Raw genomic sequence first — 111,914 nt, 5'->3', positions numbered from 1 at the left:
TTCGAGCTCCAGGTGGTCTTTCCAGGCACCGTGGTTGAGCAGCCCGGACAGGCTGTCCGTGCGGCTTAGTGCCAATAGCTCGCGTTTGTGGCGTGCCAGGGTTACCGCCTGGCGGTAGCAGATCCAGCCCAAGGCCAACGGATACAGCATCAGGATAGGCAGGCAGGCGTAGAGCTGCACCTGGGTGGTCACCGCAATAAAGGCCGGGGCAAACATCCACAACGACGTGCCGATACCCAGTGCCTGCGCCACCCATCCCGCCAGCATGAAACGGGGACCGCCAATGGCGACGTTGTTCATGGTCATCATCGACAAGGTGGTCACGCTGGGCAGCGGGTTGAGGTGCATGGCGCCAACCCAGAACCCACCGCAGAACGAGTCGAACAACAGGTTGCGCCGTTCGCTGCGCAGGGCGTTGGCGCTGCGCAAGGACAGTTGAAACGCCACGTGCGGCCACACAAACGCGTTGATCAGCATCCACGCCCACACCCACCAGGCGGGGTCCAGAGGGTACATCCCGAACACCACGCAAACAAATCCGAGCGTCAACCCGAGCGTACGGGATTTGTACAGCCGTGAAGCGAGCGGAAGTCCGTTTCCTTCTGCAGCTGACATGGTGGGGTGAGATCCTGAGTGAATGCCTGGAGTCTATCAGGGGACCGGCAATTCGCCACTACCACTCATAAGCTTGAGGCCCTCAGTGAGCAAAGCCTCGCGCCAGCATCAGCGCCACGCCCAGTAGCATCACGGCGGTGATGCGCTGCAGCAATACGCGGCGCTGAGGGTTTTGCAATACCTGCTTGATACGCTGGCCAAAGTAGCAATACAGGCAGCCGCTGGCGAATTGCAGCAACAGAAACGTCAGCCCGAGGATCGCAATATCCACTGTCGAACGGTGCTCCCCGGCCCCGGCAAACTGAGGGAATACCGCGCTGAACATGATGATGGTCTTGGGGTTGGAAAACCCCGTCAGCAACCCCTTGCGAAACAGGCTGCGCGCGGCTTCCACATGACCAATCCGCTCGATCACCACACCGTTGCTGGTCCACTGCTTGTAGGCGAGGTGAAGGATGTAGGCCACGCCGATCACCTGGATTGCCTGGGTGATGGACGGGTTGCCCTTGATCAATTCAGAAAAGCCCACCGCAAAAACCAGGATCGAAATCAGGTACGACACACTGGCCCCGATCTGCGCCGGGATCGAACTGCGCAAGCCGTCGCGCAGGCCCAGGCTCAAGAGCAGCAGGGTCATGGGGCCGGGACTGAAGGTCATGGTGGCGCAAAACAGCAGGAAGTAGAAAAACGAAGAGAGGGTTAACGCGCTTGTCATGGCCGGGGACCTGGAAAAGAGAGCGAGCAGTCTAGGCAGCTGGCATTGCACTGGGCAGGTGAAGTGAGGCTTAATCCGCCCAAACTTCACCGGTAAAATCACCGGCAAAGACAAGGAAGCCGCATGTTCGTCAAGGCCATAGCCTTCGTGGTAGGCACCTCCAAGGTGCAGCAGATCGTCGAGGCTTTCAGCCAGGCGATCGAAAGCGGTGAATGGGCACCGGGCAGCAAGCTACCCTCGGTGCGCGAACTGACCCAGGTCCTGGGCGTAAGCAAGTTCACGCTAAACGAAGCCCTCGACCGCTTGCGCGGGCGCAATCTGCTCACCTCCAGCCAAGGTCGTGGCTATTTCGTGGCCGCGACCAACACCCATGCGGCCTCGACGAACTGGGTTGAGTTGCTGCCTCAAGACCTGCTCAGCGTATTACGGCGCCCCCTCGCGACGGTCTACGGTGACCTGCGCCCCGGCAGCGGCCACTTGCCCGAGGCGTGGCTGGACAGCGACGCCATTCGCCAAACCCTGCGCAGCGTGGTGCGGGCGCCGTCGCTGCGCATCGCCGAGCTGGGCACACCGGCCGGGCTATTGCCGTTACGCCAGGCCCTGCAACAGAAACTCCACGGCGAAGGCATGTCGGTGTCGGTCGAACAGATCATTACCACGCCCAACACTGTACAAGGCCTGGACATGCTGATGCGCCTGCTGGCGCGCCCCGGCGACACCGTGCTGCTCGACGCACCGTGCTACTTCAACTTCCACGCCAACCTCGCGCTGCACGGGGTCAAGGCGGTGACGATCCAGCGCCGGCCCGACGGTTTCGACTTCAGCGCCCTCGAACAACTATTGGCTGAACACCGCCCCAGCCTGTACCTCACCACCAGCGTGCTGCAGAACCCGACCGGCCACTCCTTCAGCCCCAGCCAGGCGTTTCGCCTGCTACAACTGACGCAGCAATACGCTTGCCATATCGTCGAAGATGACCTCTACGGCGACCTGCACCCCAGCCCACCACCGCGCCTGGCCGCCCTCGCCGGCCTGGACCAGGTCACCTACCTGTCGGGTTTCTCCAAGACGCTCAGTGCCAACACCCGCGTCAGCTTCGTGGTTGCGGCGCCGCAACTGGCGGCCAACCTGACCAATATGAAGCTGATGAGCGGCGGCGTGACCTCCGAGCTGTTCGAGCAGATCGTGTACCGCATGCTCAGCGAAGGCAGCTACGCCAAGCACCGCAAGCGCATGGTGCAGCGCTTGATGGAGGCCGGTGGACGGGTCGAGCAATGGCTCAAGCGTTGCGGCTGCGAATTGCCGATGGGCTACGAAGGCGGGATGTTCATCTGGGCGCACCTGCCACCCGGCATCAACGGCGAGCTGCTGGCCCAGGAAGCGTTGAAAAAAGGCATGGTGCTGGCGCCGGGAGTGCTGTTTGGCTATGACCCGGCACACCGCGACTCGATGCGTTTCAATGTGGCCCACAGTGATGAGCCACAAGTACAACAGCTATTCGAGGCGCTGTTGCCCAAGGCGTCACACGCCCCGTGAGCAGGCGGTGATTGATCACCGACGTACGCATCGCGTTGCGGGTGATCCCCCGGCATTTTTGCGTCGTCGTGTATCTCCCTATCGCCAGATACACTGCAATACAAAGGGCACAAGGCAAGGCCCTCGCCAATGGCTAGACTGCGCCCCTATGAGTATTTACGAGGAAGGCAGCATGGATCATGTCGATCACATCCTGATCGTCGATGACGACCGGGAGATCCGCGAACTGGTAGGTAACTACCTGAAGAAAAACGGTATGCGCACCACCGTGGTTGCCGATGGCCGCCAGATGCGCAGCTTCCTCGACACCACTCCGGTGGACCTGATCGTGCTGGATATCATGATGCCCGGCGACGACGGCTTGCAGCTGTGCCGCGAACTGCGGGTAGGCAAGCACAAGGCCACGCCACTGCTGATGCTCACCGCGCGCAATGATGAGACCGACCGTATCATCGGCCTGGAAATGGGCGCCGACGATTATCTGGTGAAACCCTTCGTCGCCCGTGAATTGCTCGCACGTATCAACGCGGTGCTGCGCCGCACGCGGATGTTGCCGCCAAACCTGGTGGTCAGCGAGACCGGACGCCTGATCCGTTTCGGCCGCTGGCGCCTGGACACCACTGCCCGCCACCTGCTCGACGAGGACGATACCCTGGTGGCCCTGAGCGGCGCCGAATACCGCCTGTTGCGGGTATTCCTCGATCACCCCCAGCGCGTGCTCAACCGCGACCAGTTGCTCAACCTGACCCAAGGCCGCGATGCCGACCTGTTCGACCGCTCCATCGACCTGCTGGTGAGCCGCCTGCGCCAACGCCTGCTGGATGACGCCCGCGAGCCGGCCTATATCAAGACCGTGCGCAGTGAGGGCTATGTGTTTTCCTTGCCGGTGGAAATCCTCGGGGCCGATCAATGAAGCTACGGTTTGGCTGGCCACGGCCCCTTGCGTCGCAGTTGTCGCTGATCTTCCTGATCAGCCTGGTGTGCGCCCATGGCCTGTCCTTCAGCGCGCAGTTCTACGAGCGCTATATCAGCGCGCGTACCGCCATGCTGGGCAATCTGGAAAACGATGTGTCCACCTCGGTCGCCATTCTCGACCGCTTGCCCGCCAACGAGCGCCCCCTCTGGCTGCCACGCCTCGACCGGCAGAATTACCGTTACCTGCTCAATGCCGGCGAAACCGGCGAGCCGATGAGCAGAGACGATATGCCCATGGCCGCGACCTCTATTGCGGACGCGCTGGGCGAACACTACACGCTGACCTTCCGTGACATCCCCGGTATGCAGAAGCACTTTCAGGCGCACCTGACCCTGGCCGATGGCAGCCCGATCACCATCGACGTACGCCCCGCCGCCCTGCCCGTCGCCTACTGGCTACCGGTGGTGCTGGTGCTGCAACTGGCGTTGCTGCTCGGCTGCACCTGGTTCGCCGTACGCCTGGCCATCCGCCCGTTGACCCGCCTGGCGCGCGCTGTAGAAACCCTCGACCCCAATGCCCACCCTACCCCACTGGACGAAAAGGGCCCGACCGAAGTCGCGCATGCCGCCGCCGCGTTCAATGAAATGCAAAAACGTATCGCCGAATACCTCAAGGAACGCATGCAAATACTCGCGGCGATTTCCCATGACCTGCAAACCCCGATCACCCGCATGAAACTGCGCGCCGAATTCATGGAGGACTGCACCGACCGCGACAAACTCTGGAGCGACCTCGGCGAGATGGAACACCTGGTGCGCGAAGGCGTCGCCTATGCGCGCAGCGTTCATGGCGCCACCGAAGCCAGCCACCGGATCAACCTGGATGCCTTCCTCGACAGCCTGGTGTTCGACTATCAGGACATGCACAAGCAGGTCAGCCTCAATGGCAAAAGCGCGGTGGTACTCGACACCCGCCCGCACGCCCTGCGCCGGGTGCTGGTTAACCTGGTGGACAACGCATTGAAGTTCGCAGGCAGCGCCGAGCTGGAAGTGGGCTCGACGGCGAACGGGGAACTGTCGATCAAGGTACTGGATCGTGGGCCCGGGATCGCCGAAGACGAACTGGTGCAGGTGATGCAACCGTTCTACCGCGTGGAGAGCTCGCGCAATCGCGGCACCGGTGGCACCGGTCTGGGCTTGGCCATTGCGCAGCAACTGGCGGTGGCAATAGGCGGCTCATTGACCTTGAGCAATCGGCCGGAAGGTGGCTTGTGTGCCGAGATTCGCCTCGGGCTCTAATTTGAAACTGGGTTAACAGGCGCCCCGCAGGCTCCCTTCTTACTGATAACATTTAACCGCTGACGGCGCCGCTAACCCATAGACCTAAGATAGTTATCGCACACTAAAAAATGGCACTAGCATAGGTGCAACATCGTTCAAGTATCGCCACAACACTCCCTCCCCCCTCGCTTCGCACCCTGGAAATAAAGTGGCAAATGTTAAAATTTGTCACGTTTCGGCGGAATCAATTCCAGGAAAGCCACGACAGTTGCTGGAACTGATGGTCGCTGGACCTGGTGACTTACTCAGGCTTTCCATGCGCCGCGTCCAGACGCCAGGAAGGCTCTTGATGCGCTTGATCGGCACCTGACAAGGTGATTGCGACGCGGTTGAGCAGCAACTCGGCGTTGTACTTGGGCACCAGCGCGCAGGCCAGCAAGACCACCAGGCCACCGCCGATAAACGAAGGTGAAACCTTGATGTCGGCGCTTTCAATACGCCAGAGAAACGTAATCGCCGCCACCGCACCCAGCGTTGCACCGGCCAGGGCTTCATTGAGCGGATGGATGTAGGGTGCCACGCAATAAGCACTGAACCACGCGCTGGCCAATAACCCCGCCCCCGCTGCCGGCCAGCGTAATACCGGATTGAACTGGCGCGCCAAAAGGCTCAGTGCCACCGTCAGCATCAGGCACGTATTCATGGCATGGCCACTGAGTACGGCAATATCCAAGGGTTCGAACGATAAGCCCCAGCCTTTGAACAGCAACTTGCTGAGCGCAACGATCGAATACGTCACGCCGACGGTGATGACCCAGGCGCGAAGTGCCCAAGGGTTGGAATACCTCAGCCATACCGCAATGATGAGGGCGGCCGGAATCATGACGGTAATACCGCCATAGTGCGCTAGTTCTGCCCGCATAACTCCCCAAACCTGACGTCCCCGTTTCGGCGCTCATCAGACCTCAGCGCAGGGGAAAACACAACGTTATCTCCGGTCAGCCTTGGGCAACCCGACGCAAACTGGCGGCCGTGACAGTGCTTCCAGGAATAACTGAACACATTCAAAATGCAAATCCCTGATACACCACCAGAATCATGATTCAATATTTTAATAATTAGGTTAGAACCAATCGGCATTTTACAGCCCTCGCCACTGCCCCTACTTTGGACGCGAAGAACCGACCCCCTGCCCGGTGGAGGTGCCCATCCCTCACAAGACTACGCCCAAGAGAAGGACACACCATGAGCATCGAATTCATCGGCTACATTGGCGGCCACCACGCTTCCGAGATCCATCCACGCAGCGGCCCTACCCTGCAACCCGACTACGTCGAGGCCGTGGCCCGCGCCCACGAGGAAGCCGGCTTCGACCGCGCGCTGGTGGCCTTCCACTCCAACAGCCCGGACAGCACGCTGATCGCCTCCCACGCCGCCAGCGTGACCCGCAAACTGCAATTCCTCATCGCCCACCGCCCCGGGTTCGCCCAGCCCACCCTGGCCGCACGTCAATTCGCCACACTCGACGTGTTCAACGGCGGGCGCACGGCCGTGCACATCATCACCGGCGGCGATGACCTCGAACTGCGTGCCGATGGCAGCCACATCGGCAAGGACGAGCGTTACGCCCGTACCGATGAGTACTTGAGCGTGGTGCGCCAGGAATGGACCAGCGAACAACCCTTCGACTTCAAGGGCACCTACTATCAGGTCGAAGGTGCGCACTCCACGGTGAAATCACCGCAACAGCCACACATCCCGCTGTATTTTGGCGGCGCCTCCAACGCTGCGATTGAAGTAGCGGGCAAGCACGCCGACGTTTATGCACTGTGGGGCGAAACCTACGAGCAGGTGCGCGAGATCGTGACTCAGGTACGCGCCGAAGCGGCCAAGCATGGGCGCGAGATTCGCTTCAGCCTGTCATTGCGGCCGATCCTCGCCGAGACCGAAGAACTGGCGTGGGCGCGGGCCGACAAGATCCTTGAGCAGGCCACCGAGCTGGCGGAGAAGAATGGTTTTGTGCGACGTGAACCGCCGAATGAAGGCTCGCGCCGGTTGCTGGCGGCCGCAGCGCGAGGGTCACGGTTGGATAAGCGTTTGTGGACGGGGATTGCGGGCCTGCTCGGTGCGCAGGGCAACTCCACCTCGCTGGTGGGTACAGCCGAGCAAGTCGCGCAAGCGTTGCTGGACTACTACGACCTGGGCATTACCACGTTCCTTATCCGTGGCTTTGACCCCCTGAATGATGCGATCGACTACGGCAAGCGTTTGATCCCTCTCACCCGCCAACTGGTTGCCGAGCGTGAACACGCCAAACAGGTCGCTTAAGCACACCTCAAAACCAATGTGGGAGCTGGCTTGCCAGGGATGGCATCAACGCGGTGTGCCTGATGCACCGAGTGGCCTGCATCGCGGGCAAGCCGGCCTCCACAGTTGGATCGTGGGGTGACAGGCAGATAGCGGTCGGTTGTCAGGCCGCTTTCGCGGGCAAGCCCGCTCCCACATTTTTGGACCGTGGGATTACAGGCAGATAGTAGTTGGCTGTCAGGCCGCCAGCAGGAGCTGGCTCCCCTATGATTAAACCCGTTTGTGTCGACGATCAGTTCTTGTACTCGGTATCACTGCGCTCCAACTGCCGAATCAACGCATTCCAATGCCGCGCCACACCAGGCCCCTCGCCACTGGCAAACACCTTCGCCTGCTGCTCAACTTTCTCCACCACCTCCCTCGGCGGAAAGATCAACTCCGCATTCCCCGCCGCCTGCGCCGCGACCTGGATATTGCACGCACGCTCCAACTGCTGCAGCTGCTGAAACGCATGCTCAACACTCACCCCCGCCGTCAACAACCCATGGTTGCGCAGGATCATTACACTCTTGTCGCCCAAGTCCGCGACCAGCCGCTCACGCTCGTCCAGGTCCAGGGCCACGCCTTCATAACCGTGGTACGCCACGCGCCCGGAGAAACCGATCGAATGCTGGGAGATCGGCAGCAGGCCGTCTTTCTGCGCCGACACCGCAATGCCGTCACGGGTGTGGGTGTGCAGCACCGCTTGCAGGTCGTGGCGCGCGCCGTGGATGGCGCTGTGGATCACGTAGCCGGCGTAGTTGATGCCAAGGCCGGTGGGGTCGTCGACAATGGTGCCGTCGAGGTCGACCTTGACCAGGTTGGAAGCACTGATTTCATCGAACAACAACCCAAAGGCATTGATCAGGAAATGCTCCTCCGGGCCCGGTACGCGGGCAGAGAAGTGGGTGTAGATGTGGTCGGTCCACTTGTAAAGGGCCGCCAGGCGATAAGCGGCGGCCAATTTGACGCGCACTTCCCACTCTTCCGGAGTGACGCGTTGGCGAACGTTGCTGGAAACGCTGGAAATCGAGGTGACGCTGCTCATGGCAAAACTTCCTGGATGGCCTTAAGGACTTCCAGGCAAGCCTATGGGATGCATTTAAATAATAAAAAGCACATTTTAATCTAAGCTAATTATTATTTTTTTTCATAAACACACCCGCCATGACACAGGTGGGATTACGCGGCGTTGCGGATTTTATGCAGGGAATTCGCCACCAGCTTGCCAAAGGCGTCCACCGGCCCTTGCAGGTTGCCCAGGAAGTGCGGGTAGATCAGCCACAGGTCCATCACCGGCTTGAAATCCTTGAGCGGCATCACCGCCAGTTGCTCACGGTGGGCGCTGCGTTCCAGCAACGGCCGTGGTACCAGCCCCAGGCCCAGGCCGTCCGCCACCAGGCCCAATTGCAGCTCGGTGCCGAAGGTTTCCAGGTTCACCCGTAGCGCCAGGCCCTGATCCGACAAGGTCCGCTGCAAACCCGCGCGGAAGCCGCAACCATCCGGGTTGAGAATCCAGCCGTTCTGGTACACGTCCGCCAGCTTGCAGGGTTTCTTCGGCAATTGCGCCTTGGCGCACACCACCACCAGCTCCATCTTGCCGATGGATTCGCCGACGATGTTGTCCGGGAAGATCTTGCCCGCCGGGAATAACGCCGCTGCGGCATCCAGCTCGCCGCGCTCGATCTTGCCGACCAGTTGGCTGCCCCAGCCGGTGGCGACCTGGGCACGCAACTCAGGGTATTCAGTGCGCAGGTGCTTGAGCGCATCCAGCAGCACCACATCGCCGATAGTCTGGGGCACGCCCAGGCGCAACAGGCCGGTGGGCGGCGCGTCGGTAGCCACCAGCTCACGCAGGGCGTCCATCTCGCGCAGGATCAGCCGGCACTGTTCGTAGACACGGGTGCCGATCAGCGTAGGCTTGAGGGGCTTGGTATTGCGGTCGAACAGCTCCACGCCCAGCGCCTGCTCGAAGTTCTGCACGCGGCGGGTGATGGCCGGCTGGGTCAGTTGCAATGACTCGGCGGCATGGCTGATGGACTGGCAACGAATCACTTCGACAAAGGCATCGATATCGTCAATTTTCATTTGGGCCGCACATAGAGAACAGTCATTAAGATGTGTGCGAAGCATAGTTGCAGGAACGCCGCCTGGATAGTCCGCGCTGTGATCGATAACGTCTAACGCTATTCAGGGCGGTTCTAAATTACCTTCGGCTATAAGCTAATCATTAAAAAATAGCATATTAACTATAAACATTATGCTTAGATAAACCCATCACCACCGACCACACGATGGAATTGTCATGACCCAGGCCCGACACCCCGAGAGACTCAGAGCCTTCATAGGCGCCCTGGCGGAATTGATCGACGGCAATCCACGCGAAGGCGACTTGCTGCACCGTGGCGGCAAGCTGTTGGCGCAACTGGTTAGCCATGATGACTGGCTGCCTGATGAATTCGCCCAACCCGACCCCGAGCGCTATCAGCAGTTCTTGCTGCATGCCGATTCGCGCCAGCGCTTCAGCATCGTCAGTTTTGTCTGGGGGCCGGGGCAACGTACGCCGATCCATGACCACCGGGTGTGGGGACTGATCGGGATGCTACGCGGGGCAGAGTTCTCCCAAGGGTTCGAACGCGCCCCCGATGGCAGCCTGGTTGCCGAAGGCAAGCCCATCCAGTTGGTGCCGGGCCAGGTCGAGGCCGTGTCGCCCAAGGTCGGTGACATCCACCAGGTCAGCAATGCCCACAGCGACCAGGTGTCCATCAGCATCCATGTGTACGGCGCCAATATCGGTGCGGTACGCCGAGCGGTGTACCAGCCCGACGGCAGCGAGAAGTTGTTTATCTCCGGTTATTCCAATGCCTTCCTCCCGAATATCTGGGACTTGTCCAAAGAAAAGAGCCCTGCCCTATGACCACCGTATCGACCCGCAGCTTTGCCCAGATTCGCCAGGCCCTGTTGGACCAAGAAGAAGTCGCCCTCATCGACGTGCGCGAAGAAGCGCCGTTCGCCGAATCCCATCCACTGTTTGCCGCGAACATCCCGTTGTCCAAACTGGAACTGGAGGTGTATTCGCGCATTCCACGGCGCGATACCCAGGTCACCGTCTACGATAACGGCGAAGGCCTGGCCAGCCGCGCGGCCGAGCGCCTGATCGCATTGGGCTACACCCGGGTGAGCCTGCTGGAAGGTGGGTTGGAGGGTTGGCGCAAGGCGGGTGGCGAGCTGTTTATCGACGTGAACGTGCCGAGCAAAGCGTTTGGCGAACTGGTCGAGAGCGAGCGGCACACGCCGTCCCTCGCCGCCGAAGAGGTGCAGGCGCTGCTCGACAGCCAGGCCGATGTGGTAGTGCTCGACGCGCGGCGTTTCGACGAATACCAGACCATGAGTATTCCTACCGGCATCAGCGTGCCAGGCGCCGAACTGGTGTTGCGCGTCCGCGAACTGGCGCCAGACCCGGCCACGCGTATCATCGTCAATTGCGCCGGACGCACCCGCAGCATTATCGGCACCCAGTCGCTGATCAATGCCGGTGTGGCCAACCCGGTCTCGGCCTTGCGTAACGGCACCATCGGCTGGACCCTCGCCGGGCAGACACTTGCCCATGGCCAATCGCGGCGCTTTGCACCGACCTCGGAAGAACACCGACAGGTCGCCGCCGTGGATGCGCGCCGCGTCGCCGACAAGGCCCGCGTTGGCCGTGCCACCCTGGCCGACCTGCACGCCTGGCAGCAGGAGCAAACGCGCACCACCTACCTGTTCGATGTGCGCACCCCGGAAGAATTCGAGGCCGGTCACCTGCCTGGCGCTCGCTCCACGCCAGGCGGGCAGTTGGTGCAGGAAACCGACCACGTCGCCAGCGTACGCGGTGCACGGCTGGTGCTGGCGGACGATGACGGCGTGCGTGCGAACATGTCTGCGTCCTGGCTGGCCCAGCTGGGCTGGGAAGTGCATGTGCTGGATGATCTGCAACCGGCGCACTTCAGCGAGCAAGGCGCCTGGGTCGCCCCGGTCCCAGCACCGCCCCAGGCCGAACTGATCAGCCCCCACACCCTGGCCGACTGGCTGGCCCATGGCGACACCGTGGTGCTGGATTTCACCGCCAGCGCCAACTACGTAAAGCGCCATGTCCCCGGGGCCTGGTGGGTGCTGCGTGCGCAACTGCCACACGCCCTGGCCAAGGTGCCCGCCGCCCAACGGTATGTGCTGACTTGCGGCAGCAGCCAACTGGCGCGGCTGGCGGTGGCCGAAGTCGAAGCGATCACCGGCAAGCAGGTGTTCCTCCTGCAGGACGGCACCGCCGGCTGGATCAACGCACAGTTGCCGGTGGAAGAAGGTGAAACCCACCTGGCCTCGCCGCGGATCGACCGCTACCGTCGCCCGTACGAAGGCACCGACAACCCCAAGGAAGCGATGCAAGCCTACCTCGACTGGGAGTTTGGCCTGGTCGACCAACTGGCTCGCGACGGCACCCACGGTTTCCATGTGATCTGATTCACCCAAGCGTCCTGCACCCGCACCGGGTGCAGGCCCTAGACCCGCCCCTCTCCAGGCGTCGGCTGAGCCACCCACGAGAGAACACCCGCACGCCCCTGCACATCACTCGCCTGGAACCTGGCATCGGCGCCGAAATCGCCCGCATCGACCTGCGCCAACCGCTGACCACCGCCTTGCCCGATGAACTGCCCACCGCATGGGCGCATGGATGGCCTTTTCACCTCGGACCGCAGCGCCTCGCCAAATGCAATTAGAGAATAATCAGATCACACATAATCAAATATTTTCATAATTAACATATAACCAAAAAGAACTTCACAGCCAGTTTTTATAGGAATAACGTTAGCCCACTGACCGACCCCTTCTCCAGGCGGAGGTAAACCGAACCTCATTTTGATCTGCCTGGAGACTGCATCCCATGGTCTTTACCTCCCCTTTCAAACGCCTGCTCCTGGGCACCGCCCTAGCCCTCGGCCTGGCCAGTGCAGCTCACGCCGCCGATCTGCAACCGCTGCGGGTGGCCAACCAGAAATCCACGATCAAGGCGCTGCTGGAAGTGTCCGGCGAAACCAAAAACGTGCCCTATGAAATCCAGTGGTCGGAGTTCCCGTCCGCCTCGCCCCTGGGCGAAGCGCTGAATGCCGGCGCCGTGGACATCGGTGCCCTGGGTGATGCGCCCTACGTGTTCGCACTCGGTGCAGGCGCAGCGCTCAAGGTGGTCAGCATCATCCACGCCGAAGGGCGCAACACCACCGCACTGCTGGTGCCCAAGGACTCGCCGATCAAGACCGTCGCCGACCTCAAGGGCAAGAAAATCGTCACCGGCCGCGGCTCTATCGGCCATTACCTGGCAATCAAGGCCCTGGCCACGGCCGGCCTGACCACCAAGGACGTGCAGTTCATTTTCCTGCTGCCGAGCGAGTCGCGCCTGGTACTGGATAACGGCACCGCCGACGCCTGGGCCACCTGGGACCCCTACACCACCGTGGTCACTTCGCAAAGCCAGGCCCGCGTGTTGATCAGTGGTAACCAGTTGCTGAGCAACCACCTGTACCTCGCCGCCACCAGCCAGGCCATCGCCGACAAGCGCCCGCAACTGGACGACTTTGTCGCCCGCGTCGACCGAGCCTACGCCTGGGCCAACACCCACCCCAATGAGTACGCGGCCGCCCAGGCCAAGATCACCAGCCTGCCGCTGGAAGTGCATGTGGAAGTGGCCAAGGACACCCACCTCACACCGGTCGCCATTGACGACACCGTCATCAGCGGCCTGCAAGCGACCGCCGACACCTATCAACAAGAAGGCCTGCTGACCAAGCACATCGACGTGTCACAGGGCTTCGACAAGAGCTTCAACGCCAAGCGTGTCCAACTTTCCCAGCAAGCCTCGCGCTAACAGGAGCAGAACATGAGCAAGCCACATCACGCACAACCACGCCATTTGAAACTCGGCGCCATGGTCCACGGCGTCGGCCACGGCTGGGGCGAATGGCGCCACCCGGACGCCCAACCGAATGCCAGCACCAGCTTCGGTTTCTACAAACAGCAGACTGAACTGGCCGAAACCGCCAAGTTCGACTTCGTGTTCATCGCCGACAGCCTGCACATCCACGCCAAGTCCAGCCCGCACTACCTCAACCGTTTCGAGCCACTGACCATCCTCTCGGCACTGGCGGCGATCACGACGAATATTGGCCTGGTCGCCACCGTGACCGTCAGCTACACCGAGCCCTACCAGGTCGCACGCCAGTTCTCGTCCCTGGACCATATCAGCGGCGGCCGCGCCGGTTGGAACGTGGTCACTTCGTGGCTGAGTGGCACCGCCGACAACTTCAGCAAGGCCGAGCATCCCCCCCACGCCGTGCGTTACCGCATCGCCAAGGAACACGTGAACACCGTCCAAGGCCTGTGGGATTCGTGGGAAGACGACGCCTTTACCTACGACAAACAGACCGGCGAGTTTTTTGCCCCGAACAAGCTGCATGCACTCAACCACAAGGGCGATTTCTTCTCGGTGAAAGGTCCGCTGAACATTGCGCGTTCACGACAGGGCCAACCGGTGATTTTCCAGGCTGGAACCTCGGAGGACGGGCGCAACTTTGCCGCGCAAAACGCCGATGCGATTTTTGTGCACGTGGACAGCATCGAAGAAGGGCTGGCCTACTCACAGGACCTCAAACGCCGCGCCAAAGGTTTTGGCCGTGACCCGCAAAACCTGTCGATCCTGCCGGGCATCCGCCCGATTGTCGGCCGCGACCCGGCCGAAGTGGAAAGCCGCTATCAGCAGGCCGTGGACCTGGTCACCGTGGAAGATGCGATCGTCGCCCTCGGGCGCCCGTTCAACGATCACGACTTCAGCCAATACCCGCTGGACGAGCCCTTCCCGGAACTTGGTGACCTCGGCTCCAACAGCCAAAAAGGCGGCTCCGACCGCATCAAGCAACTGGCCAGGGACGAAGGCCTGACCCTGCGCGAAGTGGCGCTGCATTTCTCGCGGCCAAAACGGGATTTTGTCGGCACCCCGGAGCAAGTTGCCGATGCGATCCAGGCCTGGTTCGAGACCGGCGCCAGCGATGGTTTCATCATCAACTCGGTGCTGCCGGATGGCCTGCAGTATTTTACCGAATGGGTGGTGCCGGTGCTGCAGCAACGCGGTCTGTTCCGCACCGAATACAGCGGCCATACCCTGCGCGACAACCTTGGCCTGGAGGTTCCGGCCAACCGCCACAGCGTCGCCGCCGAGGTTGAAGAAAAACAGGAGGCGCTGGCATGAGTGAGTCCCTCAACCGGCAGTTGGCCGAGCTGCACGCCGAGCGTGTTGCCACCTGGGCGCCGGCAGCGTTGCAGGTCAATATCGATCAGCGCCAGCGCCTGGTGGATGAAGCGCGGCCGGACGACTACGTACAGGTCGGCGACGAACTCGACCCGTTCACCCTGCTGAATGTGGAAGGCGGTGAACTCAACCGCGACCTGCTGCTGGCGGACGGTCCGGCCGTGCTGGTGTTCTTCCGCTTTGCCGGGTGCCCGGCGTGCAACATCGCCCTGCCCTATTACGAACGCCAACTCTACCCACGCCTGCGCGAACTCGGGGTGCCGCTGGTGGCCGTGAGCCCGCAAGTGCCCGAGCGCTTGGTGGAAATCAAGACCCGTCACAACCTGCAACTGTTGGTGGCCAGTGACCCTGACAACAACCTCGGACGACGCCTGGGCATTCTCTACAGCTTCGATGAAGCGTCACGCAATGCCGCGTTGGCGAAGGGCAACCACATCGGTGAAACCACCGGCACCGGCACCTGGGAATTACCGCAACCGACGGTGGTCGTGATTGCCAGGGACGGCACGGTGGCGTTGGTGGAGGTCAGCCCGGATTGGTTGGTGCGCACTGAAGCAGACCCGGTGTTGCGGGCAGTGGAGCAACTGCTGGGCCAACAGCCTGTACGCATTGCTATCTAAATCACGCCAATCCCACATTTTTGACCGAGTGCGTTCCCATGACCCAACCGTCTCTACGCTCCGTGGACGTCGCCAACTTCGAAGCCCTGCTCGAACGCCTCAGCGCCGAGCTGGCCAGCACCGCGCACGTCTATGACGAGAGCGGCGCCTTCCCCCACGCCAACTTCAAGTTGCTGCACGCACACGGCCTGGTTGCCCTCACCGTGCCCAAGGCCCTGGGCGGTGGCGGCGCCAGCCTGCCCCTGGCGCGCAAGGCCATCAGCGCGATAGCCAAGGGCGAGCCTTCCACCGCGCTGATCCTGGTGATGCAGTACCTGCAACACACCCGCCTGCAAGACAGCAAGACCTGGCCGGCGCACCTGCGCACGCAAGTGGCCCAGGATGCCGTGCGCGACGGCGCGCTGATCAACGCCCTGCGCGTCGAACCCGACCTGGGTACGCCGGCCCGTGGCGGGCTGCCGGCGACCACCGCCGTGCGCACGGCCGAAGGCTGGCGCATCAGCGGGCGCAAGGTCTATTCCACTGGCAGCCACGGCCTGAGCTGGTTCAGCGTGTGGGCCCGCAGTGATGACGCCGACCCCTTGGTGGGTGCCTGGCTGGTGCCCAAAGGCAGCCCCGGCGTGACCATCATCGACACCTGGGATCACCTGGGCATGCGCGCCACCTGCAGCCACGAAGTGGTGTTCGACAACGTGCTGGTACCCCTCGACCATGCTGTCAGTGTCAGCCCGTGGAGCGCGCCGTCGCCGGAGCTGGATGGCGAAGGGTTCCTGTGGATGTCGGTGTTGCTGTCCTCGGTGTATGACGCCGTGGCCCAGGCCGCGCGGGACTGGCTGGTGAACTGGCTGGAAGAGCGCAAGCCGTCCAACCTCGGTGCAGCGTTGTCGACGCTGCCGCGCTTCCAGGAAACCGTCGGCCATATCGACACCCTGCTGTTTGCCAACCGCAGCCTGCTCGACGCTGCCGCCCAAGGCCATACCCCGCCAGCCAATGCCGCGCAACTGAAGTACCTGGTAACCCATAACGCCATCCGCGCCGTGGAGCTGGCCATCGAGGCCTCGGGTAACCCGGGCCTGTCGCGCCATAGCCCGTTGCAACGCCACTACCGCGACGTACTCTGCAGTCGCGTGCATACCCCGCAGAACGACGCCGTGTTGCAAGGCGTCGGCAAGACGGTCTTCGCCCAACGCCAGAAGGAACGCCCATGAGTCAGGTGATTATTGCCAGCCAGCTGGACGAAGATTACAACGACGTGATCCGCCAGCGCCTCGCCTCGATCCACCCCGCCGCCCAGGTGATCGGTGTGCCCGCGGGTGTACCCAGCGACCTGCCGCCCCAGGCCAATATCCTCTTGCTGCGCCCGATCAACGTGCGTGGCTACACCGCCCCGGACACGCCACCGCCGGGCTGGCCCTACGGCGCACAGTGGGTGCACCTGGTGTCGTCGGGCATCGACTTCTACCCCAGTTGGCTGTTCGACGGCCCACCGGTCACTACCTCGCGCGGCAGTGCGGCCGACAACCTGGCCGAGTTTGCCCTGGCGGCAATCTTTGCCGCCTCCAAGCAGTTGCCGGATATCTGGGTGAAGGATGCCCAGTGGCATTTCACCGCGTTGAGCCCGCTCAAGGGCACGACGCTGGGCCTCCTGGGATTTGGTGCAATCGGCGAAAGCCTGGCGCAAAAGGCCCTGGCGCTGGGGATCAAGGTGGTGGCGCTGCGCCAAAGCAAGGCGCCGTTCAACACGGGCGTGGAAGCCGCCAAGGATATCCACGACCTGTTCGCCCGCGCCGACCACCTGGTGGTGGCTGCACCACTGACCGAGTCCACGCGGCATATCATCAACCGTGATGTGCTGGGCAGCGCCAAACCAGGGCTGCACCTGATCAACCTTGCACGCGGTGGGTTGCTGGATCAGGAGGCGCTGTTGGAAGCCCTGGACAATGGGCAGGTCGGGCTGGCATCGCTGGACGTGACCGAGCCGGAGCCATTGCCGGATGGGCATCCGCTGTATACCCATCCGAAGGTGAGGTTGTCGCCGCACACGTCGGCGATTTCCACGAATAGCCGCAATGAGATTGCCGATACGTTTTTGGCGAACCTGGAAAAGTACGTCGCGGGCTCCAAGCTCGCCAACGTGGCCAACGCCTGACGCCGTTCAAAAAGGTAGCAGCGGGCGTGCATCGGCTGGCAAATCTCATTTGATGCGGAAGTGGAAGGTGTTACGCACCGCCGGTACAGCGACAGCCTTACCCTCTACGATCCTCGGCTGGTAGCGAAAGGTGTTGGCCGCCGCCAGTGAAGGTCGCATGAACAACGGGTGACAACCGTCCAATACCCTGGGGTTCTCCACGCGTCCCTGGGTGTTGACGGTGTATTCCACCGAACAATCGCCTTCGATGTTCTTGTCCAGGGCACGCTCGGGATAGTCGGGTGCTTCCTTGCTCAAGGGCTGGTATTGGCGGCTGTCGAAGGCTGGCGCGGGCGCCGGTGCGGCGGGACGTGGGCGTTCAGCGGCAAGGCGTTCCTGGGCCAAACGTTGTTGTTGCGCACGTTGTTGCTCAAGCTCACGGTTGCGCTGTTCAGTGGCCAAGCGCTGTTGTTGCTCGACGTTCTTTTCTTCGATGCGCTTGCGTGCCAAGGCGGCTTTCTCGAGCTTCTGCGCCTGAATCTGCGGATCGACTGTGGGCTTGACCGGCAGGGGAATAGCGACCGGCTCCGGAGGCGGCAGGGCCACCGGCTCAGGCTCAGGTGCCGGAGCTGGGACCGGAACTGGCGCAGCCGGCATCATCACCAACTGGGTATGCATCACCCTGGGCACCTCCACCGGCGTTTGTCCCGTCGACCAGCCGAGCATCAGCGCAGCCAGCACGCCTACATGCAGCGCCACGGCCAGGCTCGCCGCAAGGCTGTTTCTCCAGAACCCGGACGGCGCCTGGGGCGCCATCGTCAATGTTGGACTGTGCATGATCATCGCCGTCATTGCGGGGCCTCGGTCACCAGCCCCAGGTTGCTCACACCCCCTTCTGCAACACCGCCATGGCCGCTACCACACGGCCATAGCCGGCGTTGTCGTCGGCGCGGATGTACACCTGGGTATCACTGCGCGCCGCCACCACCTGCATGACCTTGGCGCCCATTTCATCGAGGGACACGGCGCTGTCGGTCTGGTGCCGGGTGTCGAGTTCGCCGCCAAGGTTCCAGTAGTAACCACCGTCGGCCTTCACCGACAGCGTGAGGATCTGCTGGCGGGTGTCGGTGGCCAGTGCCTCGGCGGCGACCTTGGGCAGTTCGATCTTTACGCCCTGGGTCAGCATCGGCGCGGTGACCATGAAGATCACCAGCAGCACCAGCATCACGTCGATGTAGGGCACCACGTTCATCTCCGCCTTGGGCCCATGCTTGCGTTGCGGCCTGGTCAACATCGGTGTGCTCCTTGTTCAGGCGGCTACGGCCAGGTTGATCGGGGTGCCGCGCAAGGTGCGATGCAGGCGCACCTGCAATTCGTTGCCGAAGGCGTAGTAGCGGGTGAGCAACGTCTGGCCGCGCGCCGCGAAACGGTTGTAGGCGATCACTGCCGGGATGGCGGCAAACAGGCCGATGGCCGTGGCGATCAATGCTTCAGCAATGCCCGGCGCCACCGTGGACAAAGTCGCTTGCTGTACCTGGGACAAGCCGATAAAGGAATTCATGATTCCCCACACCGTGCCGAACAAGCCGATGTAGGGGCTCACCGACCCCACGGTGGCGAGGAATTGCAGGCCCTTTTCCAACTCGATCTCCTGTTCGGTGATCGCCACCTGCAATGCGCGCTCGACACCCTCCAGCACAGCCGGATCATGGTGGTGCAGGTGCTGGTATTCCTGCACGCCGGCGATAAAGATCGGCGCAATCCCACCCTCGCCTGCCTGCACGGTTTCGCGGTACAGCGGCTGCAAGTCGGTAGCAGCACGGAAGCGCTGCACAAAGCCGTTCAACTGTCGCTCCAGGCGCCGCAGCACACTGCCGCGCAGGATGATCAGGTACCAACTGAGCAAGGATGCCAGCAGCAAAGTGACCATCACCGCCTTGACCAACAGGCTGGCATCGCTGATCAACCCCCAGATCGTCATATGTTCCATCGTCGCGTGCATGGTTAAGCTCCTATTCGATTAAAAAGTGATGACCGGGTGATGACGGCTCACGGCAACTTCAGCGCGCGGGTGACGTCCGCCCACGGCACGAACTTGAAGTTCTGGGTTTGCTCGGGCATGCGCTTGCGCCCGTCCTGCACCACCAGCATGCCTTGGCTCCAGGGGCCGCCGAGGTGAATGGCGGTGACTTCCAGGCCATCGGTTTCCGAAGCTCCGTCGATACCGGCGGCCGCATTAAGGCCAACGCGGAACGCCCCGCGCGTCGCAAAGGGTGGCTCGGCATCCACCACCAGGTAGCTGTCATTGCCCTGGCTGGAAATCACCAGGTAATCGCGCGCGTTGCTCTGGTACAACGCCAGGCCCTCGACATCCGCGTGCAACTGCGGCCCCACCTTGATCACACTGGTGAGCGTGGCCGGTTGGTCAGCACGCGCATCCACCGCCCAGACGCCGACGTCCTCCTCGCCAATGAACAAGCGCTGGCGTTGGTCGTCGGCCACGCAGCCTTCGGGTTGGCTGTCGACGTTGAACTGGCGCACCAGCTCGCCCTGTACACGGCCATCTGCTGCGCTCAGGCGGTATTGCAGGAAGGTGCCGTCCTTGTCGTTGGCAACCGCATAGATCTCGCCGCTGGCTGGCTGGAACAGGCAAATACCATAGATGTCCTTGAGCGGCGTAGGCACTTCGCCCGCTTCGCGCAGTTCACCGCTCTGACGGTCGATGCTGAACAGGCTCAGGCTGTTGTGATCGCGATTGCTCGCCACGGCGAGGTCGACGGTGCGCGCGCCGAGCTTGAAATTGGGGCGTACATCGACGTTGTTGAGGCGGCCGACCGCCAGCTCCTGTAACAGCTTGCCGTCGAGGTCATAGGCCAGCAGGCCTTGCTTCTTGTTCGTACCGAGGACGCGGCTTTTTTCCGGCTGCGTGGGGTGAATCCAGATGGCCGGGTCGTCCGCCGCATCGCCCTGGCGGCCGACCGGGTCGGTCTGGCGCACAGCGGCGACTTCCGGCAGCACCGGCTCGGCTGGCACCGGCTTGGCTTGCCAGTTGAGTGTGCCTTGGTACAACTTGCCGGTGTCGTCATCACGTACCAGCAGTTGCTGGCCATTGACGCTGAGTTGTTCCGGTTCCTTGAGTCCTGGCAGCGTCAGGCTCGGTTGCTCAACCCAGCGTTTGCCGGTGTGCTGGAACAGGTGCAGCTGGGCGGTCTTTGGATCAAGCGCCACCACTGCGCCCGGCACCAGCGCCATGGCCCCGGCTTCGCGCTTGGGGTCGTCGAACAGCGCCACAGGCGTGCGTTTGACCTCAGCCTCCGGATGCGCCGGGTAAGCCCACCAGCCGACGTTTTCTTCGTTCACCACCAGTTGCTGGGTGGCATCATCCACCTGGCAGAACTGTGCCGACGGTGGCAGCGGCAGGCCGCGTACGCGCTGGGGTTCGCGGAGCAGGCTCGAGGCGTTGCCCACCAACCATTGCTCGCCCTTGCCCTCTTCGCCCACCAGGAACACAAACAGGTTGGCTGCCCCGTCGCGGTACAGGCACAGGCCGGTCACCGGGTAGTCGCGGGTAGGCAGGTACAGCGGTTGGCCCCAGGTTTTGCTGGCGGTATCCAGGTTGATCAGCAGCGCCTGCTGACGCTCGTTGTCGAGGCTGGCGACCAGCACTTGGGCACCGGTGACACGGGTGTCCAGGCTGCTGAAGTTGCCATTGAAACGCGCCAGCCCGACGCCTTTGTTGTCGAGCAGTTGCAGGCCATCGCGGGTGCTGGCAACCAGGCGGTGGGTGCCGTTGGGCAGCAGGTTGATGGCTTGGGCATTCACACTGGAGCCCCAGGCAGTCAGGGCCAGGTCGGCGGCCATTACCGGTGAACCCACGGCCAGCGCGATCAGCAGGTACAGCTTGGAAATTCTCATGAACGAACACATCCTTCGACAGCAATAGAGATCTACTGTGGGAGCTGGCTTGCCGGCTCCCACATCGGAAATGAGGGGGTGCTTAGAAATGGGTGAAGGTCAGGCCCAGCTTGTAGGTCGGGCCGTACTCCTCGTACTGGCCGTTGTAGCTACGATGGCCGGTGTAGACGAAGTACGACTCATCGGTGAGGTTCTGGGCCTCGAAGCTGACTTGCAGGTTCTTGGTGAGCGAGTAGCGTGCGCTGAAGTCGACGAAGGTCTGTGCATCGACGTGCAGGTCATGGGCCTTGTCATTGATCGAGGCCAACTCGTAGAGGTAGGCCGATTTGTAGTTGGCCGACAGGCGCAGGCTGAGCTTGTCGTCTTCCCAACCGAGCATCAGGTTGCCGACGGTATCGGACTGGTTGGGCAGGCTGATAGTGCGCTTGCGGTTCGTCCCGCTGGCGCTGTCGAAACCTTCGATATCAGCACTGGAACGGCTGAACGTGGTGTTGGCACCGATCAGCAGACCGTTCCATGGCGCCGGCAGCCAGTCGAACTTCTGTGAGTACGCCAGTTCCAGGCCGTAGAGCTTGGCACTGTCGCCGTTCGCATAGGTGTGGGCCTCGGCAAAGTTGGTCCAGGCGCCAGTACCGGCCAGGTCGGTGTTGTAGACGAAGTTCTTGATGTCCTTGTAGAACACGAACGCCGAGACGGTGCCGGCACGGCCCATGAAGTGCTCGATGCCCAGGTCGAGGTTGCTCGACGCCAGAGGCTTGAGGTCCGGGTTGCCGAAGGTGGCTTCGTCGTCGTCGATCACGAAGCCCGGTGCCAACTGACCGAACGTTGGGCGCACCACGGATTTGGTCCAGGCGGCGCGCACCTGGGTGTTCTTGTCGATCTGGTAGCGCGCATGCAGGCCCGGCAGCCAGTGGTGATAGCGGCGCTTGGTCTCGGTCGGCGTGAACACCCCATCGGTGGCGCCGGTGCCCTTGGCTTCGAACTCGGTGCCTTCGTAGCGCAAGCCGGCGATAAAACGCCAGTCGTCGATGTCGATGGTGTTCATCAAGTAGCCGGCGTTGATGTCTTCGCGGATAGTGAAGTCGTTGACCCGGGATTCAGTCTCGTCATAGAAGTCCGCCGGGTTGAGGCTGCCGATCAGTTGCTTGATGGCGCTGGGGCTGATGCCCGGGCCGTAGTTGCCGAGGCGATAGTCGACACTGCCCTTCTGGAATTGGCTGAGGTTGAGCTGGTCGGCACTGAAGCCGAGGGTGTCGAAGTCTTCGTAGACCCAGGCTTCCAAGTCGTTGTCTTTGTTGCGACGGCTGACCTTGCCGCCGAACTTCACCTGGGAGGCATAGCCGCTCAGGTCATAGTCGCGGGCCAGGTCCAGGCGCAGGTTTTTCTCGGTGTCCTTGGTGTTCTGTTTTTCCCAGTCGACTTTATCGAGGCTGAAATTGCGCGCGTCGTAGAAGCCACTGCCGATGATCGGGCGTGGCTTGTCCTTGTCATAGAAGCCACTGTCGGCAAAGTCGCCGCCATCGAAAGTGGCGCCGGCGATGTGCGCCGGGCTGTCTTCGCTCGATTGGCTGTAGCCGGCCTGGCCGCTCAAGGTCCACAGGCCGAGCATGCGTTCACCGCCGAACACGTAGGACTGGATTTCCTGGGTTTCCTCGCGGTTTTTCAGCTTGCGCTTGGCTTCGGCATCCCCCAACTCGCCGGCGGCCAGCGGGTCGGCAAACTCGATGCTGGCGGCGTTGCGGGTCTCGGTGTCTTTGTAGCGGCTGTAGAGCGTGCGCAGGTAGTAGCTGCTGAAGTCGTCCGGCTTGTAGTCGAAGTTCAGGCCGCCACCGGCACGTTCGCGGCTGATGTCGTAGTCACGCTGTTCAAATTCGTTGAGCTTGGCACCGTTGGTGAAGTCCCAGGCACCGCCGGTCTCGACGTTGTCCGAGCCGAAATCGCGCTTCTGCCAGCTCAGCGCCGCGGCGACGCCGAAATTGTCGATGCCATCGCCGAGGCTGAATCGGTTGCTGGTCGCGCCAGAGAACTTCGGGCTGGTCTGGCGGGTATTCTTGTCGTAGCTGGCTTCGGTGCTACCGTTGTAGAACAGGCCCTTGTGGTCGAAGGCCGACAGGCTTTGCACGTCGACCGTGCCGCCGAGGGAGTTGGCGTCCATGTCGGGGGTCAGGGTCTTGATCACCGACAGCGACTGCACCAGCTCCGACGGCAGCACATCCAGCGCTACGGCACGCCGCGCGCTCTCCGGGGCGGGCACCAGGGTGCCGTTGATGGTCACGCTGTTGAGGTCCGGACCCAGGCCACGCACGCTGACAAAACGCCCTTCGCCCTGGTCGCGCTCCACGCTGATACCCGGCAGGCGCTGCACCGCTTCGGCGACGTTCTCATCCGGCAACTGGGCCACGCCATCGGCATGCACCACGCTCTTGATGCTGTCGGACGAGCGCTGCTCCTTCAACGCCTGGTCGATGGCAGCAGCCTGCCCGACCACTTCGACGTGCTCGGTGTTGGCCACTTCGGCCGCATTGAGCCGCTCACTGGCTATCGCCAGGGCCAAGGCAGTAAGCGTGAAGCTGACGAGCCCGGTGCGCTTGTACATGCAATCCTCCCCAAGAATCCGTTGGCGCCAGGCAAGAGACCCGGCAACTGGGAGGGCACGCTAGGGGCGAGGGATGACGGTTCTGTGACAGGGATCGGCGCGAAGGCCCGTAAACCCTGGTCTAGAGCCGTGTGAAGCGAACAAATGAGCTGAATTGACCCCAATCCGAAGTGGGCGTTGAGTTGCCTGCAACAGCGGTCTGTCTGCTAGCGCTGGATTAGCTGGCGCAGCGCTTTCACCGGCAAGCCAGCTGCCACATTGGCGCTGTGTTTGGCGAAAAAATGTATCTATGCCATGAGCTGATTCGACCCCTCCCGACCGTCACGCGAATGTCACATCCATCTGCTGTGCTGGCGCCCATCGCTTATTTGCCCAAGGACTCGCGGCCATGTTTTCCGTGCTCAAGCTTCACCGCTGGAAACTCTCCCTGTTGCTGATCGCCGCCAACCTCGGGCTGATCCTGCACCTGGCCTGCGGCGAATTGAAAAGCTTCAGCGAGTGGGTGTGGCTGGATATCTTTGGCGAAGGCGGTTCCGCCCTCCTCGCCCTGGTCTGGCTGGGCCTGGTGCTGAAAAGCCGCCCCGCCGGACGCGTCACCCAATACCTGGCGCTGGGCCTGTCGTGCATCTTCTTCTCCTGGTGGATCGACAGCCTCGACGAATTTATCCGCCTGCCCGACAGCATCACCTGGGACCACTGGCTGGAGTCAGGGCCGATGCCGGTGGGCATGATCCTGCTGACGATCGGCATCTACCACTGGCACCGCGAACAACTGGCGATCAGCGCGCAGATGGAAAAACGCGAACGCTTGTTCCGCGAGCATCGGTTGTTCGACAAACTCACGCCATTGGCCGGCGCCGATTACCTCAAGCGCCAGTTGGCCGACAGCCTGCAAGACAGCCACGACCAGCAGCAACCGCTGTCATTGCTGGCCCTGGACCTGGACAACTTCGCCGCCATCAATCGGGCCTACGGGCATGCCGAAGGCGACGCGGTCTTGCAGGCCCTCAGCCATTTGTTGCTGCTCAACTTGCGCCGCCAGGACCTGCTGTGTCGCCTGGCGGGTGACCGTTTTGTGGTGCTGTTGCCCAACACCGGCGAGCGCCAGGCCAAGGAACTCGCGCTGGAGTTGCAACACGCGGTAGGCGGCCTCGCGCACAAAACCCGGCTGCACGGTGAACGCTTGCAACTGGCGGCGACGACTGCTGTGGTCATGGCCCTGGACGAGCCACCCCATGACTTGCTCAAGCGCCTCAACCTGGCCCTGGCCAGGGCCAAGCAACCCTTGGCGAAAAGTGCCTGAGATGGCCGTCAAGACCCGTTGGTATGAAGCCGACAGCCGCTTCATACCGGGGCACTACCAACCGGCCACGCTGATCGACCTGGCCTTGTCCCGGGATATCGACAGCCATCGCCTGCTGCGCGGCACCGGGCTGTTCCACGAGGATATCCTCGCCGGTACGGCACGCCTCAGCCCGCAGCAGTTCCTCGGATTGATCGGCAACAGCCGTAAATGGCTCGACGCCGACGACAGCAGTTTTCTCTTTGGTCAGCGACTGTTGCCGGGCTATTACGGCGCAGCCAGCCATGCCCTGGGCCATGCGCAGAACCTGCACCAGGCGCTGGAGATCCTGATCCAGCAACAAGTGTTGCTCAGCCCGTTGGTCACGCTGCAACTGGAGCTGGATGACCACCACGCCTACCTGTACTGGTTAGACAGTTGCGGCGCCGGTGAGCATTGGCGCTTTTTGCTCGAGGCCAGCATGACCTCGCTGGTTGCCATGAGCCAATGGCTCGGTGGGGAGCGGCTGCCATGGGTGTGCAGTTTCAGCCATGCCGAACCGCGTTACGTCGAGCAATACTGGGTGCACCTCGGCGAAGAGACGCGCTTCGAGCGGCCGCTGGACATGATGAGTATCTCGCGTGAACACCTCACCCGCGCCTGGCCGGGTGCCTCCGCCACCGCCGGCCAGGTGGCGCGCCAGCAGGCCCGCGAGCAGATCGAACAGCTGGGCTTTGCGGGCAGTTTCCTCGACTGCCTCTACGACTATCTACGCGAGCACGTGCGCCAACCGCCAAGCCTGGAACAGGCCGCGCACGCCTTCGCCATGAGCCCGGCAACCCTCAAGCGCAAACTGCACAAGCACAACACCGGCTTTCAGCAACAGGTCGACCGTGTGCGCAAGCAGGTGGCGTTGCACCTGTATCAGGTCAAGGGCTACAGCAATGATGAAGTGGCGGCCTACCTCAACTTCAACGACGCGGCGAACTTCCGTCGCTCGTTCAAGCGCTGGACCGGCAGCACACCCAACCTGATCCGCCAGCTGTTCAACAGCCGCTAGCCAGGCGTTCGCGCAAAAACTCCACCAGCGCCTGGACCGGCCGCGAGCCTTGCCGGTGCTGCGGGTACACCGCCGACAGCGTCAGGGCCTCGGGGGCGAAGTCATCCAGGACACTCACCAGGCGTCCCTCCTTCAAGGCGTCGCCGATGATAAAGGTCGGCAGGTACGTCACGCCCAAGCCGGCAATAGCGGTGTCGCGCAGCAGGTCGCCGTTGTTCACGCGCATGCGCCCAGTAACATTCAGCGCCTGCACCTTGCCCTTGAAGCGCCACTGCACCTGGCGGCCATGGCCGTAGGGCAGGCAATCGTGCTCGGCAAGGTCATCGGGCTTTTGCGGCGTACCGCGCCGGGCCAGGTAGTCGGGGCTGGCGCAATACACCCGCGGGATGCTGGCGATACGGCGGGCAATCAGGGTGGAATCTTCCAGGGTGCCAATGCGCAGCACCAGGTCATAGCCTTCGCCGATCAGATCCACGGGACGGTCGCTCAAGTCGACCTCCACCGACACTTGGGGATGGCGCTGCAAGAACAGCGGCAACAGGCAGCCCAGGTGCGCCATGGCAAACGACAACGGCGCACTGAGGCGAATGGTGCCGCGAGGCTCGCTGTTCTGGCCGGCGATGCCCTGCTCCACTTGCTCGACTTCACCGAGCAGGCGCAAGGCGGATTCGTAGTAGCTCTGGCCGAGTGGCGTGACATCCAGTCGGCGCGTGGAACGGTTGAGCAGGCGAACGCCCAGGCGGTCTTCCAGTTGGATCAGGCGGCGGCTGACGAACTGCTTGGACAGGCCCAACTGTTCGGCGGCGGCGGTGAAACTGCCGGATTCCATGACCTGGCAAAACAGGCGCATGTCTTCGAAGGGGTTCATTGTCGCTTCTCAGTAGACATTTGGCTGGTTTATAGCCTGTCAGTGGCCACACCACAAACCAAAATGTGAGAGCGGGCTTGCCCGCGAATGCGGTGGATCAGTCCATTAATCTGTCGACTGGTACTCCGTATTCGCGAGCAAGCCCGCTCCCACACGTGAGCAGCGGCGTTATGCAGAACGGGTTACTTGGCCGTGAACGCCGAGTAGCTGTTCATCAGGTTGCGGTAGTTGGGGATGCGTGGCGACAGCAGGTTGGCCAGGCCTTCCATGTCGTTGCGCCAGTCCACTTGCAGCTCACAGGCTACGGCGAACCAGTTCACCAGTTGCGCACCGGCGGCGGTCATGCGCGCCCAGGCAGCTTGTTGCACGGTTTCGTTGAAAGTGCCGGAGGCGTCGGTGACCACGAACACTTCAAAGCCCTCATCGAGGGCGCACAGGGTCGGGAAGGCAACGCACACATCGGTCACCACGCCGGCAATGATGATCTGCTTGCGGCCGGTCGCCTTGACCGCCTTGACGAAATCCTCGTTATCCCAGGCGTTGATCTGGCCAGGGCGGGCGATGTAGGGCGCATCCGGGAACAACGCTTTGAGCTCTGGGACCAGGGGGCCATTAGGACCGCCTTCAAAACTGGTGGTCAGGATCGTCGGCAGGTTGAAGAACTTGGCAACGTCCGCCAGGGCCAGCACGTTGTTCTTGAATTCGTTCGGGGAGAAGTCCTGGACCAGCGAGATCAGGCCGGTCTGGTGATCGACCAACAGGACAACGGCATCATCTTTGTTCAAGCGCGAGTAAGTCATGGGGTAACTCCTTTGGGGGTTTGATTAGAAGGCAAAGCACGAGCAGCCAAACGCACCCCAGAAACCCTGGAAGTCGCTGACCGGCACGCTGGAAAGACGCGCTTTTTCATGGCTGTGGGCGTGCACGCCGCAGGGGCCACTGCACTGGTGCGCGTGAGCCTGCAACGGCGAACCCGGGCGCCAGTGCCCCGGTACCTTGACCACTGGCGACCAGTCCGGCAGCACCGGAACCCGTGGCGGCGCGTACTCGTCGAAATCGCCGGCGCCATAGACCACCTTGCCGCCGACCACGGTCAGTACCGATTCAATCCACTTGATCGCTTCTTCATCGACACTGAAGAAGTCCGCCGACAGTGCCGCCACGTCCGCCAACTGCCCGACCTTGATCTGGCCTTTCTTGCCCTGCTCGGACGAGAACCAGGCGCTGCCATGGGTAAACAGTTCCAGCGCCGTGAGGCGTGGCAGGCCTTCGGCGTGCAGCTCCAGGCCACCCACGGTACGGCCACTGACCATCCAGTACAGCGAGGTCCACGGGTTATAACTCGACACCCGCGTGGCGTCCGTGCCCGCGCCGACGGGCACGCCTTCAGCGAGCATGCGCTTGATCGGCGGCGTGGCTTCGGCGGCCTTGGCGCCGTAACGCTCGACGAAGTACTCGCCCTGGAACGCCATGCGGTCCTGGATCGCAATACCGCCACCGAGGGCGCGTACACGCTCGATATTGTTCGGCGTGATGGTCTCGGCGTGGTCGAAGAACCACGGCAAGCCGTTGAACGGGATGTCGCGGTTGACCTTCTCGAACACATCGAGCATGCGCGAAATGGACTCGTCATAGGTGGCGTGCAGGCGGAAAGGCCAGCGCTGCTCGACCAGATGACGCACCACCGGCTCCAGCTCCTGCTCCATGGTCAGCGGCAGGTCTGGACGTGGCTCAAGGAAATCCTCGAAGTCGGCCGCCGAGAACACCAGCATCTCGCCGGCGCCGTTGTGGCGCAGGTAATCATCGCCCTGGTGCAAGGTGACGCTGCCGGTCCAATTCTTGAAGTCGCTGAGCTCTTCCTTGGGCTTCTGGGTGAACAGGTTGTAGGCGATGCGCACCGTCAGTTGCTCATCCTTGGCCAGTTGCTCGATCACTGCGTAGTCATCGGGGTAGTTCTGGAAACCGCCGCCGGCATCGATGGCGCTGGTGAGCCCCAGGCGGTTGAGCTCACGCATGAACTGGCGGGTCGAGTTGACCTGGTATTCCAACGGCAGTTTCGGGCCTTTGGCGAGGGTCGAATACAGGATCATCGCGTTGGGCCGTGCCACCAGCATGCCGGTGGGGTTGCCATTGCCGTCACGCACGATCTCGCCACCCTGTGGGTTCGGCGTGTCCTTGGTGTAGCCGGCCACGCGCAGCGCAGCGCGGTTGAGCAAGGCGCGGTCGTACAGGTGCAGCACGAACACCGGGGTGTCTGGCGCGGCCTGGTTCAACTCTTCCAGGGTCGGCATGCGTTTTTCGGCGAACTGGAATTCGTTCCAGCCCCCCACCACACGCACCCACTGCGGGGTTGGCGTGCGGTCGGCCTGGTCCTTGAGCATGCGCAGGGCGTCGGCCAGGGACGGCACGCCTTCCCAGCGCAGTTCGAGGTTGTAGTTCAGGCCACCACGGATCAGGTGCAGGTGCGAGTCATTGAGGCCGGGGATCACAGTGCGGCCTTTGAGGTCGATGACCTGGGTGCCGCTGCCTCGCAAGGCCATGGCTTCACCGTCGGTGCCCACGGCGACAAAACGCCCTTCGCGGATAGCAACGGCAGTGGCGCGCGGGTTTTCACGGTCCACGGTGTGGAATTGGCCATTGAACAGAATCAGATCGGCGTTCATAGGGTTTCCTTTACAGAGGCTTCAAGCCAGGGAGCGAACAGGCGGGTGGCCGCCGGCATCAGCAGGTAGACCACCAGCAACACGATGGTCAGGGTCACCAGGAACGTGGCGACCACGTAGTTGGAGAGAAACGGGTGCAGGCGCAGCACCGGGCCCCACACGATAGGCACCAGCAACGTCAGCGGCAGGATCACAAACAGGGTGACCACCGCCTGCTTCCAGCGCGGCGGCTTGGCGGCGCTTGGGGTTTCGGGGTTGAACCAGAATTCGTTGACCGCGCCGATTTCGGTGTTGTCGCCGTCGGCGAGCATGGGGGTGGCTTCGGCGATCAGGGCTTTGCGCTCGGGGGAGTCGAGCCAGGTTTCCAGGTCGTCGGTGGAGCGGTAGCGCAACACACAGGTGAACAGCGCCAGTTTGCCGTGCTTGCCACGCACCACATCGACGCCGAGGTGGCCAGGGCGTGCGCCGGCGATACGCACGATGCGGCGTAGCCAGGCCTCGTAGTCGGCCTCCAGGCCGGGTTTGACGAGGTGTTTGACCACTAGGGTGACGACTTCGTCGGGGCCTGGTTTTGCTGCTGGGTCCATGGGGTGTCCCTCTGCCTTGAAGATTCAGCGATGAGGGAGTGTGCGGGGGGATGGGGTGGGGAAAATTGGATGTACGTGCTGTTTGGAGGTGCGTGCGCCGCAGAATGGTTTTCTGTGGGAGCTGGCTTGCCTGCGATGCGGGCAACTTGGTACATCAGGTACACCCGGTTGATGCTTTCGCAGGCAAGCCAGCTCCCACCTTTGACCGAGTTCGACAGTCATAAACCGGTCGGCTCTTGGGGCCCTGCGCTTGGCTGAGTAGGTCAATCACCTACCTGCTTTTGTGTGGGAGCTGGCTTGCCTGCGATGCAGGCAACTCGGTACATCAGGCACACCGAGCCTGGGCGAGGTGCCGAGTATTTGGGCGAAGCGTTTTTGGTTACGTTTGGCGCTCTTCCAACGGTGAGCCGCTGTAGGAGCAGAACCAAATAGCCGCCGTGCCCTAAAAACGGGTATTCACCCCATCAAAAAACTATCAGACCACCCGAGCCATATGCTCCCCAATCCGCGCCCGCAACCACCGCTCCGCCGGGTCATTGTCATGCACCCCGCTCCACACCATCGACAACTCCGCCGCATCAATCGCAAACGGCGGATCCTCCGCACGCAAAGCAGTGCCCTCGGTCAAGGCACACGCCGCATAATCCGGCACCGTCGCAATGATCTGCGTCCCCGCCAGAAGCGCCCTTAGCCCGCTGAACTGCGGCACCGCCAATACCACCCTGCGCGAGCGGCCGATGCGCGCCAGGTCCAGGTCGATGTTGCCGCTCAAATCCCCGGAAAACGACACCATCGCATGCGGCCGCTCGCAGTAGTCATCCAGGGTCAGGGGTTCGGAACCGGTGTCCCCACGCAGCACCTTGCACGGAATATCCCGCAGCTTCTTGCGCTTGGCATTCGCCGGCAATTCCGTGGTGTAGCTGACGCCCACGGTGATTTCACCACTGGCCAGCAATGACGACATCAGCAGGTAATTGGCCCGGCGCACCACCACGATGATCCCCGGCGCTTCTTCACGCAGTTGGCTGAGCAACGGCGGGAACAAGCCGAACTCGGCATCGTCGGAGAGGCCGATACGGAACACCGCACAGCTGGTGGAAGGGTCGAAATCCTTGGCACGGCTGACCGCGCCGGAAATGGTGTCCATGGCCGGTTGCAACTCCTTGAGAATCGCCAAGGCGCGTGGCGTGGGCTCCATGCCCCGGCCGTTGCGCAGCAGTAATGGGTCGTCGAACAAGTCGCGCAATCGCCCCAGGGCCGCGCTGACCGCCGGTTGGCCCATGAAGAGTTTTTCGGCGACCCGGGTCAGGTTCTTTTCGAACATCAGCGCTTCGAAAATCACCAGCAGGTTCATGTCGACGCGGCGCAGGTCGTTGCGGTTCATGGTGGTACCCAAACGGTTGGCAAGCTCACAGATAAGCACGCAACCCGTTATCCGGATTGCATGCCTGTGCTGTCTTTTCCAAGCCTGCACCTGACGAAATTAACAACGATTAACTCGTCAGCCAAACGGTCCGGCAACAAGATTAGCCCGGTCTACACTGCATCCATCCACCGGGAACGCTCCCATCGACTGCGGAAAATTGTCATGGCCCGACTCGAGCAATATACCCCTCGCTTGTCCGCCACCGGTGGCTTGTGCCCCCGGCGCGAGCGTATCGCCAAGCAACTGATTCTGGCCAACCTCGGCGAAAGCCTGGCCATTGCCGACCTCGCCCAGGCGTGCGCATTGTCGCGCAGTCATTTTTCCAGGGCGTTCAAGTGCACCACCGGTTTGTCGCCGCAGGAATGGATCCGCGAGCAGCGCATCCAGCGGGCCAAGGAATTGATCACCGGTTCGAGCCTGAGCCTGACCCAAATCAGCCTCGAATGCGGGTTTTGCGACCAGGCGCACTTCTGTCATATGTTCACTCGCAGCGAAGGCGTCAACCCAATGACCTGGCGAAATCACCAATTGCGCCACAAGCCCCAAGTGATTGCGGCCTAGTGGTGTGTAGCTGGCTGGAATATGCTGGCCGCTCCCCCATTCCCAAGCATGGCCCCCATGAGTGACCTCAGCGACCAGGCTGTGCAATTCGGCCCCTACCGCATCCACCCGCGTCAACGCGTGGTGCTGGAAGCTGGCCGCCCGCTGCGCCTGGGGCGACGCGCGGTGGATATCCTGCTGATCCTGCTGGAGCAGGCCGGCAATGTGGTGAGCAAGCAGGAATTGATCGCCCGTGTGTGGCCCAAGAGCGTGGTGGAAGACGGCAACCTGCGGGTGCACATGGCGGCGTTGCGCAAGGCCTTGGGCGATGGCCAGGCCGGTCAGCGCTATATCGTCACGGTGGCCCAGCGTGGCTACAGTTTTGTCGCACCACTGAGCATCGAGCCGATGACGCTACCCGCCGAGGGTGCCCCACAGCGCCCGTGCCACAATTTGCCCTTGCGCCGAACCCGCATGATCGGTCGCCAGGCCTTGATCGACAGCCTGGTGCAGCGACTGCCTGAACAACGTTTCATCACCCTGACCGGTACTGGTGGCATTGGCAAGACCACCGTCGCCTTGCGTGTCGCGGAGTTGCTGATCGGGCATTACCGCGACGGTATCCGCCTGCTTGACCTGGCGCCCCTCAGCACGCCATCGATGATCCTGCCCAACCTCGCCGCCCTCCTGGACCTCACCCACGCCGGGCAAGAACCCCTGGTCGCGTTTGCGCGCAGCCTGCAGGATCGCCAGTTGCTGCTGGTGATCGACAACTGTGAGCACCTGCTGGACGACATCGCCCTGATCAGCGAAACCCTGCTGCGCCACGCGCCCAGGTTGCACATCCTGGCGACCAGCCGCGAGGCATTGCGCGCCGAAGGCGAGTACGTGCAGCGCCTGGACCCCCTGGCCTGCCCGCCTGCCACCGGCAATCGTGCCCAGGCACTGGGCTACCCGGCCCTGCAGTTGTTGATCGAGCGGGCCATGTCCCATCAGGACAACTTTGAGTTGAGCGAGGCCGAACTGCCGCTGGCGATTGATATCTGCCAGCGCCTGGACGGCATTCCCCTGGCCATCGAGCTGGTGGCGGCGCAGATCGAACACGTTGGCCTGCCCGGATTGCTGGTGCAGATGGAGGATAACTTCCGCCTGCTCACGCGCGGTCGGCGCAGCGCCCTGCCCCGTCATCAAACCCTGCGCGCCACGCTGGACTGGAGCTTCGAGCGGCTGACGGCCTGCGAGCAGATCTGCCTGCGGCGCCTGGCGGTGTTCCGGGGCGGGTTCAGCCTGGCCAGCGCGGCGGCGGTGATCGCCGGGGAGCAGGTCGCACCCACCGAGGTGCTGGGTTCGATCACGCAGTTGGTCGCCAAGTCCTTGCTCAATGTGGAGGCCGGTGATGACGAAATGGTCTATCGCCTGCTGGACATCACCCGCACCTATGCCTTGGAACAGCTCAGCGTCGCCAATGAGCTGGACGCCACCCGCGAGCGCCATGCCGGGCGCTGCCTGGCACTGATGGAGCAGGCGCGCGACGATTGGGAGCTGATTGCAACCCAAGCCTGGATCGACCGCTACGCCCCCCTGCGCGAAGACGTGCGTGCCGCCCTCGACTGGGGGCTGGCGGACGCGGGTGAACACCTGCTGGCGATCCGTCTGACAGTCAGCGCAATGCCGCTGTGGCAAGAGTTGTCGTTGCTCAGGGAGCACCGGTTGTATGTGGACAAGGCACTGGCGCTGATGGGCAAGGCCCGCTCGCCGTGCCCGCGGTTGACCATGCAACTGCAACTGGCGCTGGGCAGCCTGTCGTATCACGCCATGGGCGGTGCCCCGCAGACCATTGCCGCGTTTGCCAGTGCCCGGTGCCTGGCCGAGGAGCGCCAGGACGTAGCGGGACAACTGCGCGCGGTCTCGGGGCATATGGCGGTGAACCTGTGTGCGGGCCTGTATCGCCAGGCGCTGGCACAGAGCGTGCAGTTCGATCGACTCGACCCGCGCACCGACCCGCAACTGGACATCAGCGCCCAACGCCTACGCGTTCTGGCCCAGCATTACAACGGCAACCAGGCCCTCGCCCGGCACAACGCCGAGCAGGTGATCCAGCGCATGGCGCACAGCGGCCACCTCAACCGGTTTGCCCACGGTATCGGTGTGCAATACGACCAGAGCGTGGCGTCACTGACGGTGTTGGCGCGGATCCTGTGGCTGCAAGGTTTTCCCGAGCAAGCCTGGCGCACCGCCAGCCAGGCGTTGACGCTGGCGCAGCAAATCAATCATGGCACCTCCATCTGCTACACCCTGGCCCTGGCGACCGTGGTCATCGCCCGCTACAACGGGGACGTACACACCGCCCAATCCTTGCAGGCATTGCTGCTGGAGCATGCCCACAAGCATTCGGTGCAGTTGTTCCAGACCTGGTCGGGGCACTACGCCGGCACCCTCGGTCACAAGGACCTGCAAGGCCTGGGGCTGGTCCAGGACATCCTGGTCACCCTGGGTTCCCACGCAGTGGACGACTCGTGCGTCGAACGCGCCCGCACGGGCGACGCGGGCTGGTGCGCCCCGGAGATCTTGCGGGTCCGCGCCGACAGCATGACCGACGCCCGCGCAGCAGAGACACTGCTGTTGGAGGCCCTGGGCCTGGCCCACCAGCAAGGCGCGCTGGCCTGGGAGCTGCGTTGCGCAACGTCATTGGCGCGACGGTGGCAGGCCCAAGGTCGTGTGCAGGCCGCCAGCGATCTGCTGAACTCGATCTACGGGCGTTTCACCGAGGGCTTTGCCACCCCGGATCTAGTGCGCGTACGCCGCCTGCTCGACGAGTTGCAAGACAAACGGCCGGCCTGAATACGGTCCCAGGTAATGCCCATACCCCTGCTGCAAACGCGCCACCTGCACCGGGTCGCGCAAGTGCGCCAGTGCATAGCTGCGCACGCAATTGAGCAAGCGGTAGCGCGCATGGCCGGGGCCGGGTTCAAGGGTCAGCAGTGACGCGTCCACCAGCCGCCCCAGCAGGTAGGACAGGTCGGCGTGTTCCAGCTCGGTGCCGGCCACCAGTTCACTCAGGGTTGGCAGCGTCACCGCCATCTTGAACAACCCCAATTGCAGGAACAGCCAGCGCTCCGGCAGGCTCAGACGCTGGAAGGTCCAGTCCAGCGCCGCCGCCAGGGACTGATGACGTTCCACCGCCGTGCGCCGGCCCCGGGTCAGCACTTGCAGGCCCTTGCTCAACTGCTCCTGCAAGCCGCGCACGCCAAGGGCGTCGACTTGGGCGGCGGCCAGTTCCAAGGCCAAGGGGATGCCATCGAGGCGCCGGCAGATATCGCGCAGTGGCGCCAGGTCCTGGGGCCGCAACACAAACCCCTGCTGACCGGCACGAACGCGTGCCACGAACAGTTGCACCGCCGGGTAACTCATCGCCTGTTCGACGCTGCCCAGCGCCGCTGGTGCAGGCACCGCCAACCGAGGCACGCGTTGCACCCATTCGCCGGGAACGTGCAGGGCTTCTCGGCTGGTGACCAGCACGCTGACCAGAGGGGCTGTTTCCCGTAGTACGCGCACCAGGTGCCGGCAGGCGCCGAGCAGCAGGTCGGCGCCATCAAGCACCAGTAGGAGCTGGCGCGAAGCCAATTGGCGGCCCAGTTCGACAGCACTGGCACTGGGCTCAAGGTGCAGCACCGCGGCCAGGTGGCGCAGCAGGGTCACCGGCGCTTGGACGGTGGCCAGGTCGACCCACCACACGCCGTCGCGGTAGCGCGGCAACACACGTTCGGCCAACGCCAGGGCCAGGGTGCTTTTGCCAACGCCGGCGCAGCCGGTAAGGGTCATCAGGTTTTGCCCCGACAGGCGTCGCACCAGCACACCCAACAATGCCTCGCAGCCCATCACCGCGCTGAGTCGTGCCACCAGATTGTGCCGGGGCAGTGTGGCTAGCAGGCCACCTTGCACCTTGGCTGCGAAACAATAGCCCCGCTGGGGGTCGTTGAGGATATAGCGCTGTCCGTCAAGGGCGCGGCGCAAAGCCGCGATGTGCACGCGCAGGTTGTTCTCTTCCACCACGCTGTGCGGCCAGACCCGCTCGATCAGTGTCGCCTTGCTGAAAAATTGCCCAGGCGCTTCGAGCAGTACCGCGAGGATATCCAGCGCGCGTCCGCCCAACGGCACCGGCCAGCCAGCCTTGCTGACCAACCGTTGTTGCCGGTGAAAGACATAATCGCCGAAGCGAACCGTGCCATCCGCGTCAATCGCCTGGGGATTGTTCATCTGTGTCATAGCGCTGAAACACCCGGCCTTGGGCATCTGCGCATCCTTTTCCATGGGCTTGACGCTATCTTGCCAGTTGGCGTTGACAGGACAATGCTGGCACGGGGAGCGACACGGACAATCGGGTGCGCTAAACGGACATTCTGTCGTTAACTGAACTGCTGTCGGTATTGGGTCGGGTTGAGACCCAGTTTCTCGCTGAACAGAGAGCGCATATGCCGCACGCTGCCGAAACCTGCATGGAAAGCCACGGTCTTGAGCGGCAGGTCGGTGGTCTCCAGCAACTGCCGGGCACGGTCGATGCGCGCGCCTTGCAGGAAGGCCATGGGGGTCATCTGCACATCCTTGGCGAACAGCCGCGCAAAGTGGCGCGCGCTCATGCCGGCCATCGCGGCCATGGACTCGATGGTGAAAGGTTGGTCCAGATGCTCCAGCACATGGTTTTGCACGCGAGTAATCGCGGTTTCCTGGGGCGCTACCGCCGCCGTCATCGGGCTGAACTGGGCCTGCCCACCCTGGCGTTTCATCACCACCAGCAGCACCTTGGCCACTTCCACCGCAACCTGCTTGCCATGGTCCTGAGCCACCACCGACAGCGCCAGGTCGATACCCGCGGTGACCCCACCCGACGTGATCAGCCGCCCGTCCTGCAGATAGATACGATCAGTTTCGACCCTCGCCTGGGGGAATGCCTTGATCAGCCGTTCGGTGTAGTGCCAGTGGGTGGTCACGCGATGACCGTCCAGCAGGCCGGCATGCCCCAGTACAAAGGCCCCGGTGCAGATAGAACCAAAGCGCCGCGCCCTTGGGGTGGCCACCTGGAGCCAGGACAACAAGGCAGGGTGGCATTCGTTATAGGCACCGGGACCACCGGGTACCAGCAGCAAGTCGTAGCTGTCCTGAGCCTGGTCCAGCAACAGGTCGGCCTGCACCACCACGCCATTGGAGGCGCGCAACGGCCCGGGCTCGGTACCGATGGTGAGGATCTGGTAGTGCTGCGCCACCGGCAGGTAGCGATTGGCGATGGAGAACACTTCGAGCGGCCCGGCCATGTCGAGCAGCAGGAAGTCCGGAAACAGCGCCATGGCCACGGTTTTCATATCAGGTCAGGTCCATCGGAAAGGAAGGCGGCGGGCATTATGCCACGCTTGCAACTGTCAACTTAAAGGAGACAGTTATTCAATTTTTAGCCTCTTAATGAATTTCACAGTAACCATTAACCTTCTTCTCAACGCCGGAGCCCTGCATATCGCAGCCCGCTCCCACTTGAGGACAAGACCATGCTGACCCTTCGCAAAGCTTCCGAACGCGGCGCCGCCAATCACGGTTGGTTGAAGTCGTTCCACACCTTCTCGTTCGCCAACTACTGGAACCCGAATGAACAGGGTTTTTCCGACCTGCTGGTGATCAACGATGACCGCGTGGCGGCCGGCAAAGGCTTCGGCCAGCACCCGCACCGCGACATGGAGATCTTCTCCTATGTGCTGGAAGGCGCCCTGGAACACAAGGACACCCTGGGCACCGGTTCGGTGATCCGCCCTGGCGATGTGCAACTGATGAGCGCCGGCAGCGGCGTGGCCCACAGCGAGTTCAACCACAGCCAGGCCCGTGGCGTGCACTTCCTGCAGATCTGGATCGTGCCCGCCGTGGCGGGTGCCGAGCCACGTTATCAGCAGGAGCACTTCAGCGACGCGCAGAAACGTGGGCGCTTGCAGTTGATCATTTCGCCAGACGGCAACGACGGCTCCCTCAGCGTGCGTCAGGACGCACGAGTGTATGCTGGGCTCTTCGACGGTGACGAGGCCGCGACCCTGGACCTGCCACCGGAGCGCCATGTGTACATCCATGTGGCCCGGGGCAGTGTTGAAGTCAATGGCCAGCGCTTGCAGGAAGGCGACGGCGCCCGGGTCCGTGAGGAGCGGCAGATCCGCTTGAGCCACGGCGACGACGCCGAGGTGCTGGTGTTCGACCTGCGCCCGCAGGAACTGCCGCAGATGCCATGACCGGCCCTGTGATGGCTCGCCAGGACGAGCCATCGCTGGCGTCGATAGTCACCATCATTCCAATGAAGTTCTCTTAAAAAATGCAACGCGTAACATCAAACCCATACCCGGCAACACCCAACTAAAACACTCGGAGCACACTCTCATGAAACGCCAAATCTTGCTTAGCCTCGCTTTCTCGGTACTCGCTGCAAACGCATTCGCTCATCCTGTCGTGGCTGAAGGCGGTTCGGATCGCCTGATCGAAAGTCGTGTTGCCGAGGGCGGTTCCGACCGGCTGCAAGGTAACCGTGTTGCCGAAAACGGCTCGGACCGCCTGCTGGAACGTCGTGTAGCCGAAGGCGGTGCCGATCGTTTGCAAGAACGCGGCCTGGCTGAGGGCGGTGCTGATCGCCTGCAAGAACGCGGCCTGGCTGAAGGCGGTGCTGATCGCCTGCAAGAACGTGGCCTGGCTGAAGGTGGTGCTGATCGCCTGCAAGAACGTGGCCTGGCTGAAGGCGGTGCTGATCGCCTGCAAGGCAACAACGCATAATCCCGCGCTGCTGGCGGGAACCCCAAACCGGCCTGATCAGCCGGTTTTTTTTCGCCTGTGGTTTGGGGTTAATGCAGGTCGCGGTCCGCCCCTAGCACCGCCTTGCTGATCTGTTGCCGGTGACATCGCTGGATCAGGCCGGACGGACAAGGAATTTCTTGCGATACGCCGCCGGCAACAGGCCCACCCGTTGCTGGAACAGCCGGCGAAACGAGTTGCTGTCTTCATAGCCGACCGCGTAGGTGATGCTTTCCAGGGTCATGCGGGTCGACTCCAGCATTTGCTTGGCCCGCTCCAGGCGCAGGGTTTGCAGGTAAGCAATCGGTGTGTAACCAGTGGCCTCCTTGAAGCGCCGCTTGAAATTGCGCACGCCGAAACCGAAACGTCGAGCCACGTCGTCGATGACCAACGGCTCAGCAAAGTGCTGCTCCAGCCAGTACTGCACGCGCAAGATCTCGCTGTCACCATGGCTTTTGGGCAGCGACCACATGGCATACACCGATTGCTCGCTGCGCACATTATCGATCAGCAGGTATTTACCGCAGGTGTGGGCCAGCTCCGGCGAGCCGAAACGGCGGATCAGGTGCAGCATCAGGTCCATCGCTGCACTGGCGCCGCCGCTGGTGATCACGCGGTTCTCTTCGCAGAGGATCTGCGTGTCATCCAGGTTCACGTCCGCGTAGCGTCGACGAAACAGCTCCGCCAGTGCCCAGTGGGTCGTGGCGCGCAGGCCCAGCAACACACCCGATTCAGCCAACAGAAAGGCCGCCGTGCACATCGACGCCAATACCGCACCGCTTGCGTGTTGGTCGCGCAACCAGGCGGCATAGGCCGGAAACGTCGGCAGCGCTTCCTTCAAGGTGAACAGAAACCCTGGAACCAGTACCAGGTCGGTACGCGCGATCTGCGCTATCGAGCAGTCCACCTGCAAACGCTGGCCGCCCCAGGCATCCACGGCCTGGCCATCCAGGGAGGCAACCGCTACGTCGAAGGGCGAGCTGTCGGCAAACAGGTTGGCGGCGCTGAGCATCTCCAGGGCCATGGTGGCACTGGCGGCGGAGCAGCGATCGGCCAGGAGCAAAGTGATGTGCATGACGGGAATCCGGTTGCGCTTTTCGCATGTAATAAGTCATTTGTGCACCTACCTTAGCCGATTCCACGCCTCTACAGTGCTGCCACTGATCAACTGTCTGGCGTCTTTATGAATCTCTGGTTTCGCTTGCTCTTCATGCTGTCCCGACGCCCCTGGCGCAAACCCGTGCACGGCCTGGCCACCACCGTGGTGCGCATGCGCGTCTGGCCGCTGGACCTGGATATCAACCGGCATGTTACCAATGGCCGCTATTTTTCCCTGGCGGACGTTGCACGCATGGATTTTGTGTTGCGCACCGGCGCCTTTCGCGTGGCACTGCGCAACAAGGCGCTGCCGATCGTGGGCGACACCTGGGGCAAGTTCCGCCGGGAGTTGAAGCTGTTTGAAGTCTTCGAGGTGCACACCCGCATGCTCGGCTGGGACCCTAAGTGGAGCCTGATGGAGCACCGCTTTTTCAGCAACGGCCGGGTGGTCGGCGTGGTGGTGATGCGCGGACTGTTCCGCTCGGCCAAGGGCACCCTGCCGCCGAGCGATTTTGTGCGCGAGCTGGGCCTGGATGAAACATCGCCACCGCTGCCGCAGTGGCTCAGCGATTGGGCGCACAGCTGTGATGAAATGAGTGTTCAGTTACGCGGGGAGCAGCAGGCTTGAGTGCGTTTAGATCGCCTTCGCAGGCAAGCCGGTGCCCACATCGAGCGCGTTCAGCCCAAGAGTTCGGACAGGCCCAGGTGCTCGCGCAGCGTCGACCCTTCGTACGCCCTGCGGAACAACCCCTTGCGCTGCAAATGCGGAATCACGCTCTCGACAAACTCCGTGAATGAGCCCGGCAAGTACCCCGGAGAAATCACAAACCCATCGCAACCACCCTGTTCGAACAGCTCGGCCAACTGGTCGGCCACCTGCGCCCCGGTACCGACCAATTGCGGCACTCGCACGCTGCTGGCGAAGATCCGCCCGAGTGCTTCCAGGGTGGTTTCGGGGCCCTGCATCAAGAGCTTTTCAGCTGCAGCCGGGTGGATCAATGGGGACTGGGCGATCTCGGCCAATGTCGCGCTTAGCGGGAATGGCGACAGGTCCACATTCAACTGCGAGGCCAATGTCACCAGCCCCAACTCTGGGCGTGCCAGCGCGTTGTGCTGATCGCGCTTGGCCCGGGCCTCGGCTTCGCTGCCGCCAATGAACGGCATCACCGCCGTCAGCACTTTGCAGCTATCGGCCTCGCGACCTTGCTGCACCACCTGGGCGCGCACGTCGTCACGGAACGCGCGCATGGCCGCCAAATGCGGGTGAATGGTGAAGATCGCCTCGGCCCAACGCGCGCCAAAGCGCCGGCCACGTCCGGAAGATCCGGCCTGGATCAGCACCGGCCGGCCCTGGGGCGTGCGCGGAATATTCAACGGGCCTTCAACCTTGAACCACTCACCCTGATGCTGCACCGAACGGATCAGCTCGGGGTCCGCCAGCACACCGCTTTGCCGATCCAGCTTCAGCGCGTCCTTGCCCCAGCTGTTCCAGAGCTTCAACGCGACTTCGACAAACTCATCGGCGCGGTCGTAGCGCAGATCGTGTTCCAGGTGCTTGTCCTTGCCAAACAGACGCCCTTCGCTGTCGTTCATCGAGGTGACGATATTCCACGCCGCGCGGCCCTTGGACAGGTGATCGAGGGTGGCGAATTCACGGGCGATGTGCGCCGGTTCGTAGTAGGTGGTGGAACGTGTCGCGCCCAGGCCCAGCTTGCTGGTTTTACCGACCAGGTAAGACAGGATCGGCAACGGGTCCAGGCGCGTAGCGTCCTGAGCGCCGTAGCGCAAGGCGAACTCGCGGGAGCCGCCCATTTGATCGCCCACGGCCAGGCGGTCGGCGAAGAACAGGAAGTCGAACAACCCCTCCTCCACCACCTTGGCCACGCGTGCGTAGTACTCGGGGTCGAGGTAGTTGCCGACGGTTTCCGGGTGGCGCCACACCGCATGGCTGTGCACCACTGGCCCACTCAACAAGAACGCGGATAAATGGATTTGGCGGCTCATGGCTTGGGTGTCCATACGGTGATGTCGTTGATCTTCAACGCCTTGGGGATCAGCTTGGCGGCGTGGTAGGTGTCGGCGATGCGCTGTTGCTCGGCGAGGTTTTCCAGCTTGACCGGGATGATGTCGTAGCTGCGGCGGCTATTGGCGCGCTCCACCGTGGCCGGGGCAATATTGCCCCACAGCGGGCCGAGGATGTCGGCGGCCTCCTTGGGATGGGCCTTCACCCAATGACCGGTTTCGCGCAGGGTGTCAAAGGTCACCTGCAACACGTCTGGGTGGGCCTTGGCGAACTTCGTCGTTGCCAGGTAGAAACGGTTGTAGTCGGCCAGGCCGTCCTTGCCGTCGGCGATCACCCGTACGTGGTGATCCAGTTCTTGGCTGGCGAGGAACGGGTCCCAGATCACCCAGGCATCGACACTGCCATTGGCGAAGGCCGCACCGCCGTCCGGTGCTTCCAGGTAACGCGGGGTGATATCCGCCAGGGTCAACCCAGCCTTTTTCAGCGCGCGGATCAGCAGGTAGTTGCTGCCCGAGCCCTTGGACACGGCGACGGTCTTGCCCTTGAGGTCGGCGATGCTGTGGATCGGTGATGGGTCCTGGACGATGATTGCCTGGGCGCCCGGCGATGAGTTTTCCTGGGCGTAATAGGTCAACGGTGCATCGGCGGCCTGGGTGAACAGCGCGAACGCGTCCGCCACATCCGCATGCAGGTCGACGCTACCGGCGTTCAACGAGCTGAGCAGGCCGGTGCTGAATTCGTGCCAGTTCACTGTGAAACCGAGGGGCTTGAGGCGCTGCTCCAACTGGCCATTTTGCTTGAGCAGGATCCAAAGGGTCGAAGAACGCTGATAGCTGATATCCAGGGTTTGCTCGGCATGGGCCGCCGCTGCGGCGAACAATAGACTGGCGGCGACGATAAGTGTCTTGAACGTCATGAAGGGCCTTGGCGTGGGTGTGGGAAAGACGGCTGCCTATGCCAAAAAACCGCGTAAGGCCGCTCAGCAGCGTCAACTCGATTATATTAATGACGGCAAAATATGAAAGAACCCTATAATTCTATCGTTATGCCCAATTCATCGGATCCGCGAAAAAGCGCCCTAAGCTAAGACCGAAAGAGTATTTAACGAATATTTTTTTGAACTTTAAGCTCGGGATTATTTCGTTAGATATCGAGCACGCCATGTCCATTCGTCGTCCCCTCGCCGCCGTACTCGGGTTGCTGGCCTTTTCTGTCGCCGTCAGCGCCGACGCCCAAGAAACCGTGCGCATCGGTTACCAGAAATCCTCGACCCTGATCACCCTGCTGAAAACCCAGGGCACCCTGGAAAAAGCCCTCAAGGCCGACAACATCGACGTGAGCTGGCACGAGTTCCCCAGCGGCCTGCCGCTGCTGGAGGCGTTGAACGTGGGCAACGTCGACATCAGCGCCGACGTGGCCGACACCGTGCCGATCTTCGCCCAGGCGGCCCAGGCCAAACTCACCTACTTCGCCCAGGAGGCGCCCTCGCCTTCAGCCCAGGCCATCGTGGTGCGCAAGGACTCGCCGATCCAGCAATTGGCGGACCTCAAGGGCAAGAAGATCGCAGTCACCAAGGCGGCCGGCACGCACTACTTGCTGATTGCCGCACTGGCCAAGGCGGGCCTGGCCTTTTCGGATATCGAGCCCGCCTACCTGTCGCCCGCCGATGGCCGCGCAGCGTTCGAGAACAACAAGGTGGATGCTTGGGTCACCTGGGAACCCTTCCTCACCAGGGTGCAACGCCAACTGCCCACGCGCACCCTGGCGGATGGCGCCGGGCTGGCCAGCTACAAGCGCTACTACCTCACCGGCACGCCCTACGCCAAGGCGCACCCGGAGGTGTTGAAGGTGGTGTATGAACAGTTGGAAAAGGCCGGCCGATGGGTAAAAACCCACCCACAGGACGCAGCAAGCGTGCTCGGCCCGCTGTGGGGCAACCTCGATGTGGCGACCGTTGAAGCGGCCAATGCGCACCGCAGTTATCAGGTGCAGCCGGTAACGATCGATCAATTGGGCGAACAGCAAAAGATTGCCGATGCCTTCTTCAAGGCAGGGTTGTTACCCAAGGCCGTGGACGCCCAGGATGTGCAGACCTGGAAGCCTTGAGGACACAACAGGAACCACTCGCCACCTGCGAAAGGTGGCATACAGGCCCCTCCCCCCACCCACGATGCGAAGCGAGCCGCTCTTGATCTTGCCTTTGATCGTGCTTCTGATCTGAGCCGCCCCATCAAACACGCTGGCCGGAATTCGACAGGGATTTGGGGGGTAAACCGGCAGGGATGCCGGTTTAGCCGCCCCGCGCCATGGAGGGCGCGTGGCGGCGGCCCCCCAAATCCCTGTCGGATTACGGGCACACCGAGCGTGAGCGAGGTGCCGAGTGTTGGGGCAAGAGCGTTTTGCTTACTTTTGCGCTGTTCAAAAGTGAGCCGCTGTAAGAGCGGAACCCAGGGTGGCCGTTACCTAAATAACGGATATGTACCCGGTCTGATCCAACATCCAGGTCGGCTGTCAGGCCGCCTTCGCGGGCAAGCCCGCTCCCACAGTTGGATCGTGGGGTGACAGTTAGATGGTGGTTGGCTGTCGGGCCGTCTTCGCGAGCAAGCCCGCTCCCACAGTTGGGTCGTGGGGTGACAGGCAGATAGTGGTTGGCTGTCGGGCCGCTTTCGCGGGCAAGCCCGCTCCCACATGTTTGGATCGCGGGGGATCCGTTACATCTCGCCACAAGCCCAGCGCCGTACCAGCACCTGTGCATCCCGTTCACAACAGTGCCCGGGCCAAAGCCTTTTTCCACGCCGAATATCGCCCAGCCATCGCAGGGTCATCCTGCGGCTCGAACCGCTCCCGCTGACGCTCCAACTGCCCCAGCGCGTCATCACTGGACCACACCCCCAACGCCCGCCCCGCAAGGTGCGCCGCGCCCAGCGCCGAGACTTCGGGCGACAGGCTGCGCACCACCGGGCGTTGCAGCAGGTTGGCCAGGAACTGCATCAGCCAACGGTTGCGCGTCGCGCCGCCGTCCACCCATAGCTCTTTTAATGGGCTGCCGATGTCCTGCTGCATGGCTTCGAATACATCCCGGATCTGATAACCGATGGACTCCAGCGAGGCCCGCAGGATATGGGCGCCGGAGGTGGCTTCGGTCAGCCCGCAGATCAAGCCACGTGCATCGGCCTGCCAGTGCGGCGCGCCCAGCCCGGACAGCGCGGGCACAAAATATACGCCGCCGTTGTCCGGCAGTTGCGCGGCTTGCTCGGTGAGGGCATCCAGGGATTCACCCGCCACCAGGCGCGAGGCCCACTGTACGGCGGCGCCGGTGTGGACGATATTGCCTTCCATACCGAAAGTGGGTTGACCGCCGTCATGCCAGGCCAGTGTGGTGGACAGCCCGTGGGTCGACGCAATCGGCCCGCTCATGGGCGTCATCAAGGACGAACCGGTGCCAAGCGTCGCCTTCACCAGCCCCGGCGCAAACCCGCCCTGCCCATACAGCGCAGCGTGGGAGTCGCCGATCATCGACATCACCGGGATACCCGCGGGCAAACCACCCACCGCGACGGTTTCAGCAAAAAAGCCGGCGCTCGGCTGGATCGGGGCCAATGCGACCAACGGAATCTTGAACAGCGCCAACAGCGCTGGGTCCCAGGCACAGGTGTGCAGGTTGAACAGTTGAGTACGCGCCGCGTTGGAGAAGTCAGTGGCGAACACTTGGCCGCCGCTGAGTTTCCACAGCAGCCAGCTGTCCACCGTGCCCAGGCAGATATCGCCGGCGGCAGCCCGCGCGTGGCCGTCCTCAAGGTGGTCGAGAATCCAGCGAAACTTGCCTGCCGAAAACATCGGGTCCAACGCCAACCCGGTCTTTTCCAGAATCAATGCCTCATGACCCTGCTCATGCAATTGGGCACATAGCGCGGTGGAGCGCCGGCATTGCCAACTGATGCACGGCGACAGGGCTTCGCCGGTACGACGGTCCCAGGCCACCACCGATTCACGCTGGTTGCTGATAGCCAGGGCGGTGACAGGCCGATCGACCTGGGCCAGGCACTCCTCAATGGCGGCCAGGGTGCTGTGCCAGATCAGCAGCGGGTCCTGTTCGGAAAACCCAGGCTGCGGATGATGGATGCTCAGCGCCCGCGAGCCCCGGGCAATCACCTGCCCGCGTTCGTTGACCAGCACCGCCTTGGCGTTGCTGGTGCCTTCATCTATCGCCAGTATCAGCGGAGTGTCGTTGGTCATCGCATTCACCGCAACCGAGTGGCAGCCGCCACAATCCCAGCCGCGTCGATGTTATGCAAGGCGCGGGTCGGTTCGCGGGCGCCGGCGGCGGCATATTCGCCATCGCCGATACCCAGGCGGACCAAGGCAATCCCCAGCCCGGCTTCGGCGAGTACTTCGGCCACCAGGCTACCGACGCCCCCATTGATGTTGTGCTCCTCCACGGTGATGACCGCGCGCGTGCCACTCAGGGCGCTGAGCAACGCGTCACGCTGTAACGGCCGGATTGACGACAGGTTGATCACCTGTGCCTGGATCCCCTGTTCCGCCAGCACCCGTGCCGCGTCCACCGCTTCGTGCACCACCGAGCCCAGGGCGACGATACTCACATCCGCGCCCTGGCGCAGGATATCCACCTGCCCCGGTACGAATTGGTAGTCGCCCGCGTGCACATCCGGCAACGCCTTGCCGTCGAGACGGATGTACACCGGGCCCTGGTAGCGCAGCGCGTAATCAACGATCTGCCGGCACTCGATCGCGTCGGCCGGGGCAAAAATCTGCACGTTGCCAAAACCGCGCATCACCGAAATATCGTCAAGGCTGTGGTGCGTGCTGGCCAACGGTCCATAACTGGTGCCCGCATTCAGGCCGAACATTTTGACGTTGGCCTGGTTGTAGCAAACGTCGACTTTGATCTGCTCATTGGCCCGCGAAATCAGGAACGGTGCCGCGTTGCAGGTCGCAGCGATCTTACCGCCGAGGGCCAGGCCCGCCGCGACGCTGACCAGCGACTGTTCGGCAATGCCGACATTGATAAGCCGCTCGGGAAAGCGCTGCACAAACGGCCCGATCTTGGCCGTGGAAGTGGAGTCACTGACCACCGGCACCACGTCCAGGCCGGCATCGACTGCGGCAATAAAGGCCTCCACCATGACGCTCGCCAGATGTTCACTCGCCATGACTCAACTCCTCCAGTGCCGCGTTGATTTCATCACCCTTGGGCACGCGGTGGTGCCATTCGGGACGGGCTTCGATAAACGACACGCCCTTGCCTTTGATGGTGTGGGCGATCAGCACTTGGGGCGCGCCGGTCTTGGCCTGCATGCTTTCCAATGCTTCGATCAACTGGCCCGCGTCGTTGCCGTCGCACTCGCTGACGCGAAAGCCGAAAGCCGCCCATTTTTCGTCCAGCGGGTCTAGCGGCATGATCTCGGCCGTCAACCCCGCCAGCTGCAGCTTGTTCTTGTCGACGATCACAAACAGGTTATCCAGGCCGTACTTGGCGGCAGCCATGGCCGCTTCCCAGTTGGAACCTTCAGCCAGTTCACCGTCGCCGGTCAGCACGTAGATGCGTTTTTTGCTGCCGGACATCTTCGCCGCCAGCGCCAGCCCCACCGCCACCGGCAAGCCGTGGCCGAGGGCGCCGGTGTTCAGTTCGATGCCGGGAGTTTTCTGCCGCACCGGGTGGCCCGGCAAGTGAGAGTTGAAGTGCTGATAGGTGGGCAGCCAGTCGAGGGGAATGTAGCCCGCCTGCGCCAAGCAGCAATACAAGCCGCCGACACCGTGGCCCTTGCTCTGGATATAGATATCGCGTTCAGGGTCTTCGGTGCGTTCCGGCCCGGTATCGAGAATGCGGAAATACAGGGTCGCGAGAATATCGGTTTCCGAGAGATCGGCCCCCGTGTGGCCGCCGGCCGGTGAGTCGGCATTCAGGCGGATGACGTGGCGTCGGATCAGGCGGGCCTGTTCTTTGATCTGGTGGGCGTCGTACTGGAAGGCATTCATGCAGCGGCTCCTTTGAGGCTGACCACGCGGGGTAAAAGTGTGCAAAGCTGTATTTGAATATTTATTCAGCAGTGACAATATATTTCTATTTAGACGCCGAACGCTCGACAGGTCAAGGGAGTGACCGACGGAAAAGTGAAATAAAACCTGGAAACACCCCTCGGACAAACGGCCGAAATCTTACTCGCGCCTATCTATTCCGAGGCTTCTCGACGAGCGAACGCGGTGACCTGGAGGCATACTGGAAAAATTAAGCGCTTGACTTTGCCACGGTGCCACTGGAATCTGAATTAACAGTCAAGCACGCATAAATATTCAAAGCGCTTGAAGGCACTCCAAAAAAAATAAATCAGGAGAACACTGTGGACGCCAAAGCTATTGTCCAGCACCCGGCCGAACTCAAGCCGCCCCACCGCCCGCGGTTAGTAAAACTGCTCCCCAGCAACATCGGCGGCCCGCTGATTGGCCTGGTGCTGCTGGTGCTGGTCTTCTCCTTCAGTTCCGAATTCTTCTTCTCGTTGCGCAATGGCCTGAACATTCTTGATCAGGTCACGGTGCTGGGCATCCTGGCGATTGGCATGACAGCGGTGATCGTGATCGGCGGCATCGACCTGTCGGTGGGGTCGGTACTGGCCTTCTCGATGATGATGCTCGGCTGGCTTTACCAGGACCAGGCGGTGCCACTGGGCTTGGCGATTCCGATCTCGATTGCCAGCGGCATGCTTGCCGGGCTGGTGTCGGGCGGGTTGATCACCTATGCCAAGCTACCGCCCTTCATTGCCACGCTGACCATGATGTCGGTGGCCCGTGGCCTCGCGAACATCCTCACCGAAGGCCGGCAGATCGTCGGTTACCCGGACTGGTTCACCAGCCTGGCCACGGTGCGTCACTTCGGCTTCCTCTCGGCAACGGTCGGGCTGTTCCTGGTGATGCTCGTGGTGGCCTGGGTGTTCCTGCGCTTTCGGGCCGGCGGCCGTAACCTGTATGCCATGGGCGGCAGCCCCGAAGTGGCGCGCCTGTCCGGCATCAAGGTGCGCGCAATCACGCTGTGGGTGTACGCCATCAGTGGTGCGCTGGCCGGTATTGCCGCCGTGACCCTGGCGGCACGCCTGGACTCTTCCCAACCCAGCGCCGGTCTGAGCCTGGAACTGGACGCCATCGCCGCCGTGGTGATTGGCGGCGCCAGCCTCAGCGGCGGCGTCGGCAGCATCGGCGGCACCCTGGTGGGGGTGCTGATCATTGGCGTACTGCGCAATGGCCTGAACCTGCTGGGTGTTTCGCCCTTCATTCAACAAGTGGTGATCGGCGTGGTCATCGCCCTCGCCGTGACCATCGACACCCTGCGACGCCGTTCCAGCACTGCCCGTTAAACCTGTTCGACAGTTGACACCCTCCAACAATAAAACCAGGAGTCACCGACATGTTCAGCCCCAAGAAACTGCTATTGGCCACCGCCCTCGCGGCCGCCACCCTTACCGCTGCCGGCACCACCTGGGCCAAGGATTTGACCATCGGCCTGGCCGTGGCCAACCTGCAGGCCGACTTCTTCAACCAGATCAAGCAATCGGTGGAAGCCGAGGGCAAGGCCAAGGGCATCAAGGTGATCACCGTGGATGCGCAGGGCAACTCCTCCACCCAGGTCAGCCAGATTGAAGACCTGATTACCCGCCAGATCGATGTGCTGATCTACATCCCGGCCGGTGCCACCGCAGCCGGGGTGCCGGTCAAGGCAGCGAAAGCCGCCGGTATCCCGGTGATCGCCGTCGACCGCAACGCACCCGACGCGCCGGGCGATACCTTTATCGCCAGCGACAGCGTGGCCGGGGCCAAGACCCTCGCCGAGTACGTGGGCAAGCTCACCGACGGCAAGGGCCGCATCGCGATCCTGCAAGGCCAGCTCGGCACCACCCCCGAAAATGATCGCGCCAAGGGGTTCGAGGAAGGCTTGAAAGCCTTCCCGGACCTTAAGGTCGTCGCCCAGCAACCCGCCGAATGGGCCCAGGACAAAGGCTTCGCCGTAGCCCAGGACCTGCTCCAGCGTGACCCGAACATCACCGTGTTCTTCGGCCGTGCCGATGCCATGGCCTTGGGGGCCGCCCAGGCGGTGAAGGTCGGCAACCTCGATCACAAAGTCGTAGTGGTGGGTTTTGACGGTGACGTCGCCGGGCTCAAGGCCGTGGAAAGTGGCGTGTTGAATGCGACCATGACCCAGCAGACCCAAAAGATGGGCCGCCTGGCCGTGGCGTCGGCCATCGACCTGAAAGCCGGCAAGGCCGTGCCCAAGGAGCAACTGTTGCCCACCGTGCTGACCACCAAAGAAAACGTCGCGCCGTTCCTGCAGCAGCACCCGTAAACCTTGGAGGTCGTCATGCAAGCAGCAGCCCTGGACACCGCCCCAGCCGACGCGGTGCTGTGCCTGCGCAATATCAGCAAGGCCTATGGGCCGGTGCAGGTACTGTCGCAGGTCAACGTGGATATTCGCCCTGGTGAAGTGCTGGCCCTGCTCGGCGAGAACGGTGCGGGCAAGTCGACCCTGTCGTCGATCATCGCCGGGCTGGTGCAACCTGAAGCCGGGGGCAGCATGACCTGGCTCGGCGCGCCTTACGCACCGGCTTCACCCGGTGCTGCGCTGGGCGCCGGGATCGGCCTGATCCACCAGGAAATCCGCCTGCTGCCGCAATTGTCGATCGCCGAGAATATCTTCGTCGGCCGCCTGCCCATGCGTCACGGGCGGGTGGACCGCGAGTACATGGAGGCCCAGGCGCAGATCCAGTTGGAACGCCTGGGGCTCAAGGTGCCGGCGTCGCGCAAGGTCGAAGGCCTGAGCGTGGCGGCCCAGCAACTGGTTGAAATCGCCAAGGCGCTGACCCTCAAGGCCAGCCTGTTGATCCTCGACGAACCCACCGCTGCATTGGGCGGGGAAGAAACCGAACTGCTATTCAAGCAGGTCGAACGACTCAAGGCCGAAGGCGTGTCGTTTATCTACATCAGCCATCGCCTGGAGGAAATCGCGCGCATCGCCGACCGCGTGCTGGTATTGCGCGATGGACGCCAGATCGCCCTGCACGCCACCGCCCAGGTGCCAGTGCGCGAACTGGTGGAGCAGATGGTCGGGCGCAGCCTGGAGCGGATTTTCCCCACCCTGCAAGCGCCACAAGACCGCGTGATGTTGCAGGTCAAGGACCTGGCCTGCCGCGAGTTTGCCTTGCACGGCATCGACTTCAGCGTACGCGCCGGCGAGGTGTTCGGCATTGCGGGTGTGGTCGGTGCCGGGCGGACCGAGTTGGTACGCACCATTGCCGGTGCGGCGCGTGACATTCAAGGCCATATGGTGCTGGACGGTGAAGTTCGCCACCTGCGCTCGCCCTTCGAGGCGATCCAGGCCGGGGTGGTGCTGGTGCCAGAGGACCGCAAGCAGCAAGGCGTGGTGGTGGAACACCGTATCGAAGACAACCTGATCTACGGCAACACCGACCTGTTGGATCAGCGCGGGTGGGTGTTCCCTGCCGCACTGCGCGAATTCGCGCGCACGGCGGTGGCGCGGCTGGGCGTGAAGGGTGCGCCGCAGTCACGGATTTCGAGTCTGTCTGGCGGTAACCAGCAGAAAGTGATCATTGCCAAATGGCTGGCGCGCAATCCCAAGGTGTTCATTCTGGACGAGCCCACGCGCGGCATCGACGTGGGTGCGCGGGCGGCGATTTACGAAGTGATCGCCGACCTGGCGGCCAAAGGCATGGCGGTGATCGTAGTGAGTTCGGACCTGGATGAAGTGCTCGGGCTGTCCCATCGGGTGATGGTGATGAGTCGCGGGCGGCAGATGGGGATTCTGGAGCGCGGCGAAGCCACACCGGTTTCGGTGATGGAAATGGCCACCGCTTAACTCACAAACAATACAGATCAAATGTAGGCGCTGGCTTGCCTGCGCCCACAGGGGATCGACCGTGATTTCAAGAAGGGAGAAATTCATGCAGCTTTTTAGTCTTCAGGGCCAAGTAGCCTTTGTCACCGGCGCCGGCAGCGGCATCGGCCAGGCCATCGCCGTCGGGCTCGCCGAAGCCGGCGCGGATGTAGCGTGTTTTGACCTGCCCGGCAGCCCGGGTATCAGCAGCACTGTAGAACGCATCCAGGCCCTGGGCCGTCGCGCCCTGGCCTTGAGCGGCACCGTCACCGAACGCGGCGCCCTCGACGCCGCCGTTGCGCGTACCGAAGCGGAACTCGGCGAATTGAGCGTCGCCGTCAACTGCGCCGGCATCGCCAATGCCCAGGCGGCCGAGGACCTGGAACTGCAACGCTGGCAGACCACCCTGGACATCAACCTCACGGGCATCTTCCTCAGTTGCCAGGCCCAGGCGGCAGTGATGTTGCCCCGGGGCAAAGGCGCCATCGTCAATATCGCCTCGATGTCCGGCAGCATCGTCAACCGTGGCTTGCTTCAAGCGCACTACAACACCTCCAAGGCCGGTGTGATACACCTGAGCAAAAGCCTGGCGATGGAATGGGCCGACAAGGGCTTGCGGGTCAATTGCATCAGCCCCGGCTACACCGCCACGCCGATGAATTCGCGCCCGGAAGTCGCCGACCAGGTGAAAATCTTTGAACAGACCACGCCCATGGGCCGTATGGCCAGCGTGGAAGAAATGGTCGGCCCGGCGATTTTCCTGGTCAGCCAGGCCTCGTCCTTCTGCACCGGTGTCGACCTGCTGGTCGATGGCGGCTTTGTCTGCTGGTAATCATGGGAACCCTTGTCATGTCGCAACGATTCGGCGGTAAAACTGTAGTGATCACCGGCGCCTGCCGTGGTATCGGCGCCGGCATTGCCGAGCGCTTCGCCCAGGAAGGCGCCAACCTGGTCCTGGCGTCCAATGACCTTGAACGCGTGACCTTCACCGCCGACCAACTGGCCCAGGAATACAGCGTCGACGCCCTAGCCCTGGCCATTGACGTCACCCGTGAAGACGACATCGAAAAGCTCTACCGCGAGGGCCACGCGCGCTTTGGCAGTATCGACGTGTCGGTGCAGAACGCCGGCATCATCACCATCGACCACTACGACAAGATGCCCCGCGCCGATTTCGACAAGGTGCTGCAGGTCAACACCACCGGCGTGTGGCTCGGCTGCCGGGAGGCGGCCAAGTACATGGTCAAGCAAGGCAGCGGGCGGCTGATCAACACGTCCTCCGGCCAGGGCCGCCAAGGCTTTATCTACACGCCGCACTACGCCGCGAGCAAAATGGGCGTGATCGGCATTACCCAGAGCCTGGCGCTGGAGTTGGCTCGGCATAACATCACGGTGAATGCGTTTTGCCCGGGCATCATCGAAAGCGAGATGTGGGACTACAACGACCGGGTCTGGGGCGAGATCCTCAGCACCGACGAGAAACGCTACGGCAAGGGTGAGTTGATGGCCGAATGGGTCAAGAACATCCCCCTGCGGCGTGCCGGCAAACCCTCGGATGTCGCGGGCCTGGTGGCCTTTCTGGCCTCGGACGATGCGGCCTACCTGACCGGCCAGGCGATCAATATCGACGGCGGCCTGATCATGTCGTAAGGGTTTGGTATCCTCACGGCCATTGTGTCAACAACTGAGGCTTTCATGAGCCAGATCGAAGAACAGCGCCTGATCACCAAGATCGCGAGCCTCTATTACGAAGAAGGGCTCAAGCAGTCCGAGATTTCCGCGCAACTGGACCTGTCCCAGTCCTTTATCAGCCGCGCCCTGCGCCGGGCGCTGCAGGAAGGCGTGGTGAAGATCACGGTGATGCGCCTGCAGGGCCTGCACCTGGAACTGGAAAACCAGCTGCAACGTCGCTACGGCGTGCGCCGGGTGATCGTGGTGGAATCCACCGAGCCGGGCAATGACGAAAGCATCAAGCAGGCCATCGGTTCGGCCGCCGCCCATTACCTGGAAACCAGCCTGTCGCCCCAGGACCATATCGGGATTTCATCGTGGAGCAGCACCATCCGCGCCATGGTTGGCCATTTGCATGCGCAACCCGGCAAGCAGGCGGCCCAGGAAGTGGTACAACTGTTGGGCGGCGTCGGTCACAAGGGTGCGTTTGAAGCCACCTTGCTGACCCAGCGCCTGGCGACCCTGCTCAATTGCCCGGCGTTTCTGCTGCCGTCGCAAAGCATCGAGCAATCGGTGGAGAGCAAGCAACGCATCGTGCAGATGGAAGAGGTCAAGGAGGTGCTGCAGCGCTTTGACAGCATCACCTTGGCGATTGTCGGCATCGGCGACCTTGAGCCTTCGCAACTGCTGCGCAACAGCGGTAACTACTACACCGAAGACATGTTGCGCCTGCTGGCCGAACGCGGCGCGGTGGGCGATATCTGCCTGCGTTACTTCGATGCCCAGGGCAAGCCGGTGCTCGAGGAGGATGAAGAATTCGTCGTGTCGGTGGCGCTGCCCAAGCTGCGCGCCATCCACCGTGTGCTCGGCCTGGCCGGTGGGTTGAACAAGGTCCAGGCCATTCGTGGCGCGCTGAAGGGCGGCTACCTGGACATCCTGATCACCGATCTGGATACCGCACAGGCCCTCAACCGATAACCTTTTTCTGGAGACCGCCGCTCATGACGTCCAAGCTCGAACAACTCAAGCAATTCACCACCGTGGTCTGCGACACCGGCGACCTGGAAGCCATCAGCCGGTTGCGCCCGGTGGATGCCACCACCAACCCTTCCCTGCTGCTCAAGGCCGCTGCCATCCCGGAGTATGCCGAGTTGCTGCGCGGTGCGGTGAGCCTGTCCAAGGGCGATGTGGACCTGGCCTGTGATCGCTTTGCGGTGTCAGTGGGCTGCGGCATTCTCAAGGCGATTCCGGGGCGCATTTCCACCGAAGTCGATGCGCGCCTGTCTTTCGACGAAGAGGCGCTGTGGGCCAAGGCCAACCAGTTGATCGCCTTGTATGACCAGGCCGGCGTCGGCCGCGACCGCGTGCTGATCAAACTGGCCTCCACCTGGGAAGGCATCCGCACCGCCGAGCGCTTGGAAAAGGCCGGGATCCAGACCAACCTGACCCTGCTGTTTTCGTTCGTCCAGGCCGCCGCCTGCGCCGATGCCGGGGTGTTCCTGATTTCGCCGTTCGTAGGCCGCATCTATGACTGGTACCGCAAGAACACCGGCCTGGACTACACCGGTGGGGATGACCCGGGCGTGCAGTCCGTGACGCGGATCTACAACTACTACAAGGCCAACGCCATCAAGACCGTGGTCATGGGTGCCAGCTTCCGCACCCTCAGCCAGATCGAACAACTGGCGGGCTGCGATCGCCTGACCATCAGCCCGGAGTTGCTGCAAAAGCTTGATGAAGACCAGGGCGTGCTGGAGCGCAAATTGAATCCGGGGGCTGCCGGCGAGTCGCGCCAGACCCTCAACGAAGCGCAGTTTCGCTGGGGCTCCAACGAGGACGCGATGGCCACCGAGAAACTGGCCGAAGGCATTCGCCAGTTTGCCCGCGACCAGGAAAAACTCGAGGCAGTCCTCGCTGCGCTATAGCCCTGCCCAGCCGTTCAGCCAGCCGTGCGCCCTGGTGTACCCACCAAGGCCATGGCTGAACGTGGCGTGCCGGGCTACGTGAGGCACGCACCACTCACCAGCACGCAACAACGGATGACGCTGTTGCCCGTCAGTAAACAGCGATCGATCGCAGCTCAGTCACGCGCGACGCCCTGCCCAAATTTGCGAATCGCCAGGCAATACCCGATCAACGCCACCGCCGCCAATAACCCGCCCGCCGCGCCGATCCAGGCGAAGCCGAACTGGCTGCCGACCCAACTACCCATCAACGCACCGCCGCCGATGCCGATGTTGTAGATGCCGGAGAACATCGCCATCGCCACGTCGGTGGCATCCGGTGCCAACACCAGCACCTTGGATTGCATCGCCAGGCCGAAGCCCATGATCGCCATGCCCCAGAAGATGCTCAGTCCCACCAGGTAGGATTCGGCGCCGCTCAACGGCAACAGCAAGGCCAGGCACGCGGCCAGCATGAACACCGCGCCGACCACGAACAGGTGCGGATTGAAACGGTGCACCACGCTGAACAGCAGTGAGCCGATGATGCCCGCGCCGCCGAACACCAGCAGGATCAGGGTCACCGCGCTGCCGCTCATGCCGGCGACGCCTTCGACGAAGGGTTCGATGTAGCTGTAGGCGGTGAACTGCGCCGTCACGGTCATGGCGGTGAGCACATACAGCGCCACCAGCGCCGGGCGCTTGAACAGCAGTGGCAGGCTGCGCAGCGAGCCGGAGTTCTGGCTCGGCAGCAAGGGCAAGGTCCGCGCGAGCCAGAACACCAGCGCGGCGGCGAAGGCGCCGATGACCAGGAAGGTGGTGCGCCACCCCATGGCTTCGCCGAGCAGGCGGCCCAAGGGGATGCCCAGGACCATCGCCAGGGAGGTACCGGTGGCCAGCAGGCCGAGGGCTTGCACCTGTTTGCCGGCCGGCGCCAGCCGCACGGCAAGGGAGGCAGTAATCGACCAGAACAGCGCGTGGGACAAGGCAATGCCGATGCGACTGAGCATCAGGATGCCAAAACTGGTGGCGACGCTGGACAGGATATGGCTGACGATAAACATGCAGAACAACACGATCAGCAGCTTGCGCCGTTCGATGTTGCGGGTCAGCAGCATCACTGGCAACGAAGTCAGGGACACGATCCAGGCATAGATGGTGAGCATCAGCCCGACGCTGGACACCGGCATGTCGAAGCTGGCACCGATGGCGCTGAGCAGGCCGACGGGCACGAATTCGGTGGTGTTGAACACAAAGGCGGCCAACGCGAGGGCGATGACCGGTTGCCAATTGGCTTGGGGCGTTGCGGCTGAAATACTCATTGAACGGCGCGGTACTCTGACGGTGATCGAGCGGCCACCCGGGACAAGCGCCGCCGCCGAGCATTCTATAGGTTTCTGGCCCCGCTGTTGATGCGGATCGTCGCCCCAGGGTTCACGGCGCCGTCAGGGTGATCACGTAGTTACCCGACCGAATCCGCTTGCCGGCGCTGTCCACCAGCACATACTGCTGGTCGTAGTAACGTCCGCTGCCGCTGTCTGCCACCAGTTGCACATGGGCGGCGTTGGCACTGGCCTGCGGCGCCATGCTGCGTACATCCAGGCGGCTGCCGCGGTTGGCCTGGGCGCAGCCTTTGAGTTCCATGACCGAGCCACTGCGCGCATTTGTCGCACACCCCGGCTCGACGATGCTGCCCCTGAACTCGATCGTGCCCTGCCCGACGGTTTGCGCCGCACTGCACGCCCCCGCCCATAGGCACAGCAGGCTGGTAAACACCGAAATACCTTTAATGCTCATGGCGACACTCCTTACTGGGCTCTTACCCACTAAGTCGTCCCGCCGGGCGTTTACTTGAGGCTATTCGGCAAAGGCTGTGACGTAGATCAAGGATCCACCTGCCCCATCATCTGGGCAATGCTTTCGGGCCGCTTGGCATAGCGCTGTGCCAATGCCGCACACACCATCAACTGGATCTGGTGAAACAGCATCAGCGGCAGGATCAGCACGCCCATGCTTGCGCCTGCGAACAGCACCTGGGCCATCGGTACACCGGTCGCCAGGCTCTTCTTCGAGCCGCAGAACAGAATGGTGATACGGTCTTCCTGGTTAAAACCAAACGCCTTGCCCAGCACCGTGGACGCGACCAGCACCAGCGCAAGCAATACGCAGCAGGCCACCACCAGCCCGCCGAGTTCCCACACTGGGATCTGGTGCCAGATGCCTTCGTTGACCGCTTCGCTGAATGCGCCGTAGACCACCAGCAGGATCGAGCCCTGGTCGACGAATTTCAGCCAGGATTTATTGCGCCCCACCCACTCGCCGATCCAACGACGGGCGATCTGCCCGGCGATGAACGGCAGCAGCAGTTGCACGCTGATTTTCAGGATCGCGTCGACGGTCGAGCCGACCTCGCCGTGCACGTTGAGCAGCAAGGTCACCAGCAGTGGCGTGAGGAAGATGCCGAACAGGCTGGACGCCGCCGCACTGCAAATCGCCGCCGGGATATTGCCCCGCGCCAGGGAGGTGAAGGCAATCGCCGATTGCACCGTGGCCGGCAAGGCGCAGAGATACAGCATGCCCATGTACAGGTCTTTGCCGATCAGCGGCGACAGCACCGGCTTGAGCGCCAGGCCCAGCAATGGGAACAGCACAAAGGTCAGGCTGAACACCAACAGGTGCAGGCGCCAGTGGCCGGCGCCGGCGACGATGGCCTGGCGCGACAGCTTGGCACCGTGCAGGAAAAACAGCAGCGCGATGGCCAGGTTGGTGACCCAGCCGAAGGCCACGGCGGTCTGGCCGCTGGCAGGCAGCAGGGAGGCAAGGATCACCGTGGCGATCAGCGTCAGGGTGAAGTTGTCAGGCAGAAAGCGGGGGCGAGTCATAAGCAGGATCTTCCGGGGGTTGCCAAGAGCGTCGTGGCGACTCTAACGTAACGGCTTGTTACCGACTAACGCCAATGAGCCAGTAAATGCCGCCTAAAGGACATGACAAGACGGTCCGCCGCAGTGTGCCGGGGCTTTCCAGCCTGCCACGGCCGGTGTACGGGCGCACTGAATCGCTGCCCAACCGCGCGCTGACCCGCCGGCACAGCCACCCGTGGGTGCAATTGTCCTATGCGATTTCCGGGGTGCTGGAGATCCAGACCAGCGTTGGCCGCTTCGTGGCGCCGCCCCAGCGTGCGGTGTGGATTCCGGCGGGTGTGCCGCACCGGGTCTACAGCTCGCCGCACACCGAAATGCGCAGCCTGTACCTGGACTGCAGCGTCACCACATGGGCGGCCGGGCACTGTCATGTGCTGGAAGTGAGCAGTTTGCTGCGCGAGCTGATCCGCAGCTTCAGCGAGCTGCCAGTGGAATATGCCGAGGATGGGCCGGATGGCCGGCTGGCCCAGGTGGTGCTGGACCAGTTGGCGGCGGCGCCGCAGGTGGACCTGATGCTACCGTTGCCGCTGGACCCGCGCTTGCGGCAGATCTATCGCAGCCTGAACCTGCACCCGGAGCAACAGACAACCCTGGGGCAGTGGAGCCAGAAGCTGGGGGTGAGCGAGAAGACACTCAGTCGGTTGTTCTTGAGCGATACCGGGCTGACGTTTCGAGCCTGGCGCCAGCGTTTGCGACTGTTGACCGCCCTGCCCGCCCTGGAACGAGGCGAGCGGGTGACGGATGTGGCGCTGGGGTGTGGGTATGAGTCGACGTCGGCGTTTATCAATGCGTTTCGGCAGCAGTTCGATGCCACCCCGGGCGAGTTCTTCCGCTGATTGTCCTGACGACGCTGGCTGGTCTGCGATGACGGCGTATCAGCAGCATTTTTTGGGCTGGCAGACCGCTATCGCAGGCAAGCCAGCTCCCACCTTTTGACTGATGTACATCCACCAGTCGGTGACTAGGCCAGAATCGCCTGCAGGCAAGCCTGCTCCAACCTTTTGAGCCGTGTTCGATTTCAGCTACCGTTGCCGCCGTGGGCCTCTTCGAAGAAGTAGTCCTTCCAGCTCGCGGCCTTGTTTTTGAGCACGCCCAGCGCCTGCAATTTCTCGGCGTAGATATAGGTACGCTGGGGCACGATGGTGAAGTCGATCTCCGGGTCCTGGACGATCTTCTCTACCAGGTCCAATGGCAACTTCGACTGCTCTACGCGGATGTAGGCCTTGGCTGCGGCCGGCTTGTCGGCCTTGATGATCTTCTCGGCTTCGGCCAGCGCGTCATAGAACGCCTTATAGGTCCTGGGGTTCTCGTCATGAAACTTCTGCGTGGTGTACAGCACGTTGAACGTCGCCTGGCCACCGAGGATGTCGTAGGAGCTCAACACTTTGTGCACATTCGGATTGAGCAATTCCTGGTACTGGAATGGCGGGCTGGAGAAGTGCGCATTGATCTCCGAACCACCGGCAATCAATGCCGCCGTTGCGTCCGGGTGGGCCAGGCTGATGGAGATGTCGTCGAACTTCTTGTAGTTGGCATCACCGAACTGCTTGGCGGTCTCGATCTGCAAGGTGCGCGACTGGAAACCCACACCGGCGGCAGGCACCGCGATACGGTCTTTCTCGGTGAAGTCCTTGAGGGTTTTCACATTGGGGTTGTTGGTCAGCAGGTAGTTGGGCATCGACCCCAGGGAGGCGATGGCCTTGACGTTCTGCTTGCCTTTCGTGCGGTCCCACAGCGTCAGCATCGGCGGCACACCCGCGGAGACCACGTCGAGGGCGCCGGCCAGCAACGATTCGTTCATGGCCGTGGCGCCGGAAATGCTGTTCCACTCTACCTTGATATCCAGGCCCTGTTCCTTGCCGTGCTTTTCGATCAGGTTCTGGTCGCGCACAACATCGAGAATCAGGTAGCCGATACCGAATTGCTGGGCGATGCTGATCTTGCCTTCGGCCTGGGCACCCGGGCTGAGCAAGGCACTTGCGACAGCCAGGGAAGCCGCCAGGAGAGTCAGGGACGAACGCTTGAGGGTCATGGGGGTCTGCCGCGCTTTTGAGAAGGTGAGCGAGGGTAGCCACGATTTTTAAGACGGGAAAAGAATATCGGGTTCTATTGTTATGCAAATTACCCACAAATAGGCGCCTGGCTGTTATTGTGCCGCGCTTTGAAAAGCTATCGAACACTGCGAGGAAATGGACGTTGAACACTGACGAAAAAATGACTGGGGACCTGTTCGAGGTCGATAAGCGCCTGTCACTCAAACCCGTGGTGGACTTCAACGCCTATCTGCGCAGTGCGTTCGGTGACGGCGCCTGCACCTGCGTGCGCTGCGCCGCCGGCCATGGCGATGAAACCGGGTATGCGTTCCAGCACACGTTCACCTTCGACGGCCGCCCCACCCACCGCCGATTCGCCTCCACGGCGGGCAGTGACGTGCTGGCGATGCTGAAGAAAGCCTGGCTGTCGTATTCCAAGACCGAGTTGCCGCTCAGCGGCGTGCTGGCCCTCGACACGGTGAAGGACTTTGTCGAGCCGCAGTTGCACAAGCGCCTGGTGCCGTTGTTCGTGGCCAGTGAGTTGGTCAAGGACGTGGACGGCGCACTGCACTTGCAGCCACAAGCCGCCTGATCGCGTCAGACGTAAACGGGCACGCCCAGACGCCGGGTGTGCAGGTCGGTGATGAAATATGCCTCCTCGATCCCGAAGGTGAGCATCGCCGTCAGCGCAATCGGGTGACGGTGAGTGCGACCACGGCAATCCGTTCCACACGTTCATAGCCGGGCTTGGCCAACTCTTCACCAAACACATCGGGGTCGAGTTCACGGTAGGTCCAGCCGTAGGCATCGCTGCCGAGCAATGGCCTGACCGCCGCCAGGAACGGGTCCTGGCCCGCGACAATCGCCACGCCGGTGTACAGCACCAGGCTACCGCCCAGGGCCAGGCGCCCCAGGGATTCGCTGGCGATTCGCACCGACAACTGCTCCCCCAATGTCCCGCCGCCATGGCGATAGGCACGTTGGCGGTCATCATTCATGTACGGCGGGTTGGCGACGATCAGGTCAAACTCGCCCTCCACGTTCGCCAGCACGTCGCTGTGGTAGGCGCTGACGTTGCCCAGCCCGGCCAGTTCGGCATTCACTGCCGTCATGCGCAAGGCGCGCGGGTTGATATCCACCGCCAGGACCTGCGCGTCATGCCGCGCACGGGCAATCACCAATGCGCCCACACCGGCGCCGCAGCCAATGTCCACGGCGCGCTTGATCGGTTCAAAACGCTGTTGCAGATGGGCTTCGATCACCTGGGCGAAGCGGTAGCTGTCCGGCCCGAAAAACACCGCGTCGGCTTGCGTGGTGGGGTAAGCGGAATGCGCAAACAGCAGGTCGTCCAGGCTCGACCAACGCACCGCGCTGCGCCACAGCGCGTCGTGCTTTTCGACGACATCGGCCTGCTGCAATTCTTCACGAAAGGCTTCGGGCAGCAGGTCGTTGCCAAAGGGTATCGACCAGCCGAACACGTCGCGCAGGTCCGTCGCCAATGGCGTTGCCAGGCGTTGAAACACCCGTTCATGGGTCAGGGGCGTCGGGGTGATGAAACGGTAGCCGCTCTCCTTCAACCCCCGCCCCAGGTTCAGCAGGGCGCGGTCGGCGAGTTGTTGTGCAGACATAGGCGAATTCCTTAGCGCAAGCGCGCGCGCAGTTGGATAAAGCGGCGGGTTGCGTACAACCCGGCGGGCGTGCAATGGCGTCGCGCTGACAGCCACGGGATCAGTGCATGAAGCTGCTGATGATCGGGCAGGTTCGACAACGACTCGACCAGCGCCTGGGTGTCCGGGTCTGCAGGACGATGCTGCTCGCGGGAGAACCGGCTGCCGCGTCCGGGCCGCACGGGCGGCACGCGCTGGCCGTTGATCCAGTCACCGGCGATCCAGTCGTGCAACACCTGTTTTTCGTAGCCACTGAATACACCGAACATTGCCGCGCCCGCGCCCTCGATCAGTTGCCAGAAACGGCTGTCGGCCGGGTCCTGGTGACGCTTGATCCAGCCCTTGTCTTGCAGGGCCTGGAGAAAGGCACCGATCTGCCCCGGCTGCGCCAGCCATTGGTTGACGGTCTTGCCTTCGAAGCGGCAGTAGTCCGAGTGCAGGTGCTGGCCAAATGTTCGCTTGCGCTCAAGCATCGCCACCACCTCGTCCTGCAGGTGAAAACCATTGATCACAGCGGTGGTGCCCGGGCCAAGGTCGTTGAGGCGATACCCCTCGGCCACGCGACGGTAGAAGTCTGCCCTGCCCTCGCCCAGCGGCAACAGGTTGAGCACCGACTGCGCCGCCTTGCACGCATGGCCGCTGCTGGCGTTGTCGATGGTCACGTGCAAGGTGAAGTAATACGGGTCGATACCCAACTCGCTCAACTCGTACGACGTGATCAGCAGGTGCAGGGGCAACTGCTCATAGCCGAGGTTGTAGCCGATGATTTCCGGCAGGAATTCCTCGGCGCACACGCCCAGGGCCATCTGCAGCGCGCCTTGCAAGTAGTGCGCGTCTTCGAGGCCGGCGTCGCTGTCGGCATCGTATTCGTTGAGCAATTTGCGGTAGATCACCACATGGTTCTGCGCAGCTTCACCGTCACCCAATTCTTCGAGGTAGGTGGTGAGCAGGCCGTCGAAACGCGGGTCCTGCCAATAGCGCAGCAGACCGTTGAGCCAGGCGCCGTCGACCTGTTTGGTCGGGGCCACGCGCTGCAGGAAATACAGCGCATGGGCCTTGTTCTGGAAGTAGCGACGTGGCCGCCCTTGCTGGCGTTGCTCCAGGTAATCGGCGTAGGCCTGGGCCACCTCGGCGCAACGCTGTTCGATCCAGGCCGGCAGTTGCTCGGGGCTCTGCGGCAGTTCGCTGGGCGCGTCCTGCACCTGCGCCAACTGCGCCCGCAGAAAGTCCCGCGCCGCCTGTTCCGCGCCCTGGACTTCGGCATAGAGCTGTTGATACAGCCCATGGTACTGGCCGGGCGCCGAGTGGGTGATAGAGGCCGGCTGGCCTGACAGCGCTGCAAGAAGCGTCATGATGGCAGTTTCCGCAAAGTCCGATACAACCAGGCCTCCCGAAGAAGAGGCCCCGCAAGAGCGCTGAGAACCACACGCTTCTAGAATGAAGAGCATCGGGGTGCGGGGAAAATTCAATCAGGGTTGGAAAGCTGCGGATCGGCGGTCGCGACGCTCGGACTTTCGCCAGCGCGGATATGGCGGGAGAACCCATGTGGCGAGCCGGGTTGCCCCGCTCGCCACAATGAGCAATGACGGGGGTGTTTACTTGCGCGCCGCCTCCCACTGCTTGAGCAGATCGTTGTAGTTCACGGTTTCGCCTTTTGGCTTCTCGTTCGCCAGTTTCGGTTTTGGCGCGCCCGGCTGGTCGAACCAGTACTGCGCGTCACGCTCGGGGTTCATTTTCGGACCGCATACCGGTTGCACCTTGGAGCGTTCCAGGCGCGTCATGATCGCGTCCTGCTCCTTGGCCAGGTTGTCGAGAGCCTGTTGCGGGGTTTTCTCGCCGCTGGCAGCGGCGGCGATGTTGCTCCACCACAGTTGCGCCAGGCGTGGGTAGTCCGGCACGTTGGTGCCGGTCGGCGACCACTCGGTCCGGGCCGGGCTGCGGTAGAACTCCACCAGGCCACCCAGTTTTGGCGCCATGTCGGTCATGGCCTGGGAATTGATGTCGGACTCACGAATCGGCGTCAGGCCAACGATGGTTTTCTTCAGCGACACGGTTTTCGAGGTCACGAACTGCGCATAGAGCCAGGCTGCGAGTTTCTGTTTCTCGGGCGTGGACTTGAGGAAGGTCCAGGAACCTACGTCCTGATAGCCCTTCTTCATGCCTTTCTCCCAGTAAGGTCCGACAGGCGACGGCGCCATGCGCCATTTCGGCGTGCCGTCGGCATTCACCACCGGCAGGCCCGGCTTGACCATGTCTGCGGTAAACGCGGTGTACCAGAAGATCTGCTGGGCGATGTTGCCCTGGGACGGCACCGGGCCGGACTCGGAGAAGGTCATGCCCGCCGCCTCGGGTGGCGCATAGGCTTTCATCCAATCCACGTATTTTTGCGTAGCGAATACCGCGGCCGGGCCGTTGGTGTCGCCGCCCCGGGTCACGCTGGAACCCACCGGATGGCAGTCCTCCACGCGAATGCCCCACTCGTCCACAGGCAAGCCGTTGGGCAAGCCCTTGTCGCCGCCACCGGCCATGGAGAACCAGGCATCGGTGAAGCGCCAGCCCAGGGACGGGTCTTTTTTACCGTAGTCCATGTGGCCATAGATGCGCTTGCCGTCGATCTCCTTGACGTCCTCGCTGAAGAACTTGGCGATGTCTTCATAGGCCGACCAGTTCACCGGCACGCCGAGCTCGTAGCCGTATTTTTCCTTGAACTTGGCTTTCAGCTCCGGGCGCTCGAACCAGTCGGCGCGGAACCAATACAGGTTGGCGAACTGCTGGTCGGGCAACTGGTAGATCTTGCCGTCCGGCGCGGTGGTGAAGGAGATGCCGATGAAGTCCTTGATGTCCAGGGTCGGCGAGGTGAAATCCTTGCCTTCATTGGCCATCAGGTCGGTGATGGACTCGGTCTTGCCATAGCGAAAGTGCGTACCGATCAGGTCCGAGTCGTTGACCCAGCCGTCATAGATGTTCTTGTCGGACTGCATCTGGGTTTGCAGCTTCTCCACCACGTCGCCTTCCTGCAGCAGGTCGTGGGTCAGCTTGATCCCGGTGATTTCACTGAAGGCCTTGGCCAGCACCTTGGACTCGTACTCGTGGGTGGTGAGGGTTTCCGACACCACATTGATCTTCATCCCACGGAACGGTTCGGCAGCCTTGATAAACCACTTCAGTTCCGCGAGCTGCTGGTCAGCCGTGAGGGTGGACGGTTTGAACTCGCTGCCGATCCATTTTTTCGCGGCATCTTCGTACGCATCGGCCCAGGCCGAGGCGCTCAAACCGCTCAGGGCCAGTACGGCGGCCAATGAAATGCTATGTCGCAGCTTATTGTTCTTATTCAACATAGAGACCTCCTGGTTGTTTATTCATAAGGGCACTAGCCCCAACGCATCACACTCAACAGCCATACCAGGGAGAGCGCGGACGCCACCCAGATGCTCCAGTCGGTAACGCCGATAACCAGCAAATGCAGGTAGGCGCTGCCGAGAAGACCGATAAACAAGCGATCACCACGGGTGGTGCTGATCGGTAAAAAACCACGCCGGGGGATGCTCGGCGAGCGCAGTTCCCAAGTGGTCATGCCCGCGAGGATCAGGGCTATGGCACCGAAGAACAGCGCGGTAGGGGTGGTCCAGGCCATCCATTCCATCATCGACTCCTCAGACCCGGCCCAGGGCAAAGCCCTTGGCCACGTGGTTGCGAACAAACCAGATCACCAGCATGCCGGGAAGGATAGTCAACACCCCCGCCGCCGCCAGCACGCCCCAATCGATACCCGACGCCGAGACCGTGCGCGTCATCACCGCCGCGATGGGCTTGGCATTGACCGAGGTCAGGGTGCGCGCCAGCAGCAGTTCGACCCAGGAAAACATGAAGCAGAAAAACGCGGTCACACCAATGCCGGAGCCGATCAACGGGATGAAAATCTTCACGAAGAACTTGGGAAACGAGTAGCCATCAATGTAGGCGGTTTCGTCGATTTCCTTGGGCACCCCGGACATGAAACCTTCCAGGATCCACACCGCCAACGGCACGTTGAACAGGCAATGGGCCAGGGCCACGGCGATGTGCGTGTCAAACAGGCCGATGGACGAATACAGCTGGAAGAACGGCAGCAGGAACACCGCCGGTGGCGCCATGCGGTTGGTCAGCAGCCAGAAGAACAGGTGCTTGTCGCCCAGGAAACGGTAGCGCGAAAACGCATAGGCGGCCGGCAGCGCCACGCTCAGGGAGATCACCGTGTTCAGGCTCACGTAGTACAGCGAGTTGAGGTAACCGGTGTACCAGCTAGGGTCGGTGAAGATCACCTTGTAGTTGGCCAGGGTGAAATCCTGCGGAAACAACGTCAGACCACCGAGGATTTCGGTATTGCTCTTGAAGGACATGTTCAACAGCCAGTAGATCGGCACCAGCAGGAACAGGATGTAGATCAGCAGCGGTATCAGCTTTCTCTTGCTCATGTTGGCGGCCTCAGCGGTTGGCGTCGGAGTGGGTCATGGCGGTGTAGAACAGCCAGGACACCAACAGGATGATCAGGAAATACACCAGGGAAAACGCCGCAGCCGGGCCGAGGTCGAACTGGCCTACCGCCATCTGGGTCAGGGTCTGGCTCAAGAAGGTGGTGGCGTTACCCGGTCCACCGCCCGTGAGGACGAAGGGTTCGGTGTAGATCATGAAGCTGTCCATGAACCGCAGCATCACCGCAATCAGCAGTACGCTTTTCATCTTCGGCAACTGGATATGGCGGAACACCGCCCACGCCGAGGCACGATCAATCCGCGCGGCCTGGTAGTACACATCCGGAATCGCCCGTAGGCCGGAGTAGCACAGCAGCGCTACCAGCGACGTCCAGTGCCACACGTCCATCACCAGCACGGTGACCCAGGCGTCCATCGTGTTGGCCGCGTAGTTGTAGCTGATGCCCATGGCGTTCAGCGTCGATCCCAGCAAGCCGATGTCGGCACGCCCGAAAATCTGCCAGATGGTGCCTACCACGTTCCATGGGATCAGCAGCGGAATAGCGAGGATGATCAGCACCAGCGACGACCAGCGGCCCTTGGTTGGCATGGTCAGGGCGATGGCGATACCCAGCGGGATTTCGATCAGCAGCACGCAGGCCGAGTAGATGAACTGGCGCAGCAGCGAGTCATGCAGGCGCGGGTCGAGCAGCACCTGCTTGTACCAGTCGGCGCCCACGAAGTAGCGGCTGGACTGGTCGAAGATGTCCTGCACCGAGTAATTGACCACCGTCATCATCGGGATCACCGCACTGAACGCCACCAGCAGGAACACCGGCAGTACCAGCCACCAGGCCTTGTTGTTCTGCACCTTGTTCATGGCAGCACCTCCAGCAGGTAGTCGTCGGCGTACACCATCAGCCATTGCGCGGGGAAGCTGATGGAAGCCTTGCCTTCGGGCACGGGTTTGTCTTCGGCCAGGCGCACCTTGAGCAACGCACCGTCGAGGTTGAGGGTGATGATCTTGTAGGTGCCGAGGTCTTCGAGGTGAGTGACATCGGCCTGCAGGGCATCAGGGTTGTACTCGTCCCACACGTGGATGAATTCCGGGCGGATGCCGACCTGTAACTTCTTGTACTCGGTGCTGGCAATGCGTTGCTGCAGGGCCTCGGACAATGGCAGATGGGTGCCGGCAAACCGCACCCCGCCCGCCTCGGCCTGCACTTCGATCAGATTCATCCCAGGGCTGCCGATGAAATAGCCGACAAAGGTGTGGCTGGGCCGTTCGAACAGATCGCGGGGCGTGCCGAACTGCACGATCTGGCCGCCGTACATCACTGCAATCTTGTCGGCGAAGGTCGAGGCCTCCAACTGGTCGTGCGTGACGTAGACCATGGTGATGTTGAACTGCTCATGGATCTGCTTGAGCTTGCGCCGCAGTTTCCACTTGAGGTGCGGGTCGATCACCGTCAGCGGTTCATCGAACAGGATCGCCGACACGTCGTCACGCACGAGGCCACGGCCCATGGAGACTTTCTGTTTTTCGTCGGCGGTGAGGTTGCGGGCTTTCTTGGTCAGCAGGTTTTGCAGGTCGAGCACTTCGGCAATTTCCTGCACCTTGCTGTGAATTTTCGCCTCGGCCATGCCTTGGTTGCGCAGTGGGAACGCCAGGTTGTCGAACACCGTCATGGTGTCGTACACCACCGGGAACTGGAACACCTGGGCGATGTTACGTTTTTCCGGGGTGAGGTCGTTGACCACTTTGGTGTCAAACAGCACCTGGCCTTCGGACGGGCTGAGCAGGCCGGAAATGATATTGAGCAAGGTCGACTTGCCGCAGCCCGACGGCCCGAGCAAGGCGTAGGCGCCACCCTGCTCCCAGACGTGGTTCATTTCCCGAATGGCGTAGTCCTCAGGACCGCTGGGCGTGGGGCTGTAGCTATGCGCCAGGTTCTGCAAATGGATCTCGGCCATCAGGCAACCCTCGCGACACGGCGCCCGGGGGCCTGGACCAAACGGCCCTGGCCATCGAACACAAACAGTTTATGGGTGGGGATGTACACGCGGATCGGCGCGTCGACGTCGTACTCATGCACCCCCGGCAGGTGCAACACCAACAGGAAGTGTTCACTGCGCACATGCAGGAAGGTTTCCGAACCGCTGATCTCCGCGACCTCCACGGTGACGGCCAGCTCCAGGTCGTCATCGTTGCTCGGCACCAGGCTGATGTGGCTGGGGCGTACGCCGAACCGGAACTCGCCTTCGCCGATGGGGCGCAGGTCGACGTTCAGCGGGAAGTGCACGAAATTGGCGAAGCTGACTTCATTGCCGCTGATACGCCCCGGCATCAGGTTGATGGGCGGCTCGGAAAACAGCTCGGCGGCCAGCACGGTCTGCGGCTGGTGATAAACCTCCGCCGCCTTGCCACTCTGGATCACCCGGCCTTCGTGCAGGATGGTGGTGGTGCCACCCAGGGCCAAGGCTTCGTTGGGCTCGGTGGTAGCGTAGATGGCGATGGTATGGCGCGCGGCGAACAACTCGCGCATTTCCTGGCGCAGTTCTTCGCGCAATTTGTAGTCCAGGTTTACCAGCGGTTCATCGAACAGGATCAGTTCGGCATCCTTGACCAGCGCGCGGGCCATGGCCGTGCGTTGCTGCTGGCCGCCCGAGAGTTCCAGCGGATGACGCTGCAGGAACTTCTCGATGCGCAGCATCTTCGCGGTTTCCAGCACCTTGCTCTGGATCAGCTCGTTGGATACACCGGCCTGGCGCAAGGGCGAGGCGATGTTCTCGAACACGGTCATGGTCGGGTAGTTGATGAACTGCTGATACACCATCGACACGTTGCGCAGGCGCACCGGTTTTTGCGTGACATCCACACCGTTCATCAGGATGCGGCCGCTGTCGGGCTTGTCCAGCCCGGCCATCAGGCGCATCAGGCTGGTCTTGCCGGACAGGGTGCGGCCGAGCAGGACGTTGAAGGAGCCGGCTTCGAAACGCAGGTTGGCGTCGTCGATCCAGGTCTGGCCTTCGACAACGCGGGAGACATGTTCCAGGGTCAATGACATGACACGACCTTTTTATTATTGGAATGAATCTGGCCAGGTGTCAGAGCGAGTTTCGTGCCAAAACGGCAAGTGTTTGATGTGCAAGGAAATGCGGTAAAAGCGATGTTCGGGATTGAACAATCTGACTGAACAACTGAACAGATCAGGGGTTGACAATGAACAGTTCTGAACAACACTCTCATGAACAACACAGGGCAAATGTGGGCGCGGGCTGGCCCGCGAATGCGGTGGACCAGTCGACCGAGTACCGACTGGCCTGGCGCATTCGCGAGCCAGCCCGCTCCCGCATTTTGCACCGGTGTTTTCAGGTAGATTGTGCACGCCCAATAACAATAAAAACGCAGGTCACCCCATGGCCGAACCACTGGCTCACGACACCCTTATCCAGGAATCCTGGCGCCGTTGCCGCGCCTTCGGCCTGGACCACCAGAGCACGCCCAGCTTCGACCAGCTCCCCGCCGAGGGCATCAGCCAATTGCTGGAGAGCCAGCACTCGCTGGTGCAGACCACTCACCAGGAAGTGCTGCCCTACTACGAAAACATCCTCAGCAACTCCAATTGCCTGATCATGCTGGCCGACAACCAGGGCCAGGTGCTGACCAGTTGGGGGACCCAGCGCTTTATCGAACCCAAGCTGGCCAGGGGCTTCAACCCCGGTGCCAGCTGGATGGAGCGCTCCAGCGGCACCAATGCGATTGGCACCGCGCTGGCGTGTGCCCAAGCGGTGCACATTGAACACGATGAACACTTTCTCAAGGCCAACCGTTTCATGACCGGCTCGGCGGCGCCGATCTTTGATGCCCAGCGCGAGATCATCGCGGTGCTGGACGTGTCCAGCGACAGCTACCTGCCGCCCTCCCACACCCTGGGCATGGTCAAGATGATGAGCCAGACCGTGGAGAACCGGCTGATCCTCAACCTGTTTCGTGGCGAGCACTTCCAACTGACCTTCAACACGGGCCTGAGTAACCTGGATAGCCAGTGGGCCGGCCTGCTGATCTTTGATGAAAGCGGCCAGGTGCTGTCGGCCAATCGGCGTGCCGACAACCTGCTGGGCATCAGCTTGTCGCGGGTGATGATCGACAGCCTGTTCAAGGTGTCGCTTCTGGAGTTGTTGAACCAGCCGGAAGGGCTGCCCTTCTCCCTCCAGGCGGCGGGACGCAATCGGTTCCAGTGTCTGTTGAAGCGGCCCAGGCAGATGCCGGTGCAGGCGCGGGTGTTCACTGAGCCGACGCCACCGACGCCTGCCTCAATTGGCCTCAAGACCTTGCACTTCGGCGATGTGCGTGTGGAGAAAGCCGTGCGCCAGGCCGAGCGCTTGCTGGAAAAGGACATCCCGCTGCTGATCCACGGTGAAACCGGCGTGGGCAAGGAAGTGTTCGTCAAAGCCCTGCACCAGGCCAGTTCGCGCAGCCAGAAGGCGTTCATCGCGGTGAACTGCGCGGCGATTCCCGCCGAATTGGTGGAGTCGGAGCTGTTCGGCTACGAAAAAGGCGCCTTCACTGGCGCCAATCAAAAAGGCAGCATCGGCCTGATCCGAAAGGCCGACAAGGGCACGCTGTTTCTCGACGAGATCGGTGACATGCCGCTGCCCACCCAGGCCCGCTTGCTCCGGGTGTTGCAGGAGCGTTGCGTGCAGCCGGTGGGCAGCAGCGAGTTGTTCCCGGTGGATTTGCGCATCATCTCGGCCACCAACCGCGCGTTGCGCGAGCTGGTGCTGGCCGGGCGTTTTCGTGAGGATTTGTACTACCGCATCGGCGGCCTGACCCTGGAACTGCCGCCGTTGCGTGAGCGCACCGACAAGCAGGCGTTGTTCAAGCAACTGTGGCAGCAACACCGTGAACCGACGCAATGGGCGGGCCTGAGCGCTGAAGTGTTGGCGCTATTCGAACAGCACCCATGGCCGGGGAATTTACGCCAGGTAAGCAGCGTGCTGCAGGTGGCACTGGCCATGGCCGAGGAACAACCGATCCGCCCGGAGCACCTGCCGGACGATTTCTTTGTGGATCTGAAAGTGGCGCCACCGCCGCCTGCCAGTGAGTACCTGGATGACAGCATTGACCTGAACCAGCGCTTGAAGGCCGCCGGTGGCAACATCTCCCACCTGGCGCGGGAACTGGGCGTGAGCCGCAATACCTTGTACAAGCGTCTGCGCCAACACTAGCGCGGCTTGACCACCACCAGCAGGTCGGTGAAGTACTCCACCTGGATCGGCAGGTTGTCCGCCAGTGACGACAGTGCCGCCGCGGTGTCGTCAAGCTTGAACACACCGGACACCCGCAGGTTCTGCAGGGCCTGGGGGTCAAAGCGCAACATACCGTGGCGGTAGCTGGCGAGGGTTTGCAGTACCTCGCTCAGGGGTTGGTCGTTGACCTTGAGCAGGCCACGGGTCCAGGCGTCGGGGTCGCTGCTGCCGATGGCTTGCGGCGGTTGGGCGCGACCATGGTCGAGGACCGAACGCTGGCCAGCCGCTACCTTGACCCCCTCGCGGGTGTCGCCTTTGACCGCCACCGTGGACTCGATCACTGTGACCACCGTGGTGCCGTCTGCCGCACGCTTGACCAGATAACGCGTGCCCAGCGCAGTGGCCGTACCCTGGTCGGTGCGGACCACGAAAGGCCGTTGCGCATCCTTGGCCACGTCTACCCAGAGCTCGCCTTGCAGCAGTTCGATCACCCGTTGATGGCCATCGAACTTCACGTCCACCGCGGAGTTGCTGTTGAGTTGCAACTGGCTGCCGTCCTCGAGGGCGATCTGCCGGCGCTCGCCGACGCCGGTGCGCTGGTCGGCCATCCAGATCGGCAAGTGTTGCAGACCCAGCCAGCCGCACACGACCACGCCAAGCAAACCCACCACCTGCGCGCCACGCGGACGTCGCGGGGTGAATGCACGGTTGAGGGCAATGCGCGCGGGCTTGGCCGGTAACGCATCGAGGCTGCCCCACACCGCACTCATGCGCTCAATGGCCACCGCGTGGCGCGGATCGGCCTGGCGCCAGGCGTTGAATGCCTGGCGGTCGGCGTCGGTGACGGCTTCGTCGTGCAGGCGCGTGAGCCACTGTGCCGCCTGCTGGATGATCTGTTCGGAACTCATGCCAGCGGGTCTGCCGGGTGCAGGCTGTGGTAGCAATGCACCAGGGCGCTGGAGATGTAGTTTTTGACGGTGCTGGAAGACACGTCCAGGCACGTGGCGATTTCGCTGTAGGTCAGGCCATCGAGGCGACTCAACAGGAATGCTTCGCGGGCCTTGGCAGGCAGCCCGGCGAGCATCTCGGCGATGCGTTCGAGGGCTTGCAGTGCCACGTGAATCGCGGCCGGGTCGGGCATGCCGGCGTCTTCACACTGGATCGCGAGGGCTTCCATATAGGCTTTTTCGATACGGCGGCGTCGGGCGCCGTCGATCAACAGCCGACCTGCAGTGGTGGCCAGGAAAGCGCGAGGCTCCTTGATCGCCTGCGGCTCGGCCAGCATCAATACACGGATGAACGCGTCATGGGCCAGGTCGGCAGCATGTTGGGAGCAGCCGAGTTTCTTGCGCAGCCAGCCGTGCAACCAGCCGTGGTGCTCGCTGTACATCGCCGTGAGGGTCTGCTGCCGGACGGAGTCGCCCAGCGCGGCCGGAATGTCATGCATGCGCAAAAAGATCTCAAATGGGAAATGTTACCAATTGCGCAAACAATGCCAGTAAAACGGTGCAGGAGCAAGGGCCTACCCCTGCGCTGAAAACACCGCGAATCGAATAGGCGAGCTGGCCTGCCTGCGATGCGGTGTGTCAATTAAAGCCGCATCGACTCAATGACCACCTCGCAGGCAAGCCCGCGCGCACATCAGCGCCAGCTCCACGACACGCCGGTGTAGATGCCACGGCCATCCGCCGGTGTGGACCGCGCGACATCCAACCCTTTGTCGTCGTAGCCCGGCGTAACGGTATTGGCGTAACGACGGTTGGTCAGGTTGCGCAGGTCGACCCAGGCTTGCCAGTCTTGCTTGGGCGCGTCGTAGCCGAAGGTGGCGCCAAGCAGGGTGTAGGACGCGGCGTAGTAGGAATTGGCGTAGTCCACCGCCACCCTTGATGAATGCTCGGTGTTCAGGCTGGTGTAGAAGCCGGTCGGATGGCTGTAGCGCAGCTGCGCCTGGTAGTAATGCTTGGGAATGCCCGGCAAGGTGTTGTCGCCGAAGCGGTCATCGTCACGGTAGTGGAAGTCGCTGAAGGTATAGGCTTGGCGCAGGGCGACCTGGCCATTGCGGCCACCGTCCCACAACGGGCTGAGCAGGCCCAGCTCCACACCTTGGTGCACCGTGGGGCTGGCGTTGGACTCGGCGACGATGGCATTGCTGGTGGAGGTCTGGGCCTGGGTTTCCACGGTGAGCAGTTCGTGGCGCACTTCGGAGCGATACAGTGCCAGGTCCCATTGGCCGAGCCAGGCTTCGCCACGCCCGCCGATTTCGAGGGTGGTGGCGGTCTGGTTTTTCAGGCTCACGCCTTCGCGCTGTAAGCCGGTGGCCGCTCCGCTGCCTGCGGGGAAGTATTTGTTGGACCCCCAGATCATCGACCAGGCGTGCGGCGGCTCCACCGAGCGACTCAGGTTGCCGTACACCTGCAATTGCGGGGTGAAGTCATAGCGCAGGCCGAGGCGCGGCGCGTAGTCCCAGTCGTGCTGGCTAAGCGGCGCCTGGCCTTCGGGATAGGTGACCTGGGTTTCACGGCGGGTGTAGATCGCGGCCAGGCCAGTGGTTAGCCACAGGTCCGGGACCAGCTCGAGGTCGTTGCCGATATGCAGCACGGTATCGGAGCCCAGGTAGCTGTAGTCGCGGGTCTTGGTGCCGGGGGCGTAAGGGGCGGTGTTGCCAGCGGGCGTACGCACATACTCCGAGGCGCCGTTGTTAGGCATCGCCTGGGTGGTGCGCAGACCGAGTGTGGTTTTGCTGTCGTGGCCGAACAGCGTGTCCTGGCGGATGTAGTTGAGGGTGCTGCTGATATCGGTGTAGGCGACTTTCAGGCGGTTGGTGCCTTCGCGCAGGTCCATCGGGTAGTCGTGGTAGGCCAGTCCGACCTCGACACGGGCATTGTCGTCCAACTGCAGGGTGGTCTTGTTGGCGATCCAGGTGGAGCCCGGCTGCAGGCGCTTGGAATCGCGGGCAGCGTTGAGGCTGTTGGCCGCGCGCGGGTCATGGCTGATCTGGTTACGCGTGAGCTTGCCCGGGGTGTCGTTGGTGGTTTCGCGGTAGCGGAAATAGAAGCGGGTTTCCAGGTCCGGGTTGAAACGGTAGCCGAAGTTGGCGGCCACACCCTTGCCGGTGGCCGCGCTCTGGCGCTGGTAGCCGTCGGACTCGGAGTCCGTGAGGCTGATGTAGTAGTCGGCATCTCCCAGCACCTGGCCCGAACTGATCTCACGCTGTGCATAGCCTTTGCTGCCCGCTTCGTAGCGCAGTTGCAGCTTGGGTGCGTCATAGCCCGTGCGCGTGACGTAGTTGACCGCGCCGCCGAGGGCGAGTGCGCCCTGGTCAAAACCGTTGGCGCCGCGCAGCACTTCGACACGGCTTTGCCACAAGGGGTCTTTCAACTCGTAGGGGGTGCCGCCGGGGCCAGTCAGCGGCAGGCCGTCGAACATTTCATATAAACCGGAGGCATGGGAGCCGGGGCTGCGGTTCAGGCCCGAACCACGAATCGAGAGTTTCACCCCTTCGTTATTCGCCGCCTTGGCGTACACCCCAGGCTGGTATTTGAACACGTCTTCGTTGGTGCTCACCCGCCCCTGCTGCACGCTGTTCATATCGATGTAGTTGGTAGCGCCCGGCACGCTCTGGAGCTGCGCCTGGGCCACTTCGCCGGCGCTGGCTTCGCTGCTGGTGACTTCGACCGGGGCCAATTGCAGGTCTTCGGCGTGCACCAGTGAGCTTAACGTCAGGGCGGCAAACAGGAGCGGAGGTTGGCGCAACAGCATGGGGGCAAGTCCTTGGAATTCGGGGGGCACGTGGTGGGAAGACAGGGACGCCCGCCAGGTCACTCCTTGTTAACGGACCAGACCTTTCCCACAACAGCATCGGACGCGGAATTTTCGCTAAGTCCGAAATCGAATTAAGACATGCAAACTCAGTATTTAAGGAAATAACCGTCACGCATTACTGTGGAGCCACTGAGTTACCCATGTACCACGAGACCGCCCTCATGCAGACATCCGCCACCGTCATCGACTTCTCGCTCCACCGTAAACGCCGCCAGGCGCGTGCAGCCGCTGAGTTGATGTGGGCGATGTACGCGGCGCGTGCCGGGCTGGCGGTGTTTACCGCCCAGGCTACCTCGCCCAGCGACACTCGCCGGGCGTAAGGCCGATGAATTTCCTGCACGTGCTCCCCGAACCCCCTGCCCCCCTGCCCAAGCCCAGCCCTGACGACGATGTGATCAGCCTGTGCGTCGCCCATAACCTGCAACGCCTGCGTAGCAAACGCCACTTGTCCCTGGATGGCTTGGCGCGCGCCTGCGGCGTGAGCCGGGCGATGCTGGCGCAGATCGAATCCGGGCGCAGCGTGCCGTCGATCAAGGTGCTGTGCAAGATTGCCAAGGGCTTGAAGGTGTCAGTCGCCGCGTTCCTGGAAGACCGCGCCTTCGAGGGAGTGGAAGTGCTGCCGGCGCAACAGAGCAAGCGCCTGGTGAGTGCCGATGGCGCGTTTATCAGCCGTGCCTTGTTCCCCTACGATACTGCTCGGCAATCCGAGTTCTACGAGATTCGCCTGCGAGCGCTGGGCGAGGAAGTTTCCGAAGGCCATGGCCCTGGCATCCAGGAAAACCTGGTGGTGGCCCAAGGCGTTTTGGAAGTGAGCGTCAACGACGAGCGCTACCTCCTTTCCACCGGGGACTCGATCTTGTTCTACGCCGACCAGCCCCACCGCTACCGTAACCCGGCGGACAGCGAAGCAGTGGCGTTTCTGGTGATTACCTATCCAGAACGCCTGGATTGACCTGGATGAAAATGCACAACGCCCCGACTAATCGGGGCGTTTTTTTTAGCGCGAGACCTATCAGCAGGTGCAGCACATCATCGGCATGCCGTTGCAGCTCATCATCATTGGCATGGCGCAGTCGTTCATCATTTTGTTCATGAGCATGCAGCAGTTTTCCATCATGGCCATGCTCATGCCCGGCATTGGCATCATCTTGCAGATCATGCTGTCGCCCATCAGGGTGCACTCCATCACGCAGTTCATCATCGGCATCGGCATCGGCATCGGCATGCCCATCATTGGCATCATGTTCATGCCTGTCATCATGGCCATAGCGTCAGCCGACATGCCCATCATGGACATGTTGGCGCACTGCATCATCATCGGCATGCCACAGTTCATCATCATCGCCATCATTTCGGCGTTGGTCTTGAACTGAGCCATGTCCATCCCGGCAGCCGGCTTCATGGTGCACATCATGGCGTCCGCGGCCATTTCGCACTGCATGGTTGCCATCATCATCGGCATGCCCATCATCGGCATCATAGGCATGGACGTGTTCATTGGCATCTGCATGGCGTTCATCATCTTCGAAACTCCGTAATCGACAGGAAATGAGTCAGTTCTGGGGCCGATTCTAGAGGTGCCAGACGGCGACGCAAGACGCCGACGGAGCAGCAGGAATGGATGTTAGGAAGCAGGCTTGGCGCAAGAAACAGTGGTGCAGGATGTGATGTTCGTCATTGCGTCGCTATTGCATCCGGACTGACTGCTAAGCGTGCCAGATCGACGCCATGGATATTCGATCCTGGAATCTCGTCCAACCTTATGGAAATAAACGATATAACACGCGGTGCCCCACCTCAGTATTTGCCCAGCGCTTGCATCAGTTCCTCTGCTTCCGACCCTGGCGGCAGCCGGAAACCTTTCATTTCATCCGGAGCCAGGATCTCGTCCAACGCCTCGAGCAACTGCGCCTCGGTCGGCGCGTCACGCAGCAGCTTGTGTGCTGGCAGCAACAGTTCCGAGGCAACACCCTGGACACTTGCCGCATCGATCACGGCAAAAAGGATAAAGCGCAAACGTATTTCGCGATCACCAGGCCAAACCGTTTTTCGCTTACCCATGCTGGAGGCCTCTACTTTTCGGAAAAATCCGAGGCTATTGATGACCGCAGGGTGTTTCAAGCAGAGGGAGACAAGATAGGCAACTTCCTACAGAAGAAAGAGAAACCCCGTACCCACCCTTCAAGAGGGCCAAGTGTTCATGGGTCTGGCTGACAGGTCTCGCGCCACCGTCAAACAATCATTGCACCGGTAGGAAATTCATCAGCAACAAGCTCTGCGCATAGTTGAGACCGATGCGCCGGTAGCGCTCATCGAGCATCTGGGTCAGCAAGTCAAGGCGTGCCACGATCTTGCCGAACTCCACCGCGAAACTGAGGTTGCTGCCCTCCTCCGATATTTCGTTGGAAAACAGCAGCAGCACGCCATTCGCATCCTGGCGCTGGCTCAGCAGCCAGGTGGCCTTCTCGATATTACGCGCGGCATTGCTGACGAACTGCGGGTTGATCGAATCGGTGATGTAGAACTCGGTGCGTCCACCGTGAGCCGTCACGATCATGCTGCCAATCGCATAGATAAACGCGCCTACCCGGTCGCCCTTGAACTCGGGGCTCAAGGAATAACTCAGCGCCACCAGATCACGACGCTCCCCCAGGGCTGGTAGCGTGCGACGTTGCTCGATGGCCTGGCGAATCTCCCGCGCAGCCGTGACGGCATCCGGATAACCCGACTGGCGCCACTGGCTGGGATTACGCAGATAGAGCTTGTTCATCAGCAGATACAAGCTTTGCAGGTTGTCGCGCATACCCAGCGTGGCCATGCGATCGACACTGGTCTGGAAGAACTCATCGGGCTTGCCATTGCTGAACTGCTTGGCGATATCCCGCCCCTGTTGCTGGCTGCAACCGCTGGCACAGAGCATCAGCACGGCGGCCAGCAACAAGGGCTGGCGCATCCGTCGACGGTTGAAATTAGGAAACGTGCGATCCATCGGCACCCGATCTGGTTCATCTGCCCACGCGGGAATCGGCGGGGCTGCGACAGAGATAGAGCGGAGAAATCAAAAAAAGTGCAGTGAAGGGGGGAGATAGTTGTAGACCGATACCGCCTGGCGGGTGAATGGGCTCCAGCGTGAAGAATTCATTTCAGGCTCTATACTGAGCGCAACAGCTGCGTGTGTTGTTGGCGATCCAGGGTGGTATCTCAACCTTTGAACGGCCTGGCGGTTTTGTCTACATCGCCCACGGCATGCTCACCAGCAGTTGTACATGAGGTGACGGCAATGAAACATCCCATTCGAGCTCAGATGGTTGTTCAGATGATTTGCCTGCTGTCGGTGGCTCAGCTTTTTTGTTGAGCGGCGTTCTACCGCCTTGATCTTCGCGCCGGCGTTGCGGCACGGGAAGGTATTGCCTGCTATTAACAGGTGAGCTGTCCCGGCGACCCCGTGCCGGGACAGACTCTGCACCTACAGCAACACCGTGGCCAGCATGCCTAGGGCGCCCAGGCAAAACCCGATCAATGCGCCTCGCCCGGGGACTTCATGGAACAGCGCCCAGATCACCACAGGCTCCAGCAGCAATAACGAGGTGATCGATACCACCGTGACCACCCAGATGTCACCGACCGCCCGATACCCCAGCCAATACGCCCCCAATAGACACAGCCCGGCAAAGCACATCACCACCACCGGCATGATGAACCCCTGCCATGACCCGTCGCCTGCGTGGGCCAGCTTGGCAGTTACCACCTCGCTGTAGATTGCACAAAACTCACCGACGACCATCAACCCTAGAGCAGAAACTCCGAGTAATTCTTTGGACATATCAAAAACTCCTTCGTATTCAACGCACTATTTTTCAACTCCCAGCTGGCGATGCCGCTGCCGAGGGTTTCGTTGCAGAGATACGAAGCAGCCTTGAACAGGCCTGAGTTACCGAAGTGCTTTTGCATGCTCATGTCCTTTATAGGGGGTGAGGCTTGGCGACCCTGTAGGTCGGCCCTCCCGATCATACGTTCCGTCAGCGGTTTTGAACAATCAGGGCTCGGCGGGCCTGAAAAGCATTAAAAATGTGCAGGCTCCTTCGCCGCCTCCCTTCATGATCGGGCTATGATCGGCACCTATGAACCGGACGCCCGATGCCCCATGCCTGTCGACCTGCAAGCCCTCTACCCCAAACTGATCCACTTGATGCTGGATACGGTCTTCGTCGTCGACGGCGACAACGTCATTGTCTTCGTGAGCGATGCCTGTGAGGCACTGCTCGGCTACCCAGCCGAAGCGTTGACGGGCACCCTGATCACCCACTACATGCACCCGGAAGACCTGGCGCGCACCCGCGCCTCCATTGTCCGGGTCATGAATGGCCAACCCCATGTCGACTTTCGCAATCGCTACATCCGCAAGGATGGCAGCGTCGTGCACATCCTCTGGGCGGCCTTCTGGTCCAAGGAAGTCGGGGCGCGGATCGGCGTCGCGCGGGACGTCACCGCGCTCACCCAGGCCGAGGAGGAGCTACGCTTCCTCGCCCACCATGACCCGCTGACGGCTCTCACCAACCGCTCGCTGTTCAATGACCGGCTGGACCACGCCTTGCAAGCCGCACGGACTCACAACCACACCCTGGCGTTGCTGTTTCTGGACATCAATGACTTCAAGGCCATCAACGACGTGCACGGCCATGCCATGGGCGACCGCGTGCTCTGCGCAATTGCACGGCGACTGGAGCGTTGCGTGCGCGAGGGCGACCTGGTGGCCCGGATGGGCGGCGATGAGTTCACGGTGCTGATCACGGATATCCAGTCGCCGGATGCGGTTGACGCAAGGGTGGCGCAGATACTCGCGGTCATGGCTGAGCCGCTGGGGCCGGAGTTTGGCGGGGTGAAGATGCCATCCTGCAGCGTAGGCGTGGCGTTCTACCCTGGGGATGGGGAAGATGCGGATACGCTGTTGAGCCATGCCGATGGGGAAATGTATCGGGTGAAAAGGTTGCGGGTGGTGAGCGAGTGAAATGGATGCGCACCGGCTTCAACCACCCACCGGCGCATGCTCGGACATCAATTCCATTACCCAGTCGATAAATACCCGCACTTTGGGGCTGACATGGCGATTCGGCGGGAAGGCCAGATACATCGGCATTGGCGCCATGTGCCAGTCCTCGAACAGCGGCAGCAACTCGCCGCTGACCACGTGCGGCTTGGCCATGTAGTGCGGGAGCCATAGCATGCCCAGCCCAGCCAGGCCGGCAGCGAGGTACGCATTGCCGTCGTCGACCGTCAATTGCGGGCGGCCTTGGGCGTTGATGCGCTCCTCCCCCCTCTGCATCGCATAGGGCAAGGTTTTGCCCGTACGAAACCAGAGGAAGCCGACGGTACTGTGACTGCCCTCCTCCAGCTCACGGGGGTGCGCCGGCGTACCGAAGCGCTGCAGATAGCCGGGTGTGGCATAGATGCCGAGTTTCAAATCACCCACGTGCCTTGCCACCAGGAACTGATCGGTGATCTCACCACCACGCAACACGCAGTCAACGTTTTCGCCAATGATGTCGACGATGCGATCGCTCGCGCCCACCGTCAGCTGGATTTCCGGGTAGCGTGCGAAAAAGCCCGGCAAGGCGGGTATCAGCAGCATTCGCGCCAGGGGGCTGGGTACATCCACACGCAGCCGCCCGCGCGGGGTCATCGATGCGCTGGACAGGCTGGTCTCGGCATCGTCGATATCGACCAGCAGCCGCACGACGCGCTCGTAGTAGGCCGCGCCGTCGGCGGTGACGTTGACCTTGCGCGTGGTGCGGTTGAGCAGGCGCACACGCAGCCTCGCTTCCAGTTGCTGAACGAGCTGCGTCACGGTGGTCTTGCTCATGTGCAGGGTGGCTGCCGCCTTGGTGAAGCTGCCGGTTTCCACCACACGGGCAAAGGCCTGCATTGCATCGAAACGGTCCATTTCACGCCTCACTCGGGTTTAGATAGTTTGGATTCTACAAACAGTCATGACCAGAGTTGCCCGTTTATTCAGGTCGTCCTTCTTTCTACAGTGGAGACCTCGTAAACAGCGGGCCGCAACGGCCCCGAAGGAGCCATGCAATGACCAGCACACGCGATGCCATTTTCCCGGCTGACCGCCATGAACTGTACGAACGCCACCGCTACTCGCCGGCGATTCGCGCCAACGGCTTTCTGTTCGTATCCGGCCAGGTCGGCAGCCGCAAGGACGGCTCGGCCGAGCCGGACCTCGCAGCACAGGTTCGCCTGGCCTTCACCAATCTCAACGCGATCCTGGCCGAGGCCGGCAGCAGTTTCGAGGATGTGGTCGACACGACGATCTTCATCATAGACCCCGACTCCAAATTCGAAACCATCTGGGAAGTCGCGGCCGAGTACTGGGGCGAGGCGCCCTACCCCACGGCGACCGTTATCGGCGTGACCTGGTTGTCCGGCTTTGACTTCGAGATCAAGGTGATCGCCAAGCTACCCCAGTAGAACCGGCAAGCCGCCTCTACCGATCGCCGGCGCGAACAGTCTTGTTGTTCCTGGCGCGCGCCCTTCACTCTCGGTCGGTTCCTGCCTGATGTGACCGTCCGCTTCTGGCCGTTTTCTGCTGATCTTGACCGGTAGGAAGCGGCCCGTGGCGGCCTTTGTGAAGGCTCATTTCGCGTATTAGCCCGTTGCCCCCACCAGCGCTGCATCCTTCGCTACCGCACGTTTATAAGCGTCGCGGCCCATTAATTTCTCGGCGTAAGCAAGAAACGCGGCGCTGTGCGGCAAGGTGCCCAACCCTAACCCCCAGCCGATGTGAGAGCCAACATAAACGTCAGCGGCGGTGAAACGCGCTCCGGCAATGAACGGCTGAGCCGACACTGCGCGTTCGAGTTGATCCACGGTGCGCTCGTAGCTCCCATAGCCAAAGAAGAACTCCTGGTCCGGCGTGGGGTTGAAGCCGGCGCGGTGGTTGGTTACCGCCTGCTCCAAGGGGCCCGCGGCGAAAAACATCCAACGGTAGTAGGACGCCCGCTCCGCTGCAACGGGGGCCAAGTTTGCTTCGGGGAACGCATCAGCCAGATACGCACAGATCGCGGCGGTTTCTGTTATGGTTTGCCCGTTATGCACGAGTGCGGGGATCTTCCCCATCGGGTTCACGTCGCGAAAAAAAATAACGCTGGGATCATCTGGGTCGGCTGCCGCCGGCGCTGCCAGCGCAGCACCGCCCCAGCGATCATCCTGGCTGGTCGGCTGGTAATCCAGAATGATCGTTTCATAGGTGCAGCCGATTTCTTCGAGCATCCAGCGCACCATGCGCCCGCGAGAGTTGGGATTGGTATAGAACGTCATTGTCATCGTGAGCGCCTCTTGGCCCGGTTTAGTGACGACAATGTTAAGAGCGAAGCTGCATAACCCCTTGGGCGGTTTACGCCAGAATACTTGCGGAACGCGCCATTAGCGGGCGTTTCGCTACGCACTGCCGCTCACCTGCGGTTCGGAGCATAGACATGTCGCACCTTCAGACCGGCGCCGAGCGGTGTAAATTGCCCAGAGTATTCTGGCAGTCGATAGAGCAATTGGGACTCGATCCCGCGTTGATTCAACATCAGGCTCAACTGCCCCATGACATTCACCTGAACGAAGCCGCTGTTATCAGCACGCGCCAGCTCTTTGCGGTTTGGAATGCTATCGAGGCGCTTTCTGCAGACCCCGCCTTCGCGATAAAAATGGTTCGCGACACGCCCAGTGCGAAACACAAAATGGCATTCCTCGCCGCGTTATATGGCGCCGACTTGCGCGACGCAATTGCGAGGTATTCCCGCTTCAAACGCCTATGCAGTCCCGACCAGATTTGCATCGAAGAGCGTCAGGGCAATGTGTCATTCACCATTCAGTGGCCTTCTGGCACGGGGCCGGCGCCTTTCGCCTCAGTGGACGCTGGATTTGCTCTGTTACTGGAACTAGGTCGACGAGGCACCGGCAAACACTTGGTACCCGTCCAATTGAGTTTAAGACGGCCAACGCCGACCCCGGAAACCCATTCGATTTATTTCGGTTGCCCCATTCGCTACGGCGCGGACCGTGACGAGTTGACCGTGAGCGCCGCCGACCTCGATTTACCGTTTCTTGAACACAATCCGGACGTGTTGCACATGATGACCCCCGGTCTTACTGCCGCAATGCGAGAAATTGAGGCTCCCGCAGGATTCTGTGAGCAGGTCATTGAAGTGCTGAAAAGAGCCCTGGCGGCGGGGCGGCCAAGTTTGCAGAATCTCGCCCAAGAACTCTTGCAGAGCGAGCGAACGTTACAACGACGATTAGCGTCGGAGGGTACGACGTTCAGCGCACTGCTCAACGAGGCTCGGCGCCAAGTCGGATTTCATTTGCTTGCTGATACGACCCTTGAACTGAAAGAGGTGGCTTATCTGCTCGGTTACGAGGACGTCAACTCTTATTACCGGGCGTTTCGGCAATGGGAGAAGGTTTCACCCAGTCAGTGGCGACTGTCCAATACATGAAGTGTGACGCTGGCGGTGTGTGGGCGGGGATGTTCGCTTTTGGCCGCAAGCGGACGTTCATCGCCGCATGACTCAGGAAAATGCAGCCTGTACAAATGCCTCTAACGCCTTGTCTTCCAGGATTTCGATGGAGAAGTGCCCAAAGCGCTTAGGCAACCAGATAATGCGTGTCCCGGACGGTGACTGCAGGTTCGCGCGGACCAAGGGCTTTCCGTTTTCGTCTTCTGGCTGAACACCGGCGAACATCAGGTCGTCGTAGGCCTTCTCGATATCCGGCGTCGAATAGCAGTGGCGATAAATCATCCCTTCTCCCGAGGAGTCTAATAGCTCCCTCAGGTTCCCCGCCAATGGCTGTACCAACATGAAACGCTCTTGACCGATCAGCGCTATCGCGTAGCGCACATGCAGGCCACCTCGTTCCCAAACGAGCGTTTTGGATATCCTGGCATTAAGTATCTGTGCGTAGTAAGCACAGGCTTCTTCGAGATTATTGACCAGTACATCGACGTGACTGAACTTCAGATCCATTGCCGCCTTCCTGTTGAGTCGGCGTCAATGTTAAGCCGCAGACGCTCAGAATTCCATGGACCTCATGAATCTATATTGTTGGTGTAGAAGTGCGCCAATTCGGCGATAAACCAGCGTTCAAACTGAGATAAGCGAGGACCGGTCCATCGTTTGATGGCGAACAACAGTGACTGCCCGCTCCTGGCCGACAGCTGCCGCCCCTCAAAGCCTTTGTCGTGTACGCTGTCACATCGCTGTACGGCTGCTACAAACCGCTTACCCCACTGGCTAGAAGGCACAGGAGTTGTCACAGAACGAAGCAGCGAGGAGTAAGCCTGCCGGGGTATTTTCCGCGCGGGAATCGCTCACATTACGTACGGCTCGAACAGGCGTCGCACGTCCACCCTCGCCTTCAGCTTCGCAGCCAACATGTACAAACCACCCACCTTGCGATGCAGAAACAGGACAGCTACCGGTGGCGTGTGCCAGAAGTCGCGATCGGCACCCAGTTGCCACCCTGCATCGCGCAAGCGTCCTGCGAGGTCGGATATTGCAAAGTCATAGGCGCCTTGATGCCGCAGTGGCTCACAGGCCTGGCAGATGAGGTCCGTCAGCAATAACCGATGCTTGGCCAGGGTTTCATGCTGAAAGTAGCCAACTTCCAGCGCTGCCTCGGTGATGGCGGCGCGGTCGTCACGCCAGCCTGCAACCAGCAGCCTCCGAAATGCCTCGGTGCTGTCACGGCTATAAAGGCGCGTGGCGCCGAAGTCGAGCAACACTATCTGCCCGGTTTCTTGCTGATAACGGTAATTGGCAAAGTTGGGGTCGGTCTGGACGCACTGAAACTCAAACACCTCGCGCAGAAGCAGGCCGAACAGCAATGTGATGACCCGGTCACGCTCTGCCTGTGGCGCATGTTCAAGGCTCTCCAATGGGCCGCCGTCGGCGAAGGACATCACCAGAATGTTCGGCGTACTGAACTCGGCATACCCACGCGGAACCAGAATGTCCGGACTGTCGGCTAACAGTTGATGAAAGCGCCGCAAGTGCGTGGCTTCTTTCAGGTAATCCGCTTCATCTTGCAATTGACGCTTGGCCTCGTGGAGCAGCGGTACGACGTCCATGCCGGGAGGCAGCAGCCCGGACATGCGCAGCAAAGTAGCGACGTTATCCACATCGCTGGAAATACTCTCGCGCACACCTGGATATTGCACTTTGATCGCCAGGCGTTGGCCGTCTTTGCCTTGCGCGGCATGAACCTGGCCGATGGATGCCGCCGCCAATGGTGTAAAGGAAAACCGATCGAAACGCCCTTCCCAGCCCTTACCCCAGCTCTCTTCAAGGACCGCTACCAACTGGCTCATGGGCATCGGATGCGCGTCGGAACGCAGGCGGGCAAGAATGTCGCTAAGCTCGCTCGGTAATAAATCACCCGCATCCATTGACAACAACTGTCCGATCTTCATGGCCGCGCCACGCAATTGCGACAATTGCTCGGCCACGCGCTGCGCATTACCCGGCGTCAACAGCAGGTCACTGAACACCGGACGTTTACCTTGAGACAACTGCCGTGCACCTTCGGCCAGCATGCCGCCCACCACGCCCGAGGCCAAACTGCCAAAACGCATCAGCCGCGACAAGCGACTGCCCGGCACTGCAGACGACCCGGGCAGGCGCGGTTTCACGAATGAATGACTACAGCGATTGCGCCAACAAGCAGGCAAACGCAAGCCACAGTGGTCAGGCGCAACCGCATGGGCAGGTACCAGGCGGGCAGGCTCACAACCCGAACCAACTGTCGGTCCTGCCAGAAGTGGACGACAAATCCGACGATCAACAGCGAGCACCCCAACGGCACTGGCAGTAACGTGCTGAGCCAAGCGATAAGAGCCGGGATGACGCTCCATATAAACCGGTCGCGGCGCAATTGGGCACTCATGCTTTGCACTGACATGGCAAAGCCCCAGTGCAAGGCGCCGATGAAGCTCAAGATGACAGCGCCATAATTGACCAGCGCCACAGCGCAAAACGGCCGATATTCTCGAGAAGTGAGGACGAGTAGCGCGAGACCAATAAACGGTAGCAAACCGCCATATCCCAGCAGGACGATATTCCTTGGCGGCGAGATCGAAGACGACACGTTCATTTCAATTTCTTCCAGTGCCCGATAGACAAGACTGTAGACCCAAAAGCTATGACCTGATGCCATTGCTTTGCAAATGGACAGTCCTGTCCTTGATTGATCGGTCGTTTTGGACCGCAAGCTGCCCCTCACTCTTGCACTTTCTGCTCGCTGGCGGATTCACTTTGAGCATGAAATTGCTTGATATCGGAGAGCCGGATTTCCTCCGGCAAAGGACGGTGATGCTTGCTGTGGCCGACGCGCTGGGCGTGATAGATCCCGGTATGTCCGGATACGAGGTAACTGGCGATACAGGCAATGGCTGCAAGCGGAGCAATTTCGGGCCCGAAGAGTTCCATGGCCATCACAATGGTTGCCAGCGGCGTATTAGCCGCGCCCGCGAAGACGGCGACAAAACCGATACCGGCCAGCATGGCGAAGGGAAGATGCAGCAGGGGCGCTAGCGCATTGCCCAATGTGGCGCCAATGTAAAACAGCGGAGTGACTTCGCCGCCCTTGAATCCACTGCCCAGGGAGACAACGGTGAACACCATCTTTCCAAACCAGTCCCAAGGAGCCATTGGCATTTGAAAGGATTGGACGATGCTCGGAATGCCCAGTCCGATATACGTATAGACGTCGACGTAATGGTTACGACCGAGCGCCCACACTGCGACTGCGATCAGCAGGCCGCCAGCGAAGGGTCTTAAGGGTGAATAGGTGATGAGCCGCTTAACCAACGCCCCGAGCGTGTGAGTCGCTGTCGCGAATAACAGGCCCGCAAGGCCGAAGACAATCCCAGCGGCGACCACAGCCATGACACTCCAGAGCTGTACCGGAACCACTTCGCCAATGACGTAATGCGTATGAACCACGCCCCAGGCTTGCCCCACCTGGTCAGCAACGATTGCCGCAACCACGCAAGGGAAAAGCGCGTCGTAACGCATACGTCCAATGGCCAATACTTCAAGTCCGAATAAAGCCCCGGCAAGAGGGGTGCCGAAGACGGACGCAAAGCCAGCGCTGATGCCGGCCATAAGAATCACCCGGCGATCCTCGCGACGCAGCCGGAAGACATGCGTCAGTTGATCGGCAAGGGCCCCGCCCATTTGCACCGCCGTACCCTCACGCCCAACAGATGCGCCAAAGAGGTGGGAAACCACCGTTCCGATAAGCACCATCGGGACCATGCGCAAGGGGACAACCTTTTTAGGATCGTGGATCTCATCGATGATCAGGTTGTTTCCAGCATCAACGGGCTTGCCTATCAAGTGATACGCAAGTCCCACGGCAAAGCCAGCAACGGGCAGGAGCCAGATGACCCAGGGATGGGTCTCTCGCCACTGGGTGGCATGATCCAGGGAAAGCAGGAATAACGCAGAAGCAGAACCTGCCAAAAGCGCTATAAGACCTGCAAGCGCAAGCCATTTCGCTAGGTAGGGCAGTAAGTCGAGTTGTTCAGGTCGTCGAAATTTAGACATTTGGCCAGCCACAAAAAAGTAAGTGGGCCTGACCAAAAACGGATGCTGGGCGCGAACGCCTACAGACCTGGTTTGATCAGGTTTCTGTAGGCATCATCAGCTGCTACGGGCGCAGCGGTTGGTTAATGGAGGAATGCCATCTCCAATGGGCCGATCTTAGCCAGCCCTGGCGGAAATGTAAAATCTTGTTACAAAGCTAGCCAGTATGAGAAGGATGTCTAGCTCAGTGGCTTTTTTGCCGACGAAGCCCATCTTGAGGGGGGCGTCATGCAAACGGTTCATCGACGTGCCGGGCAGATCGTGAAGCCGATTCGCTGACCGCCATGTGCGGAGCGTGGCCCAAACCGCCTGAAATGGTGCGCAAACGATCAAAGGTGCGAGTGATGGCTGAACCAACCCGCAGAAACGCAAAAGCCCCGCAAAGGCGGGGCTTTCGTTTGAATCTTGGCGGTAGACCGGGGATTCGGACCCTGGAGACGCTTTTAACGTCCTCCGGCTTTCAAGGCCACTATGCAACTGCCCGTAGGCCGTGGCCTTGAATGCTCATCGATTCGCGTGAGGCGAGTATTTCACCAGAGAGGGAAGTCTTTTTCAGTGTTTCCCTCACGGGCAAAAGACTCACCCTAACGTGGAATCATTACTTGGCTTGGCGAAGCACGAGCTCCGACAAACGGGTCTTAACGCGGAAGCAGAACTCGCGAATCTGAAATTGATAAGCGGGCATGACCATATAGTTTAAATCAGGACCTAATGAGTCTTTGATTTCCATGTATTTAGCCGTCTTGGCTGCAATGGCTTGGTATTCCGCCTCGTATTTGTTGTACGACACTTTGTTGTAAACCTTCAGGACATCCAGCTCTTTACGGCATTGCTCAGCGCGGTTCTGGTTCAGGCTTGTCTCTGATTCTGACTGAACGGATTCCGGAGCGGCAGGGACGTGGGAGTCAGCGCTGGCGTTCGCAGGGGCGGCCTCGTAGCGAACAGTCCAATTTTCTGGTGCCGGATGTGCGACTTCAGGGGGGGCTTCCTGGACAACGGCAGGAGGTGGAGCCACGTTAGGTTTTTCTGGAGTTTTCGTCGCGCATCCCGAGAGGGCCAGTCCTACCACTACAACGATGCCACACATTTTATCCATCGGTTCCACCAAGAGGTCATTACGGTTGGCTGAGTCGTTAGGTTCTGGGTAAAAGTAATAACTCACTCTGATCGAGTGTAAATTTTCTACCAGACTCAAGGCGCTCAACCTCTCTTCCTTGAGTACGCAGATGGACGATAATAGTAAAAAAACAAAAAGATGACGAGTAAAAGCTCGCCCTAAAAGCCACAAATCTAATCGGATAATCAGTGGGGGACTACGCTGCGCCTGCACCCCAAGGGTGGCGCGTGTAAATTGCAGAGACGATGGGGATGGGTGCCGATGTGGACCAAGCGCAAGCGCCTTGAACCGATTGCCGTATAGGGACGGTCACCAAATACGTTGACCGAAGGATTGGTGAGGACGCCAAGCCCTTCGAACCCGTCAAGGTTTCGGTGCCCCATGAGAAACCGTCTTAGGCCATCAAACCCCAGAAACGCAAAAGCCCCGCTACTGCAGGGCTTTCGTTCGAGTCTTGGCGGGAAACCAGGGATTCGAACCCTGGAGACGCTATTAACGTCCGCCGGTTTTCAAGACTGCCGACTTAACAATACACATCGACAACAGCTTAGGTATTCATCGTTTCCGCACCAGAGCATTTTTTGATGCCCTAGCAAGCCGCATAGACCAAGGGGGCGCATCAGGTTGCGGAAACGACTTCCCCCCTCCCCCGGCGTCCTGCCGACCGTACACAAACCACCAATAGCAGGGCGTCCTGCGCCTCACCGGGGGCCATTTCTGGCAGCAACGCGGCTCGCGATGAAACGGCAACAGACCCTAGAGCTGAAAGCGCGAGATGTTCTCTCGCAAAGTCACGCTGGTGCGTGCCAGTCCTTCGCTTTCCTGCTGAGCGCTGCGGAAGGCTGCAGCGGATTGCTCGGCGCTTTCGCTGACGGTCACGATGCCCCGGCTGATCTGCTCGGCAACGGTACTCTGCTGCTCGGCGGCAGCGGCGATTTGGTGGTTCATGCCGTTGATCCGCTCGATCATGGTTACGATCGTGCTCACCGCGTCACCGGCCTCGGAAACGCCGGACACCGACTGCGCACTGGAACGCTTGCAGCGTTCCATATGCTGCGAGGTCTCGTCGGCAATTTTCTGCAGACTGGCGATCAGCCCTTCAATCTCTGAGGTGGCCTTCTGGGTACGTTGTGCCAGGCTGCGCACCTCGTCGGCTACAACCGCGAAGCCGCGTCCGGCCTCGCCAGCACGGGCAGCTTCGATGGCTGCGTTGAGGGCCAGCAGGTTGGTCTGGTCGGCCACCGATTTGATGACTTCAAGCACGCCGCCGATATTGCCGGTTTCATGCTTCAGCCGGCCCATGGCCATGTTGGACTGTTCGATTGTCTCGGCCAGATCGCCGATCATGTTAACGGCATCTTTGGCCTTCTGCTGGCTGTACAGGGCCGCGCTATCGGCCTCGCTGGCAGCACTGGCGGCGGATTCGGCATTGCGCGCGACATCCTGCACGGTGGCGGCCATTTGGTGAACGGCGGTGACGATCTGCTCGACCTCGCACTGTGCCATGGCCACGCTTTCGGCGTTTCTGAGGCTCGATTGGCTAAGCTCCTGGCTGGATTCGGCCACGGTCTGTGAGGACAGGTTTATGCCCTTGGTCATGTCCCGCAGGTTCTCCTGCATGCTCAGGAGGGCAGCCATGATGCTGGCTTGTGGTGGCTCAATCGTGCGCTCGCTAGCGCGCAAATCGCCCTTGGCAACCCGTTGGGCGAGCTGGTTGAGTTCACTCGGTTCGGCACCCAGCGCGCGCAGCAGGTTGCGGCTGATGACGTAGCCCAATACCGCTGCTAGTAAGACGGCCAGCGCCGTAATGGCGAGCAGCAGGTTGCGTTGTGACAGATAGTGTGCGTCATTTTCGCTGACCTGCAGTTCTGCCTTCTGGTTGCTGTAGCGCAGGTATTCGCCAATTGCCTGGGTGAGCTCGGCCAGTAGTGGTGTGCACTGCTCGCTGACCATGCGCAGGGCCTCGTCGTCTTCACCCTTGAACAGGTGCTCGGCAATGGTGTGCGCTACCGGTTTGTAGCGGCTCTCGACCTGCTCGATGGTTGAGAACAGTTCACGTGCCTTGGGCGACACATCATCATGGTTATCGATTGCCTGGCGTAGCGCGGCGAGGCTGCTGGCCACCATTTGTTCGTTGACGGCAATCGCGCCCCGCTGCTGTCCTCTTGCGGTGACATTGCTGTTCAAGGCGATGTTACGCAGGGCAATCGCGCGCTGGGCGGCGGCGTCGTTCAGTGCGTTGACCAGGCGCGTGCGTGCATCAACGCCATTAACGTAGAGAAAAAAGTCTTTATTGCTGCTGGCCAGCGCGTACAGCGAGATAGCGGCGATCAGCAACATAAACGCGAGCAGGCTGGCATAGCCGGCATAGAGACTGGTACGTGTAGAGAGCCGGGGAGTGTGCGATGGCATGATGTACCTGCGTAATGAGAGGAGCAATTTAGGGACACCTGCAAGCGTATGTATCCGCCCTTGGTCCGCATCCTGCGCAGGTATTCTTTTGTTCGACGGCAACGAGTAGCGGCGTTATTTTTTGGCTAGCCGAAACCTGTACAAGTTTTATTTCTTGTACAACTCTTGTACAGCTATCTTGCCGTGATGTCGTAATGACATCACTCAATCCCGATGAACGGACAGCAACCTTCGATTTCTGGCAGGCGGGGGAAATAGAGGTTTGGCTATCGAGCTGACGACTGTTTGGCGGCGATACAGCCGAAGGCCATCGTGGGGCCGATAGAACCCTGCGAGCGCTGTAAAAATGTGTGGAGTTATTTCTGTACAGGTACGCGCTAATTGTGAGCCTGCGCTGCGCTAGGGGCTGTTGCGTTTTAATCGCGAGCCGCGCGCTGCGAGAACTCGATGGGATTGATTGCGCCACTTGCGGGACATTGATGCCGGCTGGTCGAGCATGAGACGGACTAGCGGATTTATCGACATGAACGTCCGATTGGTCGATTTTGCCAGCTTGTCAGACGCCAGTTATCTCCGTCCTGAATGACCGCTTCTGGCCGATAGTGGTCGGTCGCTCACAAACCCCCCAGTCACGCGAGATACCTGGATCTGACCACATAGTGTCGCCGCCATCAGCTCTGTTCTTGGGACGGAGCACCTCAAGCGCCGTTTGCCCTTACCGACGGCAGTCTAGCCTTGTTAGGCTAAACAGATGCCAAGGTCAGTAAGGTGCGAAAATTGCTCGTTCACATTTCCATCAATGAGGTCCGGCTGTTGGGGGGCGCATCCGAATTCAACGCGATCTCTCGGGCGATTCGCAAATGCCAAGTCGGAGCCGTGATCCGTTTACCACTTGAGATACAGCGATGTAACTACGGAGCATTCGAAGTCAGATGCACCACCGGATTTGCAGGTGTGGGCGTTCAAGGAGATACAGTCTTCATCGCATACCCTGAAAGCCTGAGGCGAACTCTGCCGCCATATTTTTCGATGCCCCTCGAAACCCAATCTGGCTCACAGTTCTTCCTGAGTGCATGGCAAATGGATGATTTGCGTGTTCTGTTGGGTGATTCGCTGACGATGGTCCTGGACGTGGGGGAGCAACGTTAGCCAGTGTCCGCATAGGGTCGATTGCCGCCTGTCTTGAGGAGCAGGGCGTCACTGCTTGGAAGTAGTGTTGGTACGAAAGTGGTACGCAGCTTTCAGGTCGGCTCTGTAGAGCAAGGAATACGTGGCCTACAGGATTAATAACTCCAATCCATCACCGAAAAGGCAGATGTTTTTCGCTCGTGAATGGCAGCAGTCGGCCAAAAGCTGACCTTCGAACAATATTCAAGGGCACCATAAATCAGAAAAAAGAGTAGCGGACATGAAAAAGGAATTTACCCTTCGGACTGCACTGCCAGGAGATGGCCTAGCTATTTTCCATGTCACTCGGCAGTCAATAACCGAGCTGTCGAACGGACTCTATACCCCAGAGCAACTCAATGGCTGGATGGGCGAAAGAACCCCAGAGTTTTATGAGCAACTGATAAAGCAAGGGCAAATGGTCGTGGCGCTGCAGCTGGGAAGGATAGTTGGATTTGTGGATTCAGAGCCAGGAGAAGTGACACGGCTTTTTCTTCTTCTCGAGGCCTCCAGTAAGGGGCTCGGTGCTCATTTGCTCAAGACAGGTATTGATAATGCGCGTGGGCCTGGCATCCGCGTCATAAAGGTAGAGTCGACTTTGAATGCTGAAGGCTTCTATAAAAAACATGGCTTTGTGACACAAAAGCACGGTTTTTTCAGCCATGGTGTGGGTGGGCAACCCATAGAAATCATTCACATGGAACTTGAGTTGGAGTGATTTATTCTGCATACCTCCACGGGCGCTTGGAGGTATTTGATTCACTGACGAAAGTCAGCTTTGGGTCGGTTTCAGCCCTTGTAAGTGTCATGTGTGAGCACCTGCAGATCGACAGTCGCGATCTTTTGAATCAACTGGCGATATCAGTAGCAAGACTGTTTATTACGGGCGCCCGCGATTTTCATTACTGTGATGAGGTGATGAATATTGTCATCAGCGATATCGTCGGCTTGTCCATGCACACGGAGATGCCCCAGCCGCCATTCTCTAACCGACCGATCCTTGGAGTTTGTGAGCAGCGACCACTTACCACGGCGCTGGGCCTCAGATTCGCGGGTGCAGCCGATGGCGCTGATCTCAAGCGGATTGTCGCCATAGCGCCGCTGGAGCTTGGCGTCCGCCACGGCGGTGACAACAGTATCGAAGTTGTTCCCCGGGTTGTCGTAGCTGATCAGAGCACGGGTGTAGCTCATCCCGAAGAACTGCTGGCTGAAAATATCGAAAGGTGGCAGCCGCTGACCGCCGCCGGCGCACTCAATGAGCTGGGCACTCTGGTGGAGAGGCTGATCGAGCAGAGACGCTTGCGCGGTGTCAGAAACCCTTACCTCATAGTCACCGAGGACGACAGGCAGGTTACAAAGCACATGCTCCGTCTCCGCTTCGACGATGCTCGCGACAAGGCGATCACCATCGCCAGAGAAAACGGCGATGGCGTGTTGGCAGCCCGCATTCGAAAGTTCCAGTTCCGCGACATCCGCCCCAAGGCTGCAAGCGAGATCCTCGGCCTAGGAGATGCAAGCCGGCCCTTGGGCCACACAGACAAGCGGATAACCGAGACCCTTTATCGACGCATCGTGGAGATCGTAAAGCCGACTCGCTGACCGCAATTCGCAACGAGTTGCGGAAACCGCCTGAAATGATGCGGAAACGCTCGGTCTGTAAGCTGATAGCTTTGTCGAAGCGCAGAAACACAAAAGCCCCGCTAGTGCGGGGCTTTTGTTTGAATCTTGGCGGGAAACCAGGGATTCGAACCCTGGAGACGCTATTAACGTCCGCCGGTTTTCAAGACCGGTGCATTCAACCACTCTGCCAATTTCCCTTGTGCATCACAGGATTATAGTAGCCCATCCCGTCTCAGCGGGCGCCATAATACCCGAATGAAACACACTGTCAAACTCTCGGCATCGCTTGTTACAGAGCGTCTGTTATGATCTTTGCGACTGAACGTTTCAAAACCGAAGGAGTGTCGCCATGCGCGAACAGAATTACGCAGTGAATGGCAACGCGCAGGCTGAGCAGCTTGAAGTCAGCCGCGTGTTGCGCAACACCTATGGCTTGCTCGCCCTTACCCTCGCATTCAGCGGCGTGATGGCGTTCGTGGCCCAACAGATGCGCGTCGGCTACCCGAATATCTTTGTCGTGCTGATCGGCTTCTATGGTCTGTTCTTCCTGACCAACAAGCTGCGTGACTCGGCCTGGGGCCTGGTGTCGGCATTTGCCTTGACCGGTTTCATGGGCTTTATCCTCGGCCCGATCCTCAACCGTTACCTCGGCATGGCCGGTGGTGCGGAAGTGGTGAGCTCGGCGTTTGCCATGACGGCCCTGGTGTTTGGTGGTCTGTCGGCCTACGTGCTGATCACCCGCAAGGACATGAGCTTCCTGGGCGGCTTCATCACCGCAGGTTTCTTCGTGCTGCTGGCAGCCGTGGTTGCAGGCATGTTCTTCCAGATCAGCGGCCTGCAACTGGCGATCAGCGCAGGTTTTGTGCTGTTTTCCTCGGTGTGCATCCTGTTCCAGACCAGCGCGATCATCCACGGTGGTGAGCGTAACTACATCATGGCGACCGTCAGCCTGTATGTGTCGATTTACAACCTGTTCATCAGCCTGTTGCAGATCTTCGGCATCATGAGCCGCGACGACTGATCACCAGCGCAATAAAAAATGCCCCGTATCGAAAGATACGGGGCATTTTTATTGTCTACCCTAACAGGCAGGACCAGCCGATCAGTACTGGTTGGGTTCCATTTCCAGCTCTACCTTGAAGCGCTCTGCAATGTCCTGCTGGATGCGCCGGGCCAGGTTGGCGATATCGTGCCCCGAGGCACCGCCATAGTTGACCAGCACCAGCGCCTGTAGCTTGTGAACGCCGGCATCACCGTCACGAAAGCCCTTCCAGCCGGCCTTGTCGATCAGCCAGCCGGCCGCGAGCTTCATCTGCCCATCGGCCTGCGGATACGCCACCAGGTCCGGGTACAGCGCCTGCAGCTCAGCCGCCAGCACGTGGGACACCAAGGGGTTCTTGAAGAAGCTCCCGGCATTGCCAAGCTCTGCCGGGTCCGGCAGTTTTTCCCGGCGAATGCTGCAGATTGCACGGCTGACGTCGCTCGGCGTCGCCTCGGTGATCCCCTGCCCCGCCAGGCGCTGCTGCACCGGGCCGTAGTCGAGCTTGAGGTGGCTGGCGCGGCTCAGGGCGAAACGCACGCGCAGGATCAACCAACGCCCGGTCTCGTGCTTGAACAGGCTGTCGCGGTAGGCGAAGTTGCATTCTTCCAGGCTGAAGTCGCGCAGTTCGCCGGTATGGCGATCCAGGGCGGTGAGGCCGGCGAATACATCCTTGATCTCCACACCGTAGGCGCCGATATTCTGCATGGGCGCTGCGCCCACGGTGCCAGGGATGAGGCTGAGGTTTTCCAGGCCGAAGAAACCCTGCTCCAGGGTCCACAACACAAAAGGATGCCAGGCTTCGCCCGCTTCGGCCTCGACTACCACCTGCAGGCCGTCATCATGCAGCACACGGATGCCTTGAGTGGCCATGCGCAGGACCAGCGCCTGGACATCCTGGGTCAGCAGCAGGTTGCTGCCACCACCGATGACCAGCAGCGGCACCTTGTGCGCGGTGGCGTAAGTCAGGGCCTCCCGTACATCGCTGTCGCTGTGGGCCTCGGCGAACAGCTGGGCACGGACATCAATGCCAAAACTGTTGAATGGCTTGAGCGATACCTGCGCAAGCACCTGCAAGGTCATAACCGCCCCTTCAATTCGATCACCAATAAATCACAGGCACGTTCGATCAAGTCCAGGACCCGCTCGAAGCCTTGTTCACCTTCGTAGTACGGGTCGGGCACTTCGTCCACCTCGGCCTCGTAACGGCGCAGGAACAGGTCCAGCTCCGCCTTGCCCTGGCTTGGCTGCATGGCCTTGAGGTTGCGCAGGTTGCTGTGGTCCATGGCCAGGATCAGGTCATAGCGCGCAAAGTCGGCGCGGGAGACCTGCTGGGCACGCTGGGCCGACAGGTCGTAACCGCGCACCAACGCCGCGCGCTGGCTGCGTTGGTCCGGCGGGTTGCCGATATGCCATTCACCCGTGCCGGCGGACGCTACATCCACCTGCCCTGCCAGCCCGGCTTCGCGCAATTTATGGCGCAGTACACCCTCTGCGGTGGGCGAGCGACAGATATTTCCCAGGCAGACAAACAGAACCTCCATCAGGCCCCCAGCAGGCGACGGACGCGCTCAAGGTCTTCGAAGGTATCGACACCGGCCGGCGGTGCTTCCAGCGCATCGCCCACGTGGATGCGCACGCCATGCCACAGCGCCCGCAGTTGCTCCAGGGACTCGGTGTTTTCCAGCCAGCACGGGCCCCAGCTGACGAAGTCATGCAGGAAGCCGGCGCGGTAGGCGTAAATGCCAATATGGCGACGATATGGCACGCCCTCTGGCAACACGTCGGGACTCTTGGCGAACGCGTCCCGCGCCCAAGGCAGGACCGAACGACTGAACGTCAACGCCAGGCCATTGATATCGGTGACCACTTTGACCACGCCCCGGTTGAGCAGCGTATCAATGTCCTCGATCGGTTCGGACAGGGTCGCCATGCGCGCTTCGCCATGGGTGGCCAGGTTGGCGGCCACCTGGTCGATCACACTCGGCGGGATCAACGGCTCGTCACCTTGCACGTTGACCACGATGGCATCAGGCGCCAGCCCGAGTTTGGTCGCCACTTCAGCAAGGCGGTCGGTGCCAGAGTTGTGGTCTTCGCGCGTCAGCACTGCGTCGGCACCAAAGCCTTTGCAGGCTTCGATGATGCGCGGATCATCAGTGGCGACGACCACGCGCTCGGCGCTGCTTTTGCAGGCCTGTTCCCACACCAGCTGGATCATCGGCTTGTCGCCGATCAATTGCAGCGGCTTGCCCGGCAGGCGGGTCGACGCATAGCGGGAGGGAATGACAACGGTAAAGGCTGTGGTCATTTATCCAGGCGCTCATCGGTAGTCAGGGTGCGGGCTTCGCTTTCCAGCATCACCGGGATGCCGTCACGGATCGGGTAAGCCAGGCCGGCGCCTTTGCTGATCAGCTCGGTTTTGTCGGCGCTGAGCTTGAGCGGGCCTTTGCAGATCGGGCAAGCGAGGATGTCGAGCAGTTTGGTGTCCATGAGTGTTTCCTGGATAGAAGCGGTTTAAGGCAAGAGACGGGCAGGCAGCAGTCGCATCAGCTGCGTGTCGAACCAGGCGACGAACGCCGGCGACGGCAGCGCATCCACCGCAAGGTACCACCAGTCTGGCTGGGCAAAGGCGCGGCACTTCACCGCGTCCTTCTCGGTCATGACCAACGGCAATGACGGCGTAAAATTCAAGACCTCGGCGCTGTAAGGCGCATGGTCGGCAAACGCATGGGCTATCGGCCGCCAGTGTAGCGTTTCAAGGGTGTTGAAGAAACGCTGCGGGTTGCCGATGCCGGCAACCGCATGCACCTGCTGGCCCGGCGCGAAGTGATCCACCGGCTGGCGTTCGCCGGTCTGTAGGTTGACCAGTGCGGTAGGCTGCAGGCGAAAGGCAAAGCCGTCGTCCCGGTCACTGGCGGCGCCGTTATACAGCAGCGCATCGACGCTCTGCAGTCGATCCGCAGGTTCGCGCAACGGCCCTGCCGGCAGGCAACGGCGGTTGCCCAGGCCACGGGCGGCGTCGATCAGCACCAGTTCCAGGTCACGGGCCAGGCGGTAATGCTGCAGGCCGTCGTCGGAGAGGATCAGGTCCAGGGTTTCGCTGGCCAGCAGCGCCCGGACCGCACGGCTGCGATCAGGGTCGATCATCAGCGGTACGCCGCAGCGCTGCACGATCAGCAAAGGCTCGTCGCCCGCCATGTCAGCGCTGTGGCTGGCTTCGACGCGCCATGGCAACTGCGGTGGCTTGGCGCCATAACCCCGGCTGACCACGCCTACGCGCAACCCGCTGCGTCGGCAGTGTTCGATCAACCAGAGGATCAACGGCGTCTTGCCAGTGCCACCCACGGTGATATTCCCGACCACCACCACCGGCACCGGCGATTGGTAGATCTCGCCCTCACCCGCCAGGAAGCGGGCGCGCTTGCGCTGCACAACCCGGCGATACAACGACTCCAGCGGCCGCAACAGCGTGAGCGCCGGATGGCCCTCGTACCAGGCCTTGAGCAAACGATCGGACATGGCCATCAGGGTTGGCTCGCCGCCTCGACCGTGGTCATGCGCAGATGGCTGAAGCCGAGCTTGCCGGCCGCATCCATCGCGGTGATCACGGCCTGGTGCTGGGTCTTGCCGTCGGCGCTGATGGACAGCGGCAGCTTGTTGTCACCGCCAGACTCTTTTTGCAAGGCGTCCATGAGGCTGGCGAGGTCGTTTTTCTCGAGCAACTGGTTATTCACCGAAAACACCCCGTCGGCGCTGATGGCGATGTCCAGTTGCTTGACTTCCTGGTCTTCGGCCGGCGAACCGCTCACGGCTTCCGGCAGGTCGACGCGCAGCTCGGTTTGCCGGGTGAAGGTGGTGGTGACGACAAAAAACAGCAGCAGGATAAACACCACGTCGATCAGCGACGCGAGGTTGATATCGACATTTTCCCGTTGCTTGCGGCGAAATTTCACGCTTTGCCCCCAACCAGGTCCACATCACGGTCGCCCTGTACCACTTCCACCAGCTTGATGGCTTCCTGTTCCATGCCCACCACCAGTTCATCAATGCGACGCTGCAGGAAACGGTGGAAGAACACCGAAGGAATACCCACCATCAGGCCCGCCGCCGTGGTGATCAGCGCCTTGGAGATCCCCCCGGCCAACACCGCCGCGTTGGTGGTCATGCCCGAGCCCATGAACGAGCTGAAAATATCGATCATGCCCAGCACCGTGCCCAGCAAGCCGAGCAATGGCGCCATGGCGGCGATGGTGCCGAGGGCGTTGATGTAGCGCTCCAGTTCATGGATGACGCGGGCGGCGGCTTCTTCGATGCACTCCTTCATGATCTCGCGACCATGCTTGGAGTTGGCCAGGCCCGCAGCAAGGATTTCACCCAACGGGGAGTTGGCGCGCAGCTCCTTGAGTTTGTCCTTGTCCAGTTGCTTGTTCTTGATCCAGCTCCAGACCTGCCCCAGCAGATGCTCGGGGGTGACGCGACTGGCGCGCAGGGTCCACAGGCGTTCGGCGACGATGCCGAGTGCGGCGATAGAGCTCATGATGATCGGCAACATCATCCAGCCGCCGGATTTGACCAATTCCCACACAGTGAATGTCCCCTCGAAAAAGTGCGCCACTTTACCATATAGGTTCGGCGGCGGGGTTCGTCGACCACCGCCTCCATCGGCCATGACCACTCGTCCCTACGGTAACCGCTCGCGCCAGAACCTGCGTTGACTGCGCGCAACAACCGGCGGCGCGAAAGCCCCGAGTTGCAGGCGCACGGCCCCGTGCTCGGCACTGTCATACACCTGGCTGCCCAACCGCTGGTAACGCGCCATCACCTGCGGATGGGGATGGCCGAACGCATTGCCCCGCCCCCGTGAAATAAGCACGGACTGCGGGGCAAGGCGCTCCAGGAACGCCCAGGATGAAGAACTGCGACTGCCATGGTGTGGCGCCTGCAACCAATGAGTGGGCACCGCCAGCGGTGAACCGAGCATGGCCTGTTCGGCGGCGCGGTCAATGTCACCGGTCAGCAACAGGCGCTCGCCATTGGCCTGCACCTGCAACACGCAGGACTTCGGGTTACCGGTGATAGCACCAGGCCATTGCCAGAGTTCGAACGTGACACCGTCCCAGGTCCAGCGCTCGCCACTGATACACGGCTGGGTGCCGAGCAGCGCCGGCAGACCCTCGGTTTCCCCGCCCACCACGCGCTTGATCGGCAGGCCCTTGGCTATCGCCGTCGCGCCGCCGGCATGATCGGCGTCGGCATGGCTGAGCAGCATCAGGTCCAAGGCCCCTACCCCAAGTTTTCGCAGCGACGGCAGCACCACGCGCGCGCCCAGGTCAAAGGTTCCGGAGCGCGGGCCGGCGTCATACAGCAAGGCATGGTGACGGGTACGCAAGATCAACGCCTGCCCCTGCCCTACATCCAATTGCACCACGTCTACCTGGCCATGGGGAACCAGTTCGCGTGGCGCAAACACGGCCAGCATCAGCATCGGCCAGCCCAGCAAGCGAAACGGCACGCCCTTGGGCAGCAGGAGCAACACGGCACCGAACAGGCTCACCAACCAATAGCCCATCGGCACTTCGGCCGGGATCCAGGCCGGCACCTGCGCGGCCAGCCACGCCAAGCCCTCGAACAAACCCTCCAGCGCACCGCCCGCCAGCCAGAGCAATCCTTCCCCCACAAACGGCAACGGCAGCAACGCCGTCCCCAGCAACGCCAGTGGCAACACCACCAGGCTGATCCACGGCACCGCCACAAGGTTAGCGAACGGCGCGCTCAGGCTGATAGGCAGCCCCAGCACCAGCAACACCGGAAACAACCCAATGGCAATCAACCACTGCGGCCGGGTCCACGCCTGCCACAGGCTCCATGGCCCCAGTCGTCCACCGAACGCCAGGATCAATACCGCTACCGCCGCAAACGACAGCCAGAAGCCCGGCTGCAGGCTGGCCAAGGGTTCCAGGACCAGCACCCCATTGAGTGCCAGCAGCAGCGGCCACCAGAGCCCCAGATGCCGGAAGCGCAACCGCCACAACAACACCAGGCCGACCATCACGCAGGCACGCTGCACCGGCACGCCAAACCCTGCCAGCAAGCCGTAGCCCAGCGCGGCGCTGAATGCCAGGCCACACGCCCATGGCAGCCACGGCCAGGTTCGGGGCCAGCAGCCGTAGCGCGCCAGCCCGGCGATCAACCCATAGATCAAGCCCGCCAACAAACCGATGTGTTGGCCGGAGATGACCAGCAGATGCACGGTGCCCGTGTCCTGCAACACCTGCCAATCGGCAGCGGCCAACCCGGAGCCATCCCCCAGCACCAGGGCAGTCAGGCCGGCTTCCCGGCCCTGGGCATCCACCGCCATCAGGCGCTGGCGCACACTGTCGCGCCAGGCGTTGTGGGCCGGTGCCAGGCGCTCGCCGTCCTTCACCGAGCCGGTGGCGCCGATGCGCTGGGCCAGCAGCCAGGCTTCCTGGTCAAATCCGTGAAAATTCAACAGCCCGGCCGGTTGCTTGAGGGTGATTGCCAGGCGCCAGCGCTCACCACTGCGGACCGGTGGCCCGCCTCGCCAGGACACCCGAATGCGTTTGGGCAACCGGGCATTGCGCGACCGGTTGTCGGTCAGGACAAAACGCACGCCCTCACCCGTCTGTTGCGGCAGCCCGGTGACCCGCCCTTCCACCCAACGTGTCTGGCCATCCAGTGCCGGCCTCAGGCGATCATCCAACGCCCACTGCGCGCTGACGCAGGCCCAACTCAGCCCCAGCAGGAAAAACGCCAACGGGTAAGTGCGAAACGGCAACAGCATCAATGCCAGCACCAATAAGGCGATCAGCCAGCCGGTAGCCGGCAATGCCGGTAAAAAGCGCAGGCTCAGCAACCCCAGCGCCAGCGCGACCATCCCTGTCCTCATGAATCATCCTTTTCAAGTGATCCACTCAGTCTTAGCCGGCTGCCCAGCAGTGCCTATGATGTTTTGTCACAAAGTCTGAATTTTCTGTTTATAGAATGCGGGCATACTTGCCCCTCGAACTGACCTGGACCCCTTATGCCCCGGCGCCTATTCAAACGGTACATGCCCGACCCCAGCAGTATCCGGGAACACAAGTCATTACAGTTTCTCGGTACGTTGCTGCATGACCCGAACCTCTGGCACCTCAACCGGCACTCGGTCGCACGCGCCATGGCCGTGGGGTTGTTCGCGGCTTTTATTCCGATTCCGTTGCAGATGCTGCTGGCGGCGGTCCTGGCGATCACAGTGCGCGGCAACATGCCCATCGCGGTCAGCCTGGTGTGGCTGACCAACCCGATTACCATGCCGGTGGTCTTCATCTGTACCTACATGACCGGCGCCTGGCTGATGAATGTGCCACCTCGCAGCCTGCCCGATGATCTGACCTGGGAATGGATCAGCGGCCAACTCAGCACGGTATGGCAGCCATTCCTGCTGGGGTCGGTGGTGTTGGGGCTGGTGCTGGGCGCACTCGCCTACTGCCTGACCATGGGCTATTGGCGCTGGTGGGTGGCCCACCAGTGGAAAAAACGCAAACAGCGGCGCGCTTAGCAGGCCCGCAAGCGCAGGTGCACGCGCAAACCTTGCCCGGTATTTTCCGCCCACAGGCTGCCGTCCTGGCGTTGCACCGCATTGCGGGCGATGCTCAGGCCCAGGCCGAAGCCGCCATCGCCGGGGCGTGAACCGTCCAGGCGGGTGAAGGGCGCGAAGATCCGCTCCAGGTCGCCCTCATCGATCCCGCCGCCCTGGTCCTCCAGCCACACATGCCAATAGTCCCCCTCGCGACGCCCATCCAGGCTGACCACGCCGCCCGCCGGCGAATGGCGGATGGCGTTGCGCAGGATGTTTTCCAGGGCCTGGGCCAACGCATTCAGGTTGCCGCGCACCCAGCACTCTGCGCCCAGCAGGCAGGGCAAGCGCGAGGACGGCCAATCGCTTTCGAAGCATGCGTTTTCGCGCAGCATGTCCCATAACGCCTGCAGCTGGATGTTTTCCTGGGGCAACGGCGCCCGCTCAGTGTCCAGCCAGGCCAGTTGCAGGCTGTCTTCCACCAGGCGCTGCATGGCGTCGATCTCACGGCCCAGCCGCTCGCGCAACTGCGCCAGGTCTTGCTCGCTGTCACAGGCCACTCGCAAGCGGCTCAGCGGTGTGCGCAGTTCATGGGACATGTCCCGCAGCAGTTGCTGCTGCAATACCACGGTGCCCTGCAGACGCTCAGACATATGGTCGAACGCCCGGCCCAGCTCGCCCAGTTCATCCTGGCGACTGGTGGCGTCGTGGGACAGGCGTGTATTCAACTGGTCGGCGCGCCAGGCATTGGCCTGCTCGCGCAATTGATTGAGGGGCATGATCAGCAACCGATACAAGCCGATGCACAGCAGCAGGGTAAACAGGCCGGGGATCACCCCATTGGTCACCACCCGCCAGAACAGTTGATAGCGTCCCGGCATGAAGCGCTGCGGCAACTCGATCACCAGCGAACCCGCATCGGGGTCAGCAGGAAACGGGATCTTCAGCCACGGCAGGCCTTTGCCATGCCGGCTCACCGGCCAGTCCAGGCCACGCAGAAAGGTCAGGCGCTGGCTTTCCTTGTCGGTCAGCGGGTAGCTGCTCAACGACTGCAGGTCGTTGCCGATCACGCCTATCCAGGTGGTTTCACGCTTGCCCATCGCCTCCAACCACGCCTCGACGCCTGCGCTACCGCCGCGGTTCCAGGCCTGTTCGGCGCCAACCGCGTACCCCCTCAAGGTGTTACGCGCCTCGTCGGACAAGTAGGCGTTCTGCTGCTCCATGTACCGGCCCCACGACCAACTGAGCCAGATCATCAGCAGACAGAAGGCGATCAGCAGACATGCCAGCTTCCAGAATAACGAGTGCTTGCCCGGCAGCCGTTTCAGGGGGCGCTCAAAGGCTGTCATCGAGACCGCTCAGCACATAGCCTTTGCCCCACACTGTGCGGACTTCGCGCTCGGTGTAGCCGATGGCCTTGAGCTTGCGGCGGATCTGGCTGATGTGCATGTCGAGGCTGCGGTCATGGGGGGCATAACCGCGTTGCAATACATGCTGGTAAAGAAAGGCTTTGCTGAGGACTTCTTCGCTGTTGCGATGCAGGGTTTCCAACAGGCGGTATTCGCTGCGGGTCAGCCCGGCCCAGTGCCCCAGGTGGAAAACATCGCACAGTTCATCGTCGAAGCGCAGGGTGCGGGCGTCGTCGCGCACCGGTGCCAGGGTCGGCACCGGGCGCCGGTCGAGGGCCACCCGGCGCAGGATGGCTTCAATGCGCACACGCAATTCGATCATGCTGAACGGTTTGGGCAGGTAGTCATCGGCGCCCAGGCGAAAACCACTGATGCGATCGGCCTCGGCGCCGAGCGCGGACATCAGGATCACCGGGATCGAATGGCTCTGGCGCAGATGAGTGAGGATCGACAGGCCATCCATCCCCGGCAGCAAAATATCCATCAGCACAACGTCGAACGCTTGGTCGCGCGCCATCTGCAGGCCTTGCTGGCCGTTCTGGCACCAGGTGACATGGAAACCACAGCGGCCCAGGTGCTCATGGACATAGGCGCCCAGCACGGGGTCATCTTCGATGGTCAGGATACTGGGTAGGCCGATTGCTGCGGGATTCATTAGTATCTGCAAGTCATTCTCAATGGCTGATTATTCAAGATTACCCCGCCGCAGGCAATCGCCACCGGGCGCCAAAGGGCGCGAAGATTGCCGTGTGTCATTAATTTGCAAGATTCCATGCCGCGCAAATGGCTACACTGCGCAGGTGCGCGGGCCGGATGCCCGGGCAATTCCGTAGATATCAATGTGGTAGCAGGAGAGTGGCGTGCTGACAAGAATGGGGATAAAAGGCCGCGTACTGTTGCTGACCTTATTACCGACCAGCCTGATGGCCTCGTTGCTGGGCGGCTACTTCACCTGGATGCAGCTCTCCGAACTGCAGTCCCAATTGCTGCAACGTGGTGAGATGATCGCCGAACAGTTGGCGCCGCTGGTGGCTCCCGCCCTGAGCGCGCGCAACACCGACCTGCTGGAGCGCATTGCCACCCAGTCCCTGGAACAGCCGGACGTTCGCGCCGTGTCGTTCCTCAGCCCGGACCGTGCATCCCTCGCCCACGCCGGCCCGACCATGCTCAACCAGCCGCCCATCGGCAACAGCTCGCACCTGCTGCAGCGCACCGGCAACGACGCCACCCGTTACCTGCTGCCAGTGTTTGGCCGCCATCGCAACCTCGCCGGCGACCTGATCCCGGATGAAGCCGACCGCTTGCTGGGCTGGGTCGAGGTGGAACTGTCCCACAACGGCATGTTGCTGCGCGGCTACCGCAGCCTGTTCGCCAGCCTCTTGCTGATTGCCATCGGCCTGATCTGCACCGCGGCCCTGGCGTTACGTATCAGCCGCACGATCAATTCGCCGATCGGCCAGATCAAGCAAGCCGTGGCCCAACTCAAGGACGGCAATCTGGAAACCCGCCTTCCGCCCCTGGGCAGCCAGGAACTGGACCAGCTCGCCTCTGGCATCAACCGCATGGCCGAGACCTTGCAGAACGCCCAGGAAGAACTGCAGCACAGCATCGACCAGGCCACCGAAGACGTGCGCCAGAACCTGGAAACCATCGAGATCCAGAACATCGAGCTGGACCTGGCGCGCAAGGAGGCCCTGGAGGCCAGCCGCATCAAGTCCGAATTCCTGGCCAACATGAGCCACGAAATCCGCACGCCACTCAACGGTATCCTCGGCTTTACCCATTTGCTGCAAAAGAGCGAGCTGACCCCGCGTCAACTCGACTACCTGGGCACCATCGAAAAATCCGCCGACAACCTGCTGGGCATCATCAACGAGATCCTCGACTTCTCGAAAATCGAAGCCGGCAAGTTGGTGCTCGACAGCATCCCGTTCAACCTGCGGGACTTGCTGCAAGACACCCTGACCATCCTCGCTCCTGCCGCGCATGCCAAGCAGTTGGAACTGGTAAGCCTGGTCTACCGTGACACGCCGCTGGCACTGGTGGGTGACCCGCTGCGCCTCAAGCAGATCCTCACCAACCTGATCAGCAACGCGATCAAGTTCACCCGCGAAGGCACCATCGTGGCCCGGGCAATGATCGAGGACGAGCAGGAAGACAGCGTGCAATTGCGCATCAGCGTGCAGGACACCGGCATCGGCCTGTCCAGCCAGGATGTGCGCGCCCTGTTCCAGGCCTTCAGCCAGGCCGACAACTCACTGTCGCGCCAACCCGGGGGCACAGGGTTGGGACTGGTGATCTCCAAGCGTTTGATCGAGCAGATGGGCGGTGAAATCGGTGTCGAAAGTACGCCGGGCGAAGGCTCGGAGTTCTGGATCAGCCTGAACCTGCCCAAGACCCGTGACGATGTCGAAGACCTGCCCTCCGCGCCCCTGTTGGGCCATCGCGTGGCCGTGCTGGAAAACCACGAGCTGGCCCGCCAGGCGTTGCAACATCAACTGGAAGACTGCGGCCTGGAAGTCACGCCGTTCACCAGCCTGGAAAGCTTGACCAATGGCATCACCAGTGCCCACCAGACCGATCAGGCCATAGACCTCGCGGTCCTCGGCGTGACCGCCAATGACATCCCGCCCGAGCGCCTCAACCAGCACCTGTGGGACCTTGAGCACTTGGGCTGCAAGGTGCTGGTGCTATGCCCCACCACCGAACAGATGCTGTTCAACCAGTCGGTCCCCAACCCCAACAGCCAGTTGCAGGCCAAGCCGGCGTGCACGCGCAAACTGCGCCGGGCGCTGTCAGACCTGATCAGCCCGCGCCCGTCGCGCAGCGAACCGGGCGAGCCATTGTCCAGCCGGGCACCGCGCGTGCTGTGCGTGGACGACAACCCGGCAAACCTGCTGCTGGTACAAACCCTGCTGGAAGACATGGGCGCACGGGTGCGCGCCGTGGAAAGCGGTTATGCGGCCGTCGACGCGGTAAAACAGGACACTTTCGACCTGGTGCTGATGGACGTGCAGATGCCCGGCATGGACGGCCGCCAGAGCACCGAGGCGATCCGCCAGTGGGAGAGCGAACGCAGCGGTACGCCACTGCCGGTAGTCGCCCTCACCGCCCACGCCATGGCGAACGAAAAACGCGCCTTGCTGCAAAGCGGCATGGACGACTACCTGACCAAACCCATCAGCGAACGGCAACTGGCCCAGGTGGTGCTGAAGTGGACCGGCCTGGCCCTGCGCAACCAAGGCCCGGAACGCGCCACCGACGGCCTCGGCCCGGGCGTGCAGCTTCCGGTGCTCGACCACGAGGAGGGGCTGCGCCTGGCGGCCGGCAAGGCAGACCTGGCAGCGGATATGCTGGCGATGCTACTGGCTTCCCTGGAGGCCGATCGCCTGGCCATCACCCTCGCCCGTGATGCCAAAGACAACAACGCCCTGATCGAACGCGTGCACCGCCTGCATGGTGCGACCCGTTACTGCGGCGTGCCGCAATTGCGGGCCGCCTGCCACCGCGCCGAAACCCTGCTCAAGCAGGACGACGCCAAGGCGGTGCAGGCGCTGGACGAACTGGACATGGCCATTGCCCGACTCGCCAGTGAAGCGCGGGTCAACGCCTAATTTTGCACAGGAACAGGCTCCTGCGGTGAGCCGGCGTGTCAGGTCACCGCATCGCGCGCCAAGCACGCCCGCTCATCACAAGCGCCTGTTCCTTCATGAGTAATTGCAGGGAGCCTTTCAATGCGCGTCATTCTTTTCAGCAGCCAGGCCTACGACCGCGACAGCTTTCTCGGCGAGCCGCTACCGCCGGGCCTGGCGCTGCAATTCCAGCCCGCCCGCCTCAACCTCGACACCGTCGCCCTGGCGGAACATCACGAGGTGGTCTGTGCCTTCATCAACGACGACCTCAGTGCCCCGGTGCTGGAACAGTTGGCCAAGGGCGGTACGCGGCTGATCGCCCTGCGCTCGGCGGGCTACAACCACGTCGACCTGGTCGCCGCCAAGCGCCTGGACTTGACCATTGTGCGCGTGCCGGCCTATTCGCCCCACGCGGTGGCCGAACATGCGGTGGCGCTGATTCTCGCCCTCAACCGTCGCCTGCACCGCGCCTACAACCGCACCCGTGACGGCGATTTCAGCCTGCATGGCCTCACCGGTTTCGACTTGGTAGGCAAGACCGTCGGCGTGGTCGGTACCGGACAAATCGGCGCCACGTTCGCCAAGATCATGGCCGGCTTCGGTTGCCAGTTGCTCGCTTACGACCCCTTCCCCAACCCGCAGGTGCAGGCATTGGGCGCGCATTACGTGAGCCTGCCCGAATTGCTGGCCCAGGCGCAGATCATCAGCCTGCACTGCCCGCTGACCGCCGACAGCAAGCATTTGATCAACGCCCGCTCCCTGGCGCAGATGCAGCCCGGGGCGATGCTGATCAACACGGGGCGCGGAGGGCTGGTCGACACTCCGGCGCTGATAGAGGCACTCAAGGACGGCCAGCTCGGCTACCTGGGGCTGGATGTGTATGAGGAAGAAGCGCAGCTGTTTTTCGAGGACCGCTCCGACTTGCCCCTGCAGGATGACGTCCTCGCGCGCCTGCTGACCTTCCCCAATGTGATCATCACCGCCCACCAGGCGTTCCTGACGCGCGAAGCACTGGCGGCCATCGCTGGCACCACCCTGGCCAACATTGCCGCCTGGGCCGAAGGCCGGGCGCAGAACCTTGTCGAAGGATGATCAGCGGTCACATACCAGGCTCATGATGAGCCAGCACCCGTGATAGGATGCCGCGCCTATTTGGAGGATCCATGGCCGAACACGATTTCCGCTTCAGTTTGCTGAGCCCGCAACACACCCTGATCGAATGCCGCGCCCTGGTGCCGGGCCGTTACCAGGTCACTGGCAACGGTGGTTCGATCAAGCATGGCGACGTGCTGATCGTCACCCTGCGCGGCAGTAAAACCCTGTCGATGCGCCTCACCGTCGAAGGTGACGCGCGCTACTCCATCCGTCCGGCAGGCCAGTGGGTCGCCATGGCCCAGGGGCCGAAATTCGGCGAGTTGGAGATTCACACCTGGAAGGTCAATTGCGACAGCTGCGACAGCGTGCTGGAGTTTGAATTCGCGGTGGAAACCAAGCTGACCAAAGCGCCGCTGCAACCCGCGGCCAACGCGCGAATCGCCGAGCTGGGCTGGGCCAGCGAGGGCGACAAGCATCGCTGCCCGAAATGCCAGAAGGCCGCGCAATGAGAGGCCTGCTTCTGCTCGCCGCCATCGGTGCGGCCGTGACGGGCTGCGCCGACAATTCGGTCAAGCTCAAGCAGGATCACAGCTACGTGGTGGAATGGATTGGCGAACGGCCGCTGATGGATTACGCCCACCTCACCGTGACCCTCGGTGCCGATGGCCGCGCCTACGGCAATGGCGGTTGCAACCATTGGTTTGCGCCGTACACCGTCGACGGCGACACGCTCAGCTTCGGCAAGATTGGCAGCACCCGCAAGCTGTGCGCCGAGGCACTGATGGAGCAGGAACATCGCTTCTTCCAGGCCCTGCAAGGCGTGCAGCGCTGGGACATCTCGCCAATCGAACAGACGCGGTTCTGGCCGGCCGAGGGCAAGCCGATTCGTTTGTGGCTGGAAGAAGGCTAACCCTAGCCTCTCGCGATCCAACGGTGGGAGCAAGCTTGCTCCCACTGTTGTTTTGAGCGGTTGCTTTAGCCGCGCAGGGCCTTGAGCTTCGCCAACACGCCTTCGGCGGTCTGCTCACCCAGCAACTGTTCGCGCACCTTGCCCTTGTCATCGATGATGTAGGTCACCGGCAACGCTTCGCTGCGCGGAATATCGAAGATCTCTTCCGGGTTCTGCGCCAAGACGGTGAACTTGATCCCCAGCTTCTCACTGGCGGCCTTCAGTTCCTCACCTTGCACATTGTCGAAATTGACCCCGAACACGCCGACGTTCTGCGCCTTCAACTGCTCGGCCAAGGCATTGAGCTCAGGAATTTCCGTGCGGCACGGGCCACACCATTCAGCCCAGTAATTGACCACCAGCCACTGCTTGTCCAAGCGTTCGGCCGCCACTTTCTGGCCATATTGGTCAACGCCGTAATCGTTACCGCAGCCGCTGAGCAGCAGGGTTGTGATGATCGCCACTGCACCGATCAGTCGCCTTGTCATGGGGTAATCCTTCGCAAAAATGAACGTTGGCTGCGACCTATCGCCTCTTACGGTTTAAGGACAGGTCGCTGCGCAGGTAGAATAACCGCCACCTTACGCAAGATGCGACCCGCACATGACCGATCTGACGCTTTATCACAACCCGCGCTGCTCGAAATCCCGCGGTGCGCTGGAACTGCTGGAAGCCCGCGGCCTTGCGCCTACCGTGGTGCGCTACCTGGAAACCCCGCTCGACGCCGCGCAATTGAAGGCGTTGCTGGGCAAGCTGGGCATCAGTGCCCGCCAACTGTTGCGCAGCGGTGAAGACGAATACAAGGCGCTCAACCTGGCCGATGCCAGCCTCAGCGAAGCCCAGTTGATCGCTGCCATCGCTGCGCACCCGAAGCTGATGGAGCGCCCGATCCTGGAAACCGCAGACAAAGCCATCATTGGCCGTCCGCCGGAAAACATAGTGGAGATCCTGCCGTGACGTCGCCGTATGTACTGGTGTTGTACTACAGCCGTAACGGCTCGGTCAGCGAGATGGCTCGGCAGATTGCCCGAGGCATCGAGCAAGGCGGGATGGAAGCCCGGTTGCGCACCGTGCCGGCGATCTCCACCGAGTGCGAAGCCGTGGCGCCGAGCATTCCGGAGGAAGGCGCGCTGTACGCCAGCCTCGATGACCTGAAAAACTGCTCAGGCCTGGCCCTGGGCAGCCCGACACGCTTCGGCAACATGGCCGCGCCGCTCAAGTACTTCCTCGACGGCACC

At 61.7% G+C, this 111,914-nt stretch carries 103 protein-coding genes, 1 tRNA gene, 3 pseudogenes and 1 riboswitch (2 of these 108 only partly in view); of the genes and pseudogenes, 44 read left to right on the top strand and 63 right to left on the bottom strand.

Features of this window, described 5'->3' with window-relative positions:
- Positions 1-615, bottom strand: the 5' portion of a protein-coding gene (locus CQ002_RS16940) for a diguanylate cyclase (protein WP_105162450.1). 444 nt of this gene lie to the left of the window's left edge; 615 of the gene's 1,059 nt are visible here — the first part of the coding sequence; its start codon is at positions 613-615; its stop codon lies off the left edge, out of view.
- 82 nt (positions 616-697) lie between these two features.
- Positions 698-1,330, bottom strand: a complete 633-nt coding sequence (locus tag CQ002_RS16935) for a LysE family translocator (protein ID WP_034106432.1) — start codon at positions 1,328-1,330, stop codon at positions 698-700.
- 123 nt (positions 1,331-1,453) lie between these two features.
- Here CQ002_RS16935 and CQ002_RS16930 point away from each other — a divergent pair, with 123 nt between their 5' ends.
- The 3 genes from CQ002_RS16930 to CQ002_RS16920 all read left to right on the top strand — a co-directional run bounded on the left by CQ002_RS16930 (position 1,454) and on the right by CQ002_RS16920 (position 5,080).
- Positions 1,454-2,866, top strand: a complete 1,413-nt coding sequence (locus CQ002_RS16930) for a PLP-dependent aminotransferase family protein (RefSeq protein ID WP_105162451.1) — start codon at positions 1,454-1,456, stop codon at positions 2,864-2,866.
- Between the two features lie 172 nt (positions 2,867-3,038).
- On the top strand, positions 3,039-3,779 hold the full coding sequence (locus CQ002_RS16925; RefSeq protein WP_069078725.1) for a response regulator: 741 nt from the start codon (positions 3,039-3,041) through the stop codon (positions 3,777-3,779).
- Complete coding sequence (locus CQ002_RS16920; protein WP_105162452.1) at positions 3,776-5,080, top strand: ATP-binding protein; 1,305 nt, start codon at positions 3,776-3,778, stop codon at positions 5,078-5,080. Before CQ002_RS16925 ends, CQ002_RS16920 begins: the two co-directional genes overlap by 4 nt.
- Positions 5,081-5,363: 283 nt before the next feature.
- Here the strand turns inward: CQ002_RS16920 and CQ002_RS16915 are convergent, their stop codons facing one another.
- A complete protein-coding gene (locus CQ002_RS16915; protein WP_234010326.1) occupies positions 5,364-5,984 on the bottom strand; it encodes a hypothetical protein in 621 nt (206 codons plus the stop codon).
- A gap of 323 nt (positions 5,985-6,307) precedes the next feature.
- On the opposite strand from CQ002_RS16915, the gene CQ002_RS16910 reads away from it, so the two are divergent.
- Positions 6,308-7,390, top strand: a complete 1,083-nt coding sequence (locus CQ002_RS16910; protein WP_105162454.1) for an LLM class flavin-dependent oxidoreductase — start codon at positions 6,308-6,310, stop codon at positions 7,388-7,390.
- Positions 7,391-7,661: 271 nt separating this feature from the next.
- Here the strand turns inward: CQ002_RS16910 and CQ002_RS16905 are convergent, their stop codons facing one another.
- Both CQ002_RS16905 and CQ002_RS16900 read right to left on the bottom strand, forming a co-directional pair.
- Positions 7,662-8,456 (bottom strand): class II aldolase/adducin family protein, encoded by a 795-nt coding sequence (locus tag CQ002_RS16905; protein ID WP_098466774.1) that lies wholly within the window; start codon positions 8,454-8,456, stop codon positions 7,662-7,664.
- Between the two features lie 134 nt (positions 8,457-8,590).
- Positions 8,591-9,496 carry a LysR family transcriptional regulator gene (locus tag CQ002_RS16900; RefSeq protein WP_069077580.1) on the bottom strand — a complete coding sequence of 302 codons (906 nt, stop codon included), beginning with the start codon at positions 9,494-9,496 and terminating at the stop codon, positions 8,591-8,593.
- A 217-nt stretch (positions 9,497-9,713) separates the two neighbouring features.
- Here CQ002_RS16900 and CQ002_RS16895 point away from each other — a divergent pair, with 217 nt between their 5' ends.
- From CQ002_RS16895 to CQ002_RS16865, 7 genes are all read left to right on the top strand, one after another.
- Positions 9,714-10,325, top strand: coding sequence for a cysteine dioxygenase (locus CQ002_RS16895; protein ID WP_034106445.1), 612 nt, complete (start codon positions 9,714-9,716; stop codon positions 10,323-10,325).
- Positions 10,322-11,905, top strand: a complete 1,584-nt coding sequence (locus CQ002_RS16890; RefSeq protein WP_105162455.1) for a rhodanese-related sulfurtransferase — start codon at positions 10,322-10,324, stop codon at positions 11,903-11,905. Before CQ002_RS16895 ends, CQ002_RS16890 begins: the two co-directional genes overlap by 4 nt.
- Positions 11,906-12,326: 421 nt before the next feature.
- A complete protein-coding gene (locus tag CQ002_RS16885) occupies positions 12,327-13,304 on the top strand; it encodes an ABC transporter substrate-binding protein (RefSeq protein ID WP_034106449.1) in 978 nt (325 codons plus the stop codon).
- Between the two features lie 12 nt (positions 13,305-13,316).
- On the top strand, positions 13,317-14,681 hold the full coding sequence (locus CQ002_RS16880) for an LLM class flavin-dependent oxidoreductase (protein WP_034106451.1): 1,365 nt from the start codon (positions 13,317-13,319) through the stop codon (positions 14,679-14,681).
- Positions 14,678-15,361: a peroxiredoxin-like family protein gene (locus CQ002_RS16875; RefSeq protein WP_069077577.1), complete on the top strand. Its 684-nt coding sequence runs from the start codon at positions 14,678-14,680 to the stop codon at positions 15,359-15,361. The genes CQ002_RS16880 and CQ002_RS16875 overlap by 4 nt, the downstream gene beginning before the upstream one ends.
- A 38-nt stretch (positions 15,362-15,399) precedes the next feature.
- The gene (locus CQ002_RS16870; protein WP_105162456.1) at positions 15,400-16,569 is read left to right on the top strand and encodes an acyl-CoA dehydrogenase family protein; all 1,170 of its coding nucleotides are present in this window, start codon (positions 15,400-15,402) and stop codon (positions 16,567-16,569) included.
- The gene (locus CQ002_RS16865; RefSeq protein ID WP_105162457.1) at positions 16,566-17,510 is read left to right on the top strand and encodes a D-isomer specific 2-hydroxyacid dehydrogenase family protein; all 945 of its coding nucleotides are present in this window, start codon (positions 16,566-16,568) and stop codon (positions 17,508-17,510) included. Before CQ002_RS16870 ends, CQ002_RS16865 begins: the two co-directional genes overlap by 4 nt.
- A 45-nt stretch (positions 17,511-17,555) precedes the next feature.
- Here CQ002_RS16865 and CQ002_RS16860 read toward each other — a convergent pair whose 3' ends face one another.
- From CQ002_RS16860 to CQ002_RS16840, 5 genes and pseudogenes are all read right to left on the bottom strand, one after another.
- The gene (locus CQ002_RS16860) at positions 17,556-18,341 is read right to left on the bottom strand and encodes an energy transducer TonB (RefSeq protein WP_034106459.1); all 786 of its coding nucleotides are present in this window, start codon (positions 18,339-18,341) and stop codon (positions 17,556-17,558) included.
- Positions 18,338-18,783: pseudogene (gene tolR / locus CQ002_RS16855) on the bottom strand (protein TolR). Before tolR ends, CQ002_RS16860 begins: the two are co-directional and overlap by 4 nt.
- Before the next feature lie 15 nt (positions 18,784-18,798).
- A complete protein-coding gene (gene tolQ / locus CQ002_RS16850; RefSeq protein ID WP_034106464.1) occupies positions 18,799-19,491 on the bottom strand; it encodes a protein TolQ in 693 nt (230 codons plus the stop codon).
- 47 nt (positions 19,492-19,538) lie between these two features.
- Positions 19,539-21,404: a phytase gene (locus CQ002_RS16845; RefSeq protein WP_105162458.1), complete on the bottom strand. Its 1,866-nt coding sequence runs from the start codon at positions 21,402-21,404 to the stop codon at positions 19,539-19,541.
- 82 nt (positions 21,405-21,486) lie between these two features.
- A complete protein-coding gene (locus CQ002_RS16840; RefSeq protein ID WP_105162459.1) occupies positions 21,487-24,000 on the bottom strand; it encodes a TonB-dependent receptor in 2,514 nt (837 codons plus the stop codon).
- Positions 24,001-24,388: 388 nt separating this feature from the next.
- Here CQ002_RS16840 and CQ002_RS16835 point away from each other — a divergent pair, with 388 nt between their 5' ends.
- Complete coding sequence (locus CQ002_RS16835; RefSeq protein ID WP_105162460.1) at positions 24,389-25,303, top strand: GGDEF domain-containing protein; 915 nt, start codon at positions 24,389-24,391, stop codon at positions 25,301-25,303.
- A 1-nt stretch (position 25,304) separates the two neighbouring features.
- Positions 25,305-26,342 carry an AraC family transcriptional regulator gene (locus CQ002_RS16830; protein WP_034106472.1) on the top strand — a complete coding sequence of 346 codons (1,038 nt, stop codon included), beginning with the start codon at positions 25,305-25,307 and terminating at the stop codon, positions 26,340-26,342.
- Here the strand turns inward: CQ002_RS16830 and CQ002_RS16825 are convergent.
- The 5 genes from CQ002_RS16825 to CQ002_RS16800 form a co-directional block, all read right to left on the bottom strand.
- Entirely contained in the window at positions 26,329-27,210 is an 882-nt protein-coding gene (locus CQ002_RS16825) for a LysR family transcriptional regulator (RefSeq protein ID WP_034106473.1), read from the bottom strand. The genes CQ002_RS16830 and CQ002_RS16825 overlap by 14 nt on opposite strands.
- Positions 27,211-27,392: 182 nt before the next feature.
- Positions 27,393-28,010, bottom strand: a complete 618-nt coding sequence (ycaC, locus tag CQ002_RS16820; RefSeq protein WP_034106475.1) for an isochorismate family cysteine hydrolase YcaC — start codon at positions 28,008-28,010, stop codon at positions 27,393-27,395.
- 24 nt (positions 28,011-28,034) lie between these two features.
- Positions 28,035-29,873 carry an amidohydrolase gene (locus CQ002_RS16815; RefSeq protein ID WP_105162461.1) on the bottom strand — a complete coding sequence of 613 codons (1,839 nt, stop codon included), beginning with the start codon at positions 29,871-29,873 and terminating at the stop codon, positions 28,035-28,037.
- Positions 29,870-30,460 (bottom strand): antibiotic biosynthesis monooxygenase, encoded by a 591-nt coding sequence (locus CQ002_RS16810; protein WP_105162462.1) that lies wholly within the window; start codon positions 30,458-30,460, stop codon positions 29,870-29,872. The genes CQ002_RS16815 and CQ002_RS16810 overlap by 4 nt, the downstream gene beginning before the upstream one ends.
- 475 nt (positions 30,461-30,935) lie before the next feature.
- On the bottom strand, positions 30,936-31,844 hold the full coding sequence (locus CQ002_RS16800; protein WP_034106552.1) for a LysR family transcriptional regulator: 909 nt from the start codon (positions 31,842-31,844) through the stop codon (positions 30,936-30,938).
- Between the two features lie 204 nt (positions 31,845-32,048).
- Here CQ002_RS16800 and CQ002_RS16795 point away from each other — a divergent pair, with 204 nt between their 5' ends.
- Positions 32,049-32,447 (top strand): helix-turn-helix domain-containing protein, encoded by a 399-nt coding sequence (locus CQ002_RS16795; RefSeq protein ID WP_034106482.1) that lies wholly within the window; start codon positions 32,049-32,051, stop codon positions 32,445-32,447.
- Between the two features lie 57 nt (positions 32,448-32,504).
- Positions 32,505-35,267 (top strand): winged helix-turn-helix domain-containing protein, encoded by a 2,763-nt coding sequence (locus tag CQ002_RS16790; protein ID WP_105163142.1) that lies wholly within the window; start codon positions 32,505-32,507, stop codon positions 35,265-35,267.
- Here the strand turns inward: CQ002_RS16790 and CQ002_RS16785 are convergent.
- Entirely contained in the window at positions 35,214-36,737 is a 1,524-nt protein-coding gene (locus CQ002_RS16785; RefSeq protein WP_034106484.1) for a winged helix-turn-helix domain-containing protein, read from the bottom strand. The genes CQ002_RS16790 and CQ002_RS16785 overlap by 54 nt on opposite strands.
- Positions 36,738-36,832: 95 nt before the next feature.
- Complete coding sequence (locus tag CQ002_RS16780; RefSeq protein ID WP_105162463.1) at positions 36,833-37,783, bottom strand: GlxA family transcriptional regulator; 951 nt, start codon at positions 37,781-37,783, stop codon at positions 36,833-36,835.
- 180 nt (positions 37,784-37,963) lie between these two features.
- Here CQ002_RS16780 and CQ002_RS16775 point away from each other — a divergent pair, with 180 nt between their 5' ends.
- Together CQ002_RS16775 and CQ002_RS16770 are read left to right on the top strand one after the other, a co-directional pair.
- On the top strand, positions 37,964-38,686 hold the full coding sequence (locus CQ002_RS16775; protein ID WP_105162464.1) for a pirin family protein: 723 nt from the start codon (positions 37,964-37,966) through the stop codon (positions 38,684-38,686).
- A gap of 145 nt (positions 38,687-38,831) precedes the next feature.
- Positions 38,832-39,218, top strand: a complete 387-nt coding sequence (locus tag CQ002_RS16770) for a hypothetical protein (RefSeq protein ID WP_069077567.1) — start codon at positions 38,832-38,834, stop codon at positions 39,216-39,218.
- 133 nt (positions 39,219-39,351) lie between these two features.
- Here the strand turns inward: CQ002_RS16770 and CQ002_RS16765 are convergent, their stop codons facing one another.
- Positions 39,352-40,311 carry a GlxA family transcriptional regulator gene (locus tag CQ002_RS16765; protein WP_105162465.1) on the bottom strand — a complete coding sequence of 320 codons (960 nt, stop codon included), beginning with the start codon at positions 40,309-40,311 and terminating at the stop codon, positions 39,352-39,354.
- A gap of 108 nt (positions 40,312-40,419) precedes the next feature.
- Here CQ002_RS16765 and CQ002_RS16760 point away from each other — a divergent pair, with 108 nt between their 5' ends.
- Entirely contained in the window at positions 40,420-40,962 is a 543-nt protein-coding gene (locus CQ002_RS16760) for an acyl-CoA thioesterase (protein WP_105162466.1), read from the top strand.
- A 50-nt stretch (positions 40,963-41,012) separates the two neighbouring features.
- On the opposite strand, the gene CQ002_RS16755 is transcribed toward CQ002_RS16760, so the two are convergent.
- Positions 41,013-42,338, bottom strand: coding sequence for an LLM class flavin-dependent oxidoreductase (locus CQ002_RS16755; protein WP_069077565.1), 1,326 nt, complete (start codon positions 42,336-42,338; stop codon positions 41,013-41,015).
- On the bottom strand, positions 42,335-43,273 hold the full coding sequence (locus CQ002_RS16750; RefSeq protein ID WP_105162467.1) for an aliphatic sulfonate ABC transporter substrate-binding protein: 939 nt from the start codon (positions 43,271-43,273) through the stop codon (positions 42,335-42,337). The genes CQ002_RS16755 and CQ002_RS16750 overlap by 4 nt, the downstream gene beginning before the upstream one ends.
- A gap of 245 nt (positions 43,274-43,518) precedes the next feature.
- Between CQ002_RS16750 and CQ002_RS16745 the strand changes: the two genes are divergently transcribed.
- Complete coding sequence (locus CQ002_RS16745) at positions 43,519-44,463, top strand: aliphatic sulfonate ABC transporter substrate-binding protein (protein ID WP_105162468.1); 945 nt, start codon at positions 43,519-43,521, stop codon at positions 44,461-44,463.
- Between the two features lie 654 nt (positions 44,464-45,117).
- Here CQ002_RS16745 and CQ002_RS16740 read toward each other — a convergent pair.
- Genes CQ002_RS16740 through CQ002_RS16730 form a run of 3 tightly spaced genes read right to left on the bottom strand, consistent with a single transcriptional unit; the run spans position 45,118 to position 48,357 of the window.
- Positions 45,118-46,593, bottom strand: a complete 1,476-nt coding sequence (locus CQ002_RS16740; RefSeq protein ID WP_105162469.1) for an FGGY family carbohydrate kinase — start codon at positions 46,591-46,593, stop codon at positions 45,118-45,120.
- A 5-nt stretch (positions 46,594-46,598) separates the two neighbouring features.
- The gene (locus tag CQ002_RS16735) at positions 46,599-47,531 is read right to left on the bottom strand and encodes a transketolase family protein (RefSeq protein WP_105162470.1); all 933 of its coding nucleotides are present in this window, start codon (positions 47,529-47,531) and stop codon (positions 46,599-46,601) included.
- Entirely contained in the window at positions 47,521-48,357 is an 837-nt protein-coding gene (locus CQ002_RS16730) for a transketolase (RefSeq protein ID WP_034106569.1), read from the bottom strand. Before CQ002_RS16730 ends, CQ002_RS16735 begins: the two co-directional genes overlap by 11 nt.
- Before the next feature lie 362 nt (positions 48,358-48,719).
- On the opposite strand from CQ002_RS16730, the gene CQ002_RS16725 reads away from it, so the two are divergent.
- The 7 genes from CQ002_RS16725 (at position 48,720) to tal (ending at position 55,851) form a co-directional block, all read left to right on the top strand.
- The gene (locus tag CQ002_RS16725) at positions 48,720-49,727 is read left to right on the top strand and encodes an ABC transporter permease (RefSeq protein ID WP_052211122.1); all 1,008 of its coding nucleotides are present in this window, start codon (positions 48,720-48,722) and stop codon (positions 49,725-49,727) included.
- A gap of 50 nt (positions 49,728-49,777) precedes the next feature.
- Positions 49,778-50,710, top strand: coding sequence for a sugar ABC transporter substrate-binding protein (locus CQ002_RS16720; RefSeq protein WP_034106571.1), 933 nt, complete (start codon positions 49,778-49,780; stop codon positions 50,708-50,710).
- Positions 50,711-50,725: 15 nt separating this feature from the next.
- Positions 50,726-52,237, top strand: coding sequence for a sugar ABC transporter ATP-binding protein (locus CQ002_RS16715; RefSeq protein ID WP_105162471.1), 1,512 nt, complete (start codon positions 50,726-50,728; stop codon positions 52,235-52,237).
- Positions 52,238-52,322: 85 nt separating this feature from the next.
- The gene (locus CQ002_RS16710; protein WP_034106575.1) at positions 52,323-53,087 is read left to right on the top strand and encodes an SDR family oxidoreductase; all 765 of its coding nucleotides are present in this window, start codon (positions 52,323-52,325) and stop codon (positions 53,085-53,087) included.
- A 17-nt stretch (positions 53,088-53,104) separates the two neighbouring features.
- The gene (locus tag CQ002_RS16705; protein ID WP_034106577.1) at positions 53,105-53,905 is read left to right on the top strand and encodes a glucose 1-dehydrogenase; all 801 of its coding nucleotides are present in this window, start codon (positions 53,105-53,107) and stop codon (positions 53,903-53,905) included.
- 45 nt (positions 53,906-53,950) lie between these two features.
- Positions 53,951-54,904: a sugar-binding transcriptional regulator gene (locus CQ002_RS16700; RefSeq protein ID WP_105162472.1), complete on the top strand. Its 954-nt coding sequence runs from the start codon at positions 53,951-53,953 to the stop codon at positions 54,902-54,904.
- Positions 54,905-54,927: 23 nt separating this feature from the next.
- Positions 54,928-55,851: a transaldolase gene (gene tal, locus CQ002_RS16695; protein WP_034106581.1), complete on the top strand. Its 924-nt coding sequence runs from the start codon at positions 54,928-54,930 to the stop codon at positions 55,849-55,851.
- Positions 55,852-56,006: 155 nt separating this feature from the next.
- Here the strand turns inward: tal and CQ002_RS16690 are convergent, their stop codons facing one another.
- From CQ002_RS16690 to CQ002_RS16680, 3 genes are all read right to left on the bottom strand, one after another.
- A complete protein-coding gene (locus CQ002_RS16690) occupies positions 56,007-57,191 on the bottom strand; it encodes a sugar transporter (RefSeq protein WP_034106583.1) in 1,185 nt (394 codons plus the stop codon).
- Positions 57,192-57,303: 112 nt separating this feature from the next.
- Complete coding sequence (locus CQ002_RS16685) at positions 57,304-57,666, bottom strand: type 1 fimbrial protein (RefSeq protein WP_034106585.1); 363 nt, start codon at positions 57,664-57,666, stop codon at positions 57,304-57,306.
- 86 nt (positions 57,667-57,752) lie between these two features.
- A complete protein-coding gene (locus tag CQ002_RS16680; protein WP_105162473.1) occupies positions 57,753-58,751 on the bottom strand; it encodes a bile acid:sodium symporter family protein in 999 nt (332 codons plus the stop codon).
- Positions 58,752-58,837: 86 nt separating this feature from the next.
- Between CQ002_RS16680 and CQ002_RS16675 the strand changes: the two genes are divergently transcribed.
- A complete protein-coding gene (locus CQ002_RS16675; protein WP_069077689.1) occupies positions 58,838-59,626 on the top strand; it encodes a helix-turn-helix domain-containing protein in 789 nt (262 codons plus the stop codon).
- Positions 59,627-59,808: 182 nt separating this feature from the next.
- On the opposite strand, the gene CQ002_RS16670 is transcribed toward CQ002_RS16675, so the two are convergent.
- A complete protein-coding gene (locus CQ002_RS16670; RefSeq protein ID WP_105162474.1) occupies positions 59,809-60,822 on the bottom strand; it encodes an ABC transporter substrate-binding protein in 1,014 nt (337 codons plus the stop codon).
- 164 nt (positions 60,823-60,986) lie between these two features.
- Between CQ002_RS16670 and CQ002_RS16665 the strand changes: the two genes are divergently transcribed.
- Positions 60,987-61,415, top strand: a complete 429-nt coding sequence (locus CQ002_RS16665; protein ID WP_034106593.1) for a hypothetical protein — start codon at positions 60,987-60,989, stop codon at positions 61,413-61,415.
- 91 nt (positions 61,416-61,506) lie between these two features.
- Here the strand turns inward: CQ002_RS16665 and CQ002_RS16660 are convergent, their stop codons facing one another.
- From CQ002_RS16660 to CQ002_RS16625, 8 genes are all read right to left on the bottom strand, one after another.
- Complete coding sequence (locus CQ002_RS16660; RefSeq protein ID WP_105162475.1) at positions 61,507-62,451, bottom strand: class I SAM-dependent methyltransferase; 945 nt, start codon at positions 62,449-62,451, stop codon at positions 61,507-61,509.
- Between the two features lie 11 nt (positions 62,452-62,462).
- Entirely contained in the window at positions 62,463-63,842 is a 1,380-nt protein-coding gene (locus CQ002_RS16655) for an iron-containing redox enzyme family protein (RefSeq protein WP_105162476.1), read from the bottom strand.
- A gap of 243 nt (positions 63,843-64,085) precedes the next feature.
- Positions 64,086-65,828, bottom strand: a complete 1,743-nt coding sequence (locus tag CQ002_RS16650; RefSeq protein WP_034106599.1) for an ABC transporter substrate-binding protein — start codon at positions 65,826-65,828, stop codon at positions 64,086-64,088.
- Between the two features lie 32 nt (positions 65,829-65,860).
- Positions 65,861-66,133 (bottom strand): DUF2160 domain-containing protein, encoded by a 273-nt coding sequence (locus CQ002_RS16645; RefSeq protein ID WP_010209675.1) that lies wholly within the window; start codon positions 66,131-66,133, stop codon positions 65,861-65,863.
- A gap of 10 nt (positions 66,134-66,143) precedes the next feature.
- The gene (locus CQ002_RS16640) at positions 66,144-66,944 is read right to left on the bottom strand and encodes a carbohydrate ABC transporter permease (RefSeq protein WP_003232361.1); all 801 of its coding nucleotides are present in this window, start codon (positions 66,942-66,944) and stop codon (positions 66,144-66,146) included.
- A 10-nt stretch (positions 66,945-66,954) separates the two neighbouring features.
- Positions 66,955-67,821 (bottom strand): carbohydrate ABC transporter permease, encoded by an 867-nt coding sequence (locus CQ002_RS16635; RefSeq protein ID WP_005789024.1) that lies wholly within the window; start codon positions 67,819-67,821, stop codon positions 66,955-66,957.
- A complete protein-coding gene (locus CQ002_RS16630) occupies positions 67,818-68,915 on the bottom strand; it encodes an ABC transporter ATP-binding protein (protein WP_069077682.1) in 1,098 nt (365 codons plus the stop codon). Before CQ002_RS16630 ends, CQ002_RS16635 begins: the two co-directional genes overlap by 4 nt.
- Entirely contained in the window at positions 68,915-70,009 is a 1,095-nt protein-coding gene (locus CQ002_RS16625; protein WP_012724886.1) for an ABC transporter ATP-binding protein, read from the bottom strand. The genes CQ002_RS16630 and CQ002_RS16625 overlap by 1 nt, the downstream gene beginning before the upstream one ends.
- 352 nt (positions 70,010-70,361) lie before the next feature.
- On the opposite strand from CQ002_RS16625, the gene CQ002_RS16620 reads away from it, so the two are divergent.
- Entirely contained in the window at positions 70,362-72,173 is a 1,812-nt protein-coding gene (locus CQ002_RS16620; RefSeq protein WP_034106611.1) for a sigma-54-dependent Fis family transcriptional regulator, read from the top strand.
- Here the strand turns inward: CQ002_RS16620 and CQ002_RS16615 are convergent.
- The 3 genes from CQ002_RS16615 to CQ002_RS16605 form a co-directional block, all read right to left on the bottom strand.
- Positions 72,170-73,102 (bottom strand): FecR family protein, encoded by a 933-nt coding sequence (locus tag CQ002_RS16615; protein ID WP_098466806.1) that lies wholly within the window; start codon positions 73,100-73,102, stop codon positions 72,170-72,172. The two genes, CQ002_RS16620 and CQ002_RS16615, sit on opposite strands and share 4 nt — an antisense overlap.
- Positions 73,099-73,641, bottom strand: a complete 543-nt coding sequence (locus CQ002_RS16610; protein WP_034106614.1) for a sigma-70 family RNA polymerase sigma factor — start codon at positions 73,639-73,641, stop codon at positions 73,099-73,101. The genes CQ002_RS16615 and CQ002_RS16610 overlap by 4 nt, the downstream gene beginning before the upstream one ends.
- Positions 73,642-73,835: 194 nt before the next feature.
- Complete coding sequence (locus CQ002_RS16605; protein ID WP_034106615.1) at positions 73,836-75,953, bottom strand: TonB-dependent receptor domain-containing protein; 2,118 nt, start codon at positions 75,951-75,953, stop codon at positions 73,836-73,838.
- Between the two features lie 224 nt (positions 75,954-76,177).
- On the opposite strand from CQ002_RS16605, the gene CQ002_RS28340 reads away from it, so the two are divergent.
- A complete protein-coding gene (locus tag CQ002_RS28340) occupies positions 76,178-76,336 on the top strand; it encodes a hypothetical protein (protein WP_164403550.1) in 159 nt (52 codons plus the stop codon).
- Positions 76,337-76,341: 5 nt separating this feature from the next.
- Positions 76,342-76,968: a helix-turn-helix domain-containing protein gene (locus CQ002_RS16595; protein ID WP_034106617.1), complete on the top strand. Its 627-nt coding sequence runs from the start codon at positions 76,342-76,344 to the stop codon at positions 76,966-76,968.
- A 60-nt stretch (positions 76,969-77,028) separates the two neighbouring features.
- On the opposite strand, the gene CQ002_RS28585 is transcribed toward CQ002_RS16595, so the two are convergent.
- From CQ002_RS28585 to CQ002_RS16575, 4 genes are all read right to left on the bottom strand, one after another.
- Positions 77,029-77,538, bottom strand: a complete 510-nt coding sequence (locus CQ002_RS28585) for a hypothetical protein (RefSeq protein WP_234010327.1) — start codon at positions 77,536-77,538, stop codon at positions 77,029-77,031.
- 275 nt (positions 77,539-77,813) lie between these two features.
- Complete coding sequence (locus CQ002_RS16585) at positions 77,814-78,077, bottom strand: hypothetical protein (protein ID WP_105162478.1); 264 nt, start codon at positions 78,075-78,077, stop codon at positions 77,814-77,816.
- A gap of 178 nt (positions 78,078-78,255) precedes the next feature.
- Positions 78,256-78,969 carry a hypothetical protein gene (locus CQ002_RS16580; protein WP_105162479.1) on the bottom strand — a complete coding sequence of 238 codons (714 nt, stop codon included), beginning with the start codon at positions 78,967-78,969 and terminating at the stop codon, positions 78,256-78,258.
- Between the two features lie 513 nt (positions 78,970-79,482).
- A complete protein-coding gene (locus CQ002_RS16575; protein ID WP_164403556.1) occupies positions 79,483-79,800 on the bottom strand; it encodes a hypothetical protein in 318 nt (105 codons plus the stop codon).
- Between the two features lie 360 nt (positions 79,801-80,160).
- Here CQ002_RS16575 and CQ002_RS16565 point away from each other — a divergent pair, with 360 nt between their 5' ends.
- Positions 80,161-81,024, top strand: coding sequence for a GGDEF domain-containing protein (locus CQ002_RS16565; RefSeq protein ID WP_034106967.1), 864 nt, complete (start codon positions 80,161-80,163; stop codon positions 81,022-81,024).
- A gap of 18 nt (positions 81,025-81,042) precedes the next feature.
- On the opposite strand, the gene CQ002_RS16560 is transcribed toward CQ002_RS16565, so the two are convergent.
- Positions 81,043-81,957 (bottom strand): LysR family transcriptional regulator, encoded by a 915-nt coding sequence (locus tag CQ002_RS16560; protein ID WP_105162481.1) that lies wholly within the window; start codon positions 81,955-81,957, stop codon positions 81,043-81,045.
- A gap of 140 nt (positions 81,958-82,097) precedes the next feature.
- On the opposite strand from CQ002_RS16560, the gene CQ002_RS16555 reads away from it, so the two are divergent.
- On the top strand, positions 82,098-82,493 hold the full coding sequence (locus CQ002_RS16555) for a RidA family protein (RefSeq protein ID WP_034106629.1): 396 nt from the start codon (positions 82,098-82,100) through the stop codon (positions 82,491-82,493).
- 177 nt (positions 82,494-82,670) lie between these two features.
- On the opposite strand, the gene CQ002_RS16550 is transcribed toward CQ002_RS16555, so the two are convergent.
- Positions 82,671-83,348, bottom strand: a complete 678-nt coding sequence (locus tag CQ002_RS16550) for a glutathione S-transferase family protein (RefSeq protein WP_199777303.1) — start codon at positions 83,346-83,348, stop codon at positions 82,671-82,673.
- A gap of 152 nt (positions 83,349-83,500) precedes the next feature.
- On the opposite strand from CQ002_RS16550, the gene CQ002_RS16545 reads away from it, so the two are divergent.
- Positions 83,501-84,511, top strand: a complete 1,011-nt coding sequence (locus tag CQ002_RS16545) for an AraC family transcriptional regulator (protein WP_034106634.1) — start codon at positions 83,501-83,503, stop codon at positions 84,509-84,511.
- Between the two features lie 72 nt (positions 84,512-84,583).
- Here CQ002_RS16545 and CQ002_RS16540 read toward each other — a convergent pair whose 3' ends face one another.
- The 6 genes from CQ002_RS16540 to CQ002_RS16515 form a co-directional block, all read right to left on the bottom strand.
- Positions 84,584-85,039 carry a VOC family protein gene (locus tag CQ002_RS16540; protein WP_034106636.1) on the bottom strand — a complete coding sequence of 152 codons (456 nt, stop codon included), beginning with the start codon at positions 85,037-85,039 and terminating at the stop codon, positions 84,584-84,586.
- Between the two features lie 344 nt (positions 85,040-85,383).
- A complete protein-coding gene (locus tag CQ002_RS16535) occupies positions 85,384-86,646 on the bottom strand; it encodes an AarF/ABC1/UbiB kinase family protein (RefSeq protein ID WP_105162482.1) in 1,263 nt (420 codons plus the stop codon).
- A 53-nt stretch (positions 86,647-86,699) separates the two neighbouring features.
- On the bottom strand, positions 86,700-87,164 hold the full coding sequence (locus CQ002_RS16530; protein WP_034106638.1) for a DUF3429 domain-containing protein: 465 nt from the start codon (positions 87,162-87,164) through the stop codon (positions 86,700-86,702).
- A gap of 125 nt (positions 87,165-87,289) precedes the next feature.
- On the bottom strand, positions 87,290-88,621 hold the full coding sequence (locus tag CQ002_RS16525; protein ID WP_105162483.1) for a voltage-gated chloride channel family protein: 1,332 nt from the start codon (positions 88,619-88,621) through the stop codon (positions 87,290-87,292).
- An 80-nt stretch (positions 88,622-88,701) separates the two neighbouring features.
- Positions 88,702-88,774, bottom strand: a riboswitch (Fluoride riboswitch).
- Positions 88,775-89,258: 484 nt separating this feature from the next.
- Positions 89,259-89,864: a hypothetical protein gene (locus CQ002_RS28580; RefSeq protein WP_234010328.1), complete on the bottom strand. Its 606-nt coding sequence runs from the start codon at positions 89,862-89,864 to the stop codon at positions 89,259-89,261.
- 669 nt (positions 89,865-90,533) lie between these two features.
- Complete coding sequence (locus tag CQ002_RS16515; protein ID WP_105162484.1) at positions 90,534-92,189, bottom strand: methyl-accepting chemotaxis protein; 1,656 nt, start codon at positions 92,187-92,189, stop codon at positions 90,534-90,536.
- Positions 92,190-93,597: 1,408 nt separating this feature from the next.
- On the opposite strand from CQ002_RS16515, the gene CQ002_RS16505 reads away from it, so the two are divergent.
- Positions 93,598-94,074 (top strand): GNAT family N-acetyltransferase, encoded by a 477-nt coding sequence (locus CQ002_RS16505; RefSeq protein WP_105162486.1) that lies wholly within the window; start codon positions 93,598-93,600, stop codon positions 94,072-94,074.
- 269 nt (positions 94,075-94,343) lie between these two features.
- Here CQ002_RS16505 and CQ002_RS28575 read toward each other — a convergent pair.
- Positions 94,344-94,541: pseudogene (locus tag CQ002_RS28575) on the bottom strand (hypothetical protein); the annotation flags it as partial.
- A gap of 48 nt (positions 94,542-94,589) precedes the next feature.
- On the opposite strand from CQ002_RS28575, the pseudogene CQ002_RS28920 reads away from it, so the two are divergent.
- Positions 94,590-94,955: pseudogene (locus CQ002_RS28920) on the top strand (integrase); the annotation flags it as partial.
- Positions 94,956-95,082: 127 nt separating this feature from the next.
- Here CQ002_RS28920 and CQ002_RS16485 read toward each other — a convergent pair.
- Positions 95,083-95,173, bottom strand: a tRNA-Ser gene (locus CQ002_RS16485).
- A gap of 152 nt (positions 95,174-95,325) precedes the next feature.
- Between CQ002_RS16485 and CQ002_RS16480 the strand changes: the two genes are divergently transcribed.
- Positions 95,326-95,997, top strand: a complete 672-nt coding sequence (locus CQ002_RS16480; protein WP_003174664.1) for a Bax inhibitor-1/YccA family protein — start codon at positions 95,326-95,328, stop codon at positions 95,995-95,997.
- A gap of 81 nt (positions 95,998-96,078) precedes the next feature.
- Here CQ002_RS16480 and murB read toward each other — a convergent pair whose 3' ends face one another.
- From murB to CQ002_RS16440, 8 genes are all read right to left on the bottom strand, one after another.
- On the bottom strand, positions 96,079-97,098 hold the full coding sequence (murB, locus tag CQ002_RS16475; RefSeq protein WP_105162487.1) for a UDP-N-acetylmuramate dehydrogenase: 1,020 nt from the start codon (positions 97,096-97,098) through the stop codon (positions 96,079-96,081).
- Complete coding sequence (locus CQ002_RS16470; protein ID WP_034106774.1) at positions 97,095-97,559, bottom strand: low molecular weight protein-tyrosine-phosphatase; 465 nt, start codon at positions 97,557-97,559, stop codon at positions 97,095-97,097. Before CQ002_RS16470 ends, murB begins: the two co-directional genes overlap by 4 nt.
- Positions 97,559-98,323, bottom strand: a complete 765-nt coding sequence (gene kdsB, locus CQ002_RS16465) for a 3-deoxy-manno-octulosonate cytidylyltransferase (RefSeq protein WP_105162488.1) — start codon at positions 98,321-98,323, stop codon at positions 97,559-97,561. Before kdsB ends, CQ002_RS16470 begins: the two co-directional genes overlap by 1 nt.
- Positions 98,320-98,505, bottom strand: coding sequence for a Trm112 family protein (locus tag CQ002_RS16460; protein ID WP_003174668.1), 186 nt, complete (start codon positions 98,503-98,505; stop codon positions 98,320-98,322). The genes kdsB and CQ002_RS16460 overlap by 4 nt, the downstream gene beginning before the upstream one ends.
- 24 nt (positions 98,506-98,529) lie before the next feature.
- Complete coding sequence (gene lpxK / locus CQ002_RS16455; RefSeq protein WP_034106778.1) at positions 98,530-99,540, bottom strand: tetraacyldisaccharide 4'-kinase; 1,011 nt, start codon at positions 99,538-99,540, stop codon at positions 98,530-98,532.
- Entirely contained in the window at positions 99,540-99,968 is a 429-nt protein-coding gene (locus tag CQ002_RS16450) for a biopolymer transporter ExbD (RefSeq protein ID WP_034106779.1), read from the bottom strand. The genes lpxK and CQ002_RS16450 overlap by 1 nt, the downstream gene beginning before the upstream one ends.
- Entirely contained in the window at positions 99,965-100,600 is a 636-nt protein-coding gene (locus CQ002_RS16445) for a MotA/TolQ/ExbB proton channel family protein (RefSeq protein ID WP_012724911.1), read from the bottom strand. The genes CQ002_RS16450 and CQ002_RS16445 overlap by 4 nt, the downstream gene beginning before the upstream one ends.
- Positions 100,601-100,696: 96 nt before the next feature.
- Positions 100,697-102,922, bottom strand: coding sequence for a DNA internalization-related competence protein ComEC/Rec2 (locus tag CQ002_RS16440; RefSeq protein ID WP_105162489.1), 2,226 nt, complete (start codon positions 102,920-102,922; stop codon positions 100,697-100,699).
- Positions 102,923-103,057: 135 nt separating this feature from the next.
- Between CQ002_RS16440 and CQ002_RS16435 the strand changes: the two genes are divergently transcribed.
- Positions 103,058-103,573 carry a DUF2062 domain-containing protein gene (locus CQ002_RS16435; protein WP_034106781.1) on the top strand — a complete coding sequence of 172 codons (516 nt, stop codon included), beginning with the start codon at positions 103,058-103,060 and terminating at the stop codon, positions 103,571-103,573.
- Here the strand turns inward: CQ002_RS16435 and CQ002_RS16430 are convergent.
- Together CQ002_RS16430 and CQ002_RS16425 are read right to left on the bottom strand one after the other, a co-directional pair.
- Positions 103,570-104,940 (bottom strand): sensor histidine kinase, encoded by a 1,371-nt coding sequence (locus CQ002_RS16430; RefSeq protein WP_105162490.1) that lies wholly within the window; start codon positions 104,938-104,940, stop codon positions 103,570-103,572. The genes CQ002_RS16435 and CQ002_RS16430 overlap by 4 nt on opposite strands.
- On the bottom strand, positions 104,927-105,655 hold the full coding sequence (locus CQ002_RS16425; protein WP_034106783.1) for a response regulator transcription factor: 729 nt from the start codon (positions 105,653-105,655) through the stop codon (positions 104,927-104,929). Before CQ002_RS16425 ends, CQ002_RS16430 begins: the two co-directional genes overlap by 14 nt.
- Before the next feature lie 205 nt (positions 105,656-105,860).
- Between CQ002_RS16425 and CQ002_RS16420 the strand changes: the two genes are divergently transcribed.
- The 4 genes from CQ002_RS16420 to CQ002_RS16405 all read left to right on the top strand — a co-directional run bounded on the left by CQ002_RS16420 (position 105,861) and on the right by CQ002_RS16405 (position 110,637).
- Complete coding sequence (locus CQ002_RS16420) at positions 105,861-108,614, top strand: response regulator (protein WP_034106784.1); 2,754 nt, start codon at positions 105,861-105,863, stop codon at positions 108,612-108,614.
- A gap of 120 nt (positions 108,615-108,734) precedes the next feature.
- Positions 108,735-109,724: a 2-hydroxyacid dehydrogenase gene (locus CQ002_RS16415; RefSeq protein WP_034106785.1), complete on the top strand. Its 990-nt coding sequence runs from the start codon at positions 108,735-108,737 to the stop codon at positions 109,722-109,724.
- A 71-nt stretch (positions 109,725-109,795) separates the two neighbouring features.
- The gene (locus CQ002_RS16410) at positions 109,796-110,236 is read left to right on the top strand and encodes a hypothetical protein (protein ID WP_034106787.1); all 441 of its coding nucleotides are present in this window, start codon (positions 109,796-109,798) and stop codon (positions 110,234-110,236) included.
- Complete coding sequence (locus tag CQ002_RS16405) at positions 110,233-110,637, top strand: META domain-containing protein (RefSeq protein ID WP_034106790.1); 405 nt, start codon at positions 110,233-110,235, stop codon at positions 110,635-110,637. The genes CQ002_RS16410 and CQ002_RS16405 overlap by 4 nt, the downstream gene beginning before the upstream one ends.
- A 65-nt stretch (positions 110,638-110,702) precedes the next feature.
- Here CQ002_RS16405 and CQ002_RS16400 read toward each other — a convergent pair whose 3' ends face one another.
- Positions 110,703-111,164 carry a TlpA disulfide reductase family protein gene (locus CQ002_RS16400; RefSeq protein WP_034106792.1) on the bottom strand — a complete coding sequence of 154 codons (462 nt, stop codon included), beginning with the start codon at positions 111,162-111,164 and terminating at the stop codon, positions 110,703-110,705.
- A 115-nt stretch (positions 111,165-111,279) separates the two neighbouring features.
- On the opposite strand from CQ002_RS16400, the gene arsC reads away from it, so the two are divergent.
- Together arsC and wrbA are read left to right on the top strand one after the other, a co-directional pair.
- A complete protein-coding gene (gene arsC / locus CQ002_RS16395; protein ID WP_034106794.1) occupies positions 111,280-111,633 on the top strand; it encodes an arsenate reductase (glutaredoxin) in 354 nt (117 codons plus the stop codon).
- Positions 111,630-111,914: the 5' portion of an NAD(P)H:quinone oxidoreductase gene (gene wrbA, locus CQ002_RS16390; protein WP_034106795.1), read on the top strand. Its footprint extends 330 nt past the window's final position; 285 of the gene's 615 nt are visible here — the first part of the coding sequence; it begins with the start codon at positions 111,630-111,632; the stop codon falls past the right edge of the window. Before arsC ends, wrbA begins: the two co-directional genes overlap by 4 nt.

It is taken from the genome of Pseudomonas sp. MYb13 (assembly GCF_002980075.1).
Lineage (GTDB): Bacteria > Pseudomonadota > Gammaproteobacteria > Pseudomonadales > Pseudomonadaceae > Aquipseudomonas > Aquipseudomonas lurida.
Note: the sequence above shows the minus strand (reverse complement) of the source record. Positions and strands in the feature narration are given on the sequence as shown.

What these genes read in the sequence shown, in the direction of transcription:
- CQ002_RS16935 (WP_034106432.1), bottom strand. Translation starts at nt 1,330, where the DNA reads ATGACAAGCGCGTTAACCCTCTCTTCGTTTTTCTACTTCCTGCTGTTT.
- CQ002_RS16930 (WP_105162451.1), top strand. Translation starts at nt 1,454, where the DNA reads ATGTTCGTCAAGGCCATAGCCTTCGTGGTAGGCACCTCCAAGGTGCAG.
- CQ002_RS16925 (WP_069078725.1), top strand. Translation starts at nt 3,039, where the DNA reads ATGGATCATGTCGATCACATCCTGATCGTCGATGACGACCGGGAGATC.
- CQ002_RS16920 (WP_105162452.1), top strand. Translation starts at nt 3,776, where the DNA reads ATGAAGCTACGGTTTGGCTGGCCACGGCCCCTTGCGTCGCAGTTGTCG.
- CQ002_RS16915 (WP_234010326.1), bottom strand. Translation starts at nt 5,984, where the DNA reads ATGCGGGCAGAACTAGCGCACTATGGCGGTATTACCGTCATGATTCCG.
- CQ002_RS16910 (WP_105162454.1), top strand. Translation starts at nt 6,308, where the DNA reads ATGAGCATCGAATTCATCGGCTACATTGGCGGCCACCACGCTTCCGAG.
- CQ002_RS16905 (WP_098466774.1), bottom strand. Translation starts at nt 8,456, where the DNA reads ATGAGCAGCGTCACCTCGATTTCCAGCGTTTCCAGCAACGTTCGCCAA.
- CQ002_RS16900 (WP_069077580.1), bottom strand. Translation starts at nt 9,496, where the DNA reads ATGAAAATTGACGATATCGATGCCTTTGTCGAAGTGATTCGTTGCCAG.
- CQ002_RS16895 (WP_034106445.1), top strand. Translation starts at nt 9,714, where the DNA reads ATGACCCAGGCCCGACACCCCGAGAGACTCAGAGCCTTCATAGGCGCC.
- CQ002_RS16890 (WP_105162455.1), top strand. Translation starts at nt 10,322, where the DNA reads ATGACCACCGTATCGACCCGCAGCTTTGCCCAGATTCGCCAGGCCCTG.
- CQ002_RS16885 (WP_034106449.1), top strand. Translation starts at nt 12,327, where the DNA reads ATGGTCTTTACCTCCCCTTTCAAACGCCTGCTCCTGGGCACCGCCCTA.
- CQ002_RS16880 (WP_034106451.1), top strand. Translation starts at nt 13,317, where the DNA reads ATGAGCAAGCCACATCACGCACAACCACGCCATTTGAAACTCGGCGCC.
- CQ002_RS16875 (WP_069077577.1), top strand. Translation starts at nt 14,678, where the DNA reads ATGAGTGAGTCCCTCAACCGGCAGTTGGCCGAGCTGCACGCCGAGCGT.
- CQ002_RS16870 (WP_105162456.1), top strand. Translation starts at nt 15,400, where the DNA reads ATGACCCAACCGTCTCTACGCTCCGTGGACGTCGCCAACTTCGAAGCC.
- CQ002_RS16865 (WP_105162457.1), top strand. Translation starts at nt 16,566, where the DNA reads ATGAGTCAGGTGATTATTGCCAGCCAGCTGGACGAAGATTACAACGAC.
- CQ002_RS16860 (WP_034106459.1), bottom strand. Translation starts at nt 18,341, where the DNA reads ATGACGGCGATGATCATGCACAGTCCAACATTGACGATGGCGCCCCAG.
- tolQ (WP_034106464.1), bottom strand. Translation starts at nt 19,491, where the DNA reads ATGCACGCGACGATGGAACATATGACGATCTGGGGGTTGATCAGCGAT.
- CQ002_RS16845 (WP_105162458.1), bottom strand. Translation starts at nt 21,404, where the DNA reads ATGAGAATTTCCAAGCTGTACCTGCTGATCGCGCTGGCCGTGGGTTCA.
- CQ002_RS16840 (WP_105162459.1), bottom strand. Translation starts at nt 24,000, where the DNA reads ATGTACAAGCGCACCGGGCTCGTCAGCTTCACGCTTACTGCCTTGGCC.
- CQ002_RS16835 (WP_105162460.1), top strand. Translation starts at nt 24,389, where the DNA reads ATGTTTTCCGTGCTCAAGCTTCACCGCTGGAAACTCTCCCTGTTGCTG.
- CQ002_RS16830 (WP_034106472.1), top strand. Translation starts at nt 25,305, where the DNA reads ATGGCCGTCAAGACCCGTTGGTATGAAGCCGACAGCCGCTTCATACCG.
- CQ002_RS16825 (WP_034106473.1), bottom strand. Translation starts at nt 27,210, where the DNA reads ATGAACCCCTTCGAAGACATGCGCCTGTTTTGCCAGGTCATGGAATCC.
- ycaC (WP_034106475.1), bottom strand. Translation starts at nt 28,010, where the DNA reads ATGACTTACTCGCGCTTGAACAAAGATGATGCCGTTGTCCTGTTGGTC.
- CQ002_RS16815 (WP_105162461.1), bottom strand. Translation starts at nt 29,873, where the DNA reads ATGAACGCCGATCTGATTCTGTTCAATGGCCAATTCCACACCGTGGAC.
- CQ002_RS16810 (WP_105162462.1), bottom strand. Translation starts at nt 30,460, where the DNA reads ATGGACCCAGCAGCAAAACCAGGCCCCGACGAAGTCGTCACCCTAGTG.
- CQ002_RS16800 (WP_034106552.1), bottom strand. Translation starts at nt 31,844, where the DNA reads ATGAACCGCAACGACCTGCGCCGCGTCGACATGAACCTGCTGGTGATT.
- CQ002_RS16795 (WP_034106482.1), top strand. Translation starts at nt 32,049, where the DNA reads ATGGCCCGACTCGAGCAATATACCCCTCGCTTGTCCGCCACCGGTGGC.
- CQ002_RS16790 (WP_105163142.1), top strand. Translation starts at nt 32,505, where the DNA reads ATGAGTGACCTCAGCGACCAGGCTGTGCAATTCGGCCCCTACCGCATC.
- CQ002_RS16785 (WP_034106484.1), bottom strand. Translation starts at nt 36,737, where the DNA reads ATGGAAAAGGATGCGCAGATGCCCAAGGCCGGGTGTTTCAGCGCTATG.
- CQ002_RS16780 (WP_105162463.1), bottom strand. Translation starts at nt 37,783, where the DNA reads ATGAAAACCGTGGCCATGGCGCTGTTTCCGGACTTCCTGCTGCTCGAC.
- CQ002_RS16775 (WP_105162464.1), top strand. Translation starts at nt 37,964, where the DNA reads ATGCTGACCCTTCGCAAAGCTTCCGAACGCGGCGCCGCCAATCACGGT.
- CQ002_RS16770 (WP_069077567.1), top strand. Translation starts at nt 38,832, where the DNA reads ATGAAACGCCAAATCTTGCTTAGCCTCGCTTTCTCGGTACTCGCTGCA.
- CQ002_RS16765 (WP_105162465.1), bottom strand. Translation starts at nt 40,311, where the DNA reads ATGCACATCACTTTGCTCCTGGCCGATCGCTGCTCCGCCGCCAGTGCC.
- CQ002_RS16760 (WP_105162466.1), top strand. Translation starts at nt 40,420, where the DNA reads ATGAATCTCTGGTTTCGCTTGCTCTTCATGCTGTCCCGACGCCCCTGG.
- CQ002_RS16755 (WP_069077565.1), bottom strand. Translation starts at nt 42,338, where the DNA reads ATGAGCCGCCAAATCCATTTATCCGCGTTCTTGTTGAGTGGGCCAGTG.
- CQ002_RS16750 (WP_105162467.1), bottom strand. Translation starts at nt 43,273, where the DNA reads ATGACGTTCAAGACACTTATCGTCGCCGCCAGTCTATTGTTCGCCGCA.
- CQ002_RS16745 (WP_105162468.1), top strand. Translation starts at nt 43,519, where the DNA reads ATGTCCATTCGTCGTCCCCTCGCCGCCGTACTCGGGTTGCTGGCCTTT.
- CQ002_RS16740 (WP_105162469.1), bottom strand. Translation starts at nt 46,593, where the DNA reads ATGACCAACGACACTCCGCTGATACTGGCGATAGATGAAGGCACCAGC.
- CQ002_RS16735 (WP_105162470.1), bottom strand. Translation starts at nt 47,531, where the DNA reads ATGGCGAGTGAACATCTGGCGAGCGTCATGGTGGAGGCCTTTATTGCC.
- CQ002_RS16730 (WP_034106569.1), bottom strand. Translation starts at nt 48,357, where the DNA reads ATGAATGCCTTCCAGTACGACGCCCACCAGATCAAAGAACAGGCCCGC.
- CQ002_RS16720 (WP_034106571.1), top strand. Translation starts at nt 49,778, where the DNA reads ATGTTCAGCCCCAAGAAACTGCTATTGGCCACCGCCCTCGCGGCCGCC.
- CQ002_RS16715 (WP_105162471.1), top strand. Translation starts at nt 50,726, where the DNA reads ATGCAAGCAGCAGCCCTGGACACCGCCCCAGCCGACGCGGTGCTGTGC.
- CQ002_RS16710 (WP_034106575.1), top strand. Translation starts at nt 52,323, where the DNA reads ATGCAGCTTTTTAGTCTTCAGGGCCAAGTAGCCTTTGTCACCGGCGCC.
- CQ002_RS16705 (WP_034106577.1), top strand. Translation starts at nt 53,105, where the DNA reads ATGTCGCAACGATTCGGCGGTAAAACTGTAGTGATCACCGGCGCCTGC.
- CQ002_RS16700 (WP_105162472.1), top strand. Translation starts at nt 53,951, where the DNA reads ATGAGCCAGATCGAAGAACAGCGCCTGATCACCAAGATCGCGAGCCTC.
- tal (WP_034106581.1), top strand. Translation starts at nt 54,928, where the DNA reads ATGACGTCCAAGCTCGAACAACTCAAGCAATTCACCACCGTGGTCTGC.
- CQ002_RS16690 (WP_034106583.1), bottom strand. Translation starts at nt 57,191, where the DNA reads ATGAGTATTTCAGCCGCAACGCCCCAAGCCAATTGGCAACCGGTCATC.
- CQ002_RS16685 (WP_034106585.1), bottom strand. Translation starts at nt 57,666, where the DNA reads ATGAGCATTAAAGGTATTTCGGTGTTTACCAGCCTGCTGTGCCTATGG.
- CQ002_RS16680 (WP_105162473.1), bottom strand. Translation starts at nt 58,751, where the DNA reads ATGACTCGCCCCCGCTTTCTGCCTGACAACTTCACCCTGACGCTGATC.
- CQ002_RS16675 (WP_069077689.1), top strand. Translation starts at nt 58,838, where the DNA reads ATGCCGCCTAAAGGACATGACAAGACGGTCCGCCGCAGTGTGCCGGGG.
- CQ002_RS16670 (WP_105162474.1), bottom strand. Translation starts at nt 60,822, where the DNA reads ATGACCCTCAAGCGTTCGTCCCTGACTCTCCTGGCGGCTTCCCTGGCT.
- CQ002_RS16660 (WP_105162475.1), bottom strand. Translation starts at nt 62,451, where the DNA reads ATGTCTGCACAACAACTCGCCGACCGCGCCCTGCTGAACCTGGGGCGG.
- CQ002_RS16655 (WP_105162476.1), bottom strand. Translation starts at nt 63,842, where the DNA reads ATGACGCTTCTTGCAGCGCTGTCAGGCCAGCCGGCCTCTATCACCCAC.
- CQ002_RS16650 (WP_034106599.1), bottom strand. Translation starts at nt 65,828, where the DNA reads ATGTTGAATAAGAACAATAAGCTGCGACATAGCATTTCATTGGCCGCC.
- CQ002_RS16645 (WP_010209675.1), bottom strand. Translation starts at nt 66,133, where the DNA reads ATGGAATGGATGGCCTGGACCACCCCTACCGCGCTGTTCTTCGGTGCC.
- CQ002_RS16640 (WP_003232361.1), bottom strand. Translation starts at nt 66,944, where the DNA reads ATGAGCAAGAGAAAGCTGATACCGCTGCTGATCTACATCCTGTTCCTG.
- CQ002_RS16635 (WP_005789024.1), bottom strand. Translation starts at nt 67,821, where the DNA reads ATGAACAAGGTGCAGAACAACAAGGCCTGGTGGCTGGTACTGCCGGTG.
- CQ002_RS16630 (WP_069077682.1), bottom strand. Translation starts at nt 68,915, where the DNA reads ATGGCCGAGATCCATTTGCAGAACCTGGCGCATAGCTACAGCCCCACG.
- CQ002_RS16625 (WP_012724886.1), bottom strand. Translation starts at nt 70,009, where the DNA reads ATGTCATTGACCCTGGAACATGTCTCCCGCGTTGTCGAAGGCCAGACC.
- CQ002_RS16620 (WP_034106611.1), top strand. Translation starts at nt 70,362, where the DNA reads ATGGCCGAACCACTGGCTCACGACACCCTTATCCAGGAATCCTGGCGC.
- CQ002_RS16615 (WP_098466806.1), bottom strand. Translation starts at nt 73,102, where the DNA reads ATGAGTTCCGAACAGATCATCCAGCAGGCGGCACAGTGGCTCACGCGC.
- CQ002_RS16610 (WP_034106614.1), bottom strand. Translation starts at nt 73,641, where the DNA reads ATGCATGACATTCCGGCCGCGCTGGGCGACTCCGTCCGGCAGCAGACC.
- CQ002_RS16605 (WP_034106615.1), bottom strand. Translation starts at nt 75,953, where the DNA reads ATGCTGTTGCGCCAACCTCCGCTCCTGTTTGCCGCCCTGACGTTAAGC.
- CQ002_RS28340 (WP_164403550.1), top strand. Translation starts at nt 76,178, where the DNA reads ATGCAGACATCCGCCACCGTCATCGACTTCTCGCTCCACCGTAAACGC.
- CQ002_RS16595 (WP_034106617.1), top strand. Translation starts at nt 76,342, where the DNA reads ATGAATTTCCTGCACGTGCTCCCCGAACCCCCTGCCCCCCTGCCCAAG.
- CQ002_RS28585 (WP_234010327.1), bottom strand. Translation starts at nt 77,538, where the DNA reads ATGATGAACGCCATGCAGATGCCAATGAACACGTCCATGCCTATGATG.
- CQ002_RS16585 (WP_105162478.1), bottom strand. Translation starts at nt 78,077, where the DNA reads ATGGGTAAGCGAAAAACGGTTTGGCCTGGTGATCGCGAAATACGTTTG.
- CQ002_RS16580 (WP_105162479.1), bottom strand. Translation starts at nt 78,969, where the DNA reads ATGCGCCAGCCCTTGTTGCTGGCCGCCGTGCTGATGCTCTGTGCCAGC.
- CQ002_RS16575 (WP_164403556.1), bottom strand. Translation starts at nt 79,800, where the DNA reads ATGGTCGTCGGTGAGTTTTGTGCAATCTACAGCGAGGTGGTAACTGCC.
- CQ002_RS16565 (WP_034106967.1), top strand. Translation starts at nt 80,161, where the DNA reads ATGCCTGTCGACCTGCAAGCCCTCTACCCCAAACTGATCCACTTGATG.
- CQ002_RS16560 (WP_105162481.1), bottom strand. Translation starts at nt 81,957, where the DNA reads ATGGACCGTTTCGATGCAATGCAGGCCTTTGCCCGTGTGGTGGAAACC.
- CQ002_RS16555 (WP_034106629.1), top strand. Translation starts at nt 82,098, where the DNA reads ATGACCAGCACACGCGATGCCATTTTCCCGGCTGACCGCCATGAACTG.
- CQ002_RS16550 (WP_199777303.1), bottom strand. Translation starts at nt 83,348, where the DNA reads ATGACAATGACGTTCTATACCAATCCCAACTCTCGCGGGCGCATGGTG.
- CQ002_RS16545 (WP_034106634.1), top strand. Translation starts at nt 83,501, where the DNA reads ATGTCGCACCTTCAGACCGGCGCCGAGCGGTGTAAATTGCCCAGAGTA.
- CQ002_RS16540 (WP_034106636.1), bottom strand. Translation starts at nt 85,039, where the DNA reads ATGGATCTGAAGTTCAGTCACGTCGATGTACTGGTCAATAATCTCGAA.
- CQ002_RS16535 (WP_105162482.1), bottom strand. Translation starts at nt 86,646, where the DNA reads ATGCGTTTTGGCAGTTTGGCCTCGGGCGTGGTGGGCGGCATGCTGGCC.
- CQ002_RS16530 (WP_034106638.1), bottom strand. Translation starts at nt 87,164, where the DNA reads ATGAACGTGTCGTCTTCGATCTCGCCGCCAAGGAATATCGTCCTGCTG.
- CQ002_RS16525 (WP_105162483.1), bottom strand. Translation starts at nt 88,621, where the DNA reads ATGTCTAAATTTCGACGACCTGAACAACTCGACTTACTGCCCTACCTA.
- CQ002_RS16515 (WP_105162484.1), bottom strand. Translation starts at nt 92,189, where the DNA reads ATGCCATCGCACACTCCCCGGCTCTCTACACGTACCAGTCTCTATGCC.
- CQ002_RS16505 (WP_105162486.1), top strand. Translation starts at nt 93,598, where the DNA reads ATGAAAAAGGAATTTACCCTTCGGACTGCACTGCCAGGAGATGGCCTA.
- CQ002_RS16480 (WP_003174664.1), top strand. Translation starts at nt 95,326, where the DNA reads ATGCGCGAACAGAATTACGCAGTGAATGGCAACGCGCAGGCTGAGCAG.
- murB (WP_105162487.1), bottom strand. Translation starts at nt 97,098, where the DNA reads ATGACCTTGCAGGTGCTTGCGCAGGTATCGCTCAAGCCATTCAACAGT.
- CQ002_RS16470 (WP_034106774.1), bottom strand. Translation starts at nt 97,559, where the DNA reads ATGGAGGTTCTGTTTGTCTGCCTGGGAAATATCTGTCGCTCGCCCACC.
- kdsB (WP_105162488.1), bottom strand. Translation starts at nt 98,323, where the DNA reads ATGACCACAGCCTTTACCGTTGTCATTCCCTCCCGCTATGCGTCGACC.
- CQ002_RS16460 (WP_003174668.1), bottom strand. Translation starts at nt 98,505, where the DNA reads ATGGACACCAAACTGCTCGACATCCTCGCTTGCCCGATCTGCAAAGGC.
- lpxK (WP_034106778.1), bottom strand. Translation starts at nt 99,540, where the DNA reads ATGGCCATGTCCGATCGTTTGCTCAAGGCCTGGTACGAGGGCCATCCG.
- CQ002_RS16440 (WP_105162489.1), bottom strand. Translation starts at nt 102,922, where the DNA reads ATGAGGACAGGGATGGTCGCGCTGGCGCTGGGGTTGCTGAGCCTGCGC.
- CQ002_RS16435 (WP_034106781.1), top strand. Translation starts at nt 103,058, where the DNA reads ATGCCCCGGCGCCTATTCAAACGGTACATGCCCGACCCCAGCAGTATC.
- CQ002_RS16430 (WP_105162490.1), bottom strand. Translation starts at nt 104,940, where the DNA reads ATGACAGCCTTTGAGCGCCCCCTGAAACGGCTGCCGGGCAAGCACTCG.
- CQ002_RS16425 (WP_034106783.1), bottom strand. Translation starts at nt 105,655, where the DNA reads ATGAATCCCGCAGCAATCGGCCTACCCAGTATCCTGACCATCGAAGAT.
- CQ002_RS16415 (WP_034106785.1), top strand. Translation starts at nt 108,735, where the DNA reads ATGCGCGTCATTCTTTTCAGCAGCCAGGCCTACGACCGCGACAGCTTT.
- CQ002_RS16410 (WP_034106787.1), top strand. Translation starts at nt 109,796, where the DNA reads ATGGCCGAACACGATTTCCGCTTCAGTTTGCTGAGCCCGCAACACACC.
- CQ002_RS16405 (WP_034106790.1), top strand. Translation starts at nt 110,233, where the DNA reads ATGAGAGGCCTGCTTCTGCTCGCCGCCATCGGTGCGGCCGTGACGGGC.
- CQ002_RS16400 (WP_034106792.1), bottom strand. Translation starts at nt 111,164, where the DNA reads ATGACAAGGCGACTGATCGGTGCAGTGGCGATCATCACAACCCTGCTG.
- arsC (WP_034106794.1), top strand. Translation starts at nt 111,280, where the DNA reads ATGACCGATCTGACGCTTTATCACAACCCGCGCTGCTCGAAATCCCGC.